Source organism: Bacillus sp. AFS053548 (genome assembly GCF_002575105.1).
Lineage (GTDB): Bacteria > Bacillota > Bacilli > Bacillales > Bacillaceae_G > Gottfriedia.
Genome location: NZ_NUHI01000026.1, coordinates 1 through 115,343, shown reverse-complemented (window position 1 = coordinate 115,343; position 115,343 = coordinate 1). Strand labels below are relative to the sequence as shown.

Here is a 115,343-nt window from a genome sequence, read left to right as displayed (position 1 = left end):
AACAATTAAAAAAGAAGCTTTATTGGAAGCAAAGGACGAAATTTTCAATATTCGTACAGATGCAGAGAACGAAATTCGTGACCGTCGTAGTGAACTACAAAAGTCAGAAAATCGTTTAATGCAAAAAGAAGAGAACTTAGATCGTAAAGATGATGGACTTTCAAAACGTGAGTCTGTTCTTGAAAGAAAAGAGGAATCTCTTGTTTTAAAACAACAGCAGATAGAAGAAATGGAAAGCAAGATAGAAGCATTAATTGCTGCTCAACAAGAAGAGTTAGAGAGAATTTCTAGCTTAAATCGTGAAGAAGCAAGACAATTAATACTTACTAAAGTCGAAAATGAATTATCCCATGAAACAGCAATACTAGTAAAAGAAACAGAAGCTCGAGCAAAAGAAGAAGCAGATAAGAAAGCAAAAGATATTTTATCATTAGCAATCCAGCGATGTGCTGCAGATCATGTTGCTGAAACAACTGTTTCAGTTGTAAATCTTCCAAATGATGAAATGAAAGGTCGTATTATTGGCCGTGAAGGACGAAATATACGTACTTTAGAAACGTTAACTGGTATAGATTTAATTATTGATGATACGCCTGAAGCTGTAATATTATCAGGTTTTGATCCAATTCGTCGTGAAACTGCACGAATTGCACTAGATAAATTAGTACAAGATGGTCGAATCCATCCTGCACGAATTGAAGAAATGGTTGAAAAATCAAGACGAGAAGTAGATGAGTACATACGTGAAGTCGGTGAACAAACTACTTTTGAAGTTGGTGTTCATGGAATTCACCCTGACTTAATTAAAATATTAGGTCGTCTGAAATTTAGAACTAGTTATGGTCAAAATGTGTTAAAGCATTCGATGGAAGTAGCGAACCTAGCTGGTCTTATGGCTGCTGAACTTGGTGAGGATACAAAACTTGCAAAACGTGCAGGTTTACTTCACGATATTGGTAAAGCAATTGACCATGAGGTTGAAGGAAGTCACGTTGAAATCGGTGTCGAATTAGCAACGAAATATAAAGAACATCCAGTAGTTATTAATAGTATTGCATCTCATCATGGAGATGCTGCGCCAACTTCAATTATTGCGGTTCTTGTAGCTGCTGCAGATGCATTATCTGCTGCTAGACCAGGAGCACGTAGCGAAACATTAGAAAACTATATCCGTCGTTTAGAAAAGCTTGAAGAGATTTCTGAATCATACGAAGGTGTAGAAAAATCATTCGCTATTCAAGCAGGTCGTGAAGTACGCATTATGGTAAAACCAGATACAATTGATGATCTACAAGCTCATAGATTAGCGAGAGATATTAGAAAACGTATTGAAGATGAACTGGATTATCCAGGTCATATAAAAGTTACGGTTATTCGAGAAACTCGAGCTGTCGAGTATGCAAAATAAAGTGGTATATGCCACTTTATTTTCTTTTTTGTAACAAAATAAAGTATTTTAAAAAATAGCTCCAACTAATACATATCTGAAATGAATCTTAGTTGAATGGCATAGATGAAAGATTCAGATTGTGCTAGTAATGGGGCTTTTCGTATTTTTGGGTAATCTAAAAGTAAAATCAGTGCTGTGTATTTACAGTGGCAAGTTGGAAGGATGTAACGAAATGAGAATAATGTTTATAGGCGATGTAGTTGGTTCAAATGGAAGGGCAATGGTAAAGGCTAATATTCAAGCTTTAAAAAGGAAATATAATCCTTCAGTAACGATCATAAATGGTGAAAATGCAGCACATGGTAAAGGAATAACGGAAAAAATCTACCGCGAATTTTTAGAATTAGGTGCTCAAGCAGTAACACTAGGTAACCATGCATGGGATAAAAAGGATATTTTTGAGTTTATTGATCAAGCAAAATACTTAGTTAGACCAGCTAATTTCCCTGAAGGTACACCTGGTAATGGATTAGTATTTTTGAATTTTAATGATGTTGAAATAGCCGTTATAAATCTACAAGGTAGAACATTTTTACCACCACTTGATTGTCCTTTTAAAAAAGCTGATGAGCTAATAAAAATCGCTAAAAAACGAACAAACATCATTTTTGTTGATTTTCATGCTGAAGCAACAAGTGAAAAAATTGCTATGGGCTGGTATTTGGATGGAAGAGTGACAGCGGTTGTTGGTACACATACTCATGTTCAAACGGCTGATGAGCGAGTTTTACCTGCTGGTACAGCGTTTATTACGGATGTAGGAATGACTGGTCCATATGATGGGATTCTAGGCGTTACGAGAGAAGCTGTTATTAAAAAATTCCTAACGAACTTACCAGTGAGATTCGAAGTAGATGAAGGTAGAGGTCAGTTAAGTGGTGTGATCATCGAATTAGACAAACAATCTGGGCTAGCAAAATCAATAAAAAGAATACAAATAAATGATGATCATCAAGAGCTATAATATCAATTAAAAGAATTGTGAAAATTTTTAAAAAACTTTTAAATATTTGCAGGAATAACTTCTTGTTATCGAGAATAGTTTTTATTGTACACAATAATAGCTTTGTAAGTACAAGGAGGATCAGGAATGGAAATATTAAAAGTTTCAGCAAAGTCAAACCCTAATTCTGTAGCAGGAGCACTTGCAGGTGTATTGAGAGAGCGTGGAACAGCAGAAATTCAAGCAATTGGTGCTGGCGCGTTAAACCAAGCTGTAAAAGCAGTTGCAATTGCAAGAGGATTCGTTGCACCAAGTGGTGTAGACCTTATTTGTATCCCTGCATTTACAGATATTCAAATCGATGGGGAAGAGCGTACAGCGATAAAATTAATCGTAGAGCCTCGTTAATAACAACAACCTGTTAGCCTAAAGCGACAGGTTGTTTTATTTTTAATTCAAGAAAGATTAAGTAGTAGCGTGTAAGATTACGCAAATTTGTAATGAAAAAGTGGAGCTTAAGACTTTAGCTCCGACTTAAAGCTCGTCAGTCGACGAGTTTTTTTTGCGTATAATTATTACTTTTATTATTGGATTTATTAATATGTTACACTAGTTTCAATAGTCAAAAAAATGGAAGGGTGTTAATTTATGAAAGTTTTTGATGCTCATTGTGATGTATTGATGAAATTACTTGATAAGCCATCGATCAATTTTGAAAATGATGATTCACTACAAGTTTCAGTTAATCGATTAAAACAAGGGAATAGTAAAATACAATGTTATGCAATTTATATTCCCGAAAGTGTACATAAACTAATCAAATTTGATGCAGCTCTTCAGTGTGTCACACTTTTTTATGAAAAAGTAGCTACAGAAAATAATAATATAAAAGTTATTCGAACAAAAGAAGATGAAGTTGGATTAAAAAGTCACGAAATGGGTGCTATTTTGACGCTAGAGGGCTGTGATGCACTTTTAGGTGATATTAATCGCCTAAAGATATTACATCGTCTAGGCGTACGTAGTGTCGGTCTAGTATGGAATTATGCAAATGAAGCTGCAGATGGAATTCTTGAAGAAAGAAATGGGGGTTTAACTAATTTTGGAAGAAGTGTAGTTCATTACTTAAATGAGCATAATATGTGGTGTGATCTTTCTCATTGTACTGAAGCGGCGTTTTGGGATGCATTTGAACAAGCAAAGTATCCAACTGCGACTCATTCAAATGCTAAAGCAATTTGTAAACATCCAAGAAATTTAAATGATGAACAGCTAAAGGCTATGTTTAATAGAGGAGCAATTGTAGGAATTAATTTCTATCCTACTTTTTTAGTCGATGAAGGTGAAGCTAATATTTCAGATATTCTTAAACATATCGATTATATGTGCTCTCTAGGTGGAGAAAAATTTATTGCGATGGGATCAGATTTTGATGGAATTGATACACATCCAACAAATTTACATCACGTAGGACTTTATCAAAATTTAACAAATGAATTGCTTAAACACTATACAGAACAACAGGTTAAAGGCTTTATGTATGAGAATTATTCATCTTATATACATTACAAATAACACGTTACTTGTTCAGAATAATAAAAATATAAAAATTAAAGGAATAATTTCTTTCAAAATCATTGATTTTTTTGATTAATAGGTCTAGAATTGAAAGCGAATTAACTCATATCAAAAGATATGTTTTAAATCGCTTTCATTCTTTTATAATAAAATGAATGATATGCAAAAAAATTATCCATTTATAATTTAATTTATTACGAATGAGGGCATTCAAAGGGGTGTAGGAAATGATTGAACAACTTTCGTGGAAAGTTGGAGGACAACAGGGTGAAGGTATCGAAAGTACAGGTGAGATTTTTGCAATTGCGTTAAACCGTTTAGGTTACTATTTATACGGATATCGTCATTTCTCTTCTCGTATTAAAGGTGGTCACACTAATAACAAAATTCGTGTAAGTACAACTGAAGTTCGTGCAATTTCAGATGACTTAGATATTTTAGTAGCATTTGACCAAGAAACAATCGATGTAAACTTTTATGAATTACGCAAAGGCGGTATCGTAATCGCTGATGCTAAATTTAATCCGACAATTCCAGATTCAACTGACGTAACACTTTATTCAATTCCATTTACAGAATTAGCTACTGAACTAGGTACTTCATTAATGAAAAACATGGTTGCAGTTGGAGCTTCAAGTGCAATTTTAGGTCTATCAATTGAAGTTTTCAGAGAAGTTGTAGATGAAATTTTTGGTAAAAAAGGTCAACAAATTGTTGAGAAAAACATAGAAGCAATCGCACGTGGAGCAGAAGAAATGAGAGAAATGCTTGGCGTGAATGTAAATAAAATGCAATTATCAGAAGCTGATGGTAAAAAACGTATGTTCCTAATCGGTAACGATGCAATCGCAATGGGTGCATTAGCTGGTGGTTCTCGTTTTATGGCAGCGTATCCAATTACGCCAGCATCTGAAATTATGGAATACTTAATCAAAAAATTACCTCAGTATGGTGGAGCAGTTATTCAAACTGAAGACGAAATTGCTGCATGTACAATGGCAATCGGTGCTAACTATGCTGGTGTTCGTACATTAACATCATCTGCAGGTCCTGGTCTTTCATTAATGATGGAAGCAATCGGTCTTTCTGGTATGACTGAGGTTCCTTTAGTAATCGTTGATACTCAACGTGGTGGTCCAAGTACTGGTCTTCCAACTAAACAAGAGCAATCAGACTTAATGGCTATGATCTACGGAACTCACGGTGAAATTCCGAAAGTAGTAATCGCTCCAAGTACAGTAGAAGAAGGATTCTACGATATGGTGGAAGCGTTTAACGTAGCTGAAGAATTCCAAGTACCTGTAATCGTAATTACTGACTTACAACTTTCTTTAGGTAAACAAACTGTTGAGCCACTTCAATTTGACAAAGTACAAATTCGCCGTGGTAAGTTTGATTACAAACAAGAATTACCTGCATCTGAAAACAAAGAGTACTTCAAACGTTATGAAGTGACTGAAGATGGCGTTTCTCCTCGTGTAGTACCAGGTATGAAAGGTGGAATTCACCACGTAACTGGTGTTGAGCATGATGAAATGGGTAAACCATCAGAATCACCAATTAACCGTAATCAACAAATGGATAAACGTATGCGCAAGTTAAATAACCTAAAATTCCCTAACCCAGTGTTAGTGAACTCTAAACACGACGATGCTGATGTATTACTAGTTGGTTTCAACTCAACTCGTGGTGCGATTGAAGAAGCAATGATTCGTTTAGAGCAAGATGGTATCAAAGTTAACCATGCTCATATCCGTCTAATTCACCCATTCCCAACAAACGAATTAATGCCTGAGCTTAAAAAAGCTAAACGTGTAATCGTTGTTGAAAATAATGCTACTGGTCAATTAGCAAGCATTATTAAAATGAATTGTGGTCATGCAGAAAAGATTTCAAGCTTACTAAAATATGATGGAAATCCTTTCTTACCAAAAGAAATTTACAATACTTGCAAGGAAGGAGTTGTTCTAAATGGCAACATTTAAAGAATTTCGTAATAATATTAAACCAAACTGGTGCCCAGGATGTGGAGACTTCTCTGTACAAGCATCTATTCAACGTGCAGCAGCAAATGTTGGTTTAGAACCTGATAACCTTGCAGTAATTTCTGGTATTGGATGTTCTGGTCGTATTTCTGGATATATTAACTCTTACGGTTTACATGGTATCCATGGTCGTTCACTTCCAATTGCACAAGGTGTAAAAATGGCTAACCGTGATCTAACTGTTATCGCTTCTGGTGGTGACGGTGATGGATTCGCTATCGGTTTAGGTCATACAATCCATGCAATTCGTCGTAACATCGACATTACGTATATCGTAATGGACAACCAAATCTATGGTCTTACAAAAGGTCAAACATCACCTCGTAGTGATGTAGGATTCAAAACAAAGAGTACGCCACAAGGTTCTGTTGAATCTGCACTTTCAGTAATGGAAATGGCATTAACAGCTGGTGGAACATTCGTAGCTCAAAGTTTCTCAAGTGATTTAAAAGAATTAACTTCATTAATTGAGCAAGGTATTAACCACAAAGGTTTCTCTTTAATTAACGTATTCAGCCCATGTGTAACTTACAATAAAGTAAACACATATGACTGGTTTAAAGAAAATCTTGTTAAACTTTCTGATATTGAAGGATATGATCCATCAAACAAAGAAATGGCTATGCAAACATTAATGCAAAATAAAGGTTTAGTAACTGGTCTTATCTACCAAAACAAAGAGCAAAAATCATACCAACAATTAATTTCTGGATACAGTGAAGAACCATTAGTTGAATCAGAACTACAATTAGAAAAAGCACAATTCGAAAAATTAGTTGCTGAATTCATGTAATAAAAGAAAAACTCCTCATTTTTGAGGAGTTTTTTTTATTTTATATCTTAAATATAGACAAGCATGACAATATATTATGAAGGATACTGCCATTTAATGTTGAAGTAGTTTGTAGTTAGGAGGGTTTTTGATGATGAATATTAAAATAAGAAGACCAAGAATAGAGGACATGAAAGAGTTAAATCAATTTTTTAAAATAGTAATTACTGACACTTTTGCAAAAGAAGGTATTAGCAATCAGGTGGAAAGCATGAATGAAGAAATTGAAACAAAAGGAAACTATTTAGAAAATGATTTTGAAAGTAATGGAGAGGAACGATTTTTTTTGATTGCTCTAGATAATGAAAAAATTATTGGTTCGATTGAATATGGACCAGCTAGTGATCTTATTTTAAATTGTACAAACCATGCATTAAAAGGGCTGCCTGAGGTCGGTACTGTATTTGTGCATCCGGACTATCAAAAAAATGGAATTGGAAATTTATTATTAAAGAATATGTACGTTACTTTACAGAAAAAAGGGATAGAAGAATTTTGTTTAGATAGTGGCTATTGTAATGCCCAAAGAATCTGGAATAAGAAATTTGGAGTACCTGATTATTTATTAAAGGACTATTGGGAAAAGGGATATGATCATATGATTTGGAAAATTAAAGTCAGCGATATATTAATATAGCAATATTAAGGGGATAAGAAGTGGTTTTCTTATTTTAAAACGCTCTGTACTATGGCGGAATAAGAAGTGGGAGGTATTTCAACTTCTGTATTCATTTGTAGTTGATTTAATTGAGCTTTTTAAAAGAAAATTAGCATATTTTTATTCGATTTAGTAAGTTTTTAGAGATTATTTGTTTATTTTTTAAGTTAAAAGCATCTACTATGTACAATTATTAGGTCGTAATACCTTAAGGGGTATAGGTAATTTTAAATTTTATTAGCAGTTCTACTAGATTTAATTGTAGATTTGTTAATTTTATTTGCGATTCCGTATTTTTAATTGCAGTTTTGTCAATTTTATTTGCGATTTTCAGGTTTTATTTGCATACCACTGTTTATTAGCCAAAACTCATCATTTATTTTTACAGAAGAACCCTTTATTTGTGATTCCAAAACTCTTAATTGGAGCCTAGACATTGTTTATCACTTCTCTTTATAAATCTACAATTTTACCAATATTTAAAGATTCTCTAAGAATATTTCCCCTAATAAAATGGAGGGTTTCAATTTTGGACACCCTCTTTTTTAATTACAAAAGTAACACTTAAAACAATTCTTAAATTAAAAAATAGGCAAATAAAGGAAATCGCTTGATATTATCGAATTTCTTAATTAAAAATAATTGAAAGGAGAAAAATTTTGTTATCCTCACTCGTACCTGCTTTAATTACTTTTATTTTGGTAAGTATTCTTTCACCCTTTTTAATTGCGACGTTAAGAAGATTGAAGTTGACTCAACCTATAAGAGCGGAATTACCAGCTGATCACCATAATAAAAAGGGAACTCCTTTAATGCTGGGAAGTATATTTTTGATAGGTATTTTAGTAGCTTTCGTTAATTATTCAAGTCCACTTATGCTTTTTTTAGTTGGAACTTTTATTTTATTCAGTGTTGTTGGTTTTCTTGATGACTTTTGGAAAGCATCAAAACAGGATCCAGGAGGAATATCAGCTAAAACAAAACTAGTTTTTCAATTTTCATTTACTATTTTTTTACTTATTGTATTAATTAATTTATTTGAAGTAGACACAACCTTTCGGATTACGGATTCTATAAGTATCTTTTTACCATTATGGGTTTATTTGGCCCTAATCACTTTGTTTATTGTAGGATCAGCTAATGCTATTAATTTTACTGATGGGATGGATGGACTGCTTGGTATGGTATCAATCCCTACCTTCTTTTTCTTCTTTCTGATTTCAGATCATATTGAAGTGAAAATTTTTAGTCTCATAATGATCGCTAGTTTAGCTGGTTTTTTAATTTATAACTTATATCCAGCAAAGGCTTTTATGGGCGACACAGGTTCAATGGCAATTGGAGGTTCTTTATCTTTTTTAGCGATTATTGAAAAAGTAGAAATCTTGATTCCAATGTTGTTTTTTATTTATTTAGCTGAACAGTTTTCCGTTATTTTTCAAGTTTTCTACTTTAAAAGAACAAGAAAAAGATTATTTCTAATGGCCCCTATACATTTTCATTATGGAATTAAATATGGTTGGTCAGAAAATGTCATTGTCATGAATTTTACGATTGTTTCCTGGACAGGTTGTTTCTTGAGCTACTTATATTTTTATTTTTTTATGTAACTTATGAACACACAGTTATCATACTGAGAATTATTAATTTAAGAGGATCCTTCGATGGATTCTCTTTTTATGTTGAAAAGGTGCCTTTTTAGACTTCGAGGGGGATCGGGTCACGGTACAAGAGTGAGGATCATATATTCTTCTATTAATAATTAAAGCGCTTTATTATTTAAAGAATTGTTTTCTTAATAATGAATAAAATTATTCAAATATACTACTATTATCAGCTTTCTTTTTTGCGTAACGCACATTGTATATTGTAGAATAACGTTATATACTTAAGTAATGTGTGGACGCTCGAGAAGAAAGGAGATTGTTTCATGAATGAACAACAACGCCTTCAAGGCACTAATATAAATAATTCAAAAGATAAAAACGATAAAGATTATAGTAAATATTTTGAAAAAGTTTACCAAGCTCCATCTTTAGCCGATGCAAAGCGTCGAGGTAAAGAAGAAGTTACTTATGATCGTGGATTCGAAATTCCTGAAGAAATGAGAAATTCAGGTATAGGCAAGAAATTCTTAATCCGTACTTACGGCTGTCAAATGAATGAACATGACACTGAAGTAATGGCAGGTATTTTAACGACGATGGGTTATGAAGTAGCTACATCAGTTGAAGATGCTGATATTATTCTATTAAACACATGTGCAATTCGAGAAAATGCTGAAAATAAAGTGTTTGGTGAAATTGGTCACTTAAAACCGTTAAAACTTCAAAGACCAGATCTATTAATTGGTATTTGTGGTTGTATGTCTCAAGAAGAAGCAGTTGTTAATCGAATCTTACAAAAACATTCATTTATAGATATGGTATTTGGTACACATAATATTCATAGATTACCATTTATTATTCAAGAAGCGATGTTTAGTAAAGAAATGGTTATTGAAGTATGGTCAAAAGAAGGGGATGTAATTGAGAACCTTCCGAAAGTACGTCGTGGAGAAATTAAAGCTTGGGTTAATATTATGTATGGCTGTGATAAATTCTGTACGTACTGTATTGTTCCTTACACACGTGGTAAAGAACGTAGTCGTCAACCAGAGGATATCATCAATGAAGTACGTGAATTAGCTAGACTGGGCTATAAAGAAGTTACTTTATTAGGTCAAAATGTTAATGCTTATGGTAAAGACTTAGATGATGGTACATATGGATTAGGTCATTTAATGGATGAAATCCGTAAAATTGGCATCCCACGTGTTCGCTTTACAACAAGTCATCCACGTGATTTTGATGATCATTTAATAGAAGTATTAGCAAAAGGTGGCAACTTAATGCCACATATTCATTTACCAGTTCAATCTGGTAGTTCTGAGGTTCTAAAACTAATGTCACGTAAATATGATCGTGAACAATACCTAGAACTTGTAAGAAAATTAAAAACAGCAATGCCACAAATTTCATTTACAACAGATATCATTGTTGGATTCCCAAATGAAACGGATGAGCAATTCGAAGAAACAATGACATTATATGAAGAAGTTGGTTTTGATTTAGCATTTACATTCATTTATTCACCACGTGAAGGTACACCGGCTGCAAAAATGGTAGATAATGTACCAGAGAGTGTGAAAAAGGAAAGATTACAACGTCTTAACAAAGTTGTAAATGATAAATCTGCTGAATTTAATAAACGTTTTGAAGGTCAAATACTTGATGTATTAGTAGAAGGAGAAAGTAAGAAAAACCCTGATGTACTTGCTGGGTATACTCCTTATAATAAACTTGTAAACTTTAGAGGTCCTAAATCAATCGTTGGTCAAATTGTAAAAGTAAAAGTTACAAAAGCTAAAACATGGTCATTAGATGGAGAATTAGTAGAAGAAACAGTAGAGGTGCTATAATGGGAAAATATACAAAAATTGATATCGTTGAACGTGCAAAAGAATTAGCAGTAATGGTTTCTGAAACAGAAGAAGTAGACTTTTTTAAACGTGCTGAAGCGCAAATTAATGAGAGTGAAACTGTAAGAACTTATATTGAAGAAATTAAGTCATTACAAAAACAAGCAGTTAATTTAGAGCACTGGGGCAAGAAAGAAGCACTTAAAAAGGTTGAACAGGAGCTTGATGAATTAAACGAAAAACTAGAAACAATTCCGGTTGTTCAAGAATTTCAATCTTCTCAAGTAGAAGTGAATGATTTACTTCAATTAATCGCTCACACGATCTCAAATGGTGTGACAGACGAAATCATTAAGTCAACAGGTGGTAACTTATTAAGCGGTGAGACAGGTTCAAAAGTAGCACATGGACCGGATGCTTGCAAAACAGATAGCTGCAACCATTAATAAAAAAAGACTCAAGGAAGCAATTAATTTTGCTGCCCCGAGTCTTTTTTTTATGTAAAGCTAATAAAGTAATTACTAAATAGCCTTAATATCATAATTTTTATGTTTATTTTTTAAATTCTTCAATTTAGAGTCAACTTTATTAGGCTGTCGTCATACAATTTATCATCACATGTTTTTTTAACTTGTATAAAAGAATTTTCATGTCATTAACACATTCCGCATATGTCACGCATAGAATGAAATGAAAATGGAACGAGGAGGGTCACACCTATGTCTGAACGCGAACATAGAGAGATTATAACGAAGGCAGTCGTAGGAAGAGGCAAGAAATATAACAAAGTCACACATACAATCACACCAAATCATACTCCATCAAGTATTTTAGGCTGCTGGGTTATAAACCATGTATATGATGCAAAAAAATGTAAGGATGGAGTAGAAGTATCTGGAAAATATGATATTAATATCTGGTACTCCTATGGTGACAATACGAAAACAGAAGTAGTTCCTGAGTCTGTTAAGTATACTGAAGTAGTAAAGTTAAGACACAGAGATGAAAACTTTACTGGCGAAGATTGTGAAGTAATTGCTAGATCATTAAAACATCCAAATTGTTTAGATGCAATTATTTCTCCAAATGGAAATCGTTTTATTGTAACTGTAGAGAAAGAAGTATTAGTTGAAGTTGTAGGTGAAACGAAAATTGTCGTACTTGTTGCACCACATGGTGTACACGACGATGACGAGTTCTTTGATGTAGATGATGAGTTTGAAGATTTAGATCCAGATTTTGTTTTAGAGGGCGAAGAAGAGTAAGCTAGGCTAGGAAGGTGATACTTCCTAGCTTTTTTATTTTAAAGATTTTGCTTTTCCAAACAGTTGGAAGTTTTCTTTTTCTTAACATTCGAACTTTCTAAGCCTTTTCGCAAAATGTGATATAATATGCAAAGAATGTTTTTTGATGGAGAGGATAGAATGGCAACTTATACGCCAATGATTGAGCAATATTTAAATATAAAGAAAAATTACCAAGACGCATTTTTGTTTTTTAGACTTGGTGATTTTTATGAAATGTTTTTTGAGGATGCAATTAAGGCATCTCAAGTTTTAGAAATTACTTTAACCGGACGAGCAGGAGGAACTAATGAACGTATTCCGATGTGCGGGGTACCATTCCATTCTGCTGCTGGATATATAGAACAACTAGTTGAAAAAGGATATAAAGTAGCTATTTGTGAACAAGTCGAAGATCCATCCGTTGCAAAAGGAGTAGTTCGAAGAGAGGTTGTTCAGTTGATTACTCCAGGGACGCAAATGGAGGGTAGATCGATTGATGAAAAGCAAAATCATTATATCTCAACATTATCAGAAGTAACGCCAAGTTCATATGCTTTGGCTTGGATTGATTTGACGACTGGTGAGGGCAATGCTTTATTACTTAGTGGTTCAATTGAAGAAGCAGTTTTAAAAATTGCAGCAACTGGTACAAAAGAAGTAGTTGTAAATGAAGATTTTTCATCTAAAGCGATTCAAACACTTGAAAAAAGTTTTTCGATTACCGTTTCATTCGAGGAGAACAATCGTTTATCAGAAGAGTTTACAAATGTTGTAAAATCAATTGATCAAACTAGTTTAAAATCTACTGCCGCAAGATTATTAAATTATTTATCGAGAACACAAAAACGAACACTTTCTCATCTTCAAGAAATAGTCGTTATTCATCAACATGATTTTTTAAACATGGACATGTATTCGATGAGAAATCTTGAATTAGTTGAAACACAACGTTCAAAAAACAAACAAGGTTCTTTGAATTGGTTATTAGATGAAACGAAAACAGCGATGGGAGGACGATTACTAAAAAAATGGATTCAACGTCCACTAGTAAGTACGAAACAAATCGAGCATCGTTTGACGATTGTGGAATTGCTAATGGAAAACTATTTTATACGTGAAGACCTAAAGGAATTATTAAAAGATGTATATGATTTAGAGCGTTTAGCTGGTAAAGTCTCATTTGGTAATGTAAATGCAAGAGATTTATTACAATTAAAACGTTCACTTCAAACAATACCTTCAATTATTCATGCTTTAAAATCAATTAGCCATGAAACGATAGATGAACTAATTAATCAAATCGATCCATGTGAAGAACTTCAAATGCTTTTAGAGAATGCAATTATTGAAGAAGCTCCCTTATCAATTAAAGAAGGAAACATTATTAAAGATGGCTTTCATAAAACATTAGATGAATATCGATTCGTTAGTAAGAACGGTAAAAATTGGCTAATGGAATTAGAACAAAGAGAAAGAGAAATTACGGGGATTAAGTCCTTAAAAATTGGATACAATCGAATCTTCGGCTACTTTATCGAGGTAACTAGATCAAATATTAGTCAATTACCAGAAGGGCGTTACGAACGTAAACAAACGTTAGCGAATGCAGAACGCTTTATAACTGAAGAGCTAAAAGAAAAAGAAACAATGATTCTTGAAGCTGAAGAAAAAATGATTGGATTGGAATATGAGTTATTTATTTCAATTCGAGAACAAGTAAAACAATATTTATCTAGACTTCAAACATTAGGACAAGTAATTAGTCAAATTGACGTTTTACAAAGTTTTTCTGTAGTTAGTGAAAAAAATGGATATATAAGACCAGCATTTACCGAGGAAAGAGAATATATCGTGAAGAATGGAAGACATCCAGTAGTTGAAAAGGTACTTCTAGGCTCAGAGTATATTCCGAATGATACAAATTTCGATGTTGATACTCATCAATTTTTAATTACAGGACCTAACATGGCTGGTAAAAGTACGTATATGAAACAAGTCGCATTAATAAGTATATTAGCTCAAATTGGATGCTATGTACCTGCTGAATATGCGAAATTACCTATTTTTGATCAAATATTTACGAGAATTGGTGCTGCAGATGATTTAATTTCTGGGCAGAGTACATTTATGGTCGAAATGTTAGAAGCTAATTATGCAATCACGAATGCAACAGAAAAAAGTTTAATCTTATTTGATGAAATTGGTAGGGGAACATCAACATATGATGGAATGGCTTTAGCACAAGCGATGATCGAATATATACATGATCATATCGGAGCAAAAACGCTTTTTTCTACTCACTATCATGAATTGACGGTATTAGCGAATCAACTTAAGTTTTTGAAAAATATTCACGTAGCAGCAAAAGAGCAAGATGGAAAAGTATTATTCCTTCATAAAATCTTTGAAGGTGCAGCGGATCAAAGCTATGGTATCCACGTTGCTGAATTAGCAAATCTTCCAAAAGATGTAATCATTCGAGCAAAGGAACTATTAAATGATTTAGAATCAAATAATCATTCCTATGTTAAAGAGGAAATTAAAAATACAGAAAAAGAGATTGTAAATATTCAAGTACCGAAAAAAGAAATTGTTCAAACAACCGACAAAGAGGATGCTGAATCTCAGTTAAGCTTATTTGAAGATCATCAACCGGTGGTTAAAGAAGTTGTTAAAAACCATCCTGTCGTTGATCAATTAAAAGGAATAAATATACTAGAATTAAATCCTATGGAAGCATTTAATTTATTATATGAACTTCAAAAGCAAGTTAAAAAATAAAAGAAGGCCAATTGGCCTTTCTTTTTATTCATAGTTAAAATTATGATAATAGCTTAATGTACTATACCTTTTTTTATTGTTTAGTGCATTTATTTAGAGAGGAGGTTCACTAATGTCAAAAATACAAAAGTTAGATGAGATTTTAGCCAATCAAATAGCGGCAGGTGAAGTTGTAGAACGTCCTGCATCGGTTGTAAAGGAATTACTTGAGAATGCAATTGATGCAGTTAGTACTCGTATTACAGTAGAAATTAACGACGGTGGACTCTCACGAATTTTTGTAAGTGATAATGGTGAAGGGATGACAAAGGAAGATAGTATTCTTGCATTTGAGCGCCATGCAACTAGTAAAATAAAAGATGAAAATGACTTGTTTCGAATACGTACATTAGGCTTCCGAGGTGAAGCATTACCGAGTATTGCATCTGTTAGTTATGTTACAGTTAAAACATCAACCGATGACGGACCTGGAATTGAAACAATTTTAAAAGGTGGCGTATTGCAATCTCAAAAAGAAATTGCTAAATCAAAAGGGACGAGTATTGAAGTTTCGAATTTATTTTTTAATACACCAGCTAGATTAAAATATATGAGAACGGTTCAAACAGAATTAAGTAATGTGACAGACGTTGTCTATCGATTAGCATTAGCAAATCCACAAATCGCTTTTGATTTGAAACATAATGATAAATTGATGTTCCGTAGTAATGGAAATGGAGACGCAAGACAAATTCTTGCATCATTATACGGTCTACAAATTGCAAAAAACATGGTTCATTTTAAAGGCGAGTCATTAGATTTTCAAATTGAAGGCTATTTATCCATGCCTGAATATACACGAGCAACTAGAAACTATATATCACTATATGTAAATGGAAGATATGTAAAACACTATGGCGTAAACAAATCAATTAGCGAAGGCTATCATACTTTGCTCCCAATTGGTCGTTTTCCAATCGTTTCGTTATTTATTAAAATGGACCCTCAATTAGTCGATGTAAATGTACATCCAACAAAACAAGAAGTTCGTTTTAGTAAAGAGGGTCAATTATTTACATTAATTACTGAAAGTATAAAAAAAGTTTTTAGAGGTCGTTCCCTTATTCCAGAAATAAAGTCAACAGCTCCAAAAGAAAAAATATTTAGTGAACAATCAACCTTTTCGTTTGAACATTCTTCTATAAAAGAAGATGTAGAAAAGAAATTACCATTCTCGCTTCAAAATCGTTTTACTACTAATTCGAATTATTCTAATGAGACTAATGAAACAATAAAGGAAGAAAATTCAACTGAATTCGATTCAATTACTCAAATTGATTCATCAACTCCAACCGATTATGAGAGTCTTTATTTTGAGAAGCATGAATCTAATAAAGACGTAGGATATTCAAATTCTGTAAATGAAGACGACCAATCTAATATAGAAGAAACAGTCATTGTGAACGAAGAAGTATATGATGAGCAAAATATAGACCAACTACCTCCTTTATATCCAATCGGACAAATGCACGGAACATATATTATTGCTCAAAATGAAAAAGGATTATATTTAATTGATCAACATGCCGCACAGGAACGTGTTTACTATGAATATTTTAAGGAAAAAATAGGGGAAGTTGCATCAGAACTACAAACTTTATTAATTCCAATCACATTTGATGTTTCACCAGAACAAGCTATTTTGTTAGACCAATACCAAGATGAACTTCAAGAAGTTGGGCTATTTATCGAGAAGTTCGGATCGAATAGTTATGTCATTCGTGAACATCCAAATTGGTTTCCAGAAGGGCAAGAGGATACATTAATTGATGAAATGATTCAAGAACTATTAAAACGCGGAACAATTAATATAAAGAAACTACGCGAAGAAAAAGCCATCATGATGAGCTGTAAAGCATCGATAAAGGCAAATCAATATATAACAAACGATGAAATTTTTAATCTATTGGAATCGTTGAGAAAATCAAGCAATCCATTTACATGTCCTCACGGTCGACCAATCGTTATTCATTTTAGTTCATATGAGCTTGAGAAAATGTTTAAGCGTGTTATGTAATATTGAATTTTTAAAGTGCTGTTGTTCCATAAATCAGGTTAACTGAATATGGGACAACAGCACTTTTTTTATATGCTAATTTTAATAAGTAGTCGGAAGTAGATTTTAATTACAGTTTAGCTATATTTAATTGCGATTTTCAGATTTTAATTGCATTTTGCTGTTTTAAGCATTTTGCACAGATAGATTCCTTAATTTCAGCTCATACTTAATAGGCAGCTAGTTGAATAAGAAATATTTATTTGATACAAAAGATTAAAAAAGGGTAATCTTAATAGTGTTGCCGACCATAAATATTTTTTTGTCACTTCTTATGGGTTGAATAAGTATATTCTTTTTTGTAAACTTTCTAAAACTTCTTCAGGAATTTTCCTTAACTTGATATCTTCACCTAAGTAAAGTAGCCAATTCGTAAACTCGGTTAATTCTTCAGAATTTTTAATATTTATATAAGTCCTTAAAATAGCTGTGGTTTGGTAAGGATTTGTATAGGAAATTGAGACTTTTAAAGGATGGTACTTTTTGAACTGAGCAATCGCCATTGGACCAAGTTCAAATATAAGATTAATTTCTTCTTCTTGTTTACTTAGTTTTTCTAGAATTCTTTTTTTACTTAATCTTTTTTTTGTATGGTATGGTATGACATCAATAAGATTGTCGACAGGAAAAATCTTTTTCTTTTCATCCACCAAGTCAAAACCTTCAATTAGCCAATAGCCTTTGTCATGATATAGGTGCAGAAGATAAATCGGATAAGAAATGGATTCAAACTCTTCTTTGATGGTAATCAATAAACAAGTATCCAATAGAAGGACTTGAATGAGTTTTTCTAACATTGGATGAGGTAAGTCTGATAGATCAAGTAAGTCAGGATTCTTCGGATTAGTCCCTTCAAAAAGCAATATTTGATTTAAATGGACTAGCTCATCTTGTTGGTTTTCTGAGATGAGACCAAGTAATTTTTCTGTTAAAGATTGACGACTCTTTAGGTAAGGGAGTTGTTTATTTCTTGTGGCCATAAATGCAATAAATAGCGCCTTTATTTCATTATCTGTAAAGCGAACAGTTGGGAGGACAGAGTTGTTCAACACAAAATAACCCCCATCTCTTCCAACTTCAGCGACAAGAGGCATCCCCATCGCTTCAATTTCTTTGATATCTCTTAAAGCAGTTGAACGGGAGATGTCAAATTCTTGCATGATCTCTGAAATTGTAAACTTTGCACGATTGTTAATATATCGCATGATGATATTAATGCGTTCAACTTTTTTCATCGGCATCTCCTAAACAGTATCATTTTTTGACATGATTTAAGTTTATTATAAACGTATCAGCTGATGAAATAAATCGCTTGATAAATTTAAAAAAGGTAGGTTTTTAATATGACAAATTATAAATTAGAAGAAAAAGACAGTTTTAGAGTTTTAGGTATTGGAATTGAACTTAAAAGCGATTATACAGATTATGTAGGGATCAACAAAGAAAAGGAAAACTTCTGGGGAGCTATTAAAGAAGATGGTAGATTGAATGCTTTAAAAGCCATAGCTACAAATGACTATATTTTTTCTGTGAACGAAGCTGTGAATAACAAGATGATGCATTATGCTGGTGTTATGACAGAGTCAACAGTACCTGAGGAATCTAGAGATATTCAATTCCCTAAAGGAGAATACTTAGTTGTAGAAGGAGAAGGTAATACATCTGATGAATTGTCTAATAACCTTGCTGGCATCGCCTTTGGTCAAGTATTACCAGAAGTAAAGGATTTTGCCTATGTTGGTGGTCCAAACGCAGCTGTTATTATGGGAAATCGAAACGGCTTAGTCTTTGGAGAAATGTGGATTCCTGTTGTGAAGAAATAATGAAAAGGGGGAAGTAACAATGTCCTATATCGTTGATTCAAAAATGTTTCAACGGTTGGTTTAGAGAGACTTCCCCTATCGCAGAAGCCCTTGCAGGTTTACCTGCTAATGAAGCTCGTTACTTAATGAACAAAACATGAATGGATACAAGCGTAACCTGAAATTATTACGATTAAATAGTAAAGAAGTATGGACTGTTACTTAGTTTGTTCATACTTCTTTTTTGCTTATTTAGAACTCAATTCAATTAATTTTAGTACTAACCAGCACTCGACATATCTTGTCTAGAGATAAATAAACCCATATCCAAAAATTAAATTTAGGAACCCCATCTTTTTAAATGTTACTTAACAACTCCAATCACAAAACCATCATATCCTTTTAATCCAACAGTCTGAATAGCAGTAGTGTCAATTCGAGGGTCTGTAGTGATTAGTTCCATAAGCTGACGGACACCTTTGACACTTTCATCTTGACTCGTTTCATAAATTACCTCTCCGTTTCGAACAACATTATCCACAATAATTAATGCACCAGAACTTGCTATTTTTAATGCCCATTTTAAATAGTGAGGATTATTTGGTTTATCAGCATCGATAAATATAAAATCAAATAAAAGCTTTGATTCTTTTAGAGTTGCTAATGTATCTAACGCTTTTCCTATAATAATTTCGACTTTATTTTGCAATTTTGCGTCTATGATATTTTGTTTGGCAACTTTTGCATGCTCATGACTAATTTCTAGGGTTGTTAATTTCCCATCATCTGGAAGTGCACGAGCTAACCAAATACTACTATAACCACCTAAGGTACCGATTTCTAAAATGTTTTTAGCGCCTTTAATTTTTGCTAATAGATAAAGTAATTTACCTTGAGTAGGAGACACATCTATACTTGGTAGACCGGCTTGATAATTTGCAAGTAATACATTTTCTAAGATTTGATCATTCGGAATTAGTTTTTCTATAAAATATTCATCAACATCGTTCCAAATTACGTTATTAGGCAAGATTACTTCCTCCTTACTTTGTACTGTTCAAAAAAGTATATGGTATTGTTTTATAAAAATGCTTCTACAGCAAAAAAGTCATATACATAAAGATTATTGAGTGTGTACACAAAGTACATTAAACTTGAGTTCAGACTGATTGCAAGCGTTTGGCGGGCAGTCTGAAATTTATACTTAATCGGTTTGTTTTACGAAATTGTGTTTGATAAAATAGATTGGTAGTAAAATTAACCAGCAGAGGAGATTTTTATATGATTAATAAAATCGGTAAAGTTACTGTTTATGTGGAAGATCAAGAGCAAGCTAAAGATTTTTGGATTAATAAAATGGGGTTTGTTTTAAAAATAGAAATGCCAATGGGACCAGATGCTAAATGGATTGAAGTAGGTCCAAGCGAAAGTGAATTTACTACTTTAGTTCTTTACTCTAAACCTTCGATGGAACAATTTAAACCAGAAAAAATAGCTCATCCATCTGTACTTTTTAGCACAACGGATATTGATGCTGCTTTTGAAAAAATGAAACAAAATGGCGTAAAAGTTGATGACCTGATGAAAATGCCATATGGTTCAATGTTTAATTTCTACGATCAAGATGGTAATGATTATTTATTAAGAGAAGACAAATAATACATAATAAAAAGAGCTGTTTCCATTTAGAGAAACAACTCTTTTTTACTTAAATAAGATGTTCGAATTTTACTCGTTTATTTAAATAATACATAATCGGTATACCAAGAACCATCACTACAAATTCACCAATGGCTGTAGATAAATAAGTCATTGGGAAAGGTAAATGAAATGCTAGTTTTAATTCGATTGCGATTAAGAACATAGTAATCGTAAAGACAACCGTGTTAACAATCATTCTCGGTATAATACCTTTTATAAATTTTGACGTTGCAATTGTAATTAATAACGAAATAATCGATTGGCCAACACCAAAAACTAAATCATATGCCATTATTGGAGAAAAGAAAAAATTAGCTAATATAACTCCTAAAACTACTCCATATATGTACTTTTTATTAAATACGACTAAGTGGTTAAATATTTCGGATACACGAAACTGTACATTCGTAAACCCAAACGGTTGAATAAAGTACGTTACTGCAATATAAAGTGCAGCAAATACTCCATTAACAGTAATTGTCTTTAACTTCATTTTGTTTCTCCTTAGTTTTTTTTCGTGGGAGGTTCTCGAACCACGTAAAAAATATATTTTTTAAACGTAAGAATAAATATTATACTTAAAAATAATTTTAGTCAATAATAATAAAGAAATTAATTATGAAAATAAGTTCAAAAAAATACTTTATTAAAAATATATTATACTGGTATAATTAGTAAATCAAAACAATTTATTTTTCTTTCAGTTTAAAGTGAAAGGACTGACAAAATGACAATTCCTTCTAATCCATATATATTAGTATTTGGTGTTTCGATATGTGATATTATCGGATTTACGAAAAAAAATTATCGTCCATATGATTCAAATCCTGGTAGTGTAAAAGTATCGTTTGGTGGTGTTTGCCGTAATATTGCAGAAAATATGGCAAAGATCAACCTAAATACAAAGTTTATTTCAGTCATTGGTGATGATATCAATGGAATCAATATGTTAAATCACGCAAAAAATATGAACATAGATATGGAAGACACGTTAATTATTAAAGGAGAATCTACCCCAACATATTTAGCCATTTTAAATGAAAGCGGAGAAATGGTCTCTGCGGTAGTAGATTTAGATATCACAAACAATTTTACAAAGGAGTTTATAGACTCAAAAGCAGAAGTTATTCGAAATGCTGAATATATGGTAGTTGACGCGGATAATCCAAGTATTTTAGCTTATTTATTAACAAACTTCCATAATGAAACAAAATTTATTTTAGATCCAGTTTCTGCTTCAAAAGCTTCAAAAATAAGAGACTATATTCAATATTTCCATACGATTAAACCAAATCGACATGAAGCTGAAGTATTATGTGGATTTGATATTACTTCTGTTGAAGATGTCCGAAAAGCTGGCAAATATTTTAGAGAATTAGGCGTAACAAAAGTTTTTATTAGTTTAGATGCAGAAGGAATTTATTATAATGATGGAATAGAAGAAGGTATTATCCAAGCCGATGGAGTTTCAGTCGTTAATGTAACAGGAGCGGGAGATGCATTAGTTGCTGGGATCGGATATGGCTATATGAATAATATGAGCATTGTTGATACAGTTAAATATTCGGTTTCAATGTCTTCTATTACAATTTCACATGTGGATACGATTAACCCGAATATGTGTTGTAACGTTGTAGACCACCATATTAATGAACTTAATTGGGTAGAAATGCAATTTTAGTTGAGAACCTTTTATAGGGTTCTTTTTTTTGAACTAGAATGTTGAGATATTAATAAAGTTGATGGGTAGGTAATGTAATTGAAGTAAGTGGAAATAAGGCCTGAAGAGTAGCGAATAAAATTAGTGTGAGTGTAAATAAGATCTGTGAATCTGAAAATAAATGTAATTATAAATTAGGTGAATTTTTTAATATCTTTTATAAAAGGATATTAGGAATTTATGTTAACCTATACAATATGGAAAATTAGAAGAGGTGATTTTGTTGGGTTTTTCTACCAAATTATGTGAAGCCTGTAAATTAGATTTAATTAATGTTGAGGAAAATTCTGAAGACCCAAATCAACCTTATAAATTATGCGATTATTGTCATGTAAGATTATTAAAACGTTCCTTGAAACCTATTGAATGGTACAATTTAGCAGTTGTCCATTCGCCCAAGAAGTATTTACTACATGATGATTTTTACGATGATGATGGTAAAGCTTGTCAACCAGAAGAAGACGTAATTGTATCAAAAAAAGACAAAGCACCGACTTTGAAAGATGTTCGAAAAGATTTAGAGACATTGTTAGATTTCTCTATAACTAGATGGTTTCTTGAGGATGAAGTAATTAGTGCACTTAAAGTACATAATGATTTATCAATTTTAAATTCTGTTAAATCAAGGTTTAATGCAACTAGAAATTATGAAATAAAATCGCGAATGTTGGAAATAGTGGCTGATGTCTTGGGTAGTTCTGCTTCAGACTGGATTAGAGAACTTTGGAATAATTATGATGAAGAGTTACTATTTGAACTATCTTTGGCGACATCGAGCAGTTTACCAATTGAAGAAGGCTTAAATAATGTGTTAAAAAAATTGAAATTAGTTAATGAAAAAGAGTTGCCGATACAAGCGTTTAGTTGTCTTTATCGTTTCCGTTCAATTGATGTACTAGATTGGATAGAATTGAATTGTCTTGAATTTAATGATAATTGGGGAAGGCTCGCAACAGTATGCTTTCCAACTTGGGAGAGAATGAAATCATGGTTAAATAAAGGAAGACCTCTCAGCTTAATTGCTCTTGACACAATGGCAAATTGCGTAGTTAGAGGTGGGGACCTTTATGTAGAGCAATTCAATCCTAAAATACTAGTAACAAACAAAAGTGAAATTGAAAATGTACTTGACGGATATTACCAAAAAGATAGAGTTCCTCGTGTTAAAAATAGAAGGGAATATATTTTATATAACAAAAAAGTTATATTCGCTTAGTTACAATAAAAAGGACAACTTATATGAATAATTAAAAACGCTTGGATTATTATTTCCAAGCGTTTTTATGTGGTAAATTTACTTATATTTGTATTGTCAATTATATAGCTATTAAAGTAGTTATTAATACTGATATTTTACACATTCTCCACATTATCTGAACTACCTAGCTTAATGCAAGGTTCTTTCCATCATTAAAGAGAGCGTATTAAAATATCTCTCGCACTTTCTTTATCCAATATTTTATAACCACCAACTACTGGTTTTACGAAGGATTTTTCTACTAATTCGTCTAAATGTGAGTCGTCAATTTGATAATCTGCTAAACGGTTTGGTGCACCGATTGAGTTCCAAAAACTTCTTAGTGCTTGGATTCCTTCTTCTGCAACTTGCTTTGTTGTTTTTCCTTCTTCAGAAATTCCAAAAACATTTGTTGCAAGCATTTTAATTCTGCTTGGATCGTAGTCTAAGCAGTGACTTAACCAGTTAGGGAATATAATCGCTAACCCACCACCGTGTGGAATATCATAAATGGCAGAAACTGCATGTTCAATTTGATGTGATGCCCAGTCGCCGCCATCTGTACCGTTTAATAACGTATCATTAAAGGCTGTCGTTCCAGCGTACATAATTGTTTCACGTAAATCATAGTTTTCTAAATCATTAACAAGTTTTCCACCAGCTTCGATTACAGTAATTAATAAACTTTCGATAAAGCGATCAATCATAGGTGTATTGCTAACACGGTGGAAATATTGCTCTAATGCATGTGACATAATGTCGACAATCCCATATATTGTTTGATCTATTGGTACTGAAAATGTATAAGAAGGGTCTAATATTGAAAATTCAGGAAAAACGAATGGGTTACTCCATCCTCTTTTTTCATTTAATTCCATATTAGATATGACTGATGTGCAGTTCATTTCTGATCCGGTTGCAGCTAAAGTTAAAACAGTACCAAAAGAAGTTGCACTAGTTGGTTGGGATTTTCTAGTAATAAGATCCCACACATCACCTTCGAATGGAACGCCAATTGCGATCGCTTTAACACAATCGATTACGCTACCACCGCCTACTGCTAAAATAAAATCAATTTTTTTATCTCTACAAATTTGAATACCTTTTTGCACTGTTGTTAGTCTCGGGTTTGGTTCAACGCCAGTAAGTTCAAAAATCGTTTTACCACTTAGTTGTTTCATTACGTCATCATATACGCCATTTTTTTTAATACTACCGCCACCATAAACGACAAGTATACGTTTATAATCTAGTACTTCATTTGCTAATTGCTCAATTTGATTTTTCCCAAACCATAATTTAGTTGGGTTGTGTTGTAAAAATGGAATCAAGGTCTTGCTCCTTCTAGTTGTACTTACTTATTTTTTAGTGTTGTGTTTAGCAATTCGGCTTGTTGAATGGCTAATTGATCTTCCAATATTGCTCCAGGTGAATTTCCCGTGCCAATAATATGCCCTTCAAATGTTGCTCCAACAAATTCGAATATATGTTTAAATTGTAAAATTAATGGTAGAGCTTTAATTTTTGGCTGATCGCCACCAACAATTACGACATGCATTTTTTTGTTTTTCATTTTTTCAGCGAATTGTAGATCTTTATTACGAAGACTTTGAGACCAACGATCAATAAAGTTTTTCATGTATCCACTCATACCATACCAATATAAAGGTGTTGAAAAAATAATCGTATCATGCTCTAGCATTTCTTTAACAATTTCCTCGTAATCATCATCAATTGGTTGGAAGCCATTTGGCTCGTGTCTTTGGTCGTTAATCGCCTTTATATGTTTATGACGCAATTGCACCTCCGTCTTGGCAACATCTTTTGTAATGAGATTTGTTAGTTGCTCTGTATTTCCGTTTTCCCTAGAACTACCATGAATGATAAACATATTGTTTCCACTCCTTTTTGAATAAATTATGATTGTAATTATGAATGATTACGATCCTAAAATAAAGTACGTACTAAAAAGTGCCTATAATTTTTTTTGGATCATCTAAGTCTATAGAACTAAGTTTGGGTTTTTTATAACTGATAAATATTTGAACTATAAATTATTAGTATGCTATATTTTATGAACCTTTACTGTTAACTGCAAAATCGTTGATAGGACAATAGTTATAATATCCACAATATATGGTGATTTTGAAGTTTTCATTTGTACTAAAAAAGTTGAGTAAAATAACTTTAATTTTAAATAAATAGTAATTAGCAATGATGGAGGATTTATGAAAGAATATAATATGCCGATTGAAGCAACCATTGAGGTAATAGGTGGTAAGTGGAAATGTATCATACTTTGCCATTTAGAAACTGGTAAAAAAAGAACAAATGAGCTTAGAAAACTGATGCCTAAAATAACTCAAAAAATGTTAACACAGCAATTAAGAGAGTTAGAAGCGGATGGACTAATTAATCGTATTGCATATGATCAAATACCACCTAAAGTGGAATACGAATTAAATGAATACGGTCAATCAATGAAACCCATTTTGGATCTCTTATGTGCATGGGGCGGAAATCATATAAAGAAAAGCAAAACGAATTAATAATATCGTTATAAAATTAAGAAACGACAAAAAATTTATTTAATTTAAAATTTTTTGAAGGAATTTAAAAAGAAGTGTAGAACTATTTATTTTAGAGACTACTATATATATATGTAAGATCGATTCATAAAACGATGATTACATTAATATAGTAGTAAAGGTTGTGTGTTCGTTAGGGAAATTCCCATATATTTCCAAATGGTATTCTTGGCGAATTGTCATCCTTGTTAAGAATTTTTTTTATGCGGTTTATTTGTTTTGTAAGCGTTTACTTAACGCTCTTACATAGTTTTTTCTTTTCTTTACAAAAATCGTAATTTATAGGGGGAAATTAAAATGAAACAAGATGAATTAAAACAAACAAATACTAGCTATGATGTTTTTCCAGTATCAGATGTACATCATTTAGAACTATATGTAGGGAACGCGAAACAAACAGCATATTTCTTCGCAAACACTTTTGGATTTACACCAGTAGCATACTCTGGTTTAGAAACAAAAGTACGTGATAAAGTTTCTTACGTATTAAAAAATGGTACGATTCGTCTAGTTATTACTGGAACTTTAAAAGAAGATACTAAAATTGCTGACTTCATTAAAAAACACGGCGATGGTGTTAAAGATATCGCTTTATTAGTAGATGATATTGAAGCAGCGTATCAAGGTGCGGTAAGCCGTGGAGCAATTAAAATTTTACCTCCAACTGAAGTTAGTGATGAATACGGAACAGTTAAAAAAGCTGTAATCGGAACTTATGGTGATACAATTCACACATTAATCGAAAAAGGCGATTACAATGGTCCTTTCTTACCAGGATATAAAGATCGTGCTTTCACAATTCCTGTAAATGAAACAGGACTAATCGCATTAGACCATGTTGTTGGTAACGTTGAAAGTATGGAAGAATGGGTTTCTTATTATGAAAATGTAATGGGATTCCAATCAATGATCCATTTTGATGATGACGATATTAGTACTGAGTATTCTGCATTAATGTCAAAAGTTATGACAAATGGAAGCAGAATTAAATTCCCAATTAATGAACCAGCTGAAGGTAAAAAGAAATCACAAATTCAAGAGTACTTAGATTATAACAATGGACCAGGCGTACAACATATTGCTTTATTAACTGAAGATATTGTTGACACAGTTACTAAACTTAGAGCTCTAGGTGTTGAATTCTTAAAAACTCCAGATACGTATTATGATATGTTAACAGAGCGCGTTGGAAAAATTGATGAAGATATCGAGAAATTAAGAGAATTAAAGATTTTAGTTGACCGTGATGATGAAGGGTATTTATTACAAATCTTCACTCGTCCAATCGTTGACCGTCCAACTTTATTTATTGAAATTATTCAACGTAAAGGTGCTAGAGGATTCGGTGATGGTAACTTTAAAGCATTATTCGAATCAATCGAGCGTGAGCAAGAACTTCGAGGAAATCTATAAGGAGTTGTAACAATGGAAATTAGACCGGATACTTTACCATGGCAAGATGCTTATAAGCTGTTAATTGGTTCAGTGTTGCCTCGTCCGATTGCTTTTGTTTCAACTGTAAACTCAGAAGGTGTAGCGAATGTTGCACCTTTTAGTTTCTTTACAGCAATTTGTGCTGACCCGATGTTAGTGTGCTTTGCACCAATGATTAGAGGTACAGACGGCGAGAAAAAAGACACATTAAAAAATATTGAACTGACGAAGCGATTCATTATTAATATTGTAAGTGAGGAAATTTGCGAACAAGTTAATAATGCTGCTGCAGATTTTCCGTATGGAGTAGATGAATTTGAACAAGTTGGCCTTACAAAAGTGGATGGGACAACTGTGCAAGTTCCTCGAGTAAAAGAAAGTTTAGTAGGACTAGAATGTGAGCTTCATGAGCTACTACATTTTGGCGAAAACAAAGGTGCTGGAAGTTTAGTAATTGGTAAAGTCGTTAATGTTCATATAAATGATGATTTATATGCAGATGGCAAAATCAATACTGAAAAGCTAAATCCAGTTGGTCGCCTTGCTGGCCATTCTTATACTCGTGCTATTTCTGATACTTTTGCAATTGAAAGAAAAAGGTGAAGGTATGAAATTTATAACTTTTCAATATGATGGTAATGAGCGTGCAGGATTATTAGTTGAAGATCAAGTAATCGATCTTAATAAAGCTAGTAATGGCCGAATTCCAGCGGATTTACTAACCATTCTAGAAAACTATGATTTATATATAAATGAAATAGCAGAAATAACAGGAGAAGGTATTCCACTTTCTTCCGTTCAATTGCGAGCACCATTACCAAAGCCACAAAGTATTCGTGACTTTTATGCCTTTGAGGAGCATGTGAAAACTGCTCGCGGCAGAAGAGGTCTAGAGATGATCCCTGAGTGGTATGACGTACCAGTTTTCTATTTTACGAATCATCGAGCGGTTATTGGACCTGAAGATCATGTCAGCATACCAACTAATTGTAAAAAGATGGATTTTGAATTAGAAATCGCTTGTATTATTGGTAAAGAAGGTAGAGATATCCCAGTTGAAGAAGCCGATGATTATATTCTTGGTTATACAATTTTGAATGACTGGAGTGCTAGAGATATTCAAGCACATGAAGTAAAGGTTGGCTTAGGTCCATCAAAAGGTAAGGATTTTGCTACTTCTTTAGGACCTTGCATTGTAACCAAAGATGAAATTGAGAAATTTAGAACTGGTAAAAGCTATGATTTGAAGATGACATCTGCAGTTAATGGAAAAGTCATTTCTAGTGGCAACTTTTCTTCAATTTATTATTCCGTTCCAGAATTAATTTCTCATGCTTCAAAAAATGTAACGCTATATCCAGGTGATGTGATTGGCTCTGGAACTGTTGGAACAGGTTGTATCTTAGAACTTGGTGAAGAAAAACATCCCTGGTTAGAAGATGGGGACGTTGTTGAGTTAAGCATTACAGGTTTAGGTACATTACGAAATACTGTAAGAAAGTGAGGGGAAGCGTGTGTATTATCGTAGTCTAGGTAAGATTCCAAAGAAAAGACATATTCAATTTCGAAAAGAAGATGGATCATTATACAGAGAGCAGGTAATGGGTACAAAAGGATTTTCAGGTACTCAATCTATTTTATATCATAACAATATGCCTACATCTGTTAGTGAAACATCATTTTATAAATCACTTCAAATTGAATTTGAAGAACAGACATCTCTGCAACACCGCCATATTCGTACAAACAATTTAGAGCGTACAGGTGATGCTTTAGAAGGAAGAGTATACGTTTTAGGTAACTCTGATCTGTTAATTGCAGTTGCAAACGTAACGGAAGAAAGCAAACATTTTTATCGAAATGGTGAAGGAGATGAAATGTTCTTTGTCCATTACGGTTCAGGTGAAATCCAAACCATGTTTGGAACGATTACTTACCGTAAAGGGGATTATATCATGATCCCTATTGGAACAATTTACAAAGTAGTTCCAAATGATGATACGAAGTTTTTAATTGTTGAGTCAAATAGCCAATTAACAACGCCAAGACGTTATCGCAATGAATATGGCCAAATGCTTGAGCATAGCCCATTTTGCGAACGTGATTTTAGAGGACCAGAATCGCTTGAGACATATGATGAAAAAGGTGAATTCACAGTTCTAACTAGAGCAAGAGGAAACCTTTATAAACATGTCTTAACACATCATCCATTTGATGTAGTAGGATGGGATGGTTATTTATATCCATGGGCATTTAATATTGAAGATTTCGAACCGATTACAGGAAGAATTCATCAGCCACCACCAGTACATCAAACATTCGAAGGACATAATTTTGTAGTGTGCTCATTTGTACCAAGGATGTATGATTATCATCCTGAAGCAATTCCGGCACCTTATGTACACAGTAATGTAAACAGTGATGAAGTCCTTTACTATGTAGAAGGTAACTTTATGAGTAGAAAAGGAATCGAACAAGAGTCGATTACATTACATCCATCAGGTATTCCACATGGACCACATCCAGGTAAAACTGAAGGTAGTATTGGAAAGAAAGAAACATTAGAACTAGCAGTTATGATTGATACATTTAGACCACTTTATGTAGTAAAAGAAGCACATCAATACGAAGATCCAGCTTATATGGGTAGTTGGATTGAAAAGTAGAGTCTTTTGATTCTACTTTTTATTTGAATTTGAAACAACCTATGTTCAAGATCATGCAGGCATGATGGAACTAGATAATTTGAAATATTCTTGAAAGTAGTACTAGATTAACAGCTTAATAATATGATAAACTGACAACATTATACAAAACTTTGAATAAAAGGAGAAATAAGCATGTACGTAAAACCACAAATTTTGACTCTTCAAGCATACACACCAGGAAAACCAAGTGAAGTAGTCATGCGTGAATATGGTCTAGACAAAGTAGTAAAACTTGCATCAAATGAAAATCCATTCGGATGTTCTCCTAAAGTTTTTGAAGAACTACGTAATGTAGTAAGTAAGTTTGCGATTTATCCAGATGGAGCGACAGAAGAAATTAGTAAGAAACTAGCAAATTTCCTAAATATACAGCCAGATCAATTAATATTCGGAAGTGGTGCTGACGAAGTTATTCAAATGATTAGTCGAGCGTTGCTAACAAAAGAACATAATATTGTACAAGCATCACAAACTTTTTCACAATATGCTCATCACGCAGTTATTGAAGGTGCTGAAGTTAGACCTGTTCCTTTAGTTAAAGGTGTACATGATTTAGATTCTATGCTTGCACAAGTAGATGCGAATACTAAAATTGTTTGGATTTGTAATCCAAATAACCCAACAGGTACATATATTGGAAGCCGCAAATTAGTTGAGTTTTTAGAAAAAGTACCAAGCACTACTTTTGTAGTTGTTGACGAAGCTTACGTTGAATACGTATCAGCATCAGATTTCCCTGATACAATCTCATTACTAAATAAATTTGAAAATCTAATCGTATTAAGAACATTTTCAAAAGCATACGGCCTAGCATCATTCCGAATCGGTTACGGAATCGCAAATAGCAAATTAATTCAAGAATTAAATATCGCTAGACTACCATTCAACACTTCAATGCTATCTCAGGTAGCAGCAATAGCAGCACTTGAAGATCAAGTATTTATTAAAAACTGTGTTGAACAAAATAAAAAAGGCATGGAACAATACGAAGAGTTATTCAACAGTTATGGAATCGAATACTATCCATCTCAAGCAAACTTTATATTTGTTCCACTTGAAAACAGCCAAGAAATCTTTAAAGATCTAGAATCAAAAGGATACATTATCCGTGCATTCCCTAATGGAATTCGAATTACAATCGGAACTGCTGCTGAAAATGAAGGACTAATCTTACATTTAAAGCCAGCATTAACGAAAAATACTTCTACAATCTAATGAATAAGTAAATCGTCATTTTACAAGATGGGGCTTTATACCCTACTATTTAGCTAATTTAATCACACGAAAAATCCGCTACAAAAACTGGAGCGGATTTTTCTATTTTATAAAGTAGGTGATGTGAGAAATTGTAAATAAATTGTTCCTCTACTAACGTCCGCTTTTTCTGCAAATGAGTTAATGGTGATCCTTTCAAAATCATTCTTCTTCATTAAACTTATTAATACATCTTCATGATTTATTCTGATTCGCATATCCATAAAATAAACCCTCAAATACCTTTAAATGTAAGAACTTGTTTAATAGATAGTTATATAAATGTATAGAAAATCAATGTTCTCTATAAAAAATCTTTCCATCATGATTAAAATATTTTAACCAATTTTGACTTTATGCGACATATTTATAAAATACTGTTACATAAACAACATTTCTACCATATTTGATTATTGTTCATAAAAGGATTCTATTATAAAATTTGAAATGTAATAAATTACTGGTAGCTACTAGTAACAAGCAATAGGTAGTAATAGCAGTTCGTTATTCTTTTTTTTTTGCAAAAAATAAATATGAAAAAATAAGTTGTTGTTTCTCATGTTATCGCACGGAAAATTTTTCCTATTTTTTGATCATTAGGAGTTATTCAATGAAAAAATTCATTTATCCAATTATTTTTTTATCATGGATATTTATCGTTCTTTATATGAAACATTTCGGGATTCTAACTTATGATATGAATGAGATTAAAGAGGTTGTTAACAGTTTTTCAGGATGGGCTCAATGGATTTTCCTTTTAATTTTTTCATTAAGGTTATGCTTATTACTTCCAAGTTCAATATTTGTCATTGCTGGTGGAATTATGTTTCCGCTATGGCAGAATATTTTGATAAGCATTGCAAGCATGATTGTCTCACAAAGTGGGATTTACCTATTTGGTCGTTATTTTTCAAATACTGAAATGCTTAATCGACTTCGTAAGAAATATCCTAAATTGTATACTTCCATTGAATCAAACTCAGGTAGATTTTTATTTTTAATTAGCTGCAGTCCAGCAACACCAATAGATCTAGCATGTTTCCTATCTGCAGCAATGAAAATGAGCTACAAGAGATTTCTTAGTTTAATGATTTCTGGATTTATTCCACTTGTTATTTTTTATTCATTGTTCGGGAAAACGATTTTAAACTCACCTTGGTTATCAGTTCTTATAACAATCTGCTTGTTTATATTATATTAGACATACAAAAAAGTTTCCGAGAAGAGAAAAAAAGAAAATGAGAAACATACTTATCTTTGATTTCAATTAATATGAATTCACAATTATAAGTGAAAGGAGAACCTACATGAAATTGTATATTCTCGAGGGGATCTCATTTCATCAATTACAACATTTCGTAAATATTCATCAAAACTTAGGTGTTCTTATAGCATTTCTGATTCCATTTGCTGATTCTTTTTTAGGTATTATTCCACTTGGGGTAATTTGCGCTACAAACGTCAATGTTTTCGGATTTTGGCCAGGCTTTTTAGCAACTTTTGTTGGAAGTGTTTTAGGAACTACAGGAATGTATTTCTTGTTAAAAATGACTGGTGCAAGGTGGTTGGAAAGCTTTATTCAAAAAAGAAAGAAAAAGAAATCTAGTATGGGATGGTTGGATAATAGTGGATTTGGTCCAGTTTTTCTCTGGTTTTGCATCCCATTTTGTCCTTCCTTCATAACGAATATTTTTGCATCGATGTCTAAAATCAGGCCGAAAATATATATAATTGGTTTTACGATGGGGAAACTAGTTGCATTATTGCTCATTAGTTTCATTGGCCAGGATTTAGATGATTTCATTGAAGAACCAATAGAAAGTATTCTAGTTTTGATTGCGATTTTACTTCTTTGGTATGTTGGTAAAAAGGTTGAAAAGAGCTTTATGACAAAGCGCGCTAAATAATTAGTAAAATTAGACTAAAACAAGCCTTAGCTTAAAAAGAAAAAACGGGAAAGGAGTAAAATCTCCTTTCCTATTTTATTAACAGCTATTTAAATGAAGAAATAGAGGATAAATAATAATTTATCATCCTCTATTCCTATTTTTAATAATTTAGTGATTATACTGCTAAAACTTGAAATGCATGTCTTAATGCTTCCAATCCATCTTTATAAATCCCATTGAATAGATTGACCACTTCTTCATCAGTGACATCCACAGGAGTAAAACTGCCAGACCACTCAACAATTGTTTTATTACGATCAGGATGTTCTTGAACTCGTATTGTCGATTGATAGTTTGTAATTGGGAATGGTGCTTTCATTATTGAGTACGTATAAAAACGCTCTTTATCATTGAATGCTTCAAGACGTTCAACAATTGCATCTCCATCCGGATTTGCCAAACTACGAACACGTCCACCTTCTAATAATTCACTATTTGGGATATATGGTAACCAATTTGGTAGCGAATTGAAACCGCCAATTAATTGCCATACTTTTTTTAGGATTTGCATGAATTTCCATTGTAACGATTGTGTTAGCCATTTTATATCGCTCCTAATATATAGTTATTATTTAATGTCTATTGGTAGTGGTGCATTTTCTGACACTAGTTTTTGTTCTCTCATTTCATGCCAGAATGTCGCTGGAATTATTTCATTTAATGCAGCCTGGTCTTCTGTAATTCGCTCTGGCTTACTAGCACCTGGAATAACAGTTGCAACTGCTGGATTTGATAATGAAAATTGAAGAGCTGCAGCTTTCACACTGATACCATGTCTATATGCAATTCCTTTGATTTTCTCAACTTTTGCGATAATTTCAGGTGACGCTTTTTGATATTCGAAGTGAGTTCCACCAGCTAGAATACCTGAGCTATATGGACCACCAACGATAATATCAACATTTTGTTTAGCAGCTTCAGGCATTAATCGTTGAAGCGCACGATCATGATCTAGAAGTGTATAACGACCAGCTAATAAGCTAACATCAGGTTTGTATTCACCTAATTCTAATGCGATTTCGATCGGTTCTACTTTATTTACACCAAGTCCCCAAGATTTAATAACTCCTTCGTCTCGTAATTGAGAAAGTACACGGAAAGCACCAGTGCGAGCAATTTCAAACTGTGCGATCCACTCGTCACCATAAAAGTCTTGTGCAATATCATGAACATAGACAATGTCTAAACGATCGGTTTTCAAACGATTTAAACTTTGTTCGATTGAACGTAAAGTTGCGTCAGCACTATAATCGTTCACAATTTTATTCTTACGACCAAATTCAAAAACTCCACCTTTTTCACCTAAGTCTCGTGCAGAAACGTCTTCTAGTTCATCAAGAATTAAACGTCCTACTTTTGTACTTAAAACATAATCATCACGATTGTATCTTGATAATACTTCTCCAAGGCGGATTTCAGCTAGACCTGCACCATATAGTGGCGCTGTATCAAAGTAGTGAATGCCATTATCCCAAGCTGCAACAACAGTCGTGAATGCTTCTTCATCTGGGATGTTACGGAACATATTTCCTAGTGGGGCAGTTCCAAAACCTAGTTTTCCTTGAAATAAGTTATTCTCTTTCATATAAATCCTCCTATATATACTAATCTTCATGTAAAAAATGAAGTTAAGTTAAATTTGTAGTTAGAGAAAAGAAATTAGATGATGAATGATGTCCTCTAAGGAATCTATTCTCTACAGTTGCTATTATGTAATAAATTAAAAAAGAAAAGAAGAACGTACTTTAAAGTAAGATAGTAACTTGGATGTTCTATAGGCACCTTTTGGTTACATAAGAACTTAGTAGTAATTGTTAATAATTACAAGATAATAATTGTGATCTGACGGAATAGAACAGATTAAAATTAAAAAATGTCATTGTCAACATTGGACATAAATAAAAAGACTCCGGTTTAGTACCGAAGCCAATCCCTCTTAAAAAAGAATTTTCTTTTATGTGTCCAATTTCAAGCAATTAGAAAGGTTAGAACTGTTTTAGGACTTTCATTATTAGAAGCTAAACAATATGTAGATGCTTTAAAAGTGTGATTTCTTTTCCTACATATAACGAATACATATTGATGTAATTTGTTTTTGTTGAAAAAAGGAATTTAGATTTTCGAAGATAGCAACGAATATGAGTAAAATAAATGCATGTAAGTTGAAATCAACGTGATTAGAATGGAGTTTGATTAATCAATATTTAGTAAAATTTGATTTCGTTCTAGTAAAATCCATAATTGTTCTGTGATTTCTTCTGCGGTAATTGGCATTGATTGAGTGATCCACCATTCGATTACCCCAATTGTTGCAGAAGACCAAAACTGAATAAGAAACTCTTTGTTCATATTTTGATTCAATTCGTTTAAATTTAATTGGTCTCTCATTCCATCTTTCATTACACTTAATAATTGGTTTCTAAATGTGGGAACACCAGTATTTGTTAATAAAGTATGGTAAAAAAAAGAGTTTTTCTCTAAATAGTTAAATGTCCTTAGTAAAGGTATTTTAGATGGAAAACTTTCGGAGCCTTCAGGTAAACAAGATATTAATAATTCTTTTATCTCTCTTTCAATACATTGCTCTAATAAATCGAATTTGTCTTTGTAATGTAAATAAATTGTCCCTCTATTGACGTCCGCTTTTTCTGCAATTGAGTTAATGGTGATACTTTCAAAATCATTCTCCGCCATTAAACTAATTAGTGCATCCTCAATCGCTTTTTTAGATTTTCTGATTCTCTTATCCATAAGATACTCCTTCAACTATCATTTCATTTAAGAAATTGGTTTAGTAGATTAATTATAATGAACAACTGTTCAAAAAGAAACAAATGTGTTTTATTAGACTTTAGTTGAACAAATATATTTAATTTGTTCATTATTAAACAAAATCAGGATAATTAACCATTGATACAACAATAGTCTGTTGCTAAACTTCTAGATAATAGACGTTTGTTGAATAAAAAACAAATGTCCACTATTAATTCCGAAAATCTTTTACGATTAAGATTCGATAGAATAGGAGTAATTTAATGAAAATATTAATTTTTGGCGCAGGCGTTTTGGGAAGTTATCTTGCTCACTCATTAGTACGAGGCGGGAATGATGTAACTGTTTTAGCCAGAGGTAAAAGATATGAACAATTGAAACAAAATGGAATTGTTATTCGTCATTATTTCCAACGAAAAAATACCGTTGATTCAGTTAACATTATTGATAAACTTGAACCAGATGACTACTATGATCTTATATTTGTCGTAATCAAATATAATCAATTTCCTTCTGTCCTACCGGTATTAGCACAAAATATAAGTAAAAATATCGTGATTGTTGGGAATAATGCTGATTCGGCAAATATGCAAAGATTCCTAAATGAAAATAGCAACGTCAAAAAGAATATAGCCTTTGGTTTTCAACTTAGTGGAGGGAAACGTGAAGAAAGTGGGCGTATCATTTCGATTCGTGGTGGGGGTCAAATGGTAATCGGTAGTTTGGAAGGTGACATACCTTTTAAAGCAACATTAGAGAAGGCTTTTAAAGGGGCAAAGTATAAATTAACTTATCATGATCATATTGATGGCTGGCTTAAAAGTCACCTCATACCAATTGTTGCGATGAACTCAATCCATTATTTAAATAACTTTGACTTTAAAAAAATAGCAAATGATAAGAATACATTACTACAGATGATTTCTGCAATGGATGAGGGCTTTATGGTGTTAGATAAATTGGGATACAAAATTGACCCAGCTTTTCAAGAGAAATTGGTACGTAAATACCGAAAAATTGCATACCATGGATTGAAAATATTTCATAAACTTCCAATGAGTAATTTGATTGAGGGCTCCTTTAGTGAGATTGAAGCCATTTATAGAACATTCGATCAGTTACAAAAGGAAGCGAATATTTCAACGCCAATTTGGGATGACCTTAAAAAACAATCACTTGGTATGTATAGAGATGAATTTATTCACTGAAATATACTATAATTCTAAGTTCACTCCTTATGAAAGTATACTAATATCCGATTTATGCTTAAGGTCAATCTTGGTGAATGCCTTGTAGCCTACCCAAATATTAATGAAGAACCTTATATGAAATTATAAAGTTTGAAGAAGCCATCTAGGTTATTCAACTAAAGCATGAGGCCTTTTTGAATCTTATTATTCCCTTTAATAAGGACGGAAATTTCCAATTAACATGGCATTTTTTGTACTTTTTTTAACAGATTAGCATGTTAAAATGAACTTAATCAAACCGTTTAATAAAGGAGATTCTAAAACAACATGGAATATCTTCATGAAAACGAACTGAAAGCTCTAAAAAAGCATCATAATACTTTATTGGTAGCAAAAAGAAAGAAACAGTGATTTCTAACACCTGATGGGAATGGAATATTGTTGAAATTTACAAGTAAGTTTGGCGAATTAGATGCACAATTTAAAATCGAATATGGCAAAAAAAGAACTAATTCTTTTTACCGTCAAAAAGATACAAATGAATACGTGGTCGGATAACGTGTTGTTACAAATAAAGAAACGGAATACAACATTGCTGGGAATATTTTCAGGTGGTTAGAGTTCAACAAATTATATAAGCATATCTTATTAAAGTGAACTTATGTGTCAACTTATCAATAATTAAACTATGTAAAATGACTTAAGTAATGAACTGCACCCCAATTATTAGACACAACTAACAATTGAAGATCCAGTTTTTTGAATAAGTATTCATAAGCGATTAAACTAACTACTGTTTAAGATTATCTAGGAGAGGTTGAATCCTTAAAAGAAATTGCACAAAAGCATTGCGTTGGTTTGACAATGTTGAAGTACACGATTTGAAAATTATTTATTAATCTTCCTTTTTAAAATATTAATAATGAAGTCAGATTCCTAACAATTTGGAATCTGACTTTTTTATTTAATTGTTTACTATATTTCCGAACGAAAAGTTTTACCTAATTTATTTCCGAGACCGAAATAATGACGGAAATTATATATTAGTGGACTCCATTTATTTGGATCAATATGATTTTCTTCGATGATGATTTCATTATGAGCATGTACATGTAAAACTTGTGTCTCAACAATTGCAAAATCAGGTGAATGTTCAGGGATACGAATGTGTTTTACAATTGCCTCGATTTGAATTGGGCATTCCGTTATGCGTGTAGGTTTTACGGTTTGTGACTCTGTAGCAGATAATTTACTGATATTGTATTTTTCTTTTTCATATGTAAATCCTATATTTTTCTTAGCATCAGGAACAGGATTTTTTCCCGTGTAAGGGGCTAAAAATTCAACATTCTCCCATAACAAAGGGCTAGGTACATTGATTACACATTCAGGATGTCGCTGTAAATTTTCAATAGCTTTCCCGCCAAGTCCAATTCCTAATATTATGCAATCTCCTAAAGCCCATGAGGAAGACATAGGGCTAATATTGACTGTCCCATCCTCATTCAATGTATTTAGTAAAATCACAGGTGTTCCATAGTATAGAATTTTAGGTTTAATCAACTTTGTATTTGTAAAATGATTCATTTTTTTCCTCCTAATAATTATGTATTTCAAAATTTATTGTAGAATATAATTAGTTCAATTATCATCGAAATATGGATTACATAATGGGAGGAGAATTAAAATGAATGTAAATCCTAATGTAGCAGTGGTTGCAACGCTTGTAAGTGAAACCTCACGTGCAGCAATATTAACAGTCCTTTTAGATGGTAGATTTCATCCTGCTAGCGAACTGGCATATATGGCTGGAATAAAACCACAAACGGCTAGTTTTCATTTAGCAAAATTGGTCGATGCAAAATTAGTTAGTGTAGAAAAACAAGGAAGACATCGTTACTACGGTATTCGAAATCAGGAAGTTGCTCAAATATTGGAGACATTATTATCAATAGCCCCTCCAATTGAAATTAGGTCTTTAAAACAAGCTTCAGAAAATACGGCAATACGTTTTGCAAGAACGTGTTACGATCATCCAGCTGGTAAGTTTGGGGTACTATTAACTGATTCTTTAATTAATTTGGAAGTTATAAAAGAAGAAAAGCAAGCATTTATTGTTACGGAAAAAGGTGAGAGATTCTTTACTGATTTTCAAATTGATCTTGAAAAAATTAAGAAGAGGCGTCGATCATTTTCACATAGATGTTTAGATTGGAGTGAAAGACGATACCACCTTGGTGGAGCATTGGGAAATGCTCTTCTAGAAAGATTTTTAGAATTGAATTGGATTCAACGTATGCCAAAAACAAGAGCCATAAAAATAACTTTTGAAGGAAAAAAAGGATTTAAAGAAACCTTTTCTTTTGATATCTAACTAATTACGAAAATCTACCAGAAAAAGCTAGATGCACTGATAATACAAACGGATACGTACTACAACTGGTAGCAATGCAATAACAGAATATTAATACCTGAAGAGAATAAACTTTTCACTGAAGAATAAATATTAACAAAGTAAAATCTAGGTTCAGTGGAAATGGGGATTGAGGTATGAAAGAAAGGTCAGAAAAAAGACATAATGTTCCAGTTGGTTCAAAAAGTGTTATCACTTTCGGTTCTGCTTTAGCCATTACAATATCTTGGAGTATTCATAAATCAGTACTCTGGGCAATAATTCACGGGTTTTTTAGTTGGTTTTATGTTATTTATTATGTCTTTACTAGGTAAGAATTTTGTTCAATATTTTACTATAACAGAGACAATTGTTATTAGAATAAAACTAATTTTAGTTTAATAGATTTAAAAAATTAAAAAACCCTAATGTAAACCCTTCCAAAATTTTTATTTTTCAAAAGGGATTGACAACTTATATTAAATTCATTAAGATGAATAAAAATAAAACGAAAAAGGAGACATGAACATGTTTTTCGCACGCACGAATAATGGGCTACAACATCATCATCCACCCAGGGTTTGAATCTATGGACAAAAATTGACCATAGATGCAAGCCCTCTTCGTGTTACGAAAAAGGTGCTTGTGTCGTGCCAGAAGGCCATACAGGCATTTAACCTGTATGGCCTTTTTGTTTTTTCTAGAAGGGGGAATGTTCAATTGGATGGGAAATTAAAGCAGTCATTAGTCAATTATCGATATAAAAGGAAAATGGAAGATTATGCACTAGAGCGAGGATATATTCCGTTTCATCCCCAGCTATTTGAAGAGTATGATTCATTTTCAAGTCGAAACCCAAGATTGGCTAGAGAAGACTTAGTTGTTGTTTTAACACGTTTACAACAAATTTTATTGTTAAGACCTGATTTAACAAGTGCATTGATGAAAGAAATTTATCCGATCGCGCTGAAGGAAGAGAAATGTAAAGTATTTTATCAATCAACAATCTATCGAAATAATGGGGTAGAGCTTGAAGAAACTAATCAATTTGGTATTGAAAATTTAGGGGAAATTACTGAAGCATCTGAAATAGAAGTAGTTATTATGGCAATTGATTTATTAAGCAATGTTCCTTTTATTTTAGAAATCGGGCATACAGGGTTTATCGAAGGATTATTTAAAGAATGTAATTTAACCAAGTCGCAAAAAAACAAATTGAAAAAGCTAATTTATTTAAAAAACATAGATGAATTAGAACGATTTATTCAGTCAATTAATTTACCGTTTCAAGCTAGAAATGTTTTTGAACAGTTATTTAGTTTACAAGGTAAAGGAGAAAAACTTCATTCATTGCTTAGAAGTTTAGTTTTAAATAATGAAATGGAAAATGCTGTTGAAAAGGTAATCAAATTTCAAGAAATTAGTCCAAATATTCTTCTTGATCTATCAATCGTAAATGAATTGGATTATTATGACGGAATCGTTTTTAAAGGGTATTATGATCAGTTAAATAAAGAGGTTTTAAGTGGAGGACGCTATCTTTTGGTGTCTGAAGATTCGGAAAACAGTATTGATGCAATCGGATTTTCGATTGATACAAATGCTTGGATAACATGTCAAATGAGGGATGTAAAGTGAGTTGGTTAACAGTTGCAGTTGCAAAAGGAAGACTTGAAGATGAGGTTATAAAAATATTAAGTCAGTCTGGTTATCGAAAAGTAATTGATTCTAAAACTAGAAAACTAATTTTTGAAGATGAGTTATATAAAATTAAATATTTAGTAGTGAAACCTGTGGATGTCGCTACATATGTTGAACGAGGAGTTTGCGATCTTGGTTTTGTTGGAAAAGACATTCTGCTAGAACAAGAGAAAGATGTATATGAGTTGATGGATCTAGAACTTGGAAAATGCATTTTTGCAGCAGCGGGTTTTCCAGGAACGTTAATTGATCGAGGTGATGAAACGTTAAGAGTTGCAACAAAATATCCAAATATTACTTCAAAGTATTTTCAGTTTAGGCAAAATATTGAACTTATTTATTTAAATGGTTCCGTTGAATTAGCACCAATTGTAGGTATGTCAGATATTATTGTTGACTTAGTAGAAACAGGAAGTACTTTAAAGGCAAATGGATTAGTCATCTTAGAAGAAATGATTCCGATCAGTGCTAGAGTGATTTCAAATCGTGTAAGTTATCGATTTAACTATTTACGTATTACTGAATTTATAGAAAAAATTAAGAAGGGTAGGAACATATATGCTGGAAATTTTATCGATTAATCATAAAAGCGAAAAACTTGAAAGTATTATAAACCGAACGAATTTACCTACTGTTGAGATCACAAAAAGCGTAGAAAAGATTTTATTAAATGTAAAAGAAAATGGAAATGAAGCTATATGCCAATATTCTTTAATCTATGATGAGGTCAAACTAAAAAGCTTTGAAGTTAGTGAAGATGAGTTCAATGAGGCTCTAGAACAAACTGATGAAAACTTAGTAAATGCATTGATTGAAGCTATGAAAAATATAGAGACATATCATGAAAAGCAACTGCAAGATGGTTATAAAATAAACGAAAAAAATTCATATGTTCAACAATTAATTAATCCGATTGAAAGAGTTGGTGTGTATATCCCAGGTGGAAAAGCGGCATACCCATCAACAGTTTTAATGAATGTGATTCCTGCAAAAATAGCAGGAGTGAATGAAATTGTCATTGTAACGCCACCAAATAAAGAAGGGAAAATTAAGCCTTCCATTCTAGTAGCTGCGAAATTAGCTGGTGTAACAAAAGTGTTAAAAATTGGTGGAGCGCAAGCAATTGGGGCATTGGCGTATGGAACTGAAACAATAGAAAAAGTAGATAAAATAGTTGGGCCTGGCAATATTTATGTGGCACTAGCTAAGAAAAGTGTTTCAGACATAGTAGGAATTGATATGGTAGCAGGTCCAACTGAGGTTGTTATATTAGCAGATGAAACTGCCAATCCGAGATTTATTGCTGCTGATTTAATGGCACAGGCAGAGCATGATGAAATGGCATCTAGTATTGTTATTACAAATTCAGAAGAGTTTGCACAAAAAATACAGCAAGAAATACCAAACTTATTAGAAGAACAACCAAGAAAAGAAATTATTAAAAGCTCATTCGAAAATTATGGAGCAATTATTGTCGTTAAAACAATCGAGGAAGGAATTGAGCTTGTTAATAAGTTAGCGCCTGAACATCTTGAACTAATGATAAAAAATCCAGAGTCGACCGTTCATAAAGTTAAAAATGCTGGTGCTATTTTTTTAGGAGACTATACTCCAGAGCCTGTTGGCGATTACTTTGCGGGAACAAATCATACATTACCGACTAGCGGAACTGCAAGATTTACCTCGCCTTTAAATGTAAATGATTTTCAAAAGAAAACATCCGTAGTTTATTACAACAAGGTTGCTTTAAGTGTAGCAAGAAAACATATCGAATTGATTGCAGAGGAAGAAGGACTATTTGGTCACGGTAAAGCAATTAGTATTCGATTTGAGGAGGATTCAAAGTGAGAACTGCAATGATAACAAGACAAACAAATGAAACAAATATACGTTTGAAATTAAATTTAGATGGTGATGGAGAAAGTACTATTCAAACTGGAATTGGTTTTTTAGATCATATGTTAACGTTATTTTCATTCCATAGCGGTATAAGCTTAGAAGTATTTTGTGAGGGTGATCTTGAAGTAGATGATCACCACACAACAGAAGATGTTGGTATCGCATTAGGTAAAGCCTTATTAATTGCGTTAGACGAAAAAATTGGCATTAATCGTTACGGGTCATGCTATATTCCAATGGATGAAACGTTAGCAAGAGTTGTCGTCGATTTTAGTGGTAGACCGTATCTTGTTTATAATGATCGAACGGTAAGAGAACGAATAGGAATGATTGATACACAGAATTTTAAAGAATTTTTTAAATCATTAAGCTCTGAAGCTAGAATGAATTGTCATATGGAAGTTTTATATGGAGAAAATGATCATCACAAAATTGAAGCCTTATTTAAAGCATTTGGCAGAGCGGTTAAACAAGCAGTTGAAGTAACTTCGACTAAATTACCTTCCACGAAAGGAATGTTATAAGTGAATATTATTATTGATTATGGTGTAGGTAATTTAGATTCATTAAAAAGAGCATGTGAGGAAATTGATTTTCCTGTAGTCATTACGAATGAAATTGAAGTGATTGAGCAAGCTTCTTCTATTATTCTTCCAGGTGTTGGGGCTTATGAAGCAGCGATGAACGAATTAAATCGACTTGGTTTAGTAGATTGTATAAAGACTAAGGCAAAAAGCGGTACTCCGATTTTAGGAATTTGCCTAGGAATGCAATTACTATATGAATTTAGTGAAGAAAACTTCGGGGCAAGTGGTCTTGGCTTAATAAAAGGTCAAGTAAAACGTATACCTGACATTGTAAAAGTTCCACATATGGGCTGGAACAAGTTAAATTTTACTAAACAGGAATCATTATTAAAATATGTAAATGAAGGCGATTATGTCTATTTTGTACACTCATTTTATATTAGTTCAACAAATGATGAGCTTTTAGCTTATTCCGATTACGGGGTAAAGATTCCAGCAATTATTAAATCCAGTAATATTTACGGAATGCAATTTCATCCTGAAAAAAGTGCAGAAACAGGTCTAAATTTATTAAAAGCATTTAAGGAGATGTGTTTATATGATTCTATATCCAGCAATTGATCTTAAAGACGGTAATTGCGTTCGCCTTGAGCAAGGAGACTTTAATAAGAAAGTAATTTATAAGAATTCACCACTTGAAGTTGCGTTAGATTTTGAAAAAGCAGGTGCAAAAGTACTACATATCGTAGATTTAGATGGAGCAAGAACTGGGGAACGGAAAAATGCTTCGATTATTAAAGAAATCGTTCAAAATACGAATTTAAACATTCAATTAGGTGGAGGAATAAGGTCACTTGATTCGATTTCGTTTTGGTTAGAATTAGGAGTAGAAAAAGTAATTTTAGGTACAGCTGCAATTAATAATAGACAACTTCTAGAAGAAGTTGTTTTAAAATACGGTGATCGAATCATTGTAGGAGTAGATGCAAAAAACAGTTTTGTAGCCATAAATGGATGGGAAGAGTCAACAAATCAAGATAGCTATGAATTTTGTAAACAGTTAGAGCTACTCGGTGTAAAAACAGTCGTATACACTGATATATCAAAGGATGGCATGTTAAGTGGACCTAATCTAGAAGTATATAAAAGGTTAGCTGAAGAGACAAATTTAAATATTATCGCTTCAGGTGGAGTGAGTTCGATCAATGACCTAATTTCACTACTTAAGTTAAATATTTATGGTGCGATTTCTGGTAAAGCATTATATGAAGGAAAATTTACAGTTGAGGAGGCACTTAAATGCTTGCAAGAAGAATTATACCGTGCTTAGACGTTCGTAATGGACGAGTCGTAAAAGGAAAACAGTTTTCAAGTATTCAAGATGTTGACTCACCTACAAAACTAGGAAAATATTATAGTGATAATGGTGCTGACGAGTTGGTATTTTATGATATTACGGCCTCAAATGAAGAAAGAGATATATCACTAAAATTTGTTTCAGAAGTAGCGAAGGAACTGCGTATTCCTTTCAGTGTTGGAGGTGGAGTACGCTCGATTGATGATTTTACAAAACTATTAAGAAATGGAGCCGATAAAGTATCAATCAATTCTGCCGCAATTTTAAATCCGAATCTAATTAAGGAAGCATCAGATCGTTTTGGATCACAATGCGTTGTGCTTTCAATTGATGCAAAGTTAAATAAAGATGGCAATTATAAAGTGTTTATAAATGGTGGCCGGAAAGAGACTGAATGGGATGCGATTGATTGGGCTAAGAAAGGTGTGGAGCTTGGAGCGGGTGAAATTGTCTTAAATAGTATTGATGAAGACGGTATGAAAAGAGGATTTGATATTCGATTACTGCAAAAAATTACAAATGCAGTTAATGTACCAGTTATTGCATCTGGTGGAGCTGGTAAAGTAGAACACTTTTATGATGCGATCGAATATGCAAATGTCGATGGAGTATTAGCTGCATCAGTATTCCATTTTGGAGAAATCAAAATTAGTGAATTAAAAGACTATTTAAATGAAAAAAATATTCCAGTTCGACTTTAGGAGGAGAAAACATGTTTTTTGATATCGAAAAAATTCGCTTTAATGAACAAGGCTTAGTACCAGCAATTGTGCAAGATATTAATACGAAAGAGGTATTGATGTTGGCATATATGAATAATGAATCAATTAAACTCACAATCGATACTGGATTTGCCACTTTTTATAGTAGAAGTCGCCAATCAATTTGGAAAAAAGGAGAAACATCGGGGAATCTTCAATATGTCAAATCGATTTCTTATGATTGTGACCAAGACTCAATTTTACTTCAGGTTGAACAAGTAGGAGTAGCTTGCCACACCGGAAGCTATAGTTGTTTTTCCGAAAAATTAACTTTAATGCAAGAAAAAAATATTGTTCAAGATGAATCATTAAGTTATTTGCCAAATCTCTATGAAACGATACGAGATCGAAAAGAGAATCCGATTGAAGGATCATATACAACATATTTATTTAATCAGGGCATTGATAAGATATTGAAAAAAGTAGGCGAAGAGACGAGCGAAGTAATTATTGGAGCTAAAAATGAAGGAACTGAAGAATTAATTTATGAGATTAGTGATCTAGTTTATCACACGGTTGTCTTAATGGTGGAAAAAGGAATAAAACTTGAAGAGATAAACAATTGCTTAATAAATAGGAAGGAGAAAGTAAAATCTTGAAAATTGATGGGCACACACATACACAATATTGTCCGCACGGAAGTGGTGATGACGTACAATTAATGATCGAAAAAGCGATTGAACTTGGGTTTGATGAATACCATATCACTGAACATACACCCGTACCATCATCATTTCAAAACTGCTTAAAGCCAAATGAAACAGTTGCTTCGCTTGCGATGTCTGAAAATGAAGTAGACGAATATATTAACGAAATGTATAAAGTAAAAGACAAGTATAAGGATCGAATTCGTATAAAAATTGGATTTGAATACGATTATTTACCGAGTGAATCAGTATGGTTTAAAGATTTTTTAAAAGAATACGGTAAATATTGTGACACAGGACTTTTGTCAGTTCATTACTTGGAAGGAAAAAATGGTTGGCATTGTATAGATTATAAAGCTGAAGATACTCTTTCTGGTTTAGTAAACTACTATGGTAGTACAGAAGCGTTTCAACTTGCTTATTACGAACTTGTAAAACAGTCAATCATTGATGATTTAGGTCCGTTTAAACCAAAAAGAATCGGACATATGACTTTATGCAATAAATTTAAACAATTTTTGAAATGTGATGATACCGAAAAGATCCTAAATAAACAAGTTGAATTATTAAAACTAGTAAAAGAAAAAAATTATATTTTAGACTATAATACTGCAGGATTATTTAAAGAGTATTGTGGTGAAACATATCCACCAAACCATGTCGTTGAAATTGCGAATTCCTTAAACATCGAGTTAATGTATGGTTCTGATTCTCATAGTGTAAAAGATGTTGGAAGAGGATATGAGGTTTATTTTTCAAATAGTTAAAAATCTTGATAACGATTGATATATATTAAAAAGGAGAAACTGAACTGTTAGGCCATTTATGAGTAAGTAAAGTTGTTCTTGTTATACTCATGAATTCTTAATGGGTAAGATTATTTATTTCTTTAGTAAACCCATGAACATTTTTTCATTATGTATTATTTAAAAATAGAAAAATAAGTAAATTTAATTAGTTGTAAATTTCGTTGGAATTATGTTGAGCTTTAGAATTTAACTTCTTCATTCTTACACTTTTCCTTAATGAGCCTTGCAGATTTCTTGTTTTCATCTTTGAATACTTATTCTTCTAAAGGTCTTAAATATAACGGATATTAAGTGAATCTTATTGATAATAGAATTCATTTTTTACTATCTAATAATGCTTTTAAATTTTTATATGTTTGAGCGGTTTTATAATTTCAACAAACTATAGTAATTTTTTTATTATTGAGAATTTAAAAATAGTTAAGAGCTAATTTTTAGAAAAACAAATTCAATTGATTAGTTTATTAATTAATGTTCGATATTTATTGACCAACAAACTGTTTAATAAACAACTGTTAGATTACGCTAAGTAAAGGCTATTTGATCAGGTTTTTATTGTAGACTTTTTTTGATGAATAAGTTGATTGGAATGGAGGGGTGCTCGACTCCTATGGGATAAGCGGGAAGGTTAAAGAATCTCGCCCCATGGAAAGCGAGCATCCTGTAGTGGAAATCTACATCACTCTACTCCTTTTACGAAAATTTAGTAATTTAATTGACAAGGTTGTTTTTGAACAGCGTGACGATAAATTGATAATTTATCGTTTTTTTTTTGCGATTTTTTTCATAAAATAGTGAAATTACCCCAAATTACAAATATCAAACGTTAATGTATAATTATGTAAAATTAGAAACTTTTTACTAAATATCGTTTACATAAAGGGAGAATTTGTATGTCAAATATTGTTTGGGTCGTATTAGGGGCTTTATTAATGGGTGCTATTGATTATTTGATGTTTTATTTTGGACTTGTTAATACCGAGAATCAAAGATGGAACTGGTTTGAAAAACGAACAAAGTTTCAAAAAATTAGTGTACTTTCTGGTGTGTTTTTAGTTTTATTTGTACTTAACATTGTAACTTAATAATTAATGCTACTAAGAGAGTCATGTTTGTGACTCCTTTTGTTTTTATAGAAGTATTTTTGGCTAATTTCTAGAAGGTTGATCCCAAAGATACAAATGTTTTAAGAAAGTTAAAAAAAGAAAAGGTAAAAATAGCCATTTGTTGAATAAATAAACAGTGGTGACCTCAATATGAATCAATCGTTATAATTTAGTTCAAATTTAGTCCTACTTTTTTAATGACAGTTTAATGGTTATGAGGAGACTTTAAAGAAGTAATTTCTAAAAATTATTAGAGCTTAAAAAGGAGGGAAATTAATTGAATCGAAAAGAGTTGTTTTTGAACGTATTAGGCAAAACATATGATAAGGAAAGTTGGTTTGCGCCACTTAAAGATTCAATTGAAGGAATTACAGCTGAACAAGCTGCTTGGAGGCCATCAGGGGAAGCAACTAAATCAATTTGGGAAAACGTTAATCATCTTCTTTATTACAAAGAGAGGATTGTAGCAAATCTAGAAGGTAGAGAGTGGACACAAAATCTAGACGGTGATCAAACTTTTTTTCTTACTGAACAATCGAATGAAGAAAACGAATGGAAAAAAGTAGTTGAACGTTTAGAAAATACTAATTGTAGTTTAAGACAGCTAGTGAGTAATATGACAGATGAGGAACTATTGAGAAATTCTTTTGAAGTAAAATTAATGGATTTATTACTACATGATGCTTACCATACGGGACAAATTATTCAAAATAGAAAATTGCAAGGATCGTGGCCATCACATCGTTAACATAACTGATTAAGGCAGCTTAAAGCTGTCTTTTTTTGTTTAAAACATTTTACTTATAAAAGCACCATCAGAGGAAGAAGCTTATCTAATTGGTGAAAAAGAAGCAATAAAAAATGAAGTAGAATACTTAAATCAATATGATCAAACAGTACAATGGAAGTTCATAGAATTGATCGATTGCTTTAATTTATCTGATAAAAAACTTGGAACAGGTACTGAACTATTTTCCCGTTTTATAAGGGTTCCGGAGGATTTGCCAAATGAAAAGGTTAATTCATATAATGACCGAGATTTTATTCATGATAAAGAAGTCGGTTATTAGGTTGAAAAAAACCAAATTTGGAGGGAGAAATGATCATGTTTAGTTATCAAATTGAAGAAAACTTGCGATTAAAGTTATTAACTCTACAAGATGCTGATGAGTTATACAAATTAACAATCAATTCTATGGAACATTTAAAATAATGGTTACCATTAATAGCAAATAATAAAAAGCTTGAGGATACAGAGAATTTTATTAAATCGACAATGAAACAATTTGCTGAAAACAATGGGTTTCAAGCAGGTATTTGGTCAAATTCAAAACTTGTTGACGTTATCGGGTTCCATAAAATTGATTGGTCAAATAAGTCGACTAGTATCGGTTATTGGCTAGGAAAGGGGTTTGAAGGTACAGGCATAATGACAAAAGCTTGTCATGCATTTGTTAATTATGCATTAACAGATCTATTGCTAAATCGGGTCGAGATTCGTGCTGCTGTTGAAAATACAAAAAGTCGTGCTATTCCTGAGAGGTTAGGATTCTTTCAAGAAGGTCGAATCAGGAAAGCCGAATGGTTATATGATCACTATGTAGATCACATCGTTTTTGGTATGTTAGCGGAAGATTGGGTTTCCTTAAGGAAATAATGTTAATTTCATATCAATGAACTTTTTTTCTTGCATGAAAAGTATTAATACTTCAAATACTTCATTTGAAAGGACTTACTAATTTTTTTTGTATAGATATTTACTAATCAGTTAAACGAAGAGAAAGTTGAGTTAGTGGGCGGTCATTAACATAATGAATTGTCTAGCGTGATGCTACAAACTGCATGTAAGAAAAGGAGAATATCAATGCATTGGTATGAAAAACTAAATCAGTATTTTCCAGTTGAAGAAATGAAATCAAGAGAACATATGGAAACTTTATTGAAAGAGCGATCAGAAATTTACCATAAAGATGAAGGTCCACATCATGTTTTAATGTATGCGGAACTAGATGATTTTGTATTTATTGATTACTTGTTCGTTTCAAAAGATGCCCGTGGGCAGGGTCTTGGTTATAAATTGCTTGATAAGTTAAAGAAGAAGGGCAAACCGATTATTTTAGAGGTTGAACCAGTTAATTATGAAGATACAGATACAGAAAAAAGGCTTCGATTTTATAAAAGAGAAGGTTTTGAGCATGCTCAGTCAATTGGATATAACAGACGCTCACTAGCTACTCAAGAAATAAACCCAATGGAGATTTTATACTGGTCTCCAAATAATGAGGGTGAAGAAATGATCTTTAAAGCAATGAAAAAAACTTATAATATGATTCATACATATAGAGATACACATTTTTACGGTGAATCATATCAGCCAGTAGAGGAAGTTTTAACCTTTGGGGAAAATAATAGCAATCAAAATCTCTTAGAAGACATATAAAAATGCCAAATCAAAAACGACTGATTACCTCAGTCGTTTTTTCTAATTACACACCCATACGTTTGCGTTGATTGTTTGGCTTTTTAGAAATTTGATTTTTTTTCGTCATATCTTTAACAGCATTTACTCCATTATTTTGATTAGAATTTTGCTGTTTTTTGCTAGCCAACTTTTGTTTCATTAATTCCTGAAGACTAACTTTTTTTGGTTCATTGTTATTTTCGCTCATAAATTTAGTTTCCTCCAATTTAATCATACTTTTATAATGACTTGTTGAAGGAAAATTAGCAAGTACATTTAAAAGAATAAAAAGAACTATTAGCTGTCTTTTTCTGTATTTTTCTTATGAAACTCTTCCATTTTTTTACTCTTCGAATAAGCAGATTCCTCTGAATGTCCAAATTGATCTACGGAACTTTTCTGTTGACCTTTGTTTGTATGTCCTTTTGCCATGTTTAACCCTCCTTTTTTATTATTATGTGCTTAAATTCCTTGAATAATCTTTAATTTAAAATGGGAATCTATTTATGATAAATGGTATTAGGAGGAAGCAAAATGACAAGTAAAAATGGCAGCAAAGGAAGTAAAAATCAAAACGCACCTGAACTTCATGGACAATCACCTACAAGTGGTGACAACACAAAAGGAAACGATTATCGGTCTAAAAAAGGCAGTAAATCCAAAAATGAATTACATTAATATCTAGAAATTAAAAAGAGCTTGGATTCACCCAAGCTCTATTCTTGTTCAGTCTTGAACATCAAAACCTTCTTCATCTAAATATTCACAAGCTTCACCATAGCTATTGAATGTACCATCAAGATTTTCTCCTGCGTAAACATTCCACATGTCCATTTCTGAAACAAGTTTAAGGATTTGTCCGTTCGCATTAACCCAGATTTCTTCTACTTCTTCATCTTCTTCAAATATTGGTTCGAATGATAGGCTTTCAATTGATTTAGTAAGTATTGTACGAAGTTCCTCTTCAGAAAATTCTCTTATATTTACCATACCTTTTTCGTTTGTTTTGTACCCTTTAATACCTTCAGCATATACAAAGCCGTTTCCATTAGGATGTAAATGATAAACCACATTCTTTTTTTCTTTTAGACTTTCTTCATATTGAAAATTTGTACGTCCAAGTGAGACTGTCTTTTTAGTTAATTCTGGAAATGATTCAATGATTGTAAGTTTTTCTTCGTAAGTTAGCATAATGCCTCCAAATAAATATTCTTTTACCTATGTTTTGTATGTAACGTAACAAATATAACAAAAATCTTTTGAAAATGACATAGAATTGTCACAATTTCAGCTACTCTAATTTGGTAGAATAATAATGCTGTATAAATTTAACATATTCCTTTTGGCATATTTTTGGACTTAATTTGATTTTATTATACATAGTAGGTGATAACATGACAGTAAAAGTTAAAGTGAAAGAACAATTTATTAAAAAACAATTTTATAAATCGTATTTAAATGAAAATGAAAACAATAACCATCCTATTGCAGTTTTAGCTGACCTTTACAGAGAACAAAATGATGATATGGATCTTTCATCTATCCGATTTGCACAAGGTGAAGTTTATTTTGAAAATAAAGATTTTGAAACTGCAGTTTTCAAATGGGAAAAAGTCGGAAACCAGTTAAGTGATTGGGCAAAGAAAAATATTGCTGATTCTTATTATGAAATAGGTGCATATGAAACAGCAGAAAAGCTATATAAAGAAGTTAAAACAGATAGTAGTACTTTGACATCTGAAATATTCTTAAACTTATTCTCACTTTATATCGATGTTTCGAAATACGAGGAAGCAGATCGTATTATTAAAGAAGCAGTAAAATATAATCCTGATTATCCAAACGTAACAAGAATTGCTCGTAATTTTTATGAAAAACATCACGATTGGAATAGTGCTGTAGCTCTAGCTTCAGATGAATCAATTCGAACAGAAGATTTAAAATGGTTTATTGTATTAAGAGAATACATTATAAATGGTGTAACAAAAGAAATGGCACCAAGTTATTTTGTGCAACCGTTACTATCATTAGCAAAAGTTGATCTTGAGCACTTTGAATTAATGGTAGAAGCACTTTGGAATAGTTACAGAGAACAATCAGTTTATGTAAATTGGTTACAAACATTTAATGATATGTTATTCCAAATCAACGTTGAGACAGGTGTGAAGTGGAATCGTTTGCCATCAATCTATTCAATGACATACGAAGAATTAGTTGAAGGTGAGTATTTTGTAGCTCAGCTTGAGGAAGTGATGCCAAGCTTCTTAACAAATTGGTTACGTATTACCGATATAAAAGGTGCAGTTTTAGCAACGACTGCAACACTTGCATGGGATCGATTATTCCCAGGCCGTATTGATTATCAAATTGTTGCTGACGCAGAAATGGCTTTTGAACAGTTACTAAAAACGCCTGATTGCTTTGAAATTGGAAAAGAATTATTTGAAAACATTCTACAATGGTCTGCTTTTAATGAAATAGAAGTTGGAGACCGTTTTGAGTGGTGGACAAGTAAATTAACTCAATTTGAAAATACAACAATGCTTGTTGCAGGTACATCTGGTAACGGTAAATCATCATTTGTTAATTCACTATTAGGTGAGAAAATGATGGGTTCTTCTACGACAATGCCTGTATTATTTGAACAAGATCGTGATTCAAATATTATCGTATTTTCGAAGGAAGGAAATACACAGCTTGCTGAATTTGCAGATTTTTACGATTTAACAACAGTTGAAAATAATCTGTTAAAAGGTGATGAATTAGTTTACTATAAATTACCAAATTCATTTTTAGAAAAGCATCGACTATCAATCATTGACACACCTGGAATTGATGGAAACCAAGTTAATACAAAAGCATTATTACAATCTGTAAAACTTGCAGATCGTCTTGTTTATGTTTTAAACGCTACTGCACCTTATACAGAAAACGAACGATCTTTACTAGTTAAAATTCATAAAGAATTACCAACTCTACCGATTCACTTTATTTTAAATAAGATGGATTCTATTTATAGTAAAGAAGAAATTGATCGAGTTCGCGCTGAAATCCAAGCGAAAGTTAGATTAGATTTCCCTAGCGCTAATGTATTACCTTATTCTTCAATTTATAGTAATCAAGATCAATTTAAAGATTTAGAATTATTTATTGAGGATAACGTTCTTTCAACTGAAGCAAATTCTAAACAAACAGAAAAATTATTATTAGCTATTCGCAAATTAATTAATTTCTTATTAGAAAAACGAGTTGAGAACGAAGACGAACTACGTGCTAATATTGAATGGAATGAAGTTCTTGATGACAAATTAAATGGTCTATTACATTCTTTAAAAGATAAAGAAATGGAACATCTAAATACAATTAAAAGCTCGTATCGCGAATTAAAAGACGAATTAAAATATGACCTGAAGCTAAGTATTCCTGGTCTTCTAAAAGAATGTAAAGAATTAATCAAAGAAGATAGTGATTTCGGTACAATTCTTGAAACGCTAAACGAGGAGATGAATCTTCGAATTGGTGAGTATGTAAGAGAGAATACTTTACCAAAACTAAATGAAGCTCTTCAAAACTGGATTAAAGAATCAGGTGTTTTATTAGAAGGTACTCAAGGCTACTTAACTGAAATGAGTGATTCTTTAAATGAGTACATTGGAAATGAATATTTAAATCTTGAGTGTGATTTTAAAGTATTAGATGACTGGCGCCGTGATGCTGATCGAATGACTAGTATGACTCAGTTAGATGATATGAATATTTTATTAAACTCATCACCATCTCAGTTTATCTTAAAGAGCTCAGGTATCTTATTAGGTTTACTACCACAAAATAAATCAAAGCTTGTTGCTCAATATCAAAAGTATGTTGATAATGTCAACTATGATGATGTAACATCAGAATTATCAATGAAGTTTTTCCTACAATTTGAAATGTTTGAAAAAACTTTACCAAGAGATTTATCAATGTTCCTACATGCTCCATTTGAGCAAATCCATGAACTAGTTGATGAAACAAGAGTAGCAATTTCTAACTATAATCAAACTTTAGAAGATATGAAATCTAATCCAAGTATTTACTTCGATCCGATTACATTCTTCACAGTAAGATTAAGACAATTAGAGTTTTTAACATTGCGTAAATAATAAGGAAAGAGTGTGCTAAATGGCACACTCTTTTTTCATGCTGTTGAAAAACAATCTTGTCAATTAATAATCAAATTTCGTAAAAGGAGTAGAGTGATGTTGATTTCCATTACAGGATGCTCGCTTTCCATGGGGCGATAGCTGAGCCTCCTCAGCGAGCCTGCGGGGTCTTTAGTCTTCCCGCTTATCCCATAGGAGTCGAGCATCCCTCCATTCCAATCAACTAATTCATCAAAAAAAAGTTTACGATAAAAACCTAATTTAATATCCTTTATTTAGTGTAACTTAACAGTGTATTAATCAGTTTTTAAGTCAATTAAGACCGAACATCAACTTATATACTTATCATTTGAATTTATTTATCTAAAATTCGCTCTTAATATTTTTAAAATCTAATAAAACAATTAAAATAATTTGTTGGTATATTAAAATTGTTGAAACACAATATTGTTTTCTCTATAGATCGTTTTATAGTTCAACACCCTTTTTTACATATTGAACTATGGAGTTTTTTCTAAAGCCAGCCCATATTACATACAACTATTCTTCTGTATCTTCTTCAAACGGAATATGTACAACGATTGTTTGGTAGCCCTCTTTAATTTTTACATAACCACCCCATGGGATTTGCAGTATTAAAAAGGCTCCTTTAGTATCAATTGAAAAATGTGCAATTTTTTCATGTTCTTCATCGAGTAAAAGCACTTCCCGCTCATTCCCAACTGCTCTAATACCAGGATGGCAATGAATTTGTATTTTCCAGTTGCCAAGTCTACTTAATAAGAAATGACTCATAAAATAGATCACCCTCTATCATTTAGTTTCTTTAAAACGAACTAATGAAACAACAGTACGAAAAAACAGGTGAGGCCATCTTTAAATTAATTCTATTCTAAAGAATGGTAACTTAAAACTATTTAGGAATATTCGAAATATATTTCTTACACATAAAGGATTCATGAGTGAGAAAAAAAGCAAAAGTATGAGAATTATTAACTCATAGGGGGTTCGCAACAATACGCTTTTTGCAGAAAGTAACTCCGAGAATTTAAGATATAGGCTGAGGAGAAAGAACATTTTGATAAGAAATAGTATAAAAGAGTTGGTAAGATTACTCTTTTTTTCTATGTTCTTCAACTATCTGGGAGTTTAGTTACTTTAAGATTTTTTAAGATTCTTTAAAGTTCAATTAAAAAAAATGTTTTTTGCAGGAGATTCTAATTTTTACGTCAAACTCAAATCATAAACATTTCCATAACAAAAATATATCCCAAATGGAAAGTTGTATTATTGAAAGAAGGTGATATATAACCCGAAGCCGATAGCCAAAAGAATTACTGGGAAATTTAATTTCATGGTAGTCGGGTAGCCTCAAATCGACTTTTGATTTCTAGATTGTTGGTAAGATTTTATTTAGGATCTAAGGAGAGGTGTAAGGATGAAAAAAAGAAACCGAAAATTAATAGTACCGACAGTTGCTTCGATGTTAACATTATCATTGTATTTCCCAGTAGGCTCAACTTTTGCTGCAGCTTCTAAACATGTACAACTTATTCAGGCAGCTCCAACCGCTGCAAATCACGGCACTTCCATTGGTCACACAAACCGTAACTCCAAAGCTTCTATAACGATTGCCCTTCAGCTAAGAAACAGCGATAAACTGGATAATTATATTGCCAGCTTAAAGAACCCTAACTCCATCAACTACAAGAAATACTTAACTCCCGACGAATTTAAAAATCAATATGGACCAACTGATACAACTGTTGCCAATGTTAAAAGCTATTTGACAAGTCAAGGCTTTAACGTTGAAAATGTTTCTTCCAATAATGCCTTTATTACGGTCAGTGGTACCATTGGTCAAATGGAAGATACTTTTGGTGTAACCATAAATAACTATAAAGATTCAAATGGCGAAACCTATTATGCCAATGATCAAGCTCCTTCCATTCCCGCTGAATTTTCCGGGGTGATTACGAATGTTGAAGGTCTAAATAATGAACCACATTATACACATTCGAAAATTAGTAGTTCATCTATGCAAGTCTCAGGGCAGAATAAAGTGGTGACACCGAATGTGGGCAGTGGTCCAGCTGGCGGTTATACACCGGCTGAATTAAAAGGTGCTTACGATATCAACCCACTGGCAACTGCTGGATATACTGGATCTGGTCAGACTGTAGCAGTCATGGAGTTGGACGGGTATAAAGCAACGAACATTAGTACCTATAACAACTACTATGGCCTAGGAAGCCCTGCACCAACAAATGTATATATTGATGGTTACAGTGGTGCTGCCGGTCAAGGTGCAATCGAAGTTGAACTTGATATTGAGGTAATCAATGCAATAGCGCCAAAAGCACAAGTGATTGTATACGAAGGGCCAAATAGCGCCCAAGGCTTAATTGATACTTATCAAAAAATTGCCTCTGATAATACGGCAAAATCAATTTCTGTTAGCTGGGGAATCGGTGAGCAGCATGAAGCAACTGCGACGATGAATAGCTTACATACCATATTCCAACAATTTGCTGCCCAAGGACAAAGTATTTTTGCAGCGTCTGGAGACAATGGTGCCTACGATTCTGGAGGTAGAACTTTAGAGGTCGATAGTCCCGCAAATGACCCGTATGTGACTGGCGTTGGTGGAACTCACCTAAATTTAAGCGGTACTACTTACAGTTCAGAATCCGTTTGGAGTAACAAAACAAGTAAATCGGGTGACGGTGGAGGATTATCTAAAGTTTATGCTATGCCGTCATTCCAGTCAGGTCCTGGTGTCCAAAACAGTTATTCGAATGGTAAAAGGGAGGTTCCAGATGTATCGGCAGCTGCAGACCCTAACACCGGCTATTCCATCTATACTGGACGTGCTTGGCATGTAGTCGGTGGAACATCAGCTGCCGCACCATTATGGGCTGGAATCGCTGCACTTAATAATCAATTTGCAGCAGCAAATGGCAAGGGCAACCTAGGTCAAGCAAATCCAACTCTTTATCAAGTCTTTAATACAACTCAAAAATATGCAGCATATCATGATATTACGTCTGGAACAAACTTGTACTATCCGGCTACATCTGGCTATGATATGGCTTCAGGTATTGGGACACCAGATGCGTATAATTTAATCCGCGATATAAATGGGTTTTAAAGTAGTAAATCGGCAGTCTCCAACTATGGAGGCTGCCGTTTTTGTTAAAGAGAGAAATTAAGAGTCGATCTTAAATTCAACATTTCGCCTCTAATTGATAATCAAGAAGATACTTTAAGGGGTGCTGTAAAAATGTTAAAAAGCTTTTTAAGAATACCTCTATTCATGTGGTAATATATGGGAATTAAAGCAACTAAATCATTTTATAAAAAAAGAACATGATGATTTTATTCTTCATGTTCTTTTTTACTTCTAAAACACTTCAAAGGCTATAATCTATTGATGTAATAGGAATCCTAAACTGTGAATAGTCACAAATAATTACTAGGAATTCTTGATTAGCGGGATCATTGTATTAAACAAACTTGTTGTAATAAATTGTTCATGATATTCAAAATCTATTACATAGTAGAGTAATTTGAATTAAAAGCGCTTGCATTTTTCAAATTATGTTTTTATAATACTTGTATACAAGTATACTCGTATGGAAATGAAGGTGAACTTATGTCAGAATTAAAGCAATATCTTTATCCGGAAAAATGGCTATCAAAAGCTTCAGCTGGTGATCGTGTAACATATGAATTAAGGATGCAGATAATTTCTGGTCTAATTGAAAGCGGTACCAAGTTATCAGAAAATAAATTGGCTGCCGATTTTAATGTAAGTCGTTCTCCTATTAGAGAAGCATTAAAAACTCTAGCATCTGAAAATCTGATTCGTTTAGAAAGAATGGGTGCTGTTGTGATTGGATTAACTGATAAAGAAATAGAAGAAATATATGATGTGCGATTACTAATCGAAACATTTGTATTTGAACGGTTGGTAAAATTAGACACGAAAGAACTGGTTATGGAACTGAGTAAAATTCTTGAAATGATGAAAATTGCCATTAAATATCAAGATGCTGATGAGTTTTCATTTCAAGATGTATTATTCCATGAAACGATTATTCGAGCGATTGATCATTCATACATTTTGATGATCTGGAATAATGCAAAACCAGTTATGGAAGCGTTTATACTTTTATCAATGCGAGTACGGTTTAGGGAAAATTATGAAGACTTTGAACGAATAGTTGAAAATCATCAATTATATATTGATGCAATTGGTACGAAGAATAGAGACCTTATGATTCAATCTTTACATCAAAACTTTGATGATGTTCAAGGAAAAGTAGAGGATCTTTGGAGATCTCAACAAATGTTTTCAAAAGGAGTAGAACAAGAATAATGACAAACTATATGTTAGGTTTAGACATCGGTACCACAAGCACAAAAGCCGTTTTATTTACTGAAACAGGTGAAGTCATCCAGCAAGAGAATATCGGATACCCACTCTATACACCTGATATTTCAACAGCTGAACAAGACCCAGAAGAGATCTTTACAGCTTTAGTACAAGCAATATCTAAAATAATGAAACAACATTCTCAAAAAGAGATATTATTTATTTCTTTTAGTAGTGCAATGCATAGTCTAATTGTTATGGATGAAAATGATCAACCATTAACGCCTTGTATTACATGGGCAGATAATCGAAGTGAGTCTTGGACTCATAAAATTAAAGATGAATTAAATGGTCACGAAATATATAAACGAACAGGAACTCCTATTCATCCAATGTCACCTTTAAGCAAGATTACATGGATTGTAAATGAACGAACAGAAATCGCTCAAAAAGCGAAAAAATATATTGGGATTAAAGAATATGTATTTAAAAAATTCTTTGACCAATATGTTGTAGATCATTCGCTTGCTTCAGCCATGGGTATGATGAATCTTAAAACATTAGATTGGGATGAGGAAGCTTTACAGATCGCAGGGATTACAACTGATCAATTATCCAGATTAGTACCTACTACTGAGATTTTAACAAACTGTAATCCTGATTTAGCTAGACAAATGGGAATTGATCCAAAAACTCCATTTGTAATTGGTGCAAGTGATGGCGTACTTTCCAATCTTGGTGTGAATGCGATTCGAAAAGGAGAAATTGCAGTCACAATCGGGACAAGTGGGGCAATTCGAACCATTATTGACAAACCACAAACTGACGAAAAAGGACGAATATTTTGCTACGCATTAACGGAAAAACATTGGGTCATCGGTGGGCCAGTTAACAATGGTGGTATGATATTTCGCTGGATTCGTGATGAATTTGCAGCTTCGGAAGTTGAAACTGCAAAAAGATTAGGTATTGATCCATATGAAGTATTAACAAAGATTGCCGAAGGAGTAAAACCTGGGGCAGATGGCCTGTTATTCCATCCTTATTTAGCAGGTGAACGTGCACCATTATGGAACCCTGATGTTCGAGGATCCTTTTTTGGCTTAACGATGGCGCATAAGAAGGAGCATATGATTCGCTCTGCACTTGAAGGTGTTATATACAACTTATACACAGTATTTTTAGCTTTAATTGAATGTATGGATGGACCAGTATCTAAAATCCAAGCAACTGGTGGGTTCGCGAGATCAAATGTATGGCGTCAGATGATGTCCGATATTTTTGATTTAGATGTAGTTGTACCAGAAAGTTATGAAAGTTCTTGTCTTGGTGCTTGTATTTTAGGTCTTTATGCAACAGGAAAAATAGAATCTTTTGAAGTAGTATCTGAAATGGTCGGTAATACTCACAAACATACTCCAAATGAAGAAGCAGTAAGAGAATATCGAGAATTATTGCCAATCTTTATTAGCCTATCGAGAGTGTTAGAGAAAGATTATAAGCGGATTGCTAATTATCAAAGAGGATTAATTAACAAAAATAAATAGATATTTGGGGGGATTTCCATGCCACTTATTATAGTAGCAATCGGAATAATAGCATTACTTGTTTTAATTATGAAGTTAAAATTAAATACGTTCCTTTCATTAATTATAGTTTCATTTGGAGTTGCTTTAGCACTTGGAATGAAACCAGACAATATTGGCACAACCATTGAAGCTGGATTAGGTGGAACACTTGGTCATTTAGCATTAATCTTCGGACTTGGTGCAATGCTTGGTAAGTTGATCGCAGATTCTGGTGGAGCACAACGTATTGCGATGACGCTTGTTAACAAATTCGGTGAAAAGAACATTCAATGGGCAGTTGTTGCTGCTTCATTCATTATCGGTGTCGCTTTATTCTTCGAAGTAGGATTAGTTTTATTGATTCCAATTGTATTTGCTATCTCAAAACAATTAAAAGTTTCTATTTTATATCTAGGTATTCCAATGGCGGCTGCTTTATCTGTTACACATGGTTTCTTACCGCCACATCCAGGTCCTACTGTAATCGCTGGTGAATATCATGCAAATATTGGTGAAGTATTACTTTACGGATTTATTATTGCTTTACCAACTGTTTTTATCGCAGGTCCTTTATTTACAAAGCTTGCTAAAAAGCTAGTACCTGCATCCTTCACAAAAACGGGTAATATTGCATCTTTAGGTGAACAAAAAACTTTTAAACTTGAAGAAACTCCTGGTTTTGGAATCAGTGTTTTTACAGCTTTACTTCCTGTTATTTTAATGTCATTTGCAACAATTGTTAATTTACTACAAAAAACAATGGGATTTGGTGATAATAGCCTACTTGTAGCGATTCGCTTTATTGGTAATGCTGGTACTGCAATGGTTATTTCATTATTAGTGGCGATTTATACAATGGGATTGGCTAGAAAAATACCAATTAAAGAAGTTATGAACTCTTGTACAACAGCAATTACACATATTGGGATGATGCTCTTAATCATCGGAGGTGGCGGTGCCTTCAAACAAGTGTTAATTGATGGCGGTGTTGGTGATTATGTGGCTGAGTTATTCAAAGGAACTTCAATGTCACCGATTTTACTTGCTTGGATTATTGCAGCGATCCTACGAATTTCCCTAGGTTCTGCTACTGTTGCAGCTTTAACCACTTCTGGTTTAGTTATTCCAATGTTAGGTCATTCTGACGCTAACTTAGCTTTAGTCGTTCTAGCAACTGGAGCTGGTAGTTTAATAGCTTCACACGTTAATGACGCAGGCTTCTGGATGTTTAAAGAGTATTTTGGGTTAAGTATGAAAGAAACTTTCTTAACTTGGACATTACTAGAATCAATTATTTCCGTTTGCGGATTGGTCTTTATTCTTTTACTAAGTTTATTCGTATAATGGAAAAAAACAGCAGGATGTTTTAATTTTCTCCTACTATAGGTTAATTAATTATTAGGGCAGTAGCCTCATTATAATACTTAGAAACTTTTACGTATTATAGTCGTGGTTTACTGCTCTTTATTTTATAATAGTTTAGTCTTTGATAACTAATTGACGTTCAAGGAAGAACATAACAATTTCAAGGTGGTAATCTATTGGGTAATGATACCCTTTGCTAATTGGAAAATGTAGTTCTACAAGATTATAGGTTTGAGACTTAGTGCATAATATTGTTTTGATTAAACAGACCTATATTCAAAGATATAAATAGTAGTTGTTCTTTCTTTTGTTAATGATTTTGGACTAGTGAAAATGTAGGATAAATGACATAAAAAATTTTTTAGTGGGTTTAAAAAACGATTCAATTTGAAGTATCACAAATTCCTAAAAGTTTAAAATCTAATTGTTAGTATTCTATCTTTTTAATTGACATAGAACTCCCACCGAGTTATATTGGTTTCAGACAGTTAGAATTCTAATTATTCGGAGGTGAACGATTTGATTGATACACCTTATACGAGACTTCTTAGTACCATTATGCATAAGGTACGGGATCAATTGTCGTATCGTACGAAAGAGCTGGAAGTAAATCCACAACAAGGTAGGATGATCAGTTATATTGCTGAGCATCAGGATCGAGGCTTAATTCAAAAGGATTTAGCAGATGCATTTAATCGAACAGGTGCAAGTATAACCAGCATGTTGCAGGGACTTGAAAAGAATGGATACATTGGTAGAAAAATTCAGGCCGATAACGAACGTCAGAAACAAATTTTCGTATTAGATAAAGGTAAAGAAATCGTTAATCAGATTGATGATATGTTTTTGGCAATGGAATATCGATTAACAGAGTCATTGACTGAAGAAGAAAAAAATGAATTTTTACGCCTATTGAAAAAAATTGAATCAAACCTTTGAGTGACTACGGCCATTACGGTCGTATCGATAAATAGTTAGAAGTCTAAAAGTTAGAATTCTAATTATATACAAACAAAATTATGATCTTAAACCAAAATAAAAGATAAGATTCGGGAGGGTGGAATATAATGGAAGAATTTGAAATAGATCAATCTAATATTTATTATTTAAAAGAAGCACCGATACGTAAAGCGTTAGCTCGATTAGGTATTCCAATGATGATTGGGATTTCCTCTGGTACAATTTATAACTTAATAAACGTATTTTTTATCGGTTTAGTTCATGATACTACGATGTTAAGCGCTATTACATTAGGCTTACCGATCTTTACAGTACTAATGGCGATTGGCAATGTATTTGGTGTTGGTGCAGGAACTTTTGTTACTCGTCTCTTAGGTGAAGGAAATATTCAGAAAGGGAAATCAGTAGTTGGTTCTGCTTTTTATATGAGCATTATATGTGGATTGATTATTGCAGTAATTGCCTTATTATTTGTTAATCCAATTGTTCATTTGTTGGGAGCGGACGCCACTACATTGCTTTATACAAAACAATATACGATCACGCTTTTTATTGGTGGCTTTGCATTCATATTGAACTTTGCATTAGAACAAATTGTCCGTTCTGAAGGTGCAGCAAAAGAATCAATGTATGGCATGTTCATTAGTGTTATTTTTAGCATCATTTTCGATGTGTTATTTATTTTAGTTTTAAACCTTCATGTAGTGGGTGCTGCCCTTTCTATGGTTTTAGCAAATATCGCGGCAAGCATATATTACATTTGGTTTTTAGAAAGAAAAAGTGAAACTTTAAGAGGTTTCTTAAAGCATTGTAAAGTATCAATTACCGATCAATTAGAAATCTATAAAGTCGGTGTTCCAGAGTTATTTAAAATGTCATTTATGATTGTTACAACTTTACTATTAAACAATTATTCCGTTGAATACGGTGAGCATGTTTTAGCAAGCTTTGGAATTGCAGTGAGGATTGCACAACTCCCAGAATTTATTACGATGGGCTTATTTATAGGGGCTATTTCTTTAATTGCTTATAACTTCGGTGGGAAAAATAAACCGCGTCTATATGAAACATTAAAAGAGTTAACATTAAGGATTGGTGGAATCTCAATTGTTTTTGGGGGAATTGTATATATTTTTAAAATTCAAGTACTCGGTTTATTTACAAGCGATTCAGCCGTGCTAAGTATTGGAGCACTAATCTTAACAGCTCAACTTATTTCATCTGTTTTTAACGGATTCACTGGTTTATTCACTAGTATTTTCCAAGCGTCTGGAGAAGGACTTGCAACTGGAATAATGTCAATTACACAAGGTGTTCTTTTCATTCCAGTTGTCATCATCTTGCATCATTTTTATGGATTAAATGGCATAATTTGGTCTTTAACGGTTACTGAGGGAATCACGTTCTTTATGGGTGCTATTCTAATGATTCCTTACTTAAGAAAACTAAAGAAAATGCCAGATAGCAGTCTAGCTGATTAATAGCCAGTTCTTAATCAAAAAGCATTAAGGAATTGTCAGTATTAAAGTTACAATTTTAAATTCAAAACTAGAAAAAAGTTATCACCAAAATTGTGACTATCATCCAATAAACTCGGAAACAAAGCATAAGTTCATTTAGATCCTTATGCTTTGTTTTATTTGTTCTTTGGATTTGCTTATTATTCCATAAAAAAGGCTCTTCGCTCAGAAGTAATCCATTGCTCTAAATCGTCTTGACTACGTCGAACAAGTCTATTCACTAGTACATCGTGCCATATATAATCTTCTAATAAGTAAATATGAACTGGATCATTTGTATAAAAAGCAACACTACGGTCCTGAATTGATGGTCCATAAATCATCTCTTTAGAATCAATTGACAAAATAAACCAATGATCTGTAGACTTGGTCTCAGTAAATGGTGTAATGCGATGACTTTCTAGATTTCCTATTGGATTTTCGACATGTAGCGTAATTCCTTGTATGGTTGCTTTTTCAGTCGCAGAAATTAGTTCCTTTTTCAAAACCTCATACATTTCGTCCCACATTGAAATCACAATCCGTTTTTCTGCTTTTTTTATCAGCGTCTCACAATAGTTAATAATCGTTTTATAGTCCTTTAAAGTAATTACACGGTTATCCAATTTTTCACCAAATGATTCTAAATCTTTTAAAGAGTCACTTATTACAGAATAAGTTGATTGCCACTCTGATTGGGCCTTCTGTAAAAAGATATCAACGGGAAGAGGTGAATACCGTGCCGTGTCATTTATTTCCTCTTTCAAGACAATTCCTTTTTCAACAAGATTACCCAACACATCATAGATACGTGCTCTTGGTATACCTGAGTCCTTGCTAACTTGGTAGGCTGTTACAGGGCCTTGTTTAACGAGTGATACATAAGATTTAGCTTCATATTCGTTAAAACCTAATTTTTTGAACTGTTGCACTAGATCTTCCATTTTTTCGCACTCCTATTTTTTGTTTATGTAATAAATTTACAATAACTATTTACAGATAGCAATTTGTTAGTTACTATTTCAGTAGTGACTATATGGAAGGTTGATCGAAATGCATCTAGACTCATCTTTATTAATTATTTTAATTTGTTTTGGATTTTTAGCATCCTTTATTGATTCTGTTGTTGGGGGTGGTGGGTTGATTACACTACCTGCTTTATTATTCACTGGGCTTAATCCAGCTGCGGCAGTAGCTACCAATAAATTAGCAGCGACAATTGGCTCTCTAACAAGTACATTTATGTTTTATCGATCTGGTAAACTCGAACTAAAATCAGTACTTAGGTTTTTTCCCCTCTCATTTGTTGGCTCATTATTGGGTGCATACACTGTACATTTGCTAAACCCTGAATTGCTTAAGCCATTGATGTTAATTATGCTCGGAGCAGTAGCAATTTTTACTATTTTCAAGAAAGATTGGGGAAGCATTTCAACACAAAAAAACTTATCCAATTATCAATTCATTATTTTTTTAGTTACAATATTTGCGATTGGCTTCTATGATGGTTTCATTGGACCTGGAACAGGATCATTTTTAATTTTTTCTTTTTTGATAATTGGGTTTGACTTTTTAAAGTCTGCAGGCAATGCAAAGTTTTTAAACTTTAGTAGTAATATTGCTGGATTGTTAATGTTTATGTTTTTAGGACAAGTAAACTATACTTATGGAATAATAATGGGAATTGCACAAATTGCTGGTGCGATTTGTGGATCGAAATTTGCGATAAAAAAAGGAAGTGGATATGTTCGTACGTTGTTTATTGCAGTAACCTGTTTATTATTAGTGAAGAATATTTATGATTATATTCAATAACTATAAAAAGTAGGAAATAGAACCGGATTCAAAAAAAACACCCCAGATTATCGACTGGGTTGCTTGCAGGGCGTAGAAATATCAAACGTATATTAAGTGAAACTTATTTTTAGATCATTCTAATAAGGTTTTTTTTATGCTAAGATGTTTGAGCAGTTTTATAAGAACAAAAAACTCTAGTGTTGTTTATACTTGTGAAGTTAAAAATATTTAAGAGCTAATTTTTAGAAAAACTAGTTCAAACGATTATTATTATATGTTTTTGTTTGATCTTAATTGACCTAGGGCTGATTAAAAAGAAGTTATGTTACTCTAAGTAAAGGATATTAAACTGGTTTATTAGTGTAACCTTTTTTTGATGAATAAGTTGATTGGAGCGGAGGGATGCTCGACTCCTATGGGATAAGCGGGAAGGCTGAGACCCCGNNCCATGGAAAGCGAGCATCCTGTAGTGGAAATCAACATCACTAAGCTCCCTTTACGAAAATTTGGTAATTTAATTGATAATGTTGTTTTCCAAAGCGTGAAAGCACCCCGGTTTATCAACTGGGGTGTTTTTTTGTGTGACGAAATCAAAACTTAACTGTCCTATAACAACAAATCAAAAGAGAATCAATCGAATTGGGTTTTATAGATTTGAATAATTTGTGACAAAATATAATTATGCGAAGAAACAATATCTTATTATAATAAATTTTATTGAATTTGATGAAAATGTGAGGTAAGATTGTTTGGTCTGAAAATTAGTCCAATTTGGAACTTTATACAAATTATTAATCGGAGTTGTTGTTTATGTCACCAAGAATACCTAATACTTTTATAATCATTCTAGGTTTTATGTTATTTGCACTGTTTTTTGGAGCAGGAAATCTAATTTTTCCACCCATACTTGGACAGTTAGCCGGAAAAAACTTATGGATCGCCAATGCAGGCTTTTTAGTTACTGGAGTTGGATTACCATTGTTAGGTGTTACAGCTTTTGTTTTTTCAGGTGAAAAAAATTTGCAATCTTTAGCTAGACGTGTACATCCGTTGTTTGGTATTGTATTTACTACGGTTCTTTATCTAGCAATTGGTCCATTTTTTGCTATCCCTAGATCAGGGAATGTATCGTTTGAAATTGGCGTTAAACCTTTTTTATCAAATGATGCAAGTCCTGGTGCATTAATCATATTTACAATCTTATTTTTCACAGTTACATGCTTGTTATCACTTAATCCTACAAAGATTATTGATGTAGTTGGAAAATTTCTAACTCCTATTAAATTAACGTTTATCGGATTGCTTGTTGTTATCGCTATTGTTCATCCAATTGGGAAATTTCAAGAGCCATTTAAAGGATACACAACAAATGTGTTTTTTAAAGGTTTCCGAGAAGGCTATTTAACAATGGATGCTCTTGTAGCTTTTGTTTTTGGAATTATTATTGTAAACGCAATTAAAGGAAAAGGAGTTACTACTAAAAAACAGCTTATGATCGTTTGTGGAAAGTCAACAGCAATAGCTGCCTCACTTTTAGCAATAATCTATTCAGCTCTTACATATATGGGGGCTTCTAGTGTTGAGAAACTTGGTCGATTAGATAATGGAGCTGAAGTTTTAGCGAAAGTATCAGACTATTATTTTGGTTCTTATGGGGCAATATTATTAGGTTTAATGATTACAGTGGCATGTTTGACTACAAGTGTAGGTCTAATCACTGCTTGTTCTACTTTTTTTCAAGAATTGTTTCCAGCCATTTCTTACAAAAAAATTGCGATCATTATGACTGTATTTAGTACACTTATAGCAAATATAGGGTTAACACAGCTAATTAAAGTTTCAATTCCTGTATTAATGACACTATATCCTATCGCTATATCCTTAATTTTCTTAACATTCTTACACTATACTTTTCAAGGTAGGTCAGAAGTGTATCAAGGCAGTTTGATCTTAACTTTTATTGTGAGTCTATTTGATGGGTTAAACTCTGCTGGAATACAAATTGAAGTAATTCATCATTTTTTCAATAAGTACCTCCCGTTGTATAGTTTAGGTTTAGGTTGGATATTTCCAGCTATTATTGGTGGTTTTATTGGTTATTTTATTAGTATTTTACTTAAGAAAAATAAGGAAAATATTCCTAGTTCAATTCGAAAGATAAGTTAATTATAGGAACATAAAGAAGCTTTTTAACTGTAAATATTCTTAATAAGTTAGTAATGGTTTTAGGGGAGAAGTTTTTAAGATTGATTCAAAAAGTGACACTTGTTTCATCAGAAAGGGGAGGAAGTAGAATGGCACAAAAGGAATTGAAAAAAGGTTTGAAAGCGCGCCATATTCAGATGATTGCTTTGGGCGGAACAATCGGTGTAGGTTTATTTATGGGTTCAACGAGTACAATTCATTGGACAGGCCCATCAGTAATGCTTGCTTATGCAATTTCGGGGATTTTTATCTTCTTCATTATGCGTGCAATGGGGGAAATGCTATACCTAGAGCCAAGTACAGGTTCATTTGCGACATTTGGCCATAAATATATACACCCTTTAGCAGGGTATATGACTGCTTGGAGTAATTGGTTCCAGTGGGTTATCGTTGGAATGTCAGAAATTATTGCAGTTGGGGCATATATGAAGTATTGGTTTCCAGACCTACCTGCTTGGATACCAGGAATTATTGCAATTGTGATTCTTGGTGCAGCAAATTTAATTTCCGTTAAATCATTTGGTGAATTTGAATTTTGGTTTGCAATGATTAAAGTCGTTACGATTTTATTAATGATTGTTGCAGGGTTTGGTCTTATTTTCTTCGGTCTTGGAAACGGTGGAAATGCGATTGGTTTATCTAACCTTTGGAAAAATGGCGGATTCTTTACAGGTGGTTGGTCAGGTTTCTTCTTTGCACTTTCACTAGTTGTTGGAGCTTATCAAGGCGTTGAATTAATTGGTATTACAGCTGGAGAAGCAGAAAATCCGAAAAAAACGTTAAAAGAAGCGATCCAAAGTCTTATTTGGCGTATTTTAATCTTCTATATTGGTGCTATTTTTGTAATTGTAACAGTTTTCCCTTGGGATCAACTAAATTCGATTGGTAGCCCGTTTGTTGTAACTTTTGCAAAATTTGGTATTACAGCTGCAGCTGGAATTATTAACTTTGTCGTAATCACTGCTGCATTGTCTGGTTGTAACAGTGGTATTTATAGTGCAGGTCGCATGCTTTATACATTAGGTATAAATGGACAAGCACCAAAATATTTTACAAAAGTCTCAAATAACGGAGTGCCTTTATTCGGTACGATCGGTGTACTAATTGGTCTAGTAATTGGCGTTATTTTAAATTTTATTGCACCAAAAAACTTATTCGTGTATGTATACAGTGCAAGTGTACTTCCTGGGATGATCCCATGGTTTGTCATTTTAATTAGTCATATTCGTTTCAGAAAAGTAAAAGGAGATGAAATTAAAAATCATCCTTTTAAAATGCCTTTTGCACCATTTACTAACTACTTAACATTAGCCTATTTAGTTATGGTATTAATCGGTATGTGGTTTAATGATGACACACGTATCTCACTTATTGTAGGGATTATTTTCTTGGCAATCCTTGTCATTTGTTTCTATGCTTTTGGTATCGGAAAACGTGAACCATTAGATGCTCAAGCAGATGAAGAAATAGCTAATTAATACATCACTTAGTTTGATGGTAAGATGTTCCTTTGAAAAATAGCTATTCAATAAAAATATAAATTTGATAAACAATCAATGCGTTCGTATGATTAGATCAAACAGTAATTAAACTGGATGAAATTATTATACGAACGCATTTTTTAATTACCTGAATAACTAAATCGACAGCATTTATTTAACCCAAAATAAAAATTTTTTTAAATTAGTACGAAAAATAAAAAATAAATATTTTGACTATTTTTGCATTTTATGACAAAATGATGAAAACTAAATAGTAGGGAATAGGTGTAAATGAAGTTCAAAGTTTGAAATCATTTACTTAAAAGGGAAGTTTGGTTTAATTCCAACACGGTCCCGCCACTGTAATAGAGGAGTAAATATGAAGATGCCACTTATTAATATAGGGAAGGCTTTTATTTACAAAGATTCTTAAGTCAGGAGACCTGCCTATTCTAACGACGCTGTTTGACCTACGAGAGATAGGGAGGTGCCTTATGGAAAGAAAGCTTAAGTTAACGTATTCTAATTATTTATGTTTTCCAACTTAAAGGCATTTTTGTCTCTTATGAGATAAAAATGCTTTTTTATTTTAGTTAAAAGGAGAGGGAAAAGATGGTACAAATAAGTAATCTAGGATATCCGAGAATTGGTGAAAATCGTGAGTGGAAAAAAACGTTAGAAAGCTTTTGGCAAAAGAAAATTAATCAAGAAGAATTTGAGAAGGAAATGAAATCACTGAGATTAAGCTCAATAAAGAAACAGCACGATTTAGGTGTGGAGCTAGTCCCTGTAAACGATTTTACGATTTATGATCATGTGTTAGATTTTGCTACTATGTTTGGTTGGATTCCTGGTCGATTTGGTCAAGTAAATGAAAGACCAAGTCTAGATACGTATTTTGCATTAGCAAGGGGTAGTAAAAACATTGTAGCTTGTGAAATGACGAAATGGTTTAATACAAACTATCACTATATCGTTCCTGAATATCAAAAAGAGAAGCAATCTAAATTGCTATTCAATAAGCCATTAGAAGCATACAAAGAGGCTTTAATTGAGCTTGGTATAAAAACGAAACCTGTCATTCTAGGAATCTATTCATTTGTACAGTTAGCAAAAGGTTACCAGGAAGAAGAAAAACGAAACATAATAAATAATCTAGTAAACCTTTATATACAAATGCTTAAAGAGCTAGAGAATGAAGGTGTTGAATGGGTCCAAATTGATGAACCATGTTTTGTGTTAGAAGAGTCAAGCAAAGATATTCGTTTTATGAAAGAAGTATATGATCAAATCGCAAAAGCTGTACCTACATTATCAATCATGCTTCAAACTTACTTTGAAGCAGTTGAACAATATAAAGAACTAATTTCATTCCCAGTAGCAGGCATTGGTCTTGATTTTGTTCACGGTAAAGATGGAAATTTAGAGTCGATCCTGAAGTACGGATTTCCAAATGACAAGGTACTAGGCGTAGGAATACTTAATGGGCGTAATATTTGGAGAAATGATTTAAATGATTCCATTGATTTTTTAAATTCTCTTAAAAAAGAAATAAGTCCAAAAGATTGGTGGATTCAACCGTCTTGTAGTTTGCTTCATGTACCAGTTACAAAAGTTGAAGAGAATTTATTAAATGAAACATTGTTCGAGGCATTATCGTTTGCCGATGAAAAATTAGAAGAGTTAGTTATACTAAAAAGTTTATTAATAAACAAAGCGAGCATGTTTGATAATGAAGTTAAATATGCAAGTAATTGTTTAGGAAATTTAAAACAACTTAGCGAAAAAAATCATTTAACTCGTGATGAATTAGAATCCATTAATGAAGAAGATTTTAGAAGACCAGTACCATTCCATTTAAGATATCCATTACAAAATAAAGTAATGAATTTACCGATTTTACCAACGACTACAATTGGAAGTTTCCCTCAAACGAAGGAAATTAAACAAATAAGACAGCAATGGCGCAAAAGAACGATCGATGATTCAGAATATATGAATCAAATTAAATTGAAAATTAAAGAATGGATTGAAATTCAAGAAAATATTGATATGGATGTATTAGTACATGGTGAGTATGAGCGTACGGATATGGTTGAATATTTTGGTGAGAAACTAGAGGGATTTGCATTTACGAAAAAAGCTTGGGTTCAATCTTATGGATCGCGCTGTGTTAAACCGCCAATTATTTTTAGTAAAGTGGAATTTACAAAGCCAATTACTGTAAATGAAACTGAGTATGCACAAAGCTTAACAGCTAAACCAGTCAAAGGGATGTTAACAGGTCCAGTTACAATATTAAATTGGTCGTTTGTTCGTGAGGATCGTACAAGAGAAGAAATAGCAAATGAAATTGCATTAGCTTTACGTAAAGAAGTAAAAGCACTTGAAACTGCTGGCATTTCAATTATTCAAGTTGATGAACCAGCAATTCGAGAAGGTTTACCTTTAAAGCAAAAAGCTTGGGGTCAATATTTACATTGGGTAACGAGAGCATTTCGTTTAGCTACTTCAAGCGTCCGAAATGAAACGCAAATACATACTCATATGTGTTATAGCAATTTTAGCGATATTATGGACACAATTATTGATTTAGATGCAGATGTTATTTCAATTGAACATGCAAGAAGTCATCAAGAATTTTCTACTTATTTATCTGAGTCCCCTTATCCATTTGGAATTGGTTTAGGCGTGTATGATATTCATAGTCCGAGGGTACCATCGGTTGAGGAAATGGAAGAAAATATTATTAGTTCTTTAAAAGTGTGTGATGCAAATAGATTTTGGGTTAATCCAGACTGTGGTTTAAAGACGCGCAATGAATCTGAGGTAATAGATGCCTTAACAAATATGGTAAAATCTGCGAAAAAAGTTCGAGAAAAATATTATTCAATTATTTAATGATAGGGTGAAATCGATGAGTAGTAGATATGTAAAAGAATCCAGAGTATTTGATAGTAGTAGAATATTTCCAACTGATTTAAATAACCATGGTACATTATTCGGAGGAAAAATGCTTGCCGCTATGGACTTAATTGCCTCCATTTCAGCTACAAAGCATTCAAGAATGGAATGTGTAACCGCATCGATGGATTCAGTAGAATTTTTATGTCCAGTTCGTGAAAGTGACTGCATTTATTATGAATCGTTCGTGATTTTAACAGGCTCAAGCTCAATGGAAGTATTTGTTCGAGCTACTGCCGAAGACCTACTTTCAGGTGAAAAAAGAGTTGCTGCAACATGTTTTGTAACATTTGTTGCACTAAAAGATGGAAAACCACATAAAGTAGTAGAGGTTATTCCAGAAACTGAGGAAGAAATTAAATTACAGCAATTAGCATTTAAACGATTAGAAAGTCGCCAATTAAGAAAGAAATTGAGTAAAGAATTGGCATTAATTTGGAATGAATAAAAAGAAAGCATTGAAATCATACTAAAAGTAAGCTAAGATTAAATTAATATTTTTAAGGAGGCATCAAATTTAGACACTATGTACAATATCCGATAACTTTTTAAGCTAATTAATTTTATAGCAAAAAAGTACTCTGCCTGAAATCAGAGAAATTGGATAACTATGTCTATTTATGAGCCTAAACTAATATTAAATTAATCCATTGTCTTAATGGTTTATTTACTATTATATTTCATTTGAAATATATTTTAACGTATATATATTTTTATATATACAAGGCTTATTAAATCACATCCAATTTACACACAGGCAGATACTGCTTGTGTGTTTTTTATTTTCTCTTGTTAAAAATACTTTCGAAAACAGATTGAATTTTTAAGCAGATTGAACTTTAAAAATCGGATGGAGTGAAGTATATGTTTATTATAAAAGCATCGAATATAGAAATAGAATTAAACGGTAAAACAATTTTTGAAAATGGAAACTTAGATATAAAAGAAGGTGAAAGGGTAGCATTAATTGGTGAAAATGGTGTTGGAAAGTCAACATTTATTAATGTCCTTTTAGGGAATATTCCATTGAAAAAAGGAATGCTGCAAATTCACTATTCAAAAGATGAAATTGGATGGCTTTTAACAGATGAAGAGATTGAGGAAAACCTGTCAGCTAGGGAAGTGATCGAATCGTTTGATCAAGAGCGATATTTCATCAAAAAGAATTTAGAAAAGTATTTACTTGATTTGTCTAATGAAGAAAACCTTGCTAAATATAACGAGAGTTTAGGTAAATATTTAGAATTAGATGGCTATGATTGGGAAACAAAAATAGATCAAGTTTTGAAGAAATTTCAATTACCGCAAGAGTTATGGAATATCCCATTCAGTCATTTAAGTGGTGGACAAAAAACAAAAGTCAAATTAGCAAAAGTAATGATGAAGCAACCAAAACTATTAATTTTAGATGAACCAACAAATCATTTGGACACTGAGTCAATCCAATGGTTAACGGAATGGTTACAAAACTTTAAAGGTAGTGTACTTTTTATTTCTCATGAACGACAATTCATAGATGATGTTGCGACTGTGACAGTTGAATTAACCGAAAGTGGTACATTTAAGTATAATGGTGGCTATTCAACATACAAAATACAAAAAGAACATGAGCGAAAAACTCGACAAGCACAATATGAGAAACAAGAAGCTGAAAAGAAAAAGCTAATCGAAACAATTAATCAATATAAACAATGGTTTACAAGCTCGCATAATGCAGCTAGTGAACGTGATCCTTTTGCAAAGAAACAAGCGGCAAAAAACGCATTAAGATTTAAATCAAAAGAAAAGGATTTGGATCGATTAGAAAAAAGAAAAGTAGAAAAACCAAAAGAAGTTAAAACAATTTCAGCGAGCTTTGAAAATGATTCATTTTCAGCAAAACAAATGATTACATTTGAAAACGTTGATTTTTCATATGATGAAAAATCGTTATTTAACCAAGTCGATTTTATTTTAAATCGAGAAGATCGATTAGCTGTAATCGGAAAAAATGGTTCTGGAAAATCTACATTTTTAAAATTATTAACAGGATTAATGATTCCTAATAGTGGATCTGTAAAACATAATCCTCAATTAAAAATAGGTTATTTTATGCAGGAGCTAGAAGCGTTAAATGAGAATTCAACAATTTTAAATGAAATTTTATCACTTCCAAATATGACTGAAACTGAAGCAAGAACAATATTAGCATGTTTCCTTTTTAGAAGAGAGGATGTTTACAAAAATATTGCTCAACTAAGCATGGGTGAGAAATGTAGAGTTGCTTTCGTAAAATTATACTTTTCTGATTCTAATCTACTAGTGCTTGACGAGCCAACAAACTATTTGGATATTCACACGAGAGAAAGAATTGAGGAAGCATTAGCTGCGTATCCTGGAGCAGTAGTTGTAGTGTCGCATGATCCATATTTACTAAAAAAGGTCTCAAATCGTGTAATTCATATTGAAAATGCAAATCTTTATGAATTTAAAGGATCTTTTGCAGAATGGAACGGAAGACAGAACATCTCAAACGATCAGCAAACTTTATTAAATGAACGAATTAGACTACAACTAGAAATAGCTACAATGAATGCAGAAGAAAAAGAAACGGATGAAGAAAAGAAGGCTCAAATTTCAAAAATCGTTAAGCTACAAAAGGAACTCGATGGAATAAATGAGAGGTTATTGACAGAGAGAAGGGAGAAGAAAGGGTAAGAGCATAAGAACTTAATACAAGAGAAAATAAAAAACAAATCACTTAAGTTGGATTACTTATGGTGATTTGTTTTTTATTATAGATCCGAGTTGTACTTAACTATTTATCCTGCTTTTAGTACATCATTTACATCATGTATAACGACGAATGCTTTTGGATCAATTGTGTGAATTATTTTTTTAAGTTCAAATAATTCTTTATTATTAAGAATAATGTATAAGGACTCTTTTCTTAGGCCAGAGAAGTGGCCTTTTGCAGGATAAATCGTTACGCCTCGATTCATTTCATTTGATACGATTTGTGCAATTTCATTTGCTTGATCGGAAATAATCGTAATCGCTTTTTTAGGATTTAATCCTTCCATAATAAAATCTAAAACTTTAATACCGATATAAATAGAAATTACAGTATATAATGTTTTCTCAAAGCCGATGACAAAATAACCACCTAAAACGACAATGAGATCAAATAAAAGTAAAGATTTACTAATACTCCACCCAAAGGATTGATGTACCATTTGAGCAAGAACGGTAGAACCACCTGTTGTACCACCCGCACGAAAGACAATTCCTAAACCCAGACCAATTAAAACACCAGCAAAAATAGTACCTAATAAAGTTTCGCTTGTTGGTACGCCGTAACCGTCCGTAATACGTAAGAAAAATGAAATCGCTACGATGGAAATAACTGTATAAATTATTAGTTGTTTCTTTAAATATTTGTATCCAATTATTAACAAGGAAGCATTTAAAACAAAATATACGACATCAGGTGACCAGTTAAATAGATAATAAGTAATCATCGTAATGCCGGTAAAGCCACCCTCAGCTAATTTATTCGGTATGGCAAAGAAGTTAACACCGACTGCAAATATAGCTGATCCAACAAGGAGATATAAAATATCTACGAAGTTTTTACGCACAGTTACCCCTCATTTTCTAACAGATTTTTTTCACTTCTATCATTCTACCTAATAATGAGTTTTGAATCAAAAAATTTCTATTAAACAAATTATCTATTATTAGTCATAGTGATATCCACACTTTCATAGGTTTATAAAGAGACAAGCTATTAAGGGGGAATTATTATGGTATTTGCAACACCTGGAAAATCTGGTTCATTAATTACGTTTAAAAATCGTTATGACAATTTTATTGGTGGGGAATGGGTAAGACCAGTAAGAGAACGGTATTTTGGAAATGTATCGCCTGTAACTGGACAAGTCTTTTGTGAGGTGGCTAGATCGACTTCAGAAGATATTGAAAAAGCACTCGATGCAGCTCACGGTGCAAAAGGTAAATGGGGGAGAATGTCAGTAACTGAGAGGGCAAATATTTTACATAAGATTGCTGATCGTATGGAAGCAAATAAAGAATATCTTGCTGTCGCTGAAACTTGGGAAAATGGTAAACCTGTTCGTGAAACGTTAGCTGCAGATATTCCTTTAGCAATAGACCATTTCCGTTATTTTGCAGGATGTATCAGGTCGCAAGAAGGATCACTCGGTGAACTTGATGGTGATACAGTTGCATATCATTATAAAGAGCCATTAGGGGTTGTCGGCCAGATAATTCCGTGGAACTTCCCAATATTAATGGCTGTATGGAAGCTTGCTCCAGCCCTTGCTGCAGGGAATTGTGTTGTTCTAAAACCGGCTGAGCAAACCCCAACTTCAGTATTAGTTTTAATGGAACTAATTCAAGATTTATTGCCTCCTGGAGTTGTTAACGTAGTAAACGGATTTGGACTTGAAGCAGGTAAACCTTTAGCTTCAAGTGATCGTATTGCGAAAATTGCATTTACTGGTGAAACTTCAACTGGGCGACTAATTATGGAATATGCTTCAAAGAATTTAATTCCTGTTACATTAGAATTAGGTGGTAAATCTCCTAATATATTCTTTGAAGATGTAGTAGACAATGAAGAGTTTTTTGATAAAGCACTTGAAGGCTTTACGATGTTTGCTTTAAATCAAGGAGAAGTATGTACATGTCCTTCAAGAGCCCTTATTCATGAATCTATTTATGAGGAATTTATGGATAGAGCAGTAAAACGTGTTAAAGCGATTAAACAAGGAAATCCATTAGATCCTCAAACAATGATCGGTTCTCAAGCGTCGCATGAGCAATTGAATAAGATTTTATCTTATTTTGAAATTGGGAAGAATGAAGGTGCAGAAGTTTTAGTTGGTGGTAGTCGTAATGTTCTTGATGGAGAATTAAAAGATGGTTTTTATGTAAACCCTACCATTTTTAAAGGGAACAATAAAATGAGAGTATTCCAAGAAGAAATTTTTGGTCCTGTTGTTTCGGTTACTACATTTAAAACAAAAGAAGAGGCATTGGAAATCGCAAATGATACATTATATGGATTAGGAGCGGGTGTATGGACTCGTGATATGGATACTGCTTATCGATTCGGACGCAACATCGAAGCAGGTCGAGTTTGGGTAAACTGCTATCACGCATATCCTGCACATGCAGCCTTTGGTGGGTATAAAAATTCAGGAGTAGGTCGTGAAACGCATAAAATGATGTTGGATCACTATCAAAATACAAAGAATTTGCTAGTTAGTTATTCACCGAGTAAACTAGGATTCTTTTAATAACTTTTACACTCCAGTATTAATTTGCTGGAGTGTTTTTATTTAAATAGAAAGAATATATTAAAATAATAATTTTCTAAAATCCATACATAAAAACTAGTAGCTTTTTAATATGTTAAATAAAAAGTATAAATTGGAGGGACTAAATATGTTAGATCTATCAATTTATGTATTTATCATTATAGTACTGTATAGTTTCATTCAATTATATTTAAACCGGAAGTGGAAGTTAATCTATACTACGTATGGATATCAAAACTATTTTATCATTATTGGTAAATTGAAGAAGAATGGAATTGAGTATAAGACGAAATTACCGATGAATTTTAATGGTAGGAGATTTAATGAGAATACACAATATGATATATATGTAAAAAAAGATTTAGAACATTTGGCTATACAGTCTTTATATCAAAATTAATAGATTGTATTATTACAATAACGATCTAATTTTATGAAAAAATATGTAAATTTCCACTGCAGGATGCTCGTTTTCAAGGAGAGAGATTTAGCTTCCTAGTTGTGTTAGCCAAGCGATTTTTCTTTAGGCTAATAATTTCCCATAGGAAGCGGACATCCTTTTTAATATAAGGTTATAATATTACTCCTGCAAAGTTTCCACGTAATACTTGTTTATTCTTCTGATTTGCACATAAGAAGGATGACATGATCGATATTCTATTATCCTGTTTTTCAAATTTCTCGATTGTAACTTCACAGGTTATTGTATCTCCTGAGTAAACTGGTCTTAAAAATTCGAAATTTACCGTTCGTGCTAGTACGTTGTGATCTCCACCTATTTTAGTTGGTAAAGTTGCAGTTAACAAACCTTGAATGACAAGTCGTCCTTGTTCATCAGGAGTGATATGATGAGCGCCTGCATCACCAGAAACCTTCGTAAACAATTCAACATCTTCTAAAGTAAAAGTTCGTTCGAATGTAATAATATCGCCTACTTGTAATGACAATTTTTTCCCTCCTTTATCATAAAAACATTAATTCTCTTAATTAAATAGTTCAATTTCTTATTGTACTATCCTTCAAAATCGTTTAAAAAAATCGACTAAATAGTCGATTTGCTGTTTGACATCATTAAGCAGGGGGGATTAATTGCGAGGTGCCCATAAAATGACAGATACACCAATTAAACAGATTGCTGCACCGATCCAATCATATAAATCAGGTGATTTTTTATCAACACCCCATCCCCATAAGATTGAGAGAACGATAAATACGCCTCCATAGGCTGCATAAACTCTACCAAAGGATGGGGAAATTTGGAACGTTGCAATGACACCATAAACTGCCAAAATAATCCCTCCGATTAATCCTAAATAAGCTGATTGACCTTCTCTTAGCCATAACCATATAAGGTACCCTCCGCCAATTTCAGCTAAGCCGGCTAATAAAAAAATAAATATTGCAGTGATCAATGTTACTTCTTCCTTTCTATTAAAAGACAGTGAAAATATATGTACAAGTATATGCCCCTTATTTTAACAATAAAGACTAAAAGAAACTATCATTCTATTTGAATCATTATAAATTTTCCATCGTTCTCTTAGAAATGAATTTCGGTACTAATAGAACTATTCTAATCATAATTTTATAGAAGAAAAATAATATGAAGGAGGTGTAGTGTTAATTGTTTAAAGTTAAAGTTAAAGTTAATTTACGCCCCGTTGTTAGTAAGATTAATTTACCAACCGTTTTGAAAACAACTATTCTTCCAGGTGATTCAGTTGAAAGATTATTTATTGCAACACAGGTAGGAGAGATTTTTTACATAGGAAATGGAGAAATCAGGACTTTTTTAGATATTCGCCCTCGGGTATTAAAATTAGGTGAGTCTGGGGGCTATGATGAACGCGGATTGCTTGGACTAGCATTTCATCCTAATTTTTATCATAATGGGTTGTTTTATCTTCATTATTCGGTAGCTGGTTCACAAGGGCCAAGTGCTCTTTCTGCCCCTTTTAAACCTAATCCATGTGATCCCAAAACATTAAATTTGAAATGGCTAAATAGGGAAACTCAATATAACCATATTGATACAGTTGAAGAATGGATTCTACAATCAAATGGTCAGCCTCAAAAACGGCGTACATTATTGAATATCAGAAGACCATTCTTGAATCATAATGGGCTTAACACCTTAAATTTTTCACCCGAAACAAGTAAACTGGTTTTAACAACAGGAGATGGTGGATCAGGCTATGATCCGTTTAACTTAAGCCAAGATAATTTGGAAATTGCGGGTAAAATAATTGAAATTGATGTAGATAAAAACATAAACGGCAATAATCCACCTATTGTGACTCGTTTTAATGAACTTCCAACAAGTATTCAAGAAACTCTCACGGTAATAGCTAAAGGGGTTCGTAATATAACAGGTATTTCATATCAAAGATATTATAATCAATATATTAAATATATTGGAAATGTTGGTCAAGATTTGGTCGAGTCGCTTTTTTCATTTGTTCATTATAAACCAATTCCGGTCACTCAATTAATCCATATGAATTCTGAATCTGAGATGGAAGGATTTATTAACTTCGGCTGGAGAGGTTGGGAAGGTGCTTTTCCTACTTCGACAATAAAAGGATGCACCGAAAATTCAGATGTGGATGAGAAAACAATAGCGTATTACGATCAATCAGTTACACTTTCAGCGAGCCGTCTTCAACCTTTAACTAGTTATTTTCATAAAGATCCAAGATCAGATAAATTTGAAGGAACTGCACTTACAGGAGTCCAGTTATACATGGGAAATGAAATTCCTAGTTTAACTGGTAGCGCTGTGTTTACCGATTTGGTACAAAAGGGATCTCAAGCACAGGTTAAAGGAGTTTTGGCTTATACGAAATTAAGAACAGATGGTAAACAAAGTGATTTCAGTGTTATACAAACAGATTATGACTTTGGATCTCAAGTGGCCTATTATGTAGGTTTGGGAACGAATTTAAATCAAACAAAAATCTATTTAGCGGTTTATGGTTCTATGAAAGTGACTGATTTAAACATGGGTACGATTTTTGAAATTGTACTGTGACTTTTAGTTAAGTAGTCTAATACGAGTAAATAAACAACCACGGAGGTAATTATTCACTCCGGTGGTTGTTTTAAAAAGCAGATAATTGATGAGCCTTGTATAACTTAAAAGACTGTTTGCCAATTGTTAAGTGTTCTTGTGTTTTATTGAGATAAAAATGCATAAATACAAGATCACTATTAGACCTCGAGAAGGAGCTTGTATCTAGGTTAATCATTAGAGTTTTGAAATTTTTTACCATTTCGATCGTCAAGGCAAGAAACTTCAATCAATAAATTATTAAACGTTGTGAAATAAAAGCCATAACTATTCCCTCTCATGGTATAAGGCTCCTTGTCTATTTGGATGCCCCCAGCTATTAAGCGTTCATACTGTTGATCGACCTCACTTGACGTTTCCACTAAAAAACCTACATGAAAAGCTTCAGGGTATTTAATTTCCATATGCCTCTTAAATGCCTTTGGATCACTTAACACGAGAATAAATCCATGCTCATCACTTAACACTATAAGAGCCTTTCCTTTTTGTTCTAGAAATTTAAAATCAAAAAATGTTTCAAAGAATTGTCTAGCTTCTGATAAATCATCAACACATAAATTTAAATGATTCAACCTCATTCACTTTTCTCCTTTTAATAAATCTTTGATTAAAAGAAGTAACACTTGTATCTTTTCCTTATATAGTGTTACTTCTTTTGTTGTTTAAACTTAAAACAACTAGAGTATATATATGTAATTTAATTGGTAAAATATTCCTTTTTTAATTCTACTTTGTTGGTTATAAGCTATAAAGAAAATAAGTATATTCTAAGACTTGCAGCTAGTTTTTTGGAGTGTACGTCTGTCAAGTGGAATAAAATGGAATTGTTTGATACAGTAGGATTAAACATAATCATCGTATATTAGGGAGAAAATCAATGGGATATATTATGGATTTAAGAAAAGTTGTAGGTAGTCGACCTATCTTAATGGCAGGTGCAAATGTTATTATATTAGATTCACAAAAGAGGGTATTATTGCAATTAAGAAAAGATAATAAGACTTGGGGATTACCTGGTGGATCATTAGAGTTGGGAGAAAATTTAGAAGAAGTAGCTAAAAGAGAATTGAAAGAAGAAACTGGTCTAACAGCATTAAAACTTGAGTTTTTTAATATTTTTTCTGGGAAAGAATTTTATTATAAATATCCTCATGGTGATGAGGTGTATAATGTAATTGCGACTTATATTTGTACTGAATATACAGGTCAATTAGAGAAAGAAGAAAGCGAAGTGCTCGAGTTAAGCTTTTTTAGTTTTGATGAACTTCCATCAGAAATTAATCCACCCGAACTTCCTATTTTAAATTTGTTTAAGGATTCTAACTAGTGAACTTAGAATGTGGAATTAAGACCAAATAAAGAAAAAAGGATCCTTTTTAAGATCCTTTCAGTGTGTAGACAAAGTACAAATAACATGATTTTCAGACTGATTGCAAGCGCTTGTCTTTCGAGGCGCGAAGCCTGGTGAGGAGCGGAGTTACCTTTGACGGTAATGAGCACCGCAGACAGGCGAAGCAACGAAGAAAGCGAGCGTTTGTCAACAGTCTGAAAGGATCCTTTTGTAAGATCCTTTTTTCATTTTCAATAATATATTTTGATATTTTGTTAAACCTTTATAAATTAAGTATTTTTTTAATAAGGTCTAAATTACAATATTAGCTTTTTTTGTTCTATGTTATTTTGCAGTTGTAGTTGCTGCTTCGTTTTTGCAGTTTTCGCAAGTTGAATAGATTTTCACAACTTTTTTATACTCCGCGTACTCAATGGTTTCTTCGCATTCTTTACAGATTAAAATTTGCATTAGAAACACCTCCTAAACCCACTATAACACGTTCGAATCACGATTTCTCCAGGGACTTTACCCACCCTGTGGACGTGAAATGTCCCAATTGGAAAAACGTTGAAATAGCAAGGTTTTCAAGCGGAAATGGACTTAAAAAAATTTTTTCTCGTTTATAAAAAAACGAAAAATAGAACCGTGTGATTATGTTTCTTGTATCAATTTCGTCCATGAGAAACTAATAACAATTTTTATATTTTTTTCATTAAAACAAGCGATTGTTGATTATCTCAATTAAAGGACACTTTAATTGAAAATGACCTCCCGAATACTATAAAGGTTGCTCTTTTTACTATTTTCAAAATTTCCCCTCATCTATTTAATCTCTGTAAAATTTATTTTTAGAACTTTAATATTATTCTTACTGAAAAAGGATTAATATAGTAATAGATTTCCAAAGGTTCACGATACTGAGAGAAAGTTTGTAAAAAAGAATGTTATAATTTAATGAAATGGAATGTTAAAAAGTTCTAATTTTAATCAATAGGGGATATGAATGAAAAAAATCTTAGTAGTAATAGTGATTTTAATAACGGGGATAGTAGGGATAATAGGTTATTTTCTTTTTCAAAGTGGATTTGATATTAAAATAAAAAACCAAACAAATAGAGATATAACGGGAATATATTTGACCTATGATCATTTTAAAACCGATATAAAGATACCTGAAATTGCTTCACATAAGGACTATAAACTAAACATAAATCCCTCTAAGGATGTTGGAGAGAGTACATTGGTGCTACAGTATAAAGACAATAAAGGTAAATTACATACAGAATCAGTTATTGGGTATTTTGAAGGTGGTTATTCTGGAAATATATTAATTACGATTAAATCTGTTGATGAAGATGGGAAACTTAAATTTAAAGTTAAGGAAGATATTTCTTTATATTAAATTGTTCAAATTTTTTCATATTATAAACTCGTTGTTATTTATGTAATTTGATTAATTAAATAAGGGGTATTTCAGAAAAATTTTGATATTAATTAAAAGAAGCAACGCTCAGAATTTACTCTGAGCGTTGATTGTTTTTATTGAATTAAGCTTATGATTTACAGTTTAATAATCTTTCAGTTCAATTTCGTTGGCAGCTTTGGCTATCATTCTCGTAATCATTTTAAACATTCCATTCATTAAGATGGGAAAACGTAACATTGCATTGCGTATTAAAATTTTGAAGTTTGATTTTTCAATCATTCCTCCAGCAGTTAAAAGCCCTATTTTTTGATTTTTTTCAACAAAATTTCTCATTTCTTTTTCATAGGAATCAAAGGACTTGTTGTAATCACCATTAGCAGCTTTCAGTTCTCCTGCAAGTACATATGCTCCGACAAGGGCTAGGCTAGTACCTTGACCTGAAAGGGGTGACGGACAATAAGCTGCATCACCGACTAAAGCAATTCGGCCTTCTGACCAGGTGGGCATGTGAATTTGACAAATTTCATCAAAATAAAAATCTGAAGCATTAAGCAATTTTTTGAGCAAGTAGGGTGTTTCCCAGCCCTTAAGTTCTTCAAAAGCATTTTTAATAAGACTTTTTTGTTCTTCCTTATTATAACGGTCGTACTTAAGTGGTTCGGATTGGAACACTAACATGCCCTTTGCTTCTTTGTTATCATTTGCACTGCACATTCCAACAGTTTTACCTGGAACCGTATAAAGCATTTGAGAGTGATCGAGTTTAAGATAATTCTCGAATTCAAAAATCGAGATATAACAACCGAGAGTATGTTTAAACTGATTTTCGTCACCAAATTTCAACATACGCACGTTGGAATGGATTCCATCAGCCCCTATTATTAGATCAAATGTATCTGGTTTCCCATTAATATATTGAACTTCTACCCCAGTTATTGATTCATGTATAGATGTAATTGAATCGCCCAAAATATATGTAACTTTATCTTTAGTCAAATCGAACAAAATGTTACTAAGGTTCTCACGCATTATTTCAATATCCATTCCTTGCTGATTACCTAAACTTGCTTCACTAATTTTACCTTTAATTTTACCTTTATCATTCACGAAGTAAACTCCAGTCATATGGGTATCTAATGAACGAACTTGATCAAGAATACCCATTCGTTCTAGCACAGAAATTGCAGCACCACGGATATCAACAGCGTATCCCCCTGGGCGTAACGCGGGAGCTCTTTCTACTACAGTCACCTCGAAACCATAGCGATGAAGCCAGTAAGCAAGTGCTGGGCCTGCAATGCTCGCTCCGGAAATAAGAACACGCAATGGTTGCTTCATAATTATTTAATCACTCCTAACCTCAATAAATTTAAACAACATAACAACAATATATTCAGAGTTTTTTTACTTATGTATTGTCGTGAAATATCAATAATGATTCAGTAATGTAAGTGTGAATGTCGATATATTAGTAAAGAAACACTGTATTGTCGAAATATGGAATTCAAGATTCACTAATTTAGAATGCAAAGTATGTTTTAACGATTTTAGATCTGCATTAAATCGAGGGAAAGATTTGAAGGCATTATTAAACAGTTAGTTGTAGAAGAACTCAGAATTTCAAAGGAAAACGGCAAATTAACCCAAGTTACAGATTATGAGTATATCGGTATAATGATTCTAATATTAAAAATAGATTTCATTGTAAACTAGTAAACTATTTACTTATAAGGGGAGTTAATGTTGGAATTTAAATTTGCTGGATTTTGGATAAGATTATGCGCGCATATAATTGATTATTGTATCATTATTTTATTAGGTTTCATTCTAAGTCCGTTGCTTCTTAAATTCTTTACTAACACAAATATTACATACAACTTACTCATTGATCTCATTGGTATTATTTATTTAATGCTTTTGCCAGCTACAAAATTGCAAGGGACAATTGGAAAGGTCACTGTTGGCATTAAAGTAATCAATAAAGATGGAAGTAAGTTATCCGTATTTGAGGCAATTAGCCGTTGGTTAGCTCAAGTTGTTTCCAGTTTCATATTATTCATTGGTTATATAATGATTGCTTTTTCAAATAGGAAAACAGCCTTACATGATAAATTAGCCAATACTTATGTAGTGTATAAATAATAATTATTAATTTGATCAGCTTATGACATCTAATTGGAGATTTTTAAAGCTCCAAATTTCTTTTAGTGAGTTTTTTAAGAAGGAAAGTGCATTCATTTATAGAACTATCAAGTATAATTATCGGAGTAACACAACTGATTGACTAATATAAAAAATAAGTAGGTGATTCTTTATGACAAATAAAGCAAAGATAAAAGATATTATTGAAGAATTGGAAATGCAAATTGATGGTTATCGTTCATTTATTAAGATAAGAACTGGTGAAGTTTTTTCGGTTGCTGAAGAGGATCTTTTTGACGCTGAAGATGAAAAACCTATAGATGATGATTTACAAGATTGGCAGATAGAAAATTTAGAAATAGCAAATGAAATTATGGAAAATTTTGAGGACTATAAGGAATTACCTTCAAAATATGAAATTGATGAATATATAATGATAAAAGACTTTTGTTTAACAGTTAAAGATGAGAAAATACAAAACATATTACTTATAACAATCGAGGGAAAAGGCGCTTTTAGAAGATTTAAAGATGCAGTTATAGAGTTAAATATTGAAATGGATTGGTATAGTTATCGTGACAGTCGCTATAAAGACTTAGCGATCGCATGGTGTCAAAATAATGATATCGAGTACATAGATTAGAAATTTTATAAAATAAGAGCTAAGCGATTTGTGGTTTTGGTTTTTGACTAACAGGCAGCTAATTCGAATCAAAAATAAAATGAATCCCTTCAGATTTCGCTGAAGGGATTTTTAATATTTTCTATGTAATTCGTTATTTTAGTAGAGCCAATCTTTTAAAAATAATTAAAGTAATTTCAACCCATAACCAGCAATAAAGGAAAGTAAATAATAAAATTATTAGAACAGTATTGATTGAAAAGGAATCAGAAAATCCCGGTCCTAAGACTGGAAAGTGGAAAAGAAATAATAGACTCATAATACCTAACATTAAAAGAGTCGCTCCGGTCGCAATGATCGTTAATCTCTTTTTAAAAAAGTGAAAAGCTAAGCCTAAGCCAAGTCCCATTAATCCTGTTGTAAAAGGAAAGACAATCAGTTCAGTTGGCTGTAAGATGACTAACAACATAATTGTTAGAAAATATGATTTTACTCCATCTGTAATGGAAAACATCGAACATAATAGAATGGGTGCAGTGGCGAGTGGACTTAAAAATAATCCTATACCTGGCAATAGGCCACCTGCAGCTTGAAAAAGTGCAGCAATACAAGCGAAAATAGAAGCTAATATAAATTTCTTGGTTTTATTTTGTTTAGTGAATTTTAGTTGAAACAATCGAACCTCTTTAGTTATCGGTTTGAAAAAAAACACATTTTCACCTCATTTAATATACGATATACATCATTTATATGAGAATAATCAAATTGCAATACGCCAAACATGTTACGGCAGGATGATGAATTATTGATAACAAACACAAATAAATGTATGATAAATACGTTGAGAATTGCATGGAAATTTCAAAATCGAAGGGGAAAAGCTATGAATATTAAAATTGACAAAGAATATGTGATACAAACCGCTAAACAATTACTAGAGTTTAATAGCCCAAGTGGTTTTTGCTTTGAAATTATGGAGTTAATTCAATCTTGGACAAATAGTTTAGGATATGATTTTGAAACGACTAATAAAGGTTGTGGTGTGATCACAATTCCTGGTAAAAGTAATGAGCAAGTCATCGGATTATCAGCACATGTTGATACATTAGGGGCAATGGTTCGATCAATTACAAGTAAAGGTACTTTAAAATTTACAATTATTGGTGGGCCAATCGTACCAACTCTTGATAGTGAATATTGTCAAATTAGAACGCGTGAGGGAAAAATATATACAGGTACATTCTTATCTACAAGTCCATCAATTCACGTATTCGAAGATAGTAAAACAAAAAAACGAGACCCAGAAAACATGGAAGTTCGTATTGATGAATGTGTTAAGTCAAAAGAAGATGTATTAAATCTTGGAATTAGCCCTGGAGATTTTATTTTCTTCGACCCGAAAACGACAATTACTGAAAGCGGATTTATCAAATCAAGATTTATTGATGATAAAGCAAGTGTGGCATGTTTAATTGGCTTACTTGAATTATTTAAAAGAGAAAAAATTGTACCTACATATACAACAAAATTATTTATTTCAACATATGAAGAAGTTGGACATGGTTCTTCTTATATCCCATCTGATATTACAGAATTAATTTCAGTTGATATGGGTTGTATTGGAGATGATTTAAGCTGTACTGAATACGATGTCTCGATTTGTGCAAAAGACTCTGGTGGACCATACGATTACAATATGACGACTGATTTAGTCAACTTAGCAAAAGAAAATGAACTTAGCTATGCAGTAGATATCTATCCAATGTACGGTTCTGATACAGTTGCTGCTTTACGCGGAGGACAAGATATTCGCGGCGCGCTAATTGGACCAGGTGTTCATGCTTCTCATGGTATGGAAAGAACGCATTATAGTGCGATGGAAAATACGATGAAATTATTGTACTTATATTTAACAAAGTAATAATGTAAAAGGGGCTGTCCACGGGAAGCCCCTTTTTTTGGTAAAGTGTATCTTGTACGAGGTATTTCAAAGTGTTTTTTATTTTAAGTTGATAAATGGAGCTTTATGATAGAAACTTAGTAAATTTTTTTCGAATTTTTATTCTTTAGAGCTTATTTGCTAGTTTTCCATTAGAAAAGATCTGCTCTTATATCAGATTTGGGTCATAATACCTTAACTGGTATAGGTAATTTTTAAATTTAATTGCGATTCTCTGGGATTTAATTGCAGTTTTGTCAACTTTAATTGTGAAAATCAGATTTTATTTGCAGTCCATCTTATTTTCATTAAAAAAACAAGGGTTCCATTAAAAGCTAGGCTTTTGGACACCCTCGAATAGATTAATAATTTAATTTTTGAACCCCATTTAATCGACTATCAAATCGATCCTCACCATTCGTTTTTACATTTTTCTTTAATGTAAATGTATAAAAATAAGCCGACACTAACTCACGGTTATTTTCTTGGAGTTTGTCTAATAATAATTTTTTTGTACCAGCACCAACTACTCCATCACTAGTTAATCCATTATCTAGTTGAAATGCTCTTACTGCCTGATCTGTGCCTTCAGCAAAGTAGCCATCGACCCCGTTTATAGAGTAACCTAATTTTGTTAATGTATCCTGCAGCCATTCAACCTCTGAGCCTACACTTCCAAGTTGTAAACTAGTAGGAATATCCGTTGGTTTTGTTACAACAACACTTCCTGAATCATCATCAAATAAATGATTTGCAACTGCGATGTCTTGAAATGACATGTTTGATGAAGTGATTAAAACAGTCGTATTTTTTTGTACATGTTTAAATAACCATTCTACTTCTTCATCATACATTCGTACACAGCCGTGACTAGCATAAGTTCCAATAGAACTTGGATTATTATTCCCGTGGATTGCATAGGTTGTACCCCATGTCCCTCTAGCATTTAAACCCAACCACCTATTACCAAGCGGATTCCTCGGATCACCACCAGGAATATTCTCCTTATAATAAGGGCGATTAACAATTTTAACGACGATTTTAAACTTGCCTTCAGGAGTTAAATCCTGACTCTTACCGGTTGCCACTTTAAAAACTTTTACCAATTTACCATTCTCATAAAAAGCTAATCTATTAATCGACTTATTAATAATGATAAATTGCGAAACAGGTTTTGTTTCTGCGGCGAAAGACTGAACAAAAGAAGTGCTCAAAAATAAAAGTAGAACTATGAAAAAAATAAAACAGCGCTTTAACAAATTTTTCCCCCCAACAATATATAGAAAATACATAGCTTTATATAGTATGAAAGGACCGCTTGTCCTATCTAATAAAAATTTCAAATTAGGAAAAAAATAGATTTATTAGATAACTGGAAATGGATCGGTAATTCTTTTGGAGTTTTAATTAAGTCAAAGACAGATATTTGGTTTACGGTAGATTAGAAATCTATGATGAAAAATGTAAATGTTTGCATTAACGAACAATCTTGTTAAAATAGAGAATGTAAGCGGTTAAATAGGATAGATGAATAAATGATTTTTAAAACTAGGGCAGTTTTCCAACAAAAATATGCATACGTTTGCACAATTTAAGTAAAAGCGTATGAATGATTTGGAATTTCACGTACCACATTGATGTAATTTGAAGAAATCACAATTATTTTTATTAGTTTTTAAGATTTATACATAATCTAGGGGGCAATTTAAATGGAGAAAAAATGGTGGCATAATAGTGTAGTTTATCAAATATATCCTAGAAGTTTTATGGATAGCAACGCAGATGGAATCGGTGATTTAAAAGGAATAATCGAAAAGCTTGATTATTTAAAGCTTTTAGGAATAGATATTATTTGGTTGAGTCCTGTATATAAATCTCCTAATGATGATAATGGTTACGATATTAGTGATTATTGTGACATTATGGAAGAGTTCGGGACAATGAATGATATGGATGAATTAATTTCAGAAGCGAATAATCGAGGGATTAAAATCGTAATGGATTTAGTTGTGAACCATACATCTGATGAGCATCCGTGGTTCATTGAATCTAGAAAAAGCAAAGATAATCCATATAGAGACTATTATGTTTGGAGAGATCCTGTGAATGGAAGTGAACCAAATGATCTTCCTTCTGTATTCAGTGGCAGTGCATGGGAATATGATGAACAAACTGGACAATACTTCTTGCATTTATTTAGTAAAAGGCAGCCAGATTTAAACTGGGAGAATCCAAAAGTCCACGAAGAAGTATATAATATGATGAATTTTTGGCTTGATAAAGGAATTGGTGGGTTCCGAATGGATGTAATTGATTTAATTGGAAAGATTCCTGATCAAGAGATTACGGCAAATGGTCCAAAGCTACATGAATACTTGCAAGAGATGAATAAAATGACTTTTGGAAATCACGATGTGCTAACTGTTGGTGAAACTTGGGGAGCAACTCCAGAAATTGCAAAGCTTTATTCGGATCCTGTTCGAAATGAATTAAGTATGGTCTTTCAATTTGAGCATATCGGTCTTGATCAACAGGAAGGCAAAGAAAAATGGGATTTAAAGCCATTAAATTTGTTAGAGCTGAAAGAAGTTTTTAATAAGTGGCAAACTCAGCTTGATGGAAAGGCTTGGAATAGCTTGTTCTGGAACAATCATGATTTACCACGAATTGTTTCTAGATGGGGTAATGATAAAGATTATCGTATTGAAAGTGCGAAAATGCTCGCTACAATCCTTCATTTAATGCAAGGTACACCATATATTTATCAAGGTGAAGAAATTGGAATGACAAATATTCAATTTGAAAGCATTGATGAATATGACGATATTGAAACAAAAAATATGTATAATGACCGTTTTTCAAAAGGCTACAAGCACGAAGACATAATGGAATCGATTTATACAAAAGGTAGAGACAATGCCCGTACTCCAATGCAATGGAATGAAGAAAAGCATGGAGGTTTTACAAAAGGAAACCCTTGGTTAACAGTAAATCCGAATTTTACTAAAATAAATGTTGAACAATCAATAAAGGATCCAGATTCAATTTTTCATCATTATCGCCAGTTAATTCAATTACGAAAAGAAAATCCTGCAATTGTTTATGGTTCTTTTGAAATGCTTGCTGAAAAGGATGAAAAAGTATTTGCATATGAAAGACAGTATAATGGTGAAAAATTCTTAGTTGTAGCTAACTTTACAAACGAGGAATCAAAATTTAGTCATAGTAATAGCTATGATGAAGTAAGTATAATTTTAAGTAATTATAAAGATTCAAGTTTAACGGGTGTGAATAGTAGCTTAAGACCGTATGAAGCAATTGTTTGTAAAATTAAATAATTTAATTTATTAAAAATAGTTTGACATTTTAAAGTCCACTCGTATATGATAAGAATATCAAATAAGAAGGAGGTAGGTTAACATGATGATTGTAAGAAAATTAAACTGTGAAGCATCACAAAATTTCATAATGATTATGAACCCTATCTCTACGCAGGACGGACCACGTTGAAATTTAGATTTCAATTGACGATCTAGCCATGGGTTTATATTACCCATGGCTTTTTTGTGCCAAAAATAAACGTTTCATTTATGTTTGTTTTTGGGCGAAACGTTTCTTTATGGCCATGGGGAATGGAAAATATTCCCATGGTCTTTTTGTTGTCAAAAAAAGTGGAGGGTTGCGTAGAGTTAGGATAATTGATACAAGGGAGGTATAAATTTGTCTCGAATTTTAAAATATGTCTTTAGGCATAAGTTTTCATTTATTATTGGTTCAATTTCAATGGTTTTAGTAATAGGTGTGGATCATTTAATTCCTTATTTACAAATGATTCTTATCGATGATGGTATTACAAAAGGAAAATCATCTGTTGTCCTACCAGTTATTGGAGGTATTATAGGTGTCACAATCATTAAATCAATTTTTGGTTATGTAAAAGAATATTTATATGACTTAGTAAGTTCAGAGGTACATGAAGATATAAAAAATGATATGTTCAAGCATATTCAAAGTTTTGAATTTAAGTATTTTGACTCGATGAATACGGGTGAATTACTTTCGAGAATTAATGAAGATGTCGAAAATATCTGGCAAACAATTGCGTTTGGACTAAGATTGTTTGTTGAAAATATTATTTATTTTACTGTCAGTACAGTTATCTTATTTGTAATTAATTGGAAGCTGGCACTAATTTGTTTAGCAATTATGATCCCAATTGGATATATGGGGACGCGTTTAAATCGCTTACTTAATAAAGGTTACGGAAAAATAAGTGACCATACAGCTGAAATTAATACAACAGCTCAACAAAATATTGCGGGTGTAAGATTGGTTAAAGCATTTGCTAGAGAAAAGCATGAGACTTTGAAATTTTTGAAAATGAATCGTGGATATTATGATTTAAATATGGCTCAAGCTAAAACAATGCGTAAATATTTTCCTAATATTGAATTTTTAACAAATATTGCGCTTGTTGCAATGATTATTATCGGTGGATATTTCGTTTTAAAAAATAGTATGACGCTAGGTGAATTAGTTGCATTTAGTGGATATATTTGGAACTTAATTTGGCCGATGAGAATGTTAGGCTGGTTAACAGATGTACTTTCTAAAAACCAAGCTTCTGCGAAGAAGATTTTTGAAATTTTAGATCGTAAAACTGCAATTGAAAACAAAGAAGGTGCATATACACCTAATCTTGTTGACGGTTCAGTGGAATATAAAAATGTAAGCTTTAAATACAATGATGAAATTGTCTTAAAAGATATTAATCTATATATTCCTAGCGGTAGTAAAGTAGCGATTATGGGAACGACAGGTGCTGGTAAATCTTCAATTCTTCATCTGATTGGTCGCTCATACGACGTGGCTGAAGGAGAAGTTCTAGTAGATGGCGTTAATGTTAAAGATTTCAATCTAACATCTTTACGTCAAAATATGTCTCTTGTTTCTCAGGATACTTTCCTTTTCTCAGATACGATTGAAAATAATATTAAACTAGGAAACCCAGAAGCTACAATGGATGAAATCCGTGAGGCTTGCCGTATTGCTTGTTGTCTAGACTTTATTGAAGAGCTAGAAGAAGGATTCAACACGGAAATTGGTGAACGAGGAATTGGTTTATCTGGCGGCCAAAAACAACGTATATCAATTGCCCGCGCACTATTAAGAAATGCGCCAATCCTAATTTTAGATGATGCAACCTCTGCATTAGATATGGAAACGGAGTATGAATTATTACAGAATTTAAATAAACGTTTCTCACATAGTACAACATTTATCATTGCACACCGTATTTCAGCAGTAAAAAATGCCGATGTCATTTTATTTGTTGAAAATGGAGAAATAGTGGAAAAAGGAAATCATAAACAATTACTTGATAAAAAAGGAAGATACTTTGAAGTCTACGAAGAACAATTCAAAGATTTTGAAACAGTAGAAAGCGGGGTGGTCTAATGGCACAAAATACGATAAATCGTGATGAAGACCAACTAAATCGGAGTAAAACCGAGCTTATTCTCAGGCTCGGCACTTATTTAAAACCATATAAATTAAAAACATTTACCGTTATTTGTTTAATGTTATTTGTAATGGTAATTGGCATATTAAACCCATATTTACTAAAGGTAGCAATTGATACAAATATTAAAAATCACGATGTAAAAGGGCTCATAATGATTGGAGCTGTACTATTAGCACTAAATTTCTTAGCAATGATTGCTTCAAAAACACGTTGGACGATGATCAGCTCCGTTACGAATAATATTTTAGTCAATATTCGTCATGAGCTTTACACACATATTCAAAAACTATCATTTACGTTTTTTGATAATCGACCAGTAGGAAAAATTTTGGCTCGTGTAATGGGGGATATTAGTGCTCTCCAAAATTTATTCAACCAAAGTATTCAAACATTAATTCCAGAATTACTAAGCTTAGTTTGCGTTACTGTCGTAATGTTTATCTTAAATGTTAAACTTGCAATCGCATCAGTATCAATTCTTCCATTTTTGGCAGTTGCCATGTTTTATATTGAAACACGTGCACGTAAAAGATGGGATGATTACAGAAAGAAACGTTCAAATTTAATTGCTTTTATACATGAAGATTTTTCAGGAATAAAAGTAGTTCAATCTTTTGCGAAAGAAAAAGATAAAGAAAAAGACTTCAAAGAAAAGGTTTCTGAATTAATGGGCTCATTCATGAGAGCAGTAAAAATGAATGACTTCTTCTGGCCATTAGTTGAGCTTTCATGGGGTGTTGGTACTGTAATTGTATTTTATGTTGGATATAAGCTTGTAACGAGTCAAGATATTGAAGTCGGAACATTAATCGCATTTTCAATGTATATTGGTATGTTCTGGCGTCCAATTATGAACTTATCTAACTTTTATAATACATTAATATCAAACTTCTCAGCAGCTGATCGTATTTTTGACATTATGGATATTGATCCAGAAATTATTAGTGAAGAAAATGCACCTCCAATTGGACGAATTAATGGTGAAGTTCAATTTAGAAATGTGACTTTTGGTTATGATGAAAACTCTACAGTCTTAAAAAATGTGAATTTCACAATAAATCCTGGTGAAAAAATCGCATTGGTAGGTGCAACTGGAGCAGGGAAAACGACGATTGTTTCACTTTTAAGTCGATTCTATGATCCTTTAAAAGGTGAAATCTTAGTAGATGGAAACGATATTAAAAAAGTAGATTTAGAATCTTTTAGAAGTCAAATGGGAATTATGCTACAAGATACATTCCTATTCTCAACATCGATTATGGAGAATATTCGATACGGTAAATTAAATGCTACAGATGAAGAAGTAATTGCTGCAGCCAAAGCAGTCCATGCTCATGACTTTATTATTAAAATGGAAAATGGGTATGATACGAATGTAAACGAGAGGGGCTCAAGACTTTCATTAGGTCAAAGACAATTAATCTCTTTTGCTCGTGCTCTACTAGCTGATCCTAGAATTTTAATATTAGATGAAGCTACTTCGAATATCGATACACATACAGAGAAGCTTGTCCAAAATGGAATTGAAAAGCTATTAGAAGGCCGTACTTCATTTGTCATTGCCCACCGATTATCAACAATTCGTGACTGCGACAGAATTATGGTAATCGGAAACGGAAATGTCGAGGAAAGCGGTACACATGAAGAGTTATTAGCATTAAAAGGACATTATTATAAGCTATACATGGCGCAATATAGCTTCATTAATGATGGAGCATAATTGATTTGTTTTAATTAGATTGGGGCTGTCTCAAAAGTCAGGTTAACTGACATATGAGCGTCCCTTTTTTTATTGGAAAGTTTACTGGTGCTATGTGTGAGGGGATTTCAACGGCGTTTTTCATTTGCAGTTGATCTAATCGAGCTTTTTTAGCTATTATTGTAGGTTCTTTTCTTAAATAGAGGGTATATTTGCAAGTTTTCTATTTGAAACGACCTGCTTTTGTCTGTTTTTTAGGACGTAATACCTTTACTGGTATGGGTACTTTTAAATTTTAATTGCGATTATTAGGATTTTAATTGCAGTTTTGATAAATTTAATTCCGATTCTCCAATTTTCATTGCAGCTTTTCCAATTTTATTTGCGTTTCTAAAAGTCTGATTTACAGGTAGGACATCCATTTTTATGCCAAAAATCTAAAATTAGAACTTTGGAAATGAATTATTACGAATTTTTAATAAAAGAATTAATTCTATGAATCTTGAAAAGTCAACTTAACATAAGTAGATAAAATATCTTTATTTTCTGTTTTTTTATAATGTTAAAATATATTAGTGATTAAAATATTTTTGCGAAAATGGAGGTCAAGTATGAAGCTTAATTATGAAATTAATTTGGATGATTATATTGAATTTAATTTACATCATTTAAAACACTCAAAAACTGTTCAAAAGTCGTTAATTAATCAACGAATTGCTGTGAGTTTAATCTATTTAGTAATACCATTTTTAATTTCCTTTCTTTTCAAACAACCGCTTTTTGGTTATTTACTTGCCTTTGCGATAGCAGCCATTCTTTGGTTCATTTATTTTCCAAAGTATTTCTACCGTTCATCAAAAAACAAAATGATTAAGCATTTAACGCAAAAGAACGATCAATCATTATTCGGCGAACATTCTCTAAAGGTAGATGAGAATGGGATTAAAGAAATTACACAATCAAGTGTTCATGAAATAAAGTGGGATGATATAGTTGAAATAAAGGGAACGAAGAATTACTTTTATATCTACTTTACAAGTATGCAAGCCATTGTAATACCACTAGAAGCAATAAAAGATGACGTGGAGAGATTATTACAATTTTACAGAAAATATAATATTCAAGTTTTATATTGCTAGTTGAATAGTGCATTCTGATCTCTAAAGTTCAAGTTATTTTAACTTGAACTTTTTTATTGGTACATTTCATTCTTAATCAAGAAAGAAGAATTATGATAAAATGTAAAAAAGGAGGGTACTCACTTGGAGAATTGTATAAAGGTTTCAGTTCGAACGCTAGTTGAGTATGCTCATACGGCGGGAAGTATCAATGTAACATATAAAAGTTCGGTTTCATTAATTGAAGGAACAAAGGCACACCAAAAAATCCAAAGAGAATATGGTGAACTGGACGTAAAAGAACGACCTATATCCGGCACCATATCATTGGATCAATTGATGTTTCAAATAGAAGGCCGTTGTGATGGACTATTACTTAAGGATGATCAATATATAATAGAAGAAATTAAATCAACAATGAAAGATTTGAATGAAATAAATGAAAATTCACATCCAGTTCATTGGGCTCAAGCAAAAGTTTATGGATATTTTATTTGTGAAGAATTACAGCTTGATACGATTACACTTAGACTTACATATATTAATATTTTAACTGAGCAAAAAATAAGCTTTGATCATTTGTTTACAAAGGATGAATTAACAAATTACTTATACAAAATGCTAGAAATTTATTATCCTTTTGCAAAATGGAAATACGATCATATTGAGTTAAGGAATGAGACAATAAAAGAATTAAATTTTCCTTTTCCTTCTTTCAGAAAAGGTCAAAGAAAGTTAGCTGGTGCGGTATATCAAACGATTCAGGAAGGTAATAATTTATTTGCAGTTGCACCAACCGGAATAGGAAAAACAGTTTCTACTATTTTTCCAACTGTTAAAAGTATAGGTGAGAATAGTATAAATCGAATGTTTTACTTAACTTCTAAGACGATTACTAGGACTGTTGCTGAAGAAGCGTTTAAGCGCATGACAGATCAAGGACTTTGTATGAAGTGTACGACGATTACAGCAAAAGATAAAATCTGTTTTAAAGAAAAGACGATGTGTCAGAAAGAATATTGTGAATTTGCCAATGGTTATTATGACCGGATAAATGAGGCTGTTCTTGATATTCTTTCATCAGAAAAAGCGCTAACTAGGGAGAAAATAGAAGAATATGCACGGAAACATACAGTCTGTCCTTTTGAATACTCATTAGATTTATTAAATTCTTCAGATGCTATTATTTGTGATGTAAATTATATTTTTGATCCACGAGTATCGTTAAAACGATTATTTGATGAACATAAACGAAGTTCAGTTTTATTAATTGATGAAGCTCATAATCTTGTTGATCGTGCAAGAGAAATGTATTCTGCAAGTCTATTCAAATCTAAATTTTTAGAGTTGAAAAATAGATATAAAAATTTAAAAGATGAACTTTATGCCATAATAAATGAAATAAATAAGCGATTTATTGAATTAAGAAAGAAATGGAAGGACGTTGTAACCCCAGTTTCAAAGGAAATTGATGAGGATTTATTGGAACTTCTACATACATTTAATGAAATCGTCGAAATAAAATTACAGGAAATGGAAGAGGACGAAAATAAACAACTTCTTCTTGATACTTATTTTGAGTCACTCAACTTCGTCAAAATCGCAGAGTTTTTTGATGAAAATTATGTATGCTATTATGAACTTTATAAAAGTGAAGTTCATTTAAAATTATTTTGCCTTGATCCATCTAAAGTAGTAAATGACGTTATAAAAAGATTTCGCTCAATTATTTATTTCTCAGCTACTTTAACTCCAATACAATATTTTCAAGATATGCTTGGTGATCAAAGTCGCGATTATACAATTTCAATCGATTCTCCTTTTCATAGGGAGCAACTGGAAATAACAATTGACCCTCTATCAACTCGATACCAAGATCGTGAAAGAAATTTAGAAAGATTAATTGATTCGGTTTATAAAGAAATTACGAAAAGAAAAGGTAATTATTTAGTCTTTTATCCGTCATATCAATATTTAATTCAAAGTGTTGATTTATTTAAAGAAAAATACCCTAACATAAAAACAATCGTTCAAGAAAATGGTATGTCTGAAATTGAACGAGAAGAGTTCCTTTTAATGTTTGATAGTTTAAATGAGGAAACGTTAGTTGGCTTTGCTGTGTTAGGTGGAATATTTTCTGAAGGGATCGATTTAAAGGGTGATCGATTAAATGGTGTCGTAGTAGTTGGTGTAGGATTGCCGCAGATTTGTTTAGAAAGAAATATTTTAAAGGAGCATTTTAATTCGGTTGGAAAAAATGGGTATTATTATGCATATGTCTTTCCGGGTATGAATAAAGTAATGCAAGCGGGTGGAAGAGTTATTCGCTCTGAATCAGATGAAGGGACTTTATTACTAATTGATGATCGATATAAGAGCACACTTTATCAAAGTTTATTACCTGTTGAATGGAAATGAAAAGCCAATAATGAAATAACGAAAAAAAATGATTGATAATTATCAGAGTTTTTAATATACTTATGAATATAATTTAATAATCTTATCAAGAGCGGTGGAGGGACTGGCCCGACGAAACCCGGCAACTCTAGTGAAAACTAGAAAGTGCTAAATCCTGCAGGTGAAAAACCTGGAAGATAAGAGCGATATGTATATTTTGCGGACATAACCACTTCTTATTTTTTAAGAAGTGGTTTTTTAATTGACTAAAATGGGGGATTTATAATGACTAACACAAAAGAGGCTTTAAACACGAATAAAAAATCGATTGAAACAGTAGCTGTACATGGAAGCAAAGGTTATGATCCATTAACTGGTGCGATTAGTTATCCAATTTATCAATCTGCTACATTTAAGCATGCAGGACTTCATCAATCGACTGGATATGATTATGCAAGATTACAAAATCCAACTCGAGAAGAAGTCGAAAATACTGTGGCTAAATTAGAAAGTGCAAATTATGGTGTTGCATTTTCAACAGGTAATGCAGCCGTTACTGCAGTATTAAGCTTATTTAAAAAAGGTGACCACCTAATTGTTTCAGATGATTTATATGGTGGTACATATCGTTTATTCGAAGAAATTTATTCGCCATATGGACTAGAGCATAATTTTGTTGATACGACTGAAATTGAAAATATTCTTGATGCACTTAAACCGAACACAAAAGGAATTTTTATTGAAACACCATCAAATCCAATGATGAAAGTAACAGATTTAAAAAGAGTAGTAGAGATTGCAAAAGAACGAGATATTATTGTGATCGTTGATAATACATTTTTAACACCTTATTTCTTTAGACCAATTGAATTAGGGGCAGATGTTGTTGTTCATAGTGGAACAAAGTATTTAGGTGGCCATAATGATACACTTGCTGGTTTTGTCGTGACAAATTCAGAATATACGAATGAACGAATTCGTTATTATCAAAAATCAACAGGTGCAACATTAGCTCCATTTGACTCTTGGTTAATCCTAAGAGGAATTAAAACATTACATTTACGTATGGAATACAGTCAAAAAAATGCGATTGTACTTGCGAAATTTTTAGAAAATCATCCAAATGTTACTGAAGTGTATTATGTAGGGTTACCATCGCATAAAGGGTATTCAATTATTAAAGAACAAGCAACTGGATTTGGTGCAATGATTTCATTTAAAGTGAAAGATTTAAGTTTGGTTGAACAGGTTCTAGGAACCGTAAAAGTCATTACATTCGCAGAAAGTTTAGGTGGAGTTGAATCATTAATTACGTATCCACATACGCAAACTCATTCAGAAATGCCAGAGGAATTTAAAAGAAAGCTTGGTCTAGATGACCATACACTTCGATTATCTGTTGGTATTGAACATATTGATGATTTATTAAATGACTTAGAAAATGCATTGGGGTGATGAGAATGCAATTTGGAACGAAATTAATTCATAACGGAAATGAAATAGATCAGGCAACAGGCGCATTAAGTATTCCGATTTATCAAACTTCAACATTTCATCAATTTGATATAGAGAATTTTGGTAAGTACGATTATGCAAGAAGTGGAAACCCAACAAGAGAAGCATTAGAAAATACAATTGCAAAATTAGAAAATGGTGTGCGTGGTTTTGCGTTTTCATCTGGGATGGCTGCAATTTCATCAGTATTGTCTTTGTTCTCAGCTGGAGATCATATAGTCATTTGTGAAGATGTGTATGGAGGAACATTTAGAATAGCGACAAAAGTATTAAATCGTTTCGGAATCGATTTTACTTTTGTTGACGCTTCGAATTTACAAGAGATTAAAGCCGGAATAAAGCCTAATACAAAAGGACTTTATTTAGAAACACCGTCAAACCCTCTTTTGAAAATTACTGATTTAAGTAGTGCAATAAAAATTGCAAAAGAAAATGACATACTTGTCATTGTAGATAATAGTTTTTTATCACCTTATTTACAAAGACCATTAGATTTAGGAGCTGATATTGTCGTTCATAGTGCAACAAAATTTATTGCCGGTCATAGCGATGTAATCGGAGGGTTAGCGGTCGTAAATTCGGAAGAACTTGCAAATGATTTATACACGATCCAAAATTCATTCGGTGCTATTTTAGGTCCACAAGACTGTTGGCTAACATTAAGAGGATTAAAGACCTTAAAAGTTCGTATGGATGCATTTGAACAAACTGCATCAAAATTAGCAAACTGGCTTTTAGAACAAGAAGAAGTTGAGGATGTATATTATCCTGGACTAAAAGATCATCCTGGTCATGATGTTCATTTTGAGCAAGCTACTGGAGGAGGAGCAGTCCTTTCATTTACACTAAAAACGATTGAACAAACAACAAGTTTCCTACAATCAGTCGAAAACGTTGCTGTTGCAGTTTCACTAGGTGGAGTTGAAACAATTGTTTCCTATCCTGTAAAGATGTCTCATGCTGCAATACCGCTCGATGTTCGTGAAAGATTAGGCGTTAAAGATACATTAATAAGAGTGTCCGTTGGTCTAGAAGATATTGAAGACTTGATTGCAAGCTTCCAAAAAGCATTAAATGCAGGAGTAGGAGAAAAACAAGAAGTGCAGGGAATAGGGAAAACAATTAATTAAATTGGAGAATCTATCCTAGAAACACGAAAAAATTATAAACTAAAATCCCACAATGGAATTTCTGTGGGATTTATTTATTTTATATTTATTTATTTTGCATTTTGAAGAAGCGTACATTAAATGTGAATTTTTAAGTAGAAAAAATGATTTTATATTTATATGACTATGAAAGGAATATTTCCCCATCGCCAATTTCCTCTTGAATTACCTCAGCTGCACCAATAAGTGCCAATGCGTTCCCAACTAATTGAATTGAATCAGAGAGCACGATTTTTCTTTGTAACTCAAGTAAATTTTTCTTATCTGAAGTGAACAATTGCTTAGAAACATAAAAAGCTACAGATAATTGACCAGCTGTACCAATCCACATTCCTGATATAATATCTCTTTTCCCTTGAAAGATTGGATCTTTGTCAATTGAATATAATTTTGATAATGTAATCGTTTCATATAATTGTGCAACTGCCTTTACCCATGATGCAGCAACAATTTGTTTTTCAAGACTTGCTTGTAAAACGTCATCTTCTATAGGGGTTTTCTGATTTTGGTCTTTCCCTTCCTTTTCCTTGATATTTTCTTCTAGCATCTTTTCCATCTCCAATATAAAATATCTGTTATTTATATAACTATTCAACTTGATGTGATTGTGATTCTATCTAATAGGATATTTTCGTATTCCAATCATTAACTTTTAGTTAATTTAGGATGAAATCAACAAAATTGTTAAATTATAAATAGTCTGATGTCAATTAATTAATATTCAAGTTTGAATTGTCTAATATTGGATAAAAAATGCTAATTGATAGATGGTTATTTCTAATGAAAAGGTTTCACTTTGTTTATAAACGAATGTTTTTTGAAAAAAACACAAAAAATGTTCGTGTTTTTACTTGAAACGCATTCTGATTGATGGTATTCTATTTTAGGTTGATCAAATGAAATAATTTAAACCTTATTTGGAGGTATATATAGATGTATGATGTAATCGTTGTTGGAGCAGGACCTGCTGGAATCTTTACTTGTTATGAATTAACTTTAAAAATGCCTAATGCTAAGGTACTACTTGTTGATAAAGGACATGATATATTCGCAAGACATTGCCCGATTTTACAAAAGAAAATTGAAAAATGTCCGCCTGCTGCAGGTAAAAAAGAATTTTCGGGGTGTTTACCAGCTTGTTCAATTACAAATGGTTTTGGTGGTGCTGGAGCATATTCGGATGGGAAATTTAATATTACAAGCGAATTTGGTGGATGGATGACAGATTACTTATCTGATTCACAAGTAGTAGAATTAATCAAATACGTAGATGAAATTAATTTAGAACATGGCGCGACTGAATCGATTACGGATCCTTTAACAGAAGAAGTTAGAGATATTGAACGTCGTGGTTACGCAGCTGGACTTAAATTATTACGTGCACAAGTTCGTCATTTAGGAACGGAACAAAACTTAGAAATTCTAAAAAGCATTTATGAGTATTTAAAAACGAAAATCGATATGAAGTATAAAACTGAAGTAGAGGACTTAATTACTGAAAAGGTTGAAGGTACTCATATTATAAAGGGAATTAAATTAAAAAAAGGTGAAGAATTACATGCTGAGAAAGTTGTAATTGTACCTGGTCGTGATGGCTCAAAATGGTTAACTGATGTTATGAAAAAACGTCGTTTAAAAATGTCAACGAATCAAGTTGATATTGGTGTTCGTGTTGAGACTTCAAACGTAGTAATGGAAGAGATTAACAAGCACTTATACGAAGGAAAATTTGTATTTAATACTAGCGTGGGTACAAAAGTCAGAACATTCTGTAGTAATCCGTCTGGACACGTAGTAGTTGAAAATCATTCAGGAATTATGACTGCTAATGGTCATGCTTATAAAGACCCTAAATTAGGAAGTCCAAACACAAACTTTGCCTTATTAGTATCGCATCAATTCGCAGAACCATTTGATAAACCAAATGAATATGCGCACGAGGTTTCACGCCTTGCAAACATGCTTTCACACGGTGGAGTAATCGTACAAAAATACGGAGATATTTTAAAAGGTCGCCGTTCAACTGAAAAACGTATTAAAGAAGGCTTTTTAGAACCAACTTTAAAAGAAGCAGTACCAGGTGACTTAGGATTAGTTTTACCATATAACACAATGAAAAGTTTAATTGAAATGGTAGAAGCTTTAAACCATGTAACTCCAGGTATCGCTGCAGAACATACACTTTTCTACGGGGTAGAAGCAAAATTCTATTCGGCTCGACCAAAGCTAAATGAACGCTTTGAAAGTGAAATCTCTGGATTATATCTAGGTGGAGATGGAGCAGGAGTTACTCGTGGTTTAGCTCAAGCAAGCGCATGTGGCGTATGGATCGCCCGTGATATCATTACAAAAATCGGAAACAAAGAAAAAGAATTAGTTACAATTTAATACTTAATAAAACAAACCTCTATTGCATTGGATAGCATTAGAGGTTTGTTTTATTACACTAAAGCTTTGATAATTATTTTGGAATTTGGAATTAACGAGACTTTTTTGAAGAGGTATAATTTAAATAAAAACTAAAAGGTTGAGATATCTTGAAATTAAAAGCTAAATATAAAACCTGTATTCGTATCTATAAACTGCTTATTGAACAAAAAAGTATTAGAAAATGCGGTGATTTTGAGTGGAAGGAAATAAGATTTTACCAATTTAAAAAGAGTATGTAAATCGCGATAAAACAAATTGTTGGATTGATTGAATTTGGTTGAGAAAGAAGGTTTAGCAGATTTTAGATTGAAGTGATTTATAGAAAAAACTACATATGAGTAAGGAGTCTTAAAATGGAAGCCAAAGAGAAAATTTATTATCAGCGTGGTACAGAAGAATTAAAAATGAAAAATATACGTGCCCATAAACTTGTTCAAGAGTTTAATAATATAAATGTGGAATCGTTCGAAAGAAAAGAAGAAATATTGAAAGAGCTGTTTGGCTCAATAGGCGTAAATCCAAGTATTGAGCATAATTTTCATTGTGATTTAGGTTTTAACATACATGTAGGTGATCATTTTTATGCAGGTTATAATTGTACAATCTTAGATATGGCAGAAGTGAAAATAGGAAATAACTGTATGATTGGTCCGAATGTAGGGATCTATACGGCTGGGCATTCGATTGAACCAAAGAATCGAAATAAGAGCGGATACGCGATTCCAATCCATATTGGAGACGATGTGTGGATTGGAGGTAGTTGTACTATTTTACCAGGCATTACAATTGGAGATAACTCAATTGTAGCTGCAGGTTCTGTAGTTACGAAAGATGTTCCTTCTAATACTATAGTGGCTGGTAACCCTGCGAAAGTTATTAAAAGTATATAAAATGAAATTTGAATACAATACAAATATAAATGAGGTGAAAACCATGGTTACTTGTGCAGATGTTTTAATTGTTATCGATTTGCAAAATGGTGTATGTTACAGCGGTGAGCATTTATTTGAATTACAAAATTTAATCAGTAAAGTAAATAAAAGAATTTCATTATACAGAGAATTAAGTAAACCAATTATTTTTATTCAACATTGTGATGAAGAATTAGTACCTGGAGAAGAACTTTGGGCTATTAATGTTAATCTAGATGTTCGAGAACAAGATTTTTTCATAAATAAAATACATGCAAATTCTTTTTTCAAAACAAACTTAAAAAATCTTTTAGATCAATTAGCAGTACATAGAATAGAATTTTGCGGCGCCCAAACTGAATATTGTATGGATGCTACAATTAAATTTGCACATGGATTAGGTTACGAAAACTTCATGGTAAACGGAGCAACCTCTACATTAAATAATCCATTTATGTCTGCAAAAGAGACAATTGATTTTTATGAAAAAATGTGGAACCATAGATTTTTAAATTTTATAGAAGAAACTTAAAATAGAGGGAAAATAAAAGGGATACCTTAGCTAAAAATTAACTACTCCAGATTAAAGTGGCAGATGAGAAATACTCTCTAGGACTATTTAAAAATCTAGTGAATATAATTTAGTAGATTTGAATAGAAGTGGGGGGATATAAATGAAAAGAGTTGCATTTTGCATCTTCTGTTTCTTTTTGTTGTTTTTATCTAATGTCTCAACCTCAAATGCAACATCGCGCTATTTTGATCAAATAGATAAGAATAATCGTAAGGAAGTTAATTATTATGTTAAGAAATCAACGGTGATTGTCGAACAAAAAGAATTTAGTTTAACAAATAAGGAGAAAAACACAAACGAAAATGTAGTGGCTATTGCTGCAAAATACGATACTGTAAGAGATCGTTTCTTTAAAACAGCGAATTATGATACGTATTTACTGGATGAAAAAACAGGAGAAATACTAGATCCAGGAAAATTTGTTTCATCGAAAATATTTGATGGATTCATAAATCAACATAAAAATGATGGAGAAAATGATTTTAGATGGAAAAATTCATTAATCGTTTTGGCATTAATATTTATTACAATCATAATCATACCAATTTTTGCTTCTAAATTAAATGAATAATGCGAAGGCTGTTTCGGCAGTCTTTTTATTATGCTAAATAGATGATTAGTTGAAGAAGGTATATTATTAGATTGAAATATAGTTCAACTAGTAGTACTTTTAATAGAAAACATGTTAGGAGAAGAAGAAAATGATCCAGTCAATCGTTCATATTGCATTAGTCGTAAAAGATTATGATGAAGCTATTGAGTTTTATACGAAGAAACTTCATTTTAATTTAATTGAAGATACATATCAGCCTGAACAAGATAAGAGATGGGTAGTTGTAAGTCCACCTGGTTCTTCTGGAACGACTATTCTACTTGTAAAGGCATCGAAACAAGAGCAAGAGCCATTCATTGGCAATCAAGCTGGTGGTCGAGTTTTTCTATTTTTAGGAACGGATGATTTCTGGAGAGATTATGACGAGATGATATCAAAAGGAATTGAGTTTGTAAGAGTACCGAAAGTAGAAGATTATGGTACAGTTGCGGTATTTAAGGATTTATACGGAAATTTATGGGACTTAATACAATTCAGTGACGATCATCCGCTTGCAAAAAGAATAAAATAAAATAAAAACTAAAAAATTGTCGATTTAATAAAAAGTTTGAATAAACAGATAATTATTCATTACAAAAATAATCTCAATTGATATAATTATTTTACATAAGATTTTAGGCTTTATGAATATGTCTAATTATTATTTTACGGAAAAAAAGGATTTAAATAATATAACGGTTTACACCTTCAGTTTGTTCCTTCTTAAGAACAAAGATGGTATTAAGCCTGTTTAGGAGGCTGAGACTGGTAAAGTTATTATATACAATGTGAATTTATTTTGAGCGAATGAAGCACTTTTATAGAATTATTTAGACTGGGATTGTTAAATGTGGAGAATGATTGAATGTTAATGGTACTTGTAGGAATTGGCTGTGTTGCATTTATTATCATTTGCGGTTGGATAATTAAAAAGCTGGATAAATAAGATATTAACTTCAGTTTTTGATAATAAACTTATTTATAGACAGATAAATACATAAAGAGTAATTGGAGTTTAAATTAACTCCAATTTTTTTGTTTCGGGATACTTTCATAATAATTTTATTATTTGCTCTGTTTAATTTAAATGTTGATTTTTATATAGTGATTAGGGGAACCTTCATTTTGTGAGGTTCCCTAATCTCCTTAACTAATTTCCCAAACATTATAAATGGAATAAATGCATAAATAAAAATACAATAGGAGGAATCAGTAATGATGGTAGAAGATTTAAAGTATTACACTTCTTAATCCCCAATATACTTAGACCTGACGCTATAATTAATATACCACCTACAATCGTCACTTCATTAAGAAGATCATTGTTTAAGGAATTCTTCATTAGTATTGCAATTAAATAGATGGATCCCTGCCATGTAAATAAAGCGATGCCAGCAAAAATAATTCCGATCCCAAAAGTGGATGCTAAAACAATCGAAGTAATGCCATCCAACGTACCATTTGCAAGGAGGTACGTATAATCCCCCTTTAAGGCTGCTTCTACTGGTCCTAAAATCGATAGTGTTCCAATACAAAATAATAAAATAGCGGTTGATAATCCTTCAGCCAAATTACCTTTAGAATATTTATTAACTAAACTATTAAATCTTGATTCCAACCTGAGCTTTTGCCCGATTAATCCACCTATGGCTAAACTTACAATAAAAAGCACTGGATATTTGCTGGAAGGCAAATGTTGTACTAGTGAGTTTATCCCTAATCCTAAAGCTACTAATCCCATCGCCTGCATAAGGATTTCATGATATTCTTCTTTTATCCCTTTTTTAAAGATGCTTCCAATCAAGCTCCCGACTATAATCATCAATGTGTTAAAAATCGTGCCATACATAATTCAATTTCTCCTTTTATTAATAGTATATTAATAAAAAATAAACCCTCTAGTAACTAGAGAGTCAAGTGTGTTTTTATCATTAAGTTTACTCGTAAGGTAATAAAATTTCCGTGACATGCTTTTCTTCATCGTTGGTAAAGCCATAATCAATAAGTGTAATTTCAAACGAATCGTCTAACAGCTCATAATTGTGTTTTTTCAAATAGGTCAACAATTTCTTATAATAACCAACAGCATCAATGTGTGTACCTTTAAATCGAACTCTCAAATAGTCTCTTGATGGAATAAGAATGGAGGTTGGAGGTATCTGATCACCATCTTCAAGTATCATGAAAATACTAGAATATTTATCAAAAACATTATTTTTCAGATTAGTAGCTGAGATCGAGATTCCGATTTTCCCTAAAAAAATTTCCTCATTAATTCCAAAACTGTTCCTTAATTCTGTAATAGGTAATTCAATATCATCGCCTATAACGTAATCATGGCGTAAATATGCTACATGCATTTCGGGAAGTCTTATTTCGGATATTTTATCTAAAGGTGTATTAACAGCATCTTCAATTTGCAATAGACGACGTGATATTTTAGTTTCAATAATCTCCAATTCTTTCTTTTTTTGAGCAACTTCATCTTTTTGTTTTTTTAACATTTCAACGAGACCATCAATTTCTCGATAATTAAAAAAATCTATAATTTCGTTTATTGGTAAATCTAAAGCCCTCAAATATTTGATTGAATTCAACCTTTCAAACTGCTGTGTTGAATAATATCTATAGTTGGTCTTTTTATCGATAAATTCCGGACGTAAGAGACCAATCTGATCATAATACCTAAGAGTCGCAATTTTGACTTGGAATAATTTTGATACTTCACCAATTGTAAAATACTCTTTCATTTCTTAAAAACTCCCCTATTTGCCATGAAAATGATATTCCTTATAATCAAAAATTCTTTAATTTAAATAACCTCAAACTTTTGATAAATGTAATTACTTTCCCGAAGGATTGTTGTAATTAAAATAATACATTCAATTCAGATTGTCATCAATTAATAAAAACTGTTCATTATTGAAATAGAATTCAAATATCAAAATTAGGAAGGTTAATGATAATATAAGAAAAAAGAGAGGAAATTAGTAAAAATTCAATCAATTAATGAAAAGTAGGAGCAGATGAAATGGATAAAGAGATTTATTTAATTAGACACTGTGAAGCAGAAGGACAGCCATTTGAAGCAAATTTAACGAAGCGAGGTTTAATACAGGCTAAGCAATTGAGTGATTTTTTCTCAAAGATTAAAATTGATCAAATTGTTTCAAGCCCATTTTTACGTGCAATTCAATCGATTGAACCGACAAGTAATGAAAAGAAAATAGCTATTGTTCCCGATGAGCGACTGTCTGAACGTAAACTAAGCTCGATTGATTTACCTGACTGGCTTGAAAAATTAAAAGCAACTTTTGAAGATTTGGAATTGAAATTCGATGGCGGTGAATCAAGTCAAGAAGCCACTAATCGTGCAATAAGCGTAATAGATGAAATCATCAAAAGTGAAAATCAAATTACAATCGTTGTAACCCATGGGAATTTGATGTCTTTAATTATAAAACAGTTTAACAAAGAATTTGGTTTTGAGAATTGGAAAAGTTTAAGCAATCCTGATATTTATCTTTTGAAGTTTAAAAATAATGAGTTTGATTATGAACGTTTGTGGTAAGTTGAAAAAGAAAGTTGGTACCAATAATACTTTAATTCTCCTAAGCAAACAAAATTATAAATGCTACTACCTGCTTTGATAAGGCATGTGATCTAATTAAGCATGAGAAAATTCCTTACGATAAACAATATATAGAAATAATTGCAAGTTATGTAAAAGCTAATAGAAAAGAAGATGCTATTAAATTGGTAGAAGAATTGATGGATAGACAATCTTATAATAAAAAATTCAAAAGATTACAACCTATGAGAGATAAATTACTGATGAAATTTCATGGTTACTTATAAAAAATTATTTGTTTATGCTATTGCAACTTAAGCATGCTGCGAAAGTTAAAGATCACGAGTCATAAAATTGGCTCGTTTTTTATTGAATAAACTGGCAGGATAGTTTCTGAGGTGTATTAATGATAAATGAAAGAACCACATACTAATTAAGTAGATTTTGATATAGATAATTACGTAGGAGGGTGACTTCAAAAATAATAAAAATATTCCAGAAGGATATACTATCTTGGTAACGAATTTGCTTTCTGGAGGAATGTACATGAAAAACCAAACTATCAACTTGCTTCAAATGTCATTTATCCTAATTGGTAGTACTGGACTTATTAACCATGTGATTATCATTCCTATGGTTTTGGACGTTTCGGGCCGTGATTCTTGGATTACCATTTTGTTCTCAAGCATTTCTTTACTATTCTTGATACCGATTCTCTACTTTATCCAGAAACGTATGAACGGAGTACAGTTATTTCTATGGCTTAAGGGGAATTTCGGGAGATATATTACATATCCATTAATGGCTTTGATCATCCTATACCTATTTTCCTCGGGTGTCGTCCTATTAAAGGAAACGTTAACCTTTTTATCGTTTTATCTCCCGATGACACCTAGAGTATTATTAGGTGCTACTTTTTCTATTATCTGTTTTTACAATGCAAAGCACGGAATTCAATCCATAGGCTTAACCGCGGGTATCCTTCTCCCAATTGTCATTCTTTTAGGTTTTTTTGTCATGACTGCGAATTTTCCGCATAAAGACTACTCTTTATTAAAACCATATATAGAATACGGTACTACTCCAGTTATAAAAGGGATGATATATCCAATATCAGGATTTGTAGAGGTTGCTTTTATCCTATTTTTTCATCATCACTTAAATGAAAAAATAAAGTATACTACTTTGATTTGGATTGGAATCACTTTTGTAATCCTTACCCTTGGACCAACGATCGGGGCCATCACAGAGTTTGGTCCATTCGTGGCTGCTAAACAGCGATACCCTGCCTTTGAAGAATGGAGGCTGGTATCAATTGGTCGTTATATTGAACATCTCGACTTTTTATCAGTTTATCAATGGTTTGTTGGAGCTTTCATCCGTTTGTCTCTTCTTACTTTTTTAGTCTCAGATATTCTTAATGTTACAAATAAGAAGGTAAATAGTGGAGTAAAACTTTTTTTCCTAGGGTGGGTCACTTTGATATCCATTTTGTCCATTAATGATACTTCTTTTTATTTGTTTTTATCCCTTCAATTTTTACCGGGTACTCTTGTATTTATACTCTTGATTTTTGTACTTTTAGCCATCCTCTCTATGTTTGTGAATAAAGAGAATGGAGGTAACACCAATGAAGCGTAATAATCAACCTGATCAAGATCAGATGAAGGTCAAGTGGGATGAAGAAATTTTAAGGGGCTGGTTTGAAGGATCGTACGATGTCATTTTCCAAAAACAACAAATCGACAGTGGCAAACGTTATTTTTCGATTTTATCTTTATATTGTCAAAGTCTCATTGACATAAAAGAATTAAGAAAAACAATAATGCCTCATCTTCATGAAGTATTGGAAAATGGATTTACCGGTGATGCAAAGGATTTGGAGTCAAAACTTGATTTCCCTATCACTTTCGTTAAATCAGACTTTTCACAGGAAGATCTCGCCCAAAAAATTTTTGAAGGAGAAGTTCTCTTTTTCCTCACTGCATCCAGGCTGGTTTTTTCCATCAAACTAGCGATGCTACCAGCAAGATCAGTAGAATCACCTAGTACGGAAGTGACTCTAAGAGGGGGAAGGGACGGGTTTGTAGAAGAGATTCAAACCAATATTGGATTAATACGAAAAAGATTGAAAACATGCTCCCTTAGTTATGAAGAATTTGTTATTGGAACTAGAAGTAAAACCAGGGTTGCTGTTCTTTATTTGAAAGATGTTATTTCACAAGATGTTTTAGAAGAAGTACGATCCAAATTAAATAATATTAAAGTCGATGGCATTGTTTCATCTGATCAGATTGAAGAACTTATTACAGAACGGCCTTTTAGTCTCTTCCCTTTATTAGAATATACGGGACGACCCGATTATGCTGTAAATTGCCTACTTTATGGACGTTTCGTTTTATTAGTGGAAGGCTCACCGACTGCATCGATTGGACCTGTTACTCTAGTGTTTTTCGTGAATAATGCTGAGGACCAGCATTCGTCAGCCCCTTCCGCAAGCTTGGGAAGAGTACTGAGGATTTTTAGCTTAATTATAGCTGTTTTTCTACCGGGATTTTGGATTGCTTTAGTCGCTTATCATCCGGATCAAATACCCTACACATTGTTGGCAACACTGGCTTTGTCAAGAGAGGGAGTTCCATTCCCTACTACATTAGAGGGATTCTTGATGATTTTTTTATTTGAGTTACTAAGAGAGGCAGGTCTTAGAATTCCTACTACTGTAGGTCAAACGTTATCCGTAGTAGGTGGGTTAATTATTGGGCAAGCTGCCATCAGCGCAGGATTGGCTTCTCCGGGTATTGTCGTAATGATGGCTATTTCTGTGGTTTCGACATTTACTTTGATTAACCAGTCGCTTTCAGGAACATTAAGTATTCTTCGATATTTTGTCTATCTACTATCAAGCTTACTCGGAATAACTGGGCTTATATTTTCTGTTTTTATTATTTGTGTTCATCTTGTGAATTTACGCTCTTTCGGGGTTCCATTTATGGCCCCCTACTCCCCATTTGTACCAACTAGTTTGATTCCGGCAACAATCCGAATTCATTTTAAAAATATGATAAGGAGACCGAAAGAGATTCATACGAACGATAGCACGAAAAAAAAGAGTGAGGAAAAAAGATGAGGAAAAAATTTTTTCAAAAAAAACTTCTTATACTATTTCCATCTATTTTTCTGTTAACCGGCTGTTGGGACACAAGAGAAGTAGAGCATGTATGGTACATGAATTCCTTAGGAGTTGACTTTAAAAATAATCAATACGTGCTCTATCCTCAATTTATCAATTTTTCCACTTTTGCAAAACAAGAAACTACTATGCGGACACCTCAGCCAATTTTTATTGGAAAAGGAACAGGGGAGATTTTAGACCATTCAGCGTTCGATTTTTATAAAACGACTCAACAAAGGGTATCTTGGGAGCACATAAATACAGTCGTATTCTCTGAGAATGTATTAAAAAATGGAGATATGCGACAAATTGATGAATTTTTTGCTCGTTTCTTTCAGTTTAGGAATACGATGTGGGTATTTGGAACGAAGGAACCAATCGAGGATGTTTTGGCAACTGGAACCATCTTAAATCTCTCACCCCTTTATACGGTTAGGGATATCCCAAATGAAATGACAAAAAACTATTCTCTTTTTAGTCCTTTGATATTTTATAAATTTCGCGCTTATTTTTATGAGCCTGCGATGACCACACAAATCCCATTCTTATCGATTTCAAAAAAATGGAAATCAGACAAAAATGATTTCCCTTTATTAAAATATAGCGGGTCGGCTTTTGTAGCTTCAAAGCGCTACAAAGGGTATTTGTCTGAGAAAGACTTATCAGGTTTAAAATGGACGGGCAAGACTTTCACCCGAGCACCGATCCTATTAAAAAAAGATGGGGAGCCCGTTACAGAAATCGTATTTAAAAAACCAAAAATCAAAACAGTAGCCTACATAAAGAACAACAAACCGCATTTTCGAATGAAGATTCGCATAAAAGGAGATATTTTTCAGATTGTAAAATATTTGCCTATGAAAACCGTAAAACAAATAGCTGAAAAAACATTGAAAGAGGAAGTTGAGGAAACCTATAAAAATGGGATGAATAACGGAATTGATGTTTATCAGCTTTCACAAATACTTTATCGAAATAATTTAAAAGACTGGAAAAAATTTGAAAAAAACGGAGCTATCTCACTTTCGCCGTCATCCTTAGATGTTGAGGTAAAGGTGCAAATCTTGACAAGCGGCCAATGGAAGTCCACCAATTTACAGAAGCCATACTCACGAGAACCATAATTATGCAAATTAATTTGATACTTTTATCCATTTAATGAAAACCGAATAAGAAATTTAAACTACCATGAAAGAACGATTGTAACTTTCATTCAATGTTGTGAATCATAGATTCATGGTTGGCTAACGCATACTTTACTTGAAAAACAAGATCGACATAAAAGTCGATTTTTTTATGTGTGCCCAGCA

At 32.4% G+C, this 115,343-nt stretch carries 105 protein-coding genes, 2 pseudogenes and 3 riboswitches (1 of these 110 running past the window's edge); of the genes and pseudogenes, 81 read left to right on the top strand and 26 right to left on the bottom strand.

Features of this window, described 5'->3' with window-relative positions; genetic code table 11:
- The 13 genes from rny to mutL form a co-directional block, all read left to right on the top strand.
- On the top strand, positions 1-1,408 hold the 3' portion of the coding sequence (gene rny / locus CN946_RS14025; protein WP_098861745.1) for a ribonuclease Y. Its footprint begins 164 nt before the window's first position; the window shows 1,408 of its 1,572 coding nt (coding positions 165-1,572); its start codon lies off the left edge, out of view; it ends in the stop codon at positions 1,406-1,408.
- Between the two features lie 214 nt (positions 1,409-1,622).
- Positions 1,623-2,414 carry a TIGR00282 family metallophosphoesterase gene (locus CN946_RS14020; RefSeq protein WP_098426942.1) on the top strand — a complete coding sequence of 264 codons (792 nt, stop codon included), beginning with the start codon at positions 1,623-1,625 and terminating at the stop codon, positions 2,412-2,414.
- Between the two features lie 126 nt (positions 2,415-2,540).
- Positions 2,541-2,801: a stage V sporulation protein SpoVS gene (spoVS, locus tag CN946_RS14015; protein WP_088041153.1), complete on the top strand. Its 261-nt coding sequence runs from the start codon at positions 2,541-2,543 to the stop codon at positions 2,799-2,801.
- A gap of 240 nt (positions 2,802-3,041) precedes the next feature.
- Complete coding sequence (locus tag CN946_RS14010; protein ID WP_098861744.1) at positions 3,042-3,968, top strand: dipeptidase; 927 nt, start codon at positions 3,042-3,044, stop codon at positions 3,966-3,968.
- A 230-nt stretch (positions 3,969-4,198) separates the two neighbouring features.
- Positions 4,199-5,956: a 2-oxoacid:acceptor oxidoreductase subunit alpha gene (locus CN946_RS14005; RefSeq protein WP_098861742.1), complete on the top strand. Its 1,758-nt coding sequence runs from the start codon at positions 4,199-4,201 to the stop codon at positions 5,954-5,956.
- Positions 5,943-6,809 (top strand): 2-oxoacid:ferredoxin oxidoreductase subunit beta, encoded by an 867-nt coding sequence (locus tag CN946_RS14000; protein ID WP_098861740.1) that lies wholly within the window; start codon positions 5,943-5,945, stop codon positions 6,807-6,809. Before CN946_RS14005 ends, CN946_RS14000 begins: the two co-directional genes overlap by 14 nt.
- A gap of 130 nt (positions 6,810-6,939) precedes the next feature.
- Positions 6,940-7,485 carry a GNAT family N-acetyltransferase gene (locus CN946_RS13995; protein ID WP_098861739.1) on the top strand — a complete coding sequence of 182 codons (546 nt, stop codon included), beginning with the start codon at positions 6,940-6,942 and terminating at the stop codon, positions 7,483-7,485.
- A gap of 680 nt (positions 7,486-8,165) precedes the next feature.
- Entirely contained in the window at positions 8,166-9,116 is a 951-nt protein-coding gene (gene mraY, locus CN946_RS13990) for a phospho-N-acetylmuramoyl-pentapeptide-transferase (RefSeq protein ID WP_098861737.1), read from the top strand.
- A gap of 320 nt (positions 9,117-9,436) precedes the next feature.
- On the top strand, positions 9,437-10,966 hold the full coding sequence (gene miaB, locus CN946_RS13985) for a tRNA (N6-isopentenyl adenosine(37)-C2)-methylthiotransferase MiaB (RefSeq protein WP_098426936.1): 1,530 nt from the start codon (positions 9,437-9,439) through the stop codon (positions 10,964-10,966).
- The gene (locus tag CN946_RS13980) at positions 10,966-11,412 is read left to right on the top strand and encodes a YlbF/YmcA family competence regulator (protein WP_098861735.1); all 447 of its coding nucleotides are present in this window, start codon (positions 10,966-10,968) and stop codon (positions 11,410-11,412) included. The genes miaB and CN946_RS13980 overlap by 1 nt, the downstream gene beginning before the upstream one ends.
- 273 nt (positions 11,413-11,685) lie before the next feature.
- Complete coding sequence (cotE, locus tag CN946_RS13975) at positions 11,686-12,231, top strand: outer spore coat protein CotE (RefSeq protein WP_069034483.1); 546 nt, start codon at positions 11,686-11,688, stop codon at positions 12,229-12,231.
- A 159-nt stretch (positions 12,232-12,390) separates the two neighbouring features.
- Entirely contained in the window at positions 12,391-15,033 is a 2,643-nt protein-coding gene (gene mutS, locus CN946_RS13970; protein ID WP_098861734.1) for a DNA mismatch repair protein MutS, read from the top strand.
- 112 nt (positions 15,034-15,145) lie between these two features.
- The gene (gene mutL / locus CN946_RS13965; RefSeq protein ID WP_098861732.1) at positions 15,146-17,089 is read left to right on the top strand and encodes a DNA mismatch repair endonuclease MutL; all 1,944 of its coding nucleotides are present in this window, start codon (positions 15,146-15,148) and stop codon (positions 17,087-17,089) included.
- Positions 17,090-17,400: 311 nt separating this feature from the next.
- On the opposite strand, the gene CN946_RS13960 is transcribed toward mutL, so the two are convergent.
- The gene (locus tag CN946_RS13960) at positions 17,401-18,363 is read right to left on the bottom strand and encodes a helix-turn-helix transcriptional regulator (protein ID WP_098861730.1); all 963 of its coding nucleotides are present in this window, start codon (positions 18,361-18,363) and stop codon (positions 17,401-17,403) included.
- Positions 18,364-18,471: 108 nt separating this feature from the next.
- On the opposite strand from CN946_RS13960, the gene CN946_RS13955 reads away from it, so the two are divergent.
- Positions 18,472-18,951: a GyrI-like domain-containing protein gene (locus CN946_RS13955; RefSeq protein WP_098861728.1), complete on the top strand. Its 480-nt coding sequence runs from the start codon at positions 18,472-18,474 to the stop codon at positions 18,949-18,951.
- A gap of 19 nt (positions 18,952-18,970) precedes the next feature.
- Positions 18,971-19,085 (top strand): annotated as a pseudogene (locus CN946_RS23685) (phage tail protein); the annotation flags it as partial.
- A 209-nt stretch (positions 19,086-19,294) separates the two neighbouring features.
- On the opposite strand, the gene CN946_RS13950 reads toward CN946_RS23685, so the two are convergent.
- Positions 19,295-19,960, bottom strand: a complete 666-nt coding sequence (locus tag CN946_RS13950) for an O-methyltransferase (protein ID WP_098861726.1) — start codon at positions 19,958-19,960, stop codon at positions 19,295-19,297.
- A gap of 251 nt (positions 19,961-20,211) precedes the next feature.
- Between CN946_RS13950 and CN946_RS13945 the strand changes: the two genes are divergently transcribed.
- A complete protein-coding gene (locus CN946_RS13945) occupies positions 20,212-20,589 on the top strand; it encodes a VOC family protein (RefSeq protein ID WP_098861725.1) in 378 nt (125 codons plus the stop codon).
- Between the two features lie 49 nt (positions 20,590-20,638).
- Here the strand turns inward: CN946_RS13945 and CN946_RS13940 are convergent, their stop codons facing one another.
- Positions 20,639-21,124, bottom strand: a complete 486-nt coding sequence (locus CN946_RS13940; protein ID WP_098861724.1) for a QueT transporter family protein — start codon at positions 21,122-21,124, stop codon at positions 20,639-20,641.
- Between the two features lie 5 nt (positions 21,125-21,129).
- Positions 21,130-21,174, bottom strand: a riboswitch (PreQ1 riboswitch).
- A 184-nt stretch (positions 21,175-21,358) separates the two neighbouring features.
- Here CN946_RS13940 and CN946_RS13935 point away from each other — a divergent pair.
- A complete protein-coding gene (locus CN946_RS13935; protein ID WP_098861723.1) occupies positions 21,359-22,312 on the top strand; it encodes a carbohydrate kinase family protein in 954 nt (317 codons plus the stop codon).
- Between the two features lie 262 nt (positions 22,313-22,574).
- A complete protein-coding gene (locus tag CN946_RS13930; protein ID WP_098861721.1) occupies positions 22,575-23,567 on the top strand; it encodes a hypothetical protein in 993 nt (330 codons plus the stop codon).
- Positions 23,568-23,761: 194 nt separating this feature from the next.
- Here CN946_RS13930 and CN946_RS13925 read toward each other — a convergent pair whose 3' ends face one another.
- Both CN946_RS13925 and CN946_RS13920 read right to left on the bottom strand, forming a co-directional pair.
- The gene (locus CN946_RS13925; RefSeq protein ID WP_098861719.1) at positions 23,762-24,919 is read right to left on the bottom strand and encodes an iron-containing alcohol dehydrogenase; all 1,158 of its coding nucleotides are present in this window, start codon (positions 24,917-24,919) and stop codon (positions 23,762-23,764) included.
- A 23-nt stretch (positions 24,920-24,942) separates the two neighbouring features.
- Complete coding sequence (locus CN946_RS13920) at positions 24,943-25,479, bottom strand: flavodoxin family protein (RefSeq protein ID WP_098861717.1); 537 nt, start codon at positions 25,477-25,479, stop codon at positions 24,943-24,945.
- Between the two features lie 337 nt (positions 25,480-25,816).
- On the opposite strand from CN946_RS13920, the gene CN946_RS13915 reads away from it, so the two are divergent.
- The 6 genes from CN946_RS13915 (at position 25,817) to hisC (ending at position 31,533) form a co-directional block, all read left to right on the top strand.
- Entirely contained in the window at positions 25,817-26,137 is a 321-nt protein-coding gene (locus CN946_RS13915; protein WP_098861715.1) for a winged helix-turn-helix transcriptional regulator, read from the top strand.
- Positions 26,138-26,473: 336 nt separating this feature from the next.
- The gene (hppD, locus tag CN946_RS13910; RefSeq protein ID WP_098861713.1) at positions 26,474-27,589 is read left to right on the top strand and encodes a 4-hydroxyphenylpyruvate dioxygenase; all 1,116 of its coding nucleotides are present in this window, start codon (positions 26,474-26,476) and stop codon (positions 27,587-27,589) included.
- Between the two features lie 12 nt (positions 27,590-27,601).
- The gene (locus CN946_RS13905) at positions 27,602-28,213 is read left to right on the top strand and encodes a flavin reductase family protein (RefSeq protein ID WP_098861711.1); all 612 of its coding nucleotides are present in this window, start codon (positions 27,602-27,604) and stop codon (positions 28,211-28,213) included.
- Positions 28,214-28,217: 4 nt separating this feature from the next.
- A complete protein-coding gene (locus tag CN946_RS13900; RefSeq protein ID WP_098861709.1) occupies positions 28,218-29,114 on the top strand; it encodes a fumarylacetoacetate hydrolase family protein in 897 nt (298 codons plus the stop codon).
- A gap of 10 nt (positions 29,115-29,124) precedes the next feature.
- A complete protein-coding gene (locus CN946_RS13895) occupies positions 29,125-30,276 on the top strand; it encodes a homogentisate 1,2-dioxygenase (protein ID WP_069034470.1) in 1,152 nt (383 codons plus the stop codon).
- A gap of 174 nt (positions 30,277-30,450) precedes the next feature.
- Positions 30,451-31,533 carry a histidinol-phosphate transaminase gene (gene hisC / locus CN946_RS13890; RefSeq protein ID WP_098861707.1) on the top strand — a complete coding sequence of 361 codons (1,083 nt, stop codon included), beginning with the start codon at positions 30,451-30,453 and terminating at the stop codon, positions 31,531-31,533.
- 107 nt (positions 31,534-31,640) lie between these two features.
- Here the strand turns inward: hisC and CN946_RS23175 are convergent, their stop codons facing one another.
- Positions 31,641-31,796 carry a TetR family transcriptional regulator gene (locus CN946_RS23175; protein ID WP_141546916.1) on the bottom strand — a complete coding sequence of 52 codons (156 nt, stop codon included), beginning with the start codon at positions 31,794-31,796 and terminating at the stop codon, positions 31,641-31,643.
- A 386-nt stretch (positions 31,797-32,182) separates the two neighbouring features.
- On the opposite strand from CN946_RS23175, the gene CN946_RS13885 reads away from it, so the two are divergent.
- Complete coding sequence (locus CN946_RS13885) at positions 32,183-32,773, top strand: TVP38/TMEM64 family protein (RefSeq protein ID WP_098861706.1); 591 nt, start codon at positions 32,183-32,185, stop codon at positions 32,771-32,773.
- Between the two features lie 106 nt (positions 32,774-32,879).
- Entirely contained in the window at positions 32,880-33,479 is a 600-nt protein-coding gene (locus tag CN946_RS13880; protein ID WP_098861705.1) for a TVP38/TMEM64 family protein, read from the top strand.
- 157 nt (positions 33,480-33,636) lie between these two features.
- Here CN946_RS13880 and CN946_RS13875 read toward each other — a convergent pair.
- From CN946_RS13875 to CN946_RS13865, 3 genes and pseudogenes are all read right to left on the bottom strand, one after another.
- Positions 33,637-34,063 (bottom strand): annotated as a pseudogene (locus tag CN946_RS13875) (SRPBCC family protein).
- Positions 34,064-34,089: 26 nt separating this feature from the next.
- Positions 34,090-35,106, bottom strand: coding sequence for an aldo/keto reductase (locus tag CN946_RS13870; RefSeq protein ID WP_098861704.1), 1,017 nt, complete (start codon positions 35,104-35,106; stop codon positions 34,090-34,092).
- 608 nt (positions 35,107-35,714) lie between these two features.
- Complete coding sequence (locus CN946_RS13865; RefSeq protein WP_098861702.1) at positions 35,715-36,272, bottom strand: TetR/AcrR family transcriptional regulator; 558 nt, start codon at positions 36,270-36,272, stop codon at positions 35,715-35,717.
- Between the two features lie 284 nt (positions 36,273-36,556).
- On the opposite strand from CN946_RS13865, the gene CN946_RS13860 reads away from it, so the two are divergent.
- Positions 36,557-37,501, top strand: a complete 945-nt coding sequence (locus CN946_RS13860; protein ID WP_098861700.1) for a ketopantoate reductase family protein — start codon at positions 36,557-36,559, stop codon at positions 37,499-37,501.
- A 957-nt stretch (positions 37,502-38,458) separates the two neighbouring features.
- Here the strand turns inward: CN946_RS13860 and CN946_RS13855 are convergent.
- Positions 38,459-39,070, bottom strand: a complete 612-nt coding sequence (locus CN946_RS13855; RefSeq protein WP_098861698.1) for a flavin reductase family protein — start codon at positions 39,068-39,070, stop codon at positions 38,459-38,461.
- 100 nt (positions 39,071-39,170) lie between these two features.
- On the opposite strand from CN946_RS13855, the gene CN946_RS13850 reads away from it, so the two are divergent.
- The 16 genes from CN946_RS13850 to CN946_RS13780 all read left to right on the top strand — a co-directional run bounded on the left by CN946_RS13850 (position 39,171) and on the right by CN946_RS13780 (position 51,122).
- Positions 39,171-39,857 carry an ArsR/SmtB family transcription factor gene (locus tag CN946_RS13850; protein WP_098861696.1) on the top strand — a complete coding sequence of 229 codons (687 nt, stop codon included), beginning with the start codon at positions 39,171-39,173 and terminating at the stop codon, positions 39,855-39,857.
- Positions 39,858-40,033: 176 nt separating this feature from the next.
- Positions 40,034-40,210, top strand: coding sequence for a hypothetical protein (locus CN946_RS23505; RefSeq protein WP_176547326.1), 177 nt, complete (start codon positions 40,034-40,036; stop codon positions 40,208-40,210).
- A gap of 385 nt (positions 40,211-40,595) precedes the next feature.
- Entirely contained in the window at positions 40,596-41,513 is a 918-nt protein-coding gene (locus CN946_RS13845) for an ATP phosphoribosyltransferase regulatory subunit (RefSeq protein WP_098861694.1), read from the top strand.
- Positions 41,510-42,157: an ATP phosphoribosyltransferase gene (gene hisG, locus CN946_RS13840; RefSeq protein ID WP_098861692.1), complete on the top strand. Its 648-nt coding sequence runs from the start codon at positions 41,510-41,512 to the stop codon at positions 42,155-42,157. The genes CN946_RS13845 and hisG overlap by 4 nt, the downstream gene beginning before the upstream one ends.
- Positions 42,138-43,424 (top strand): histidinol dehydrogenase, encoded by a 1,287-nt coding sequence (gene hisD, locus CN946_RS13835; RefSeq protein WP_218012663.1) that lies wholly within the window; start codon positions 42,138-42,140, stop codon positions 43,422-43,424. The genes hisG and hisD overlap by 20 nt, the downstream gene beginning before the upstream one ends.
- A complete protein-coding gene (gene hisB, locus CN946_RS13830; RefSeq protein WP_098861688.1) occupies positions 43,421-43,999 on the top strand; it encodes an imidazoleglycerol-phosphate dehydratase HisB in 579 nt (192 codons plus the stop codon). The genes hisD and hisB overlap by 4 nt, the downstream gene beginning before the upstream one ends.
- Positions 44,000-44,623, top strand: coding sequence for an imidazole glycerol phosphate synthase subunit HisH (gene hisH, locus CN946_RS13825; protein ID WP_098861686.1), 624 nt, complete (start codon positions 44,000-44,002; stop codon positions 44,621-44,623).
- A complete protein-coding gene (gene hisA / locus CN946_RS13820; protein WP_098861684.1) occupies positions 44,601-45,332 on the top strand; it encodes a 1-(5-phosphoribosyl)-5-[(5-phosphoribosylamino)methylideneamino]imidazole-4-carboxamide isomerase in 732 nt (243 codons plus the stop codon). The genes hisH and hisA overlap by 23 nt, the downstream gene beginning before the upstream one ends.
- Positions 45,302-46,060 (top strand): imidazole glycerol phosphate synthase subunit HisF, encoded by a 759-nt coding sequence (hisF, locus tag CN946_RS13815; RefSeq protein ID WP_098861682.1) that lies wholly within the window; start codon positions 45,302-45,304, stop codon positions 46,058-46,060. Before hisA ends, hisF begins: the two co-directional genes overlap by 31 nt.
- Before the next feature lie 11 nt (positions 46,061-46,071).
- A complete protein-coding gene (gene hisIE / locus CN946_RS13810) occupies positions 46,072-46,719 on the top strand; it encodes a bifunctional phosphoribosyl-AMP cyclohydrolase/phosphoribosyl-ATP diphosphatase HisIE (protein WP_098861680.1) in 648 nt (215 codons plus the stop codon).
- Positions 46,716-47,534 carry a histidinol-phosphatase HisJ gene (gene hisJ, locus CN946_RS13805; protein ID WP_098861678.1) on the top strand — a complete coding sequence of 273 codons (819 nt, stop codon included), beginning with the start codon at positions 46,716-46,718 and terminating at the stop codon, positions 47,532-47,534. The genes hisIE and hisJ overlap by 4 nt, the downstream gene beginning before the upstream one ends.
- Before the next feature lie 935 nt (positions 47,535-48,469).
- The gene (locus CN946_RS13800) at positions 48,470-48,661 is read left to right on the top strand and encodes a hypothetical protein (RefSeq protein ID WP_098861676.1); all 192 of its coding nucleotides are present in this window, start codon (positions 48,470-48,472) and stop codon (positions 48,659-48,661) included.
- A 298-nt stretch (positions 48,662-48,959) separates the two neighbouring features.
- The gene (locus CN946_RS13795) at positions 48,960-49,430 is read left to right on the top strand and encodes a DinB family protein (RefSeq protein ID WP_098861674.1); all 471 of its coding nucleotides are present in this window, start codon (positions 48,960-48,962) and stop codon (positions 49,428-49,430) included.
- A gap of 46 nt (positions 49,431-49,476) precedes the next feature.
- Positions 49,477-49,752 (top strand): DUF4288 domain-containing protein, encoded by a 276-nt coding sequence (locus tag CN946_RS13790; protein WP_098861672.1) that lies wholly within the window; start codon positions 49,477-49,479, stop codon positions 49,750-49,752.
- A 155-nt stretch (positions 49,753-49,907) separates the two neighbouring features.
- Positions 49,908-50,339, top strand: a complete 432-nt coding sequence (locus CN946_RS13785) for a GNAT family N-acetyltransferase (protein WP_353616200.1) — start codon at positions 49,908-49,910, stop codon at positions 50,337-50,339.
- 207 nt (positions 50,340-50,546) lie between these two features.
- Complete coding sequence (locus tag CN946_RS13780) at positions 50,547-51,122, top strand: GNAT family N-acetyltransferase (protein WP_098861670.1); 576 nt, start codon at positions 50,547-50,549, stop codon at positions 51,120-51,122.
- Positions 51,123-51,168: 46 nt separating this feature from the next.
- Here the strand turns inward: CN946_RS13780 and CN946_RS13775 are convergent, their stop codons facing one another.
- Together CN946_RS13775 and CN946_RS23830 are read right to left on the bottom strand one after the other, a co-directional pair.
- On the bottom strand, positions 51,169-51,351 hold the full coding sequence (locus tag CN946_RS13775) for a hypothetical protein (RefSeq protein ID WP_056470570.1): 183 nt from the start codon (positions 51,349-51,351) through the stop codon (positions 51,169-51,171).
- Positions 51,352-51,440: 89 nt separating this feature from the next.
- Positions 51,441-51,575 carry a hypothetical protein gene (locus tag CN946_RS23830; protein ID WP_286133932.1) on the bottom strand — a complete coding sequence of 45 codons (135 nt, stop codon included), beginning with the start codon at positions 51,573-51,575 and terminating at the stop codon, positions 51,441-51,443.
- Between the two features lie 102 nt (positions 51,576-51,677).
- Here CN946_RS23830 and CN946_RS13770 point away from each other — a divergent pair, with 102 nt between their 5' ends.
- The gene (locus tag CN946_RS13770) at positions 51,678-51,821 is read left to right on the top strand and encodes an imidazoleglycerol-phosphate dehydratase (RefSeq protein WP_141546915.1); all 144 of its coding nucleotides are present in this window, start codon (positions 51,678-51,680) and stop codon (positions 51,819-51,821) included.
- A gap of 48 nt (positions 51,822-51,869) precedes the next feature.
- Here CN946_RS13770 and CN946_RS13765 read toward each other — a convergent pair whose 3' ends face one another.
- Positions 51,870-52,334, bottom strand: a complete 465-nt coding sequence (locus tag CN946_RS13765) for a hypothetical protein (RefSeq protein ID WP_098861666.1) — start codon at positions 52,332-52,334, stop codon at positions 51,870-51,872.
- Between the two features lie 203 nt (positions 52,335-52,537).
- Here CN946_RS13765 and CN946_RS13760 point away from each other — a divergent pair, with 203 nt between their 5' ends.
- Positions 52,538-55,285 (top strand): dynamin family protein, encoded by a 2,748-nt coding sequence (locus tag CN946_RS13760; protein ID WP_098861664.1) that lies wholly within the window; start codon positions 52,538-52,540, stop codon positions 55,283-55,285.
- 540 nt (positions 55,286-55,825) lie between these two features.
- Here CN946_RS13760 and CN946_RS13755 read toward each other — a convergent pair.
- On the bottom strand, positions 55,826-56,080 hold the full coding sequence (locus CN946_RS13755) for a hypothetical protein (protein ID WP_098861662.1): 255 nt from the start codon (positions 56,078-56,080) through the stop codon (positions 55,826-55,828).
- Between the two features lie 643 nt (positions 56,081-56,723).
- Between CN946_RS13755 and CN946_RS13750 the strand changes: the two genes are divergently transcribed.
- From CN946_RS13750 to CN946_RS13725, 6 genes are all read left to right on the top strand, one after another.
- Complete coding sequence (locus tag CN946_RS13750; protein WP_098861660.1) at positions 56,724-58,436, top strand: S53 family peptidase; 1,713 nt, start codon at positions 56,724-56,726, stop codon at positions 58,434-58,436.
- 504 nt (positions 58,437-58,940) lie between these two features.
- A complete protein-coding gene (locus CN946_RS13745) occupies positions 58,941-59,666 on the top strand; it encodes a GntR family transcriptional regulator (RefSeq protein ID WP_098861658.1) in 726 nt (241 codons plus the stop codon).
- Entirely contained in the window at positions 59,666-61,210 is a 1,545-nt protein-coding gene (gntK, locus tag CN946_RS13740; RefSeq protein ID WP_098861656.1) for a gluconokinase, read from the top strand. Before CN946_RS13745 ends, gntK begins: the two co-directional genes overlap by 1 nt.
- 18 nt (positions 61,211-61,228) lie before the next feature.
- Positions 61,229-62,575, top strand: coding sequence for a GntP family permease (locus tag CN946_RS13735; protein WP_098861655.1), 1,347 nt, complete (start codon positions 61,229-61,231; stop codon positions 62,573-62,575).
- 540 nt (positions 62,576-63,115) lie between these two features.
- The gene (locus CN946_RS13730) at positions 63,116-63,535 is read left to right on the top strand and encodes a MarR family winged helix-turn-helix transcriptional regulator (protein WP_286133930.1); all 420 of its coding nucleotides are present in this window, start codon (positions 63,116-63,118) and stop codon (positions 63,533-63,535) included.
- Positions 63,536-63,678: 143 nt separating this feature from the next.
- Positions 63,679-65,037 carry an MATE family efflux transporter gene (locus CN946_RS13725; RefSeq protein ID WP_218012662.1) on the top strand — a complete coding sequence of 453 codons (1,359 nt, stop codon included), beginning with the start codon at positions 63,679-63,681 and terminating at the stop codon, positions 65,035-65,037.
- Between the two features lie 179 nt (positions 65,038-65,216).
- Here CN946_RS13725 and CN946_RS13720 read toward each other — a convergent pair whose 3' ends face one another.
- Positions 65,217-65,999 (bottom strand): TrmB family transcriptional regulator, encoded by a 783-nt coding sequence (locus CN946_RS13720; RefSeq protein ID WP_098861651.1) that lies wholly within the window; start codon positions 65,997-65,999, stop codon positions 65,217-65,219.
- Positions 66,000-66,108: 109 nt separating this feature from the next.
- Here CN946_RS13720 and CN946_RS13715 point away from each other — a divergent pair, with 109 nt between their 5' ends.
- The 6 genes from CN946_RS13715 to abc-f all read left to right on the top strand — a co-directional run bounded on the left by CN946_RS13715 (position 66,109) and on the right by abc-f (position 76,199).
- Complete coding sequence (locus CN946_RS13715; protein WP_483295395.1) at positions 66,109-66,870, top strand: TSUP family transporter; 762 nt, start codon at positions 66,109-66,111, stop codon at positions 66,868-66,870.
- A gap of 792 nt (positions 66,871-67,662) precedes the next feature.
- Entirely contained in the window at positions 67,663-69,018 is a 1,356-nt protein-coding gene (gene brnQ / locus CN946_RS13710) for a branched-chain amino acid transport system II carrier protein (protein ID WP_098861649.1), read from the top strand.
- Positions 69,019-69,146: 128 nt separating this feature from the next.
- Positions 69,147-70,535, top strand: coding sequence for an amino acid permease (locus tag CN946_RS13705; RefSeq protein WP_141546914.1), 1,389 nt, complete (start codon positions 69,147-69,149; stop codon positions 70,533-70,535).
- Positions 70,536-70,804: 269 nt separating this feature from the next.
- A riboswitch (cobalamin riboswitch) is annotated at positions 70,805-71,003 on the top strand.
- Positions 71,004-71,150: 147 nt separating this feature from the next.
- Positions 71,151-73,439 (top strand): 5-methyltetrahydropteroyltriglutamate--homocysteine S-methyltransferase, encoded by a 2,289-nt coding sequence (metE, locus tag CN946_RS13700; protein ID WP_098861645.1) that lies wholly within the window; start codon positions 71,151-71,153, stop codon positions 73,437-73,439.
- A 7-nt stretch (positions 73,440-73,446) separates the two neighbouring features.
- A complete protein-coding gene (locus tag CN946_RS13695) occupies positions 73,447-73,950 on the top strand; it encodes an acyl-CoA thioesterase (RefSeq protein ID WP_483295394.1) in 504 nt (167 codons plus the stop codon).
- Between the two features lie 416 nt (positions 73,951-74,366).
- A complete protein-coding gene (gene abc-f / locus CN946_RS13690; protein WP_098861641.1) occupies positions 74,367-76,199 on the top strand; it encodes a ribosomal protection-like ABC-F family protein in 1,833 nt (610 codons plus the stop codon).
- A 104-nt stretch (positions 76,200-76,303) separates the two neighbouring features.
- On the opposite strand, the gene CN946_RS13685 is transcribed toward abc-f, so the two are convergent.
- The gene (locus CN946_RS13685) at positions 76,304-77,122 is read right to left on the bottom strand and encodes a YitT family protein (RefSeq protein WP_097978678.1); all 819 of its coding nucleotides are present in this window, start codon (positions 77,120-77,122) and stop codon (positions 76,304-76,306) included.
- Positions 77,123-77,287: 165 nt separating this feature from the next.
- On the opposite strand from CN946_RS13685, the gene adh reads away from it, so the two are divergent.
- Positions 77,288-78,805 (top strand): aldehyde dehydrogenase, encoded by a 1,518-nt coding sequence (gene adh, locus CN946_RS13680; RefSeq protein ID WP_098861640.1) that lies wholly within the window; start codon positions 77,288-77,290, stop codon positions 78,803-78,805.
- A gap of 148 nt (positions 78,806-78,953) precedes the next feature.
- Positions 78,954-79,226 carry a hypothetical protein gene (locus CN946_RS13675; protein WP_098861638.1) on the top strand — a complete coding sequence of 91 codons (273 nt, stop codon included), beginning with the start codon at positions 78,954-78,956 and terminating at the stop codon, positions 79,224-79,226.
- Between the two features lie 172 nt (positions 79,227-79,398).
- Here the strand turns inward: CN946_RS13675 and CN946_RS13670 are convergent, their stop codons facing one another.
- Positions 79,399-79,773: a hotdog domain-containing protein gene (locus CN946_RS13670; RefSeq protein WP_098861636.1), complete on the bottom strand. Its 375-nt coding sequence runs from the start codon at positions 79,771-79,773 to the stop codon at positions 79,399-79,401.
- 138 nt (positions 79,774-79,911) lie between these two features.
- Complete coding sequence (locus tag CN946_RS13665) at positions 79,912-80,238, bottom strand: YnfA family protein (protein ID WP_098428713.1); 327 nt, start codon at positions 80,236-80,238, stop codon at positions 79,912-79,914.
- A gap of 212 nt (positions 80,239-80,450) precedes the next feature.
- Here CN946_RS13665 and CN946_RS13660 point away from each other — a divergent pair, with 212 nt between their 5' ends.
- A complete protein-coding gene (locus CN946_RS13660; RefSeq protein WP_098861634.1) occupies positions 80,451-81,857 on the top strand; it encodes a PQQ-dependent sugar dehydrogenase in 1,407 nt (468 codons plus the stop codon).
- Positions 81,858-82,066: 209 nt separating this feature from the next.
- Here CN946_RS13660 and CN946_RS13655 read toward each other — a convergent pair whose 3' ends face one another.
- The gene (locus CN946_RS13655; protein ID WP_098861633.1) at positions 82,067-82,474 is read right to left on the bottom strand and encodes a VOC family protein; all 408 of its coding nucleotides are present in this window, start codon (positions 82,472-82,474) and stop codon (positions 82,067-82,069) included.
- A 299-nt stretch (positions 82,475-82,773) separates the two neighbouring features.
- Here CN946_RS13655 and CN946_RS13650 point away from each other — a divergent pair, with 299 nt between their 5' ends.
- The gene (locus tag CN946_RS13650) at positions 82,774-83,223 is read left to right on the top strand and encodes an NUDIX hydrolase (protein WP_098861632.1); all 450 of its coding nucleotides are present in this window, start codon (positions 82,774-82,776) and stop codon (positions 83,221-83,223) included.
- Positions 83,224-83,571: 348 nt separating this feature from the next.
- On the opposite strand, the gene CN946_RS13645 is transcribed toward CN946_RS13650, so the two are convergent.
- Positions 83,572-83,697: a GapA-binding peptide SR1P gene (locus CN946_RS13645; protein WP_098861631.1), complete on the bottom strand. Its 126-nt coding sequence runs from the start codon at positions 83,695-83,697 to the stop codon at positions 83,572-83,574.
- Positions 83,698-84,232: 535 nt separating this feature from the next.
- On the opposite strand from CN946_RS13645, the gene CN946_RS13640 reads away from it, so the two are divergent.
- The gene (locus tag CN946_RS13640) at positions 84,233-84,631 is read left to right on the top strand and encodes a hypothetical protein (protein WP_098861630.1); all 399 of its coding nucleotides are present in this window, start codon (positions 84,233-84,235) and stop codon (positions 84,629-84,631) included.
- Positions 84,632-84,796: 165 nt separating this feature from the next.
- On the opposite strand, the gene CN946_RS13635 is transcribed toward CN946_RS13640, so the two are convergent.
- Entirely contained in the window at positions 84,797-85,993 is a 1,197-nt protein-coding gene (locus CN946_RS13635) for an FAD-dependent monooxygenase (protein ID WP_098861629.1), read from the bottom strand.
- Positions 85,994-86,398: 405 nt separating this feature from the next.
- Here CN946_RS13635 and CN946_RS13630 point away from each other — a divergent pair, with 405 nt between their 5' ends.
- Both CN946_RS13630 and CN946_RS13625 read left to right on the top strand, forming a co-directional pair.
- Positions 86,399-86,797 (top strand): RDD family protein, encoded by a 399-nt coding sequence (locus tag CN946_RS13630; protein ID WP_176547325.1) that lies wholly within the window; start codon positions 86,399-86,401, stop codon positions 86,795-86,797.
- 172 nt (positions 86,798-86,969) lie between these two features.
- Entirely contained in the window at positions 86,970-87,440 is a 471-nt protein-coding gene (locus CN946_RS13625; RefSeq protein WP_098861626.1) for a UPF0158 family protein, read from the top strand.
- A gap of 133 nt (positions 87,441-87,573) precedes the next feature.
- Here CN946_RS13625 and CN946_RS13620 read toward each other — a convergent pair whose 3' ends face one another.
- Entirely contained in the window at positions 87,574-88,095 is a 522-nt protein-coding gene (locus tag CN946_RS13620) for a hypothetical protein (RefSeq protein ID WP_353616199.1), read from the bottom strand.
- A gap of 207 nt (positions 88,096-88,302) precedes the next feature.
- Between CN946_RS13620 and CN946_RS13615 the strand changes: the two genes are divergently transcribed.
- Positions 88,303-89,340: a M42 family metallopeptidase gene (locus CN946_RS13615; RefSeq protein ID WP_097978693.1), complete on the top strand. Its 1,038-nt coding sequence runs from the start codon at positions 88,303-88,305 to the stop codon at positions 89,338-89,340.
- 380 nt (positions 89,341-89,720) lie between these two features.
- On the opposite strand, the gene CN946_RS13610 is transcribed toward CN946_RS13615, so the two are convergent.
- The gene (locus CN946_RS13610; RefSeq protein ID WP_286133929.1) at positions 89,721-90,617 is read right to left on the bottom strand and encodes a L,D-transpeptidase family protein; all 897 of its coding nucleotides are present in this window, start codon (positions 90,615-90,617) and stop codon (positions 89,721-89,723) included.
- Positions 90,618-91,067: 450 nt separating this feature from the next.
- Here CN946_RS13610 and CN946_RS13605 point away from each other — a divergent pair, with 450 nt between their 5' ends.
- From CN946_RS13605 to CN946_RS13575, 7 genes are all read left to right on the top strand, one after another.
- Positions 91,068-92,696, top strand: a complete 1,629-nt coding sequence (locus CN946_RS13605) for a glycoside hydrolase family 13 protein (protein WP_098861622.1) — start codon at positions 91,068-91,070, stop codon at positions 92,694-92,696.
- A gap of 382 nt (positions 92,697-93,078) precedes the next feature.
- Positions 93,079-94,815, top strand: coding sequence for an ABC transporter ATP-binding protein (locus tag CN946_RS13600; RefSeq protein ID WP_098861620.1), 1,737 nt, complete (start codon positions 93,079-93,081; stop codon positions 94,813-94,815).
- Positions 94,815-96,602 carry an ABC transporter ATP-binding protein gene (locus tag CN946_RS13595; protein WP_098861618.1) on the top strand — a complete coding sequence of 596 codons (1,788 nt, stop codon included), beginning with the start codon at positions 94,815-94,817 and terminating at the stop codon, positions 96,600-96,602. Before CN946_RS13600 ends, CN946_RS13595 begins: the two co-directional genes overlap by 1 nt.
- Before the next feature lie 590 nt (positions 96,603-97,192).
- The gene (locus CN946_RS13590; RefSeq protein WP_098861616.1) at positions 97,193-97,720 is read left to right on the top strand and encodes a YcxB family protein; all 528 of its coding nucleotides are present in this window, start codon (positions 97,193-97,195) and stop codon (positions 97,718-97,720) included.
- A gap of 123 nt (positions 97,721-97,843) precedes the next feature.
- Positions 97,844-100,117 (top strand): ATP-dependent DNA helicase, encoded by a 2,274-nt coding sequence (locus CN946_RS13585; protein WP_098861615.1) that lies wholly within the window; start codon positions 97,844-97,846, stop codon positions 100,115-100,117.
- Positions 100,118-100,196: 79 nt separating this feature from the next.
- Positions 100,197-100,300: riboswitch (SAM riboswitch) on the top strand.
- Positions 100,301-100,381: 81 nt separating this feature from the next.
- Complete coding sequence (locus CN946_RS13580; protein ID WP_098861613.1) at positions 100,382-101,551, top strand: trans-sulfuration enzyme family protein; 1,170 nt, start codon at positions 100,382-100,384, stop codon at positions 101,549-101,551.
- Between the two features lie 5 nt (positions 101,552-101,556).
- Positions 101,557-102,741: a trans-sulfuration enzyme family protein gene (locus CN946_RS13575; RefSeq protein WP_098861611.1), complete on the top strand. Its 1,185-nt coding sequence runs from the start codon at positions 101,557-101,559 to the stop codon at positions 102,739-102,741.
- 163 nt (positions 102,742-102,904) lie between these two features.
- On the opposite strand, the gene CN946_RS13570 is transcribed toward CN946_RS13575, so the two are convergent.
- On the bottom strand, positions 102,905-103,327 hold the full coding sequence (locus tag CN946_RS13570) for a hypothetical protein (protein WP_098861609.1): 423 nt from the start codon (positions 103,325-103,327) through the stop codon (positions 102,905-102,907).
- 386 nt (positions 103,328-103,713) lie between these two features.
- Between CN946_RS13570 and CN946_RS13565 the strand changes: the two genes are divergently transcribed.
- The 5 genes from CN946_RS13565 to CN946_RS13545 all read left to right on the top strand — a co-directional run bounded on the left by CN946_RS13565 (position 103,714) and on the right by CN946_RS13545 (position 107,819).
- Positions 103,714-105,168 (top strand): NAD(P)/FAD-dependent oxidoreductase, encoded by a 1,455-nt coding sequence (locus tag CN946_RS13565; protein WP_098861608.1) that lies wholly within the window; start codon positions 103,714-103,716, stop codon positions 105,166-105,168.
- Between the two features lie 395 nt (positions 105,169-105,563).
- Positions 105,564-106,100, top strand: coding sequence for a sugar O-acetyltransferase (locus tag CN946_RS13560; protein WP_098861605.1), 537 nt, complete (start codon positions 105,564-105,566; stop codon positions 106,098-106,100).
- A 43-nt stretch (positions 106,101-106,143) separates the two neighbouring features.
- Positions 106,144-106,653, top strand: coding sequence for a cysteine hydrolase family protein (locus tag CN946_RS13555; RefSeq protein WP_098861601.1), 510 nt, complete (start codon positions 106,144-106,146; stop codon positions 106,651-106,653).
- A gap of 142 nt (positions 106,654-106,795) precedes the next feature.
- A complete protein-coding gene (locus tag CN946_RS13550) occupies positions 106,796-107,266 on the top strand; it encodes a hypothetical protein (protein WP_098861599.1) in 471 nt (156 codons plus the stop codon).
- 130 nt (positions 107,267-107,396) lie between these two features.
- Positions 107,397-107,819: a VOC family protein gene (locus CN946_RS13545; RefSeq protein ID WP_098861598.1), complete on the top strand. Its 423-nt coding sequence runs from the start codon at positions 107,397-107,399 to the stop codon at positions 107,817-107,819.
- 633 nt (positions 107,820-108,452) lie between these two features.
- On the opposite strand, the gene CN946_RS13540 is transcribed toward CN946_RS13545, so the two are convergent.
- Both CN946_RS13540 and CN946_RS13535 read right to left on the bottom strand, forming a co-directional pair.
- Positions 108,453-109,136, bottom strand: coding sequence for a DUF554 domain-containing protein (locus CN946_RS13540; protein ID WP_098861596.1), 684 nt, complete (start codon positions 109,134-109,136; stop codon positions 108,453-108,455).
- Between the two features lie 88 nt (positions 109,137-109,224).
- A complete protein-coding gene (locus CN946_RS13535) occupies positions 109,225-110,037 on the bottom strand; it encodes a MerR family transcriptional regulator (RefSeq protein WP_098861595.1) in 813 nt (270 codons plus the stop codon).
- 281 nt (positions 110,038-110,318) lie between these two features.
- On the opposite strand from CN946_RS13535, the gene CN946_RS13530 reads away from it, so the two are divergent.
- The 4 genes from CN946_RS13530 to gerXC all read left to right on the top strand — a co-directional run bounded on the left by CN946_RS13530 (position 110,319) and on the right by gerXC (position 115,157).
- Positions 110,319-110,858, top strand: coding sequence for a histidine phosphatase family protein (locus CN946_RS13530; RefSeq protein ID WP_098861593.1), 540 nt, complete (start codon positions 110,319-110,321; stop codon positions 110,856-110,858).
- A 546-nt stretch (positions 110,859-111,404) separates the two neighbouring features.
- Positions 111,405-112,499 carry a spore germination protein GerXB gene (gerXB, locus tag CN946_RS13525; protein WP_098861591.1) on the top strand — a complete coding sequence of 365 codons (1,095 nt, stop codon included), beginning with the start codon at positions 111,405-111,407 and terminating at the stop codon, positions 112,497-112,499.
- Entirely contained in the window at positions 112,489-113,988 is a 1,500-nt protein-coding gene (gerXA, locus tag CN946_RS13520) for a spore germination protein GerXA (RefSeq protein WP_286133928.1), read from the top strand. The genes gerXB and gerXA overlap by 11 nt, the downstream gene beginning before the upstream one ends.
- On the top strand, positions 113,985-115,157 hold the full coding sequence (gene gerXC / locus CN946_RS13515) for a spore germination protein GerXC (protein ID WP_098861589.1): 1,173 nt from the start codon (positions 113,985-113,987) through the stop codon (positions 115,155-115,157). Before gerXA ends, gerXC begins: the two co-directional genes overlap by 4 nt.
- Positions 115,158-115,343 lie beyond the last annotated feature (186 nt).

What these genes read in the sequence shown, in the direction of transcription:
- CN946_RS14020 (WP_098426942.1), top strand. Translation starts at nt 1,623, where the DNA reads ATGAGAATAATGTTTATAGGCGATGTAGTTGGTTCAAATGGAAGGGCA.
- spoVS (WP_088041153.1), top strand. Translation starts at nt 2,541, where the DNA reads ATGGAAATATTAAAAGTTTCAGCAAAGTCAAACCCTAATTCTGTAGCA.
- CN946_RS14010 (WP_098861744.1), top strand. Translation starts at nt 3,042, where the DNA reads ATGAAAGTTTTTGATGCTCATTGTGATGTATTGATGAAATTACTTGAT.
- CN946_RS14005 (WP_098861742.1), top strand. Translation starts at nt 4,199, where the DNA reads ATGATTGAACAACTTTCGTGGAAAGTTGGAGGACAACAGGGTGAAGGT.
- CN946_RS14000 (WP_098861740.1), top strand. Translation starts at nt 5,943, where the DNA reads ATGGCAACATTTAAAGAATTTCGTAATAATATTAAACCAAACTGGTGC.
- CN946_RS13995 (WP_098861739.1), top strand. Translation starts at nt 6,940, where the DNA reads ATGATGAATATTAAAATAAGAAGACCAAGAATAGAGGACATGAAAGAG.
- miaB (WP_098426936.1), top strand. Translation starts at nt 9,437, where the DNA reads ATGAATGAACAACAACGCCTTCAAGGCACTAATATAAATAATTCAAAA.
- CN946_RS13980 (WP_098861735.1), top strand. Translation starts at nt 10,966, where the DNA reads ATGGGAAAATATACAAAAATTGATATCGTTGAACGTGCAAAAGAATTA.
- cotE (WP_069034483.1), top strand. Translation starts at nt 11,686, where the DNA reads ATGTCTGAACGCGAACATAGAGAGATTATAACGAAGGCAGTCGTAGGA.
- mutS (WP_098861734.1), top strand. Translation starts at nt 12,391, where the DNA reads ATGGCAACTTATACGCCAATGATTGAGCAATATTTAAATATAAAGAAA.
- mutL (WP_098861732.1), top strand. Translation starts at nt 15,146, where the DNA reads ATGTCAAAAATACAAAAGTTAGATGAGATTTTAGCCAATCAAATAGCG.
- CN946_RS13960 (WP_098861730.1), bottom strand. Translation starts at nt 18,363, where the DNA reads ATGAAAAAAGTTGAACGCATTAATATCATCATGCGATATATTAACAAT.
- CN946_RS13955 (WP_098861728.1), top strand. Translation starts at nt 18,472, where the DNA reads ATGACAAATTATAAATTAGAAGAAAAAGACAGTTTTAGAGTTTTAGGT.
- CN946_RS13945 (WP_098861725.1), top strand. Translation starts at nt 20,212, where the DNA reads ATGATTAATAAAATCGGTAAAGTTACTGTTTATGTGGAAGATCAAGAG.
- CN946_RS13940 (WP_098861724.1), bottom strand. Translation starts at nt 21,124, where the DNA reads ATGAAGTTAAAGACAATTACTGTTAATGGAGTATTTGCTGCACTTTAT.
- CN946_RS13935 (WP_098861723.1), top strand. Translation starts at nt 21,359, where the DNA reads ATGACAATTCCTTCTAATCCATATATATTAGTATTTGGTGTTTCGATA.
- CN946_RS13920 (WP_098861717.1), bottom strand. Translation starts at nt 25,479, where the DNA reads ATGTTTATCATTCATGGTAGTTCTAGGGAAAACGGAAATACAGAGCAA.
- CN946_RS13915 (WP_098861715.1), top strand. Translation starts at nt 25,817, where the DNA reads ATGAAAGAATATAATATGCCGATTGAAGCAACCATTGAGGTAATAGGT.
- hppD (WP_098861713.1), top strand. Translation starts at nt 26,474, where the DNA reads ATGAAACAAGATGAATTAAAACAAACAAATACTAGCTATGATGTTTTT.
- CN946_RS13905 (WP_098861711.1), top strand. Translation starts at nt 27,602, where the DNA reads ATGGAAATTAGACCGGATACTTTACCATGGCAAGATGCTTATAAGCTG.
- CN946_RS13900 (WP_098861709.1), top strand. Translation starts at nt 28,218, where the DNA reads ATGAAATTTATAACTTTTCAATATGATGGTAATGAGCGTGCAGGATTA.
- hisC (WP_098861707.1), top strand. Translation starts at nt 30,451, where the DNA reads ATGTACGTAAAACCACAAATTTTGACTCTTCAAGCATACACACCAGGA.
- CN946_RS23175 (WP_141546916.1), bottom strand. Translation starts at nt 31,796, where the DNA reads ATGGATATGCGAATCAGAATAAATCATGAAGATGTATTAATAAGTTTA.
- CN946_RS13885 (WP_098861706.1), top strand. Translation starts at nt 32,183, where the DNA reads ATGAAAAAATTCATTTATCCAATTATTTTTTTATCATGGATATTTATC.
- CN946_RS13880 (WP_098861705.1), top strand. Translation starts at nt 32,880, where the DNA reads ATGAAATTGTATATTCTCGAGGGGATCTCATTTCATCAATTACAACAT.
- CN946_RS13870 (WP_098861704.1), bottom strand. Translation starts at nt 35,106, where the DNA reads ATGAAAGAGAATAACTTATTTCAAGGAAAACTAGGTTTTGGAACTGCC.
- CN946_RS13865 (WP_098861702.1), bottom strand. Translation starts at nt 36,272, where the DNA reads ATGGATAAGAGAATCAGAAAATCTAAAAAAGCGATTGAGGATGCACTA.
- CN946_RS13860 (WP_098861700.1), top strand. Translation starts at nt 36,557, where the DNA reads ATGAAAATATTAATTTTTGGCGCAGGCGTTTTGGGAAGTTATCTTGCT.
- CN946_RS13855 (WP_098861698.1), bottom strand. Translation starts at nt 39,070, where the DNA reads ATGAATCATTTTACAAATACAAAGTTGATTAAACCTAAAATTCTATAC.
- CN946_RS13850 (WP_098861696.1), top strand. Translation starts at nt 39,171, where the DNA reads ATGAATGTAAATCCTAATGTAGCAGTGGTTGCAACGCTTGTAAGTGAA.
- CN946_RS23505 (WP_176547326.1), top strand. Translation starts at nt 40,034, where the DNA reads ATGAAAGAAAGGTCAGAAAAAAGACATAATGTTCCAGTTGGTTCAAAA.
- hisA (WP_098861684.1), top strand. Translation starts at nt 44,601, where the DNA reads ATGATTCTATATCCAGCAATTGATCTTAAAGACGGTAATTGCGTTCGC.
- hisF (WP_098861682.1), top strand. Translation starts at nt 45,302, where the DNA reads ATGCTTGCAAGAAGAATTATACCGTGCTTAGACGTTCGTAATGGACGA.
- hisIE (WP_098861680.1), top strand. Translation starts at nt 46,072, where the DNA reads ATGTTTTTTGATATCGAAAAAATTCGCTTTAATGAACAAGGCTTAGTA.
- CN946_RS13800 (WP_098861676.1), top strand. Translation starts at nt 48,470, where the DNA reads ATGTCAAATATTGTTTGGGTCGTATTAGGGGCTTTATTAATGGGTGCT.
- CN946_RS13780 (WP_098861670.1), top strand. Translation starts at nt 50,547, where the DNA reads ATGCATTGGTATGAAAAACTAAATCAGTATTTTCCAGTTGAAGAAATG.
- CN946_RS13775 (WP_056470570.1), bottom strand. Translation starts at nt 51,351, where the DNA reads ATGAGCGAAAATAACAATGAACCAAAAAAAGTTAGTCTTCAGGAATTA.
- CN946_RS23830 (WP_286133932.1), bottom strand. Translation starts at nt 51,575, where the DNA reads ATGGCAAAAGGACATACAAACAAAGGTCAACAGAAAAGTTCCGTAGAT.
- CN946_RS13770 (WP_141546915.1), top strand. Translation starts at nt 51,678, where the DNA reads ATGACAAGTAAAAATGGCAGCAAAGGAAGTAAAAATCAAAACGCACCT.
- CN946_RS13765 (WP_098861666.1), bottom strand. Translation starts at nt 52,334, where the DNA reads ATGCTAACTTACGAAGAAAAACTTACAATCATTGAATCATTTCCAGAA.
- CN946_RS13760 (WP_098861664.1), top strand. Translation starts at nt 52,538, where the DNA reads ATGACAGTAAAAGTTAAAGTGAAAGAACAATTTATTAAAAAACAATTT.
- CN946_RS13755 (WP_098861662.1), bottom strand. Translation starts at nt 56,080, where the DNA reads ATGAGTCATTTCTTATTAAGTAGACTTGGCAACTGGAAAATACAAATT.
- CN946_RS13750 (WP_098861660.1), top strand. Translation starts at nt 56,724, where the DNA reads ATGAAAAAAAGAAACCGAAAATTAATAGTACCGACAGTTGCTTCGATG.
- CN946_RS13745 (WP_098861658.1), top strand. Translation starts at nt 58,941, where the DNA reads ATGTCAGAATTAAAGCAATATCTTTATCCGGAAAAATGGCTATCAAAA.
- gntK (WP_098861656.1), top strand. Translation starts at nt 59,666, where the DNA reads ATGACAAACTATATGTTAGGTTTAGACATCGGTACCACAAGCACAAAA.
- CN946_RS13735 (WP_098861655.1), top strand. Translation starts at nt 61,229, where the DNA reads ATGCCACTTATTATAGTAGCAATCGGAATAATAGCATTACTTGTTTTA.
- CN946_RS13720 (WP_098861651.1), bottom strand. Translation starts at nt 65,999, where the DNA reads ATGGAAGATCTAGTGCAACAGTTCAAAAAATTAGGTTTTAACGAATAT.
- CN946_RS13715 (WP_483295395.1), top strand. Translation starts at nt 66,109, where the DNA reads ATGCATCTAGACTCATCTTTATTAATTATTTTAATTTGTTTTGGATTT.
- brnQ (WP_098861649.1), top strand. Translation starts at nt 67,663, where the DNA reads ATGTCACCAAGAATACCTAATACTTTTATAATCATTCTAGGTTTTATG.
- CN946_RS13705 (WP_141546914.1), top strand. Translation starts at nt 69,147, where the DNA reads ATGGCACAAAAGGAATTGAAAAAAGGTTTGAAAGCGCGCCATATTCAG.
- metE (WP_098861645.1), top strand. Translation starts at nt 71,151, where the DNA reads ATGGTACAAATAAGTAATCTAGGATATCCGAGAATTGGTGAAAATCGT.
- abc-f (WP_098861641.1), top strand. Translation starts at nt 74,367, where the DNA reads ATGTTTATTATAAAAGCATCGAATATAGAAATAGAATTAAACGGTAAA.
- adh (WP_098861640.1), top strand. Translation starts at nt 77,288, where the DNA reads ATGGTATTTGCAACACCTGGAAAATCTGGTTCATTAATTACGTTTAAA.
- CN946_RS13675 (WP_098861638.1), top strand. Translation starts at nt 78,954, where the DNA reads ATGTTAGATCTATCAATTTATGTATTTATCATTATAGTACTGTATAGT.
- CN946_RS13655 (WP_098861633.1), bottom strand. Translation starts at nt 82,474, where the DNA reads ATGAGGTTGAATCATTTAAATTTATGTGTTGATGATTTATCAGAAGCT.
- CN946_RS13650 (WP_098861632.1), top strand. Translation starts at nt 82,774, where the DNA reads ATGGGATATATTATGGATTTAAGAAAAGTTGTAGGTAGTCGACCTATC.
- CN946_RS13645 (WP_098861631.1), bottom strand. Translation starts at nt 83,697, where the DNA reads ATGCAAATTTTAATCTGTAAAGAATGCGAAGAAACCATTGAGTACGCG.
- CN946_RS13640 (WP_098861630.1), top strand. Translation starts at nt 84,233, where the DNA reads ATGAAAAAAATCTTAGTAGTAATAGTGATTTTAATAACGGGGATAGTA.
- CN946_RS13635 (WP_098861629.1), bottom strand. Translation starts at nt 85,993, where the DNA reads ATGAAGCAACCATTGCGTGTTCTTATTTCCGGAGCGAGCATTGCAGGC.
- CN946_RS13625 (WP_098861626.1), top strand. Translation starts at nt 86,970, where the DNA reads ATGACAAATAAAGCAAAGATAAAAGATATTATTGAAGAATTGGAAATG.
- CN946_RS13615 (WP_097978693.1), top strand. Translation starts at nt 88,303, where the DNA reads ATGAATATTAAAATTGACAAAGAATATGTGATACAAACCGCTAAACAA.
- CN946_RS13605 (WP_098861622.1), top strand. Translation starts at nt 91,068, where the DNA reads ATGGAGAAAAAATGGTGGCATAATAGTGTAGTTTATCAAATATATCCT.
- CN946_RS13595 (WP_098861618.1), top strand. Translation starts at nt 94,815, where the DNA reads ATGGCACAAAATACGATAAATCGTGATGAAGACCAACTAAATCGGAGT.
- CN946_RS13590 (WP_098861616.1), top strand. Translation starts at nt 97,193, where the DNA reads ATGAAGCTTAATTATGAAATTAATTTGGATGATTATATTGAATTTAAT.
- CN946_RS13580 (WP_098861613.1), top strand. Translation starts at nt 100,382, where the DNA reads ATGACTAACACAAAAGAGGCTTTAAACACGAATAAAAAATCGATTGAA.
- CN946_RS13575 (WP_098861611.1), top strand. Translation starts at nt 101,557, where the DNA reads ATGCAATTTGGAACGAAATTAATTCATAACGGAAATGAAATAGATCAG.
- CN946_RS13570 (WP_098861609.1), bottom strand. Translation starts at nt 103,327, where the DNA reads ATGCTAGAAGAAAATATCAAGGAAAAGGAAGGGAAAGACCAAAATCAG.
- CN946_RS13565 (WP_098861608.1), top strand. Translation starts at nt 103,714, where the DNA reads ATGTATGATGTAATCGTTGTTGGAGCAGGACCTGCTGGAATCTTTACT.
- CN946_RS13560 (WP_098861605.1), top strand. Translation starts at nt 105,564, where the DNA reads ATGGAAGCCAAAGAGAAAATTTATTATCAGCGTGGTACAGAAGAATTA.
- CN946_RS13555 (WP_098861601.1), top strand. Translation starts at nt 106,144, where the DNA reads ATGGTTACTTGTGCAGATGTTTTAATTGTTATCGATTTGCAAAATGGT.
- CN946_RS13550 (WP_098861599.1), top strand. Translation starts at nt 106,796, where the DNA reads ATGAAAAGAGTTGCATTTTGCATCTTCTGTTTCTTTTTGTTGTTTTTA.
- CN946_RS13545 (WP_098861598.1), top strand. Translation starts at nt 107,397, where the DNA reads ATGATCCAGTCAATCGTTCATATTGCATTAGTCGTAAAAGATTATGAT.
- CN946_RS13540 (WP_098861596.1), bottom strand. Translation starts at nt 109,136, where the DNA reads ATGTATGGCACGATTTTTAACACATTGATGATTATAGTCGGGAGCTTG.
- CN946_RS13535 (WP_098861595.1), bottom strand. Translation starts at nt 110,037, where the DNA reads ATGAAAGAGTATTTTACAATTGGTGAAGTATCAAAATTATTCCAAGTC.
- CN946_RS13530 (WP_098861593.1), top strand. Translation starts at nt 110,319, where the DNA reads ATGGATAAAGAGATTTATTTAATTAGACACTGTGAAGCAGAAGGACAG.
- gerXB (WP_098861591.1), top strand. Translation starts at nt 111,405, where the DNA reads ATGAAAAACCAAACTATCAACTTGCTTCAAATGTCATTTATCCTAATT.
- gerXA (WP_286133928.1), top strand. Translation starts at nt 112,489, where the DNA reads ATGAAGCGTAATAATCAACCTGATCAAGATCAGATGAAGGTCAAGTGG.
- gerXC (WP_098861589.1), top strand. Translation starts at nt 113,985, where the DNA reads ATGAGGAAAAAATTTTTTCAAAAAAAACTTCTTATACTATTTCCATCT.